We start from the raw sequence: 113,470 nt of genomic DNA on the forward strand, positions 1-113,470 counted from the left end.
AGCTTGCGGGCCTCCTCGTCCTGATCACGGACATCAAGGCGCTCGGCCTCCAGGCGGCGCAGGGCCTCCAGTTCACGGAAGCCTATTACTGGGACCAGAACGACGAGACCCGCGCCTTCGCCAAGCGTTTCGCGGAGCGTCACGGCGGTAAGCCGCCGACCATGTTCCAGGCCGGGATCTACGGAGCCGCGATGCATTACCTGAAGGCCGTACGCGAGGCGAAGACGGACGAGGCCGGTCCGGTCATGGAGGTCATGCGCAAGACCCCGGTCGACGACTTCATGACCAAGGGAGCGAAGATCCGCGAAGATGGGCGCCTGATGCGCGACATGTACCTGATGGAGGCCAAGAAGCCCTCCGAATCGAAGGCGCCCTGGGACCTGATGAAGGTCGTGGCCACGATCCCGGGCGAGCAGGCCTATCGGTCGCTGGCCGAAACGGAATGCCCGCTCGTCAAGAAGTAGAGGAGGCCCGAGGCGAAGCGGGCGATCAGGCGTCCGCCTCGCCGAGGATCTTGTAGAGGTAGGAGCGGGAGATGCCGAGCTCCTGCGCAACCCGCTTCTTGTTGCCCCTGAGCTGCTGCATGGCGTCTCGCACGAGCTCGGCCTCGACCTCCAGCACGACATCCCGGAGCGGCTTGAGCCCGCCCCGGCGCGAGGCGCCCGCCGGGCGAAGCTGCGGCACCTCCGCCCTGAAGGTCGCCTCGCCGTGGCGGACCAGGGTGTCGGCGTCGATGCGGTCGCGCTCGGCGAAAACAAAGGCCCGTTCGATCTCGTGGCGGAGCTGGCGCACGTTTCCCGGCCATGGCTGCTCGCAGAGGTAGGAAATGGCGTCGGCCGTGATCTCGGGCGCGGGCTTCCCGTGCCGGCGGGACACGTCCTGCAGAAAGTGGGTAGTCAGCCCCTCGATATCCTCGACACGGGAGCGCAGGGGCGGGACCTCGATCGTGATCGGGGCAATCCGGTAATAGAGGTCGAGGCGGAAGAGGCCCTCCGACACCCGGGAATGCAGGTCGCGGTTCGTCGCCGTCACGAGCCTGAAATCCACCTCGCGGGGCCGCTCGCTGCCGACCCGTTCGACGAGCTTGTCCTGCAGGACGCGCAGGAGCTTCACCTGCACCTCGGACGGCATGTCGCCGATCTCGTCGAGGAAGATCGTGCCCCCCGCCGCCTGTTCGAACTTGCCCTTGCGGCCCTTCTTGTCGGCCCCCGTGAAGGAGCCCGCCTCGTAGCCGAAGAGTTCGGATTCGACGAGAGTCGCGGGAAGCGCGGCCGCGTTGACCATGATGATCGGCGAGTTCCGGCGCAGGCTCAGGCGGTGGAGGGCCTGCGCGACCAGTTCCTTGCCGGTGCCGCTCTCGCCATGGATGAGGACCGGGATCTCGAGCGGAGCCAGCTTCCGGATTTCGGTCCGGAGCCTCTGCATCCCGGCGCTCGTGCCGATCAGGTCGTCGAGATTGGCATCCTGCTCCTGCAGGCTCGCCGCCTCGCGTCGGTAAAACTCCACCTCGCGCTCCAGCGCATTGATGCGGCGGCTTAGCGCCTCGACCTGTTCCGGGCCCTTGAACATGATCCGGCCGACGGCGCCGACCACCTTGCCGTCCTGGCTGATCGGCACGCGCGAGACGACGCGCTCGAACCCCTTCATGCGCTGGATCTGGCCGATCTCCGCCTTGCCGCTGGCGACGACCTTGTCGAGCCGGGTGTTCTCGATGATCTTCGAGACCGGGTGGCCGTTCCCCTCGCCACTGGCGAGGCCGAAGAAGCTCTCGTGCACCGGCGAGAGATAGACGACGCGGGCCTCGGCATCGACGACCGTCATCGCCTCGAACGGGTCTGTGAGCAGGTGCTCGAAAATCTCGTGCGCGAAGTCGACGCAGCCGAGGAAGGTCATCAGCGCGTCGCCGGCTGGTTCGCTGACCAGGAACAAGGTCCCCTCCGCAAAGGGCGTGGCGACGACGATCCAGCGCTGGCGGTCGATCTGGATCGGCCGCAGCCGCTTCCGGACCGCCTCCTCGAGCCAGTCCGGATCGGTCGTCAGGCTGCGAATGCGGGAATCCTGGCCCAGTCCGCAGGCGAAACTGATCCGGCCGTCACGACCGACGACGACGACGCCCTGTATCAAAGAACCTGTCCTCCCGGACGTCCAACGGTGTTCTGTGTCTTTCTTGCGGACATCTTAGCCGTCTGCAGCCGCCTGGCAACCTGCGGCACGGTGCGGCACGAGACTTGTAGACCCGGGCATCGAGGGCGCCGAGGCGAACGCCGCAACAGGGGAGGCCGGATGACCATGGACCCGCAGACCGCCACAGGCTCGGCCGCCCCCCGTCCGGCTTTGGGTCCGACCCTGACCCTCACGATCCAGGACGCCTCCTCATGGCGCCCGCTGTCGAACGGTGGTCCTGCCGAGATCTGGACGGGCGGACGCGTGGTCGGCGGTACGCTCGACCGGCTCTTGCGGGGCAAGCCCGAGGGGTCCACCCTTCGATGCTGGCTCGCCCGGACCGAGCCGGGTTCCCCGCCGTCCGGCGACCAGCCCGACGATTGCGTGGCGGCCTGGGACCTCGAGGCGCTGGCGCCGGAGCCGATCGCCTGGCCGGAGGATGCCGGGGCCCTGTTCGTCGTCACCATGGACATCGCGCCGGAGGCCGAGGGCGAGTTCAACGACTGGTATGACACCGAGCACATTCCGGCCCTGGTCCAGGTTCCCGGCGTTCTCTCCGGGCGCCGCTTCAGGGCCTTGCGCGGGGCTCCCCGCTACGTCGCGATCTACCACCTCGTCGGCCCGGACAGCTATGGCTCGGACGTCTGGTGCGCGGCCGACCGAACACCATGGATCCAGAGGCTCCGGCGCTACCAGAGCAACCGAGCGTACTTCATGTTCCGGCCGGGAGAGCCAGGGCGGGCGGCACGCTGGGATCAGCAGCGATGACCGGCATCCTCGCCGTCTGGAACGACCGCGCCGACGAGATCGCGGCCGATTACGAGCGCTGGTACCAGACCGACCACGTTCCGGAGCGGCTGGCCGTCCCGGGCTTCCGGTCGGCCCGCCGCTATGAGGCGACCGACGGGGATCGCGCCTTCTTCACCTTCTACGAAATGGACGGCGCGGCCGTGCTGAAGAGCCCCGCCTACACGGCTTGCCTGTCCTCTCCGAGCGAGATGACCCGAACGATCATGCCGCGCTTCCTCGGCATGATCCGCTCCGTTTTCGAGGAGGACGCTCAGCCGGGCGGAGCCGGCACGGAGATCGTCGGGGGCGCAGCGGTCGTGCTCCGCTTCCACGGCACCACGCCCGGGCGGCTGCCCGCCATCGACGGGGCGGGGCTGAATCCGGCCGAGATACTCCGCATCCGGCTCTGGCGCGCTGCGCCCAGCCAGGATGCGCCGCCGGACACGACGGAATCCCGTATCAGGCCAGGCCGCGACGAGGCGGCTCGGGGCGCGATCGTGGTGGAGACGATGCGGGTCGAGACGGCGGAGCGGCTGCGCCGGGTCCTCGGGGCCTTGCCCGAAGCCGCGGGCGCCTCCATCGGCTGTTTCCGGCTGCTCTGCGCCTTCCGCAATCCCGACCGGGAGACCGGGACGCCGATGCCGCGCTAGGTCGGCCGCCGGACGAGGGTTCATCCGCGCCGACGGTGACCTGTCCTGACCGACTGTTGGCTCTCCTGCCGGCCCCTGGACTGTTCGCGGCGGCGGCTCCGGCTGTCCACCGGATGGACACTTGCGGGAACGTGGCAGGCCGGCGACGAGTGATGTGGCCTCGCCATTGCGGAGGCGAACCGACTGACCCGACACAGGAGCGGCGCTTGGACGTGAAGACAGACGAGAGCCGTATCGCGGGGGCCTGGAGGGCACGCTACGGCGACTCGGCGCCGCCATCCCGGATGCCCTGGAACGAGACCGTCGCGCTGCTGCTCAGCCACCATTCGGTGCGGGCCTATCGCCCCGATCCGCTTCCGGAGGGAACCCTGGCCATGCTGGTCGCCGCCGCACAATCGGCCGCGACCTCGTCCAACATGCAGACTTGGTCGATGGTGGCGGTCACCGATCCGAACCGGAAGGCTGCACTCGCGAAAGTGGCTGCCGACCAGAAGCATATCGAGCAATGCCCGCTCTTCCTGGTCTTCCTGGCGGACCTGTCGCGGGCCGACCGGATCGCCGGGCGCCAGGGCGAACCGCTCGATGGGCTTCCCTATCTCGAGACGTTCCTGGTCGCCTCGATCGACGCGGCGCTCGCCGCCCAGAACGCGGTCGTGGCGGCCGAGTCGCTCGGACTCGCGACGGTCTATATCGGGGCGTTGCGGAACGGGCCCGAGACCGTCGCGGCCGAACTCGGCCTGCCGCAAGGCGCTGTCGGCATCTTCGGCCTTTGCGTCGGCTATGCCGAAGAGGCCGTGCCGGCCGGCATCAGGCCGCGACTGCCTCAGGCCGCGATCCTGCACCACGAGCGCTACGATCTCGCGAGCGAGGCCGCCGTCATCTCGGATTACGATCGCACGTTCGAGGCCTCCCGCCACGGTGGCGGCGGAGCCTGGACCGCGCGGGTCCGCAACCGACTGGGTCGCCTCGCGTCCCTCGCGGGACGGGAGACCCTGCGGGAGAGCCTGAACCGGCTCGGCTTCCCGCTTCGGTAAGGCGCGGCCACCGGCCCGGGCTCGCGCGGCCCCGGGATCCTGGGTTCCGGCGATCCTGGCGTCCCGGGATCAGCGGAGCCAGGGATCACGTTCCTTCTGGGTCACGATCGGCGCCGAGCCTGCGCGACCTTGTTCTCGGCCTCGGATTGCGCGAGGGGAGGCCCGTGCCGGCTCAGCCGGCGTGACCACCTTGCGGCCAGACCGATGATTCATGTGAGCTTCCCCGACGGCGCCCGGCGCGAGTTCCCGGACGGGACCACCGCGGCCGACGTCGCGGGCGCGATCTCGAAGTCCCTCGCGAAGCGCGCCATGGCCGCGAAGGTCGACGGCCGCCTCTCCGACCTCTCCGCCCCGGTGCCGGACGGCGCGACGGTCGAGATCGTGACGCGCGAGGCCGCGGACGCGCTCGAAATCATCCGCCACGACACCGCGCATGTGATGGCTGAGGCCGTGCAGGATCTCTATCCGGGCACCCAGGTCACGATCGGCCCGGTGATCGAGAGCGGCTTCTATTACGACTTCGCCCGCGACGAGCCCTTCCACCCTGAGGACCTCGCCCGGATCGAGGCCCGGATGCGGGAGATCATCGCCCGCAACAATCCGATCACCTGCGAGACCTGGTCGCGCGAAGAGGCCAGGGCCTGGTTCGCTGACAAGGGCGAGCGCTACAAGCTCGAACTCATCGATGCGATCCCGGAGGACCAGGCGCTCCGGATCTATCGGCAGGGCGAGTGGCTCGACCTCTGCCGCGGCCCGCACGGCGCCTCGACGGGCGGCATCGGCAACGGCTTCAAGCTCCTCAAGCTCGCCGGCGCCTATTGGCGCGGCGACTCGAACAACCCGATGCTCCAGCGCATCTACGGCACGGCCTGGGCGAGCGAGGCCGATCTCAAACAGTATCTCACGATGCTGGAGGAGGCCGAGAAGCGCGACCACCGCCGGCTCGGCCGAGAGATGAACCTCTTCCACTTCCAGGAGGAGGGGCCGGGCGTCGTCTTCTGGCACCCGAAGGGCTGGACCATGTTCCAGGCCCTGATCGCCTATATGCGCCGCCGCCTGGGCAAGCTCGACTACCAGGAGGTGAACGCCCCGCAGCTCCTCGACGCCTCCCTCTGGCAGACCTCGGGCCACTGGGAATGGTACCGGGAGAGCATGTTCATGGCCCAGTCGGCCGGGGACGAGACGGAGGACAAGCGCGTCTTCGCCCTGAAGCCGATGAACTGCCCCGGCCACATCCAGATCTTCAAGCAGGGTGTGAAGTCCTACCGCGATCTGCCTACGCGGTATGCCGAATTCGGCAACGTGCACCGCTACGAGCCGTCCGGTGCGCTGCATGGCCTGATGCGGGTCCGGGGCTTCACCCAGGATGACGCCCACGTCTTCTGCACGGACGCGCAGATGGCCGAGGAATGCCTGAAGATCAACGATCTGATCCTCTCGACCTATGCCGATTTCGGCTTCGAGGAGGTGGTCGTGAAGCTCTCGACGCGACCGGACAAGCGGGTGGGGTCGGACGACCTCTGGGACCGCGCCGAGGCCGTGATGCGGGAGGTCCTGGCCACGATCGAGGAACAGTCGGGCGGCCGGGTGAAGACCGCCATCAACCCGGGCGAGGGCGCCTTCTACGGCCCCAAATTCGAATACGTCCTCCGCGACGCCATCGGCCGCGACTGGCAATGCGGCACGACCCAGGTCGACTTCAACCTGCCGGAGCGGTTCGGCGCCACCTTCATCGACTCGGACGGGGCGAAGAAGCTGCCGGTCATGATCCACCGGGCGATCTGCGGCTCGATGGAGCGCTTCCTCGGCATCCTGATCGAGCATTATTCCGGGCATTTCCCGCTCTGGCTCGCGCCGGTCCAGGTCGTGGTCGCGACGATCACGTCGGATGCCGATCCCTATGCCGAGGAGGTCGTGGCCGCTGCCAAGAAGGCCGGCCTCCGGGTCGAGGCGGATCTCCGCAACGAGAAGATCAACTACAAGGTCCGCGAGCATTCGCTGGCCAAGGTTCCCGTGCTGCTGGTTCTCGGGCGCCGTGAGGCGGAGGAGCGGCGGGTCTCGATCCGCCGGCTCGGATCGAAGGACCAGACCGGGATGAGCCTCGATGAGGCGCTCGCGGCGCTGCGGGATGAGGCCGTGCCGCCGGACCTCAGGACCGCGTAGCGGCGCGGTCGCGCCGGCCTGTGCTCCTCTTCCTGAGATGCCCGGCGAAGCGGGCCTCGAGGGGGAGGCGGCGGGGCGCGAACCAGGGGTGACAGCTACCGTTCGGCCGGCCCGGGGAATTGGGGGAGGCCGTCGCCCAAAACGGCCCAGCCGGGTTTCGATGCCGTCCAGCTGTGATCCTTCGGCGGCACGGCGCCGGGATCGTCCAGGCTCGCGATCGTCACGTCCACCTCATCGGGCGTATCGTCGAGCTCGAAGGTCAGCGAGGTGCCACAGGTGCCGCAGAAGCGTCGGGTGACGCCGGGGCTCGAACGATAGGAGGCGGGCTCTCCGGCAACGAAGCGAAAGGCGGCCCGCTTCACGCTGAACCACGCGACCTCGGCGGCACCGACGCTGCGCCGGCAATCGGCGCAGTGGCAGATCGTCTCGTGGAACGGGTGCGCCTCCGCCTGGTAGCGCACCCGTCCGCATTGGCAATGGCCGCCGAGCAAAGGCTAGCCGCCCCGGGCCCGGGCCCGGATCATGTAGTTGTCGTAGGTGTATTCGGCGACCTGGAACCAGAGATATTCCTCGTTCCGGAATGCCCGCATGTTCTCCCAGACCTTCTTGAAGTCCGCGTTCTTGGCCATGGTCTCGTCGTAGAACTCGCTGGACGCCTTGTAGCAGGCGTCCAGGATCTCCGGGCTGAAGGGCCGGAGCTGGGCACCGCCGCCGACGAGCCGGCGTAGGGCGGCCGGGTTCTTCGCGTCGTATTTGGCCGTCATGTCGATATTGGCGTAGGCGGCCGCCGCCTCGACGATGGCCCGGTAGCTCTTCGGGACGGCCGCGAGCTTCTCCTTGTTGAACCAGAACTTGATCATGGCCCCGCCTTCCCACCAGCCAGGGTAGTAGTAGAAGGGCGCGACCTTGTTGAAGCCCAGCTTCTCGTCGTCATAGGGGCCGACCCATTCGGCCGCGTCGATCGTGCCGCGCTCGAGCGCCGGGTAGATGTCGCCGCCCGGGATCTGCTGCGGCACGACGCCGAGCTTCTGCAGGACGTTGCCGGCGAGGCCGGCGATCCGCATCTTGAGCCCGTTCAGGTCGGCGACCGTCTTGATCTCCTTGCGGAACCAGCCGCCCATCTGCGTGCCGGTATTGCCGCCCGGCAGGGCGTAGAGCCCGGACTTGCCATAGAACTCGTTGGCGAGTTCCAGGCCGCCGTTATGGTAATACCAGGAATTCTGCTGGCGGGTATTTAACCCGAAGGGCGCCGCCGTCAGGATGCCGAAGGTCGGGTCCTTGCCGACGTAATAATAGGACGCCGTATGGGCCATCTCGACGGTGTTGTTCGCCACCGCGTCGATCGCCTGTGCCGTCCCGACGATCTCGCCGGCCGCGAAGGGCTGGATCTGGAACCGCCCGTCGGTCGCTTCGGAGACGTATTTCGTGAAGAGATCCGCGGCGCCGTAGATGGTGTCCAGCGATTTCGGGAAGCCCGAGGTCAGGCGCCAGCGGATCTCCGGCATCGACGTCGCCACGGCCGGGGAGGCCACCGGATTGGTGACCGCGGGTGCCGTCGTCTGAGCCTGGGCAGTCTGGGTCGTCGCACCGGCCACGACCGCCGCGGCGCCCGCGCTCATGAATTGTCGACGCTTCATGTTTCCTCCGACGTTATGGTGATGGTCGCCCTGGGGCGGCGCGAGAAAGCGGCATGGATCAGCCGCCTGCTGACGATGGACGGCTCTTACCACGATCGGACAGGAGGGCCAGCCCTGCCGCGCCTCAGGCGGTAAGCCGCATGGCGAGGCTCAGGAGGGCCCGGTCGTTCAGGATCACCATCCGTTCGCGCGGCTTCAGCCATTCCACCGCCTCGGCGATGGTGGCGGCGTCGATGATCTTCGCCTCCGCCAACACGCGTTCGATCTCGAATTCACCCCGCTGCCGATGCGGTCGATGCGGCAGCATCGCCTCGTGCCGGTCGCGCAGATCCGGGTCGCCGTGCAGGACGACAAGCGCGTCCTGGTCGTCGAAGCCGCGCTTCGCATTCTCGGCCTGAAGGGCGTTCGCCTGGGCCACGATCTCGGGCGGCCGGCTCTCGTCAGGGGTGAGGAGGAGCCCCAGGCGCTTCAGCACGAGCCCCGTCGCGAGCGAACCCGAGAGCCAGGAGATCGGGATCGCGAGGACGAGGCCGATGATCGTCGGGGACATCCACAGGAACAGCGACGTCGCGATCAGGAAGGCCGAAAGGCCGGCCACGATCCCGAGCATGGTGTGCCAGCGGTGGCGCCGCACGATGTCCCGCAGCGGGATCGAGCCGTCGTCTCGACGCTGCGGGTTCCAGCCGGTGTCGCCGCCGACCAGGATCTGGAACACTGATCCCGACTGCACGAGCATCAGGATCGGGGCGATCAGGGCGGAGAGGATGAGCTCGATCAGGAAGGACAGGGTGAGCCGGATCGTGCCGCCGCAGGCCCGGCGCTTCGCGCCGTCGGCCAGCATCAGGATGAGGCCGAAGACCTTCGGGGCGAGCAGGATGCCCATCGTGAGGGCGAACAGCCAAAGGGCGCGCTCGGGATCGAATCGGGGCCAGGACGGGAACAGGCGGAAATCGCGGCTGAAATATTCCGGCCGGATGTAGGTCGTCTGCAGGACGAGCGCGATACCGACGACGAGCTGCAGCAGCCAGAAGGGCGAGGCGAGATAGGCCATGATGCCGGTCGCGAAATGCTGTCGGGTCGCGAGTTTCAGGCCGCGCGCGCCGATGATGCGCGAATGCTGGAGGTTGCCCTGGCACCAGCGCCGGTCTCGGACGGAGAGGTCGATCAGCGAGGGCGGGCTTTCCTCGTAGCTCCCGGCGAGGTCGGGCAGCATGTAGACCGACCATCCCGCGCGCCGGATCAGGGCCGCCTCGACGAAATCGTGGCTGAGGATGTGCCCGCCGAAAGGCGGCTTCCCCTTGAGGTCCGGCAGCCCGCAATGGTCCGCGAAGGCCCGCGTCCGGATGATCGCGTTGTGGCCCCAGTAATTGCCGTCGCGCCCGGACCAGGAATCGAGGCCCGTCGCGATCACCGGACCGGCGACGCGGGCTGCGAATTGCTGCAGCCGGGCGAGGAGCGTGTTCCGGTTCACGAGGAGGGGAAGCGTCTGGATGATGCCTGCCCGTGGATCGGCCTCCATCGCCTCCGTCAGCGCGAGGATGCAGGCGCCCGTCATCAGGCTGTCGGCGTCGAGCACGATCATGTGCTCGTAGTCGCCGCCCCAACGGGTGACGAAGTCGGCGATGTTGCCGGCCTTGCGGTGATGGTTCTTCTCGCGGTGCCGGTAGAAGAGGCGTGCGCCGGGACCGATCTTGTCCCGGAGCGCCATGAAGGCGCGCTCCTCCGCGACCCAGGCATCCGGGTTCGTCGAATCCGACAGGATGAAATAGTCGAAGGCCGATCCCTGGCCGGTCGCCTCGACCGAGAGCCGGATCGCTTCTACGGCCGCGAAGGTACGGGAGGTCTGCTCGTTATAGACCGGCATCACGATCGCGGTCCGGGTCGTCAACGGAAGCCGCGCCGGGTCGGGCCGTGAGCGACGAAGCGCGAGTTTCACGAAACCGAGCACCGCGCTCGTGAAGGCGAGCGCGATCCAGGAAAAGTTGACGACGAAGAGCGCGAGCAGCCCGTACTGGAGGACCGTCGTCCGACTGACCGAGACGACATAATACATCTCGCGCGCGCCGTAGGCGGTCAGGAGCGCGGCTCCTCCGTAGACGAACGCGCGGGCGAGCCAGGGTGCGGCTGAGACCGGGCGGCGTGCTGCCGACGCGGCGCTGTCCTCGGCACTCCATCGCGACAAGGACTGGGTCGGCATGGAGAGCCCGCTCTCGGGCGGAAGATGGGGCTCCGGATGCGGGTTCACGACTTGCGGCAGCCGGACCTCGGCTACGGCGTCCAACGATAAAGCCATGTCTCGCTCAGCGGTTTCGCTCCCGATTGCAGCACCAGCCTCATCTCGCAAGCATTATCACCGCCGGGATCGAGGTCGAACCCGACCCGGACGGATTTCCGCTCGGCGTAGAGCCAGGTGCGCTGGTTCTGGATCAATCCCGGCGCGGTGGTCAGGGCGACCTTCAGGTCCGGGATCGCGGCGCCGAGCGCCTCGCCTCCGAATTCGACGATGAACCTCCGGCGGCGCCCGCCCGGCCCCCGTCCGGACCGGGTCGAGGTCACGGTCGCGAGTTGGGGTCGGTCGGGCGGCGCCCAAGACCAGAATTGCCGGTAGGCGAGGGTGACCTCCGAGCCGGCCTGCATCGCGGCCTTGGGCCGCCAATAGGCCAGGATGTTCTTGTTGATCTCCGAATCGGACGGGATCTCGATCAGCTGCACGGCACCCTGCGACCAATCCCCGATCGGCTCGATCCAGAGGCTCGGCCGCGCCTCGAAATGCTGGACGTCGTCCTGGAACGCCCCGAAATCGCGCTCGCGCTGCAGGAGGCCGAAACCCTTCGGGTTGTCGTCCAGAAAGGCCGAGATCTGCAGGGTGTCGGGGTTGTTCAGCGGACGCCAGAGCCATTCGCCCTGGCCGTTCAGGATGCTCAGCCCTGAGGCGTCGTAGACGGCGGGCCGGAGGTCGTCGATGCCGCGCCGGACATTCGGTCCGTAGAGAAAGGTCGCGCCCATGCCGCCGAACCCGACATGTTCGAGATTCACGCGCGGGAAGAGCGTCGTCTCGACGTCCACGATCGTCGCCTCGCCCGGCCGGAAGGTCATCCGGACCGAGCCCGCGACGGATTCCGAATCGACGAGCCCGTGGATGACGAGCGCATTCGTGCCCGCGACCGGCCGCTCGAGCCAGAAGGCCCGGAAAATGGGGAATTCCTCGCCCCTCGTTTCGGCCGGCTTCAGGGCGAGAGCGCGGGCGACGATGCCGAGATTCTGGCCCCGGGCCGCCGCCCGGAAGAACGTCGCGCCCTGGATGAGCGCGAATTCGAAGGGCGGCCCTCCCGCGCCGACGGCGTCGAGCCGGAACCCGGAAAACCCCGGATCGGGGGCATTCGCCGGCACGGCGAGCCCGCCGAAATCGAAGCGGCCCTTGTCGAACATGATCCGGCGGACCTGCCCGTCCTCGACGGTGAACAGCGTCACGGCGGTCGTGAACACGAAGCCGCGCGCCAGCGGCTCGACCACGAAGCCCCGGTTCTCGCCATCCCAGATCCGTCCGGACGGGAGGGACTTGATCGCGACGTAGCGCTCGTAATTCAGCCCGGCAAAGGGTTCCGGGAGATCGTTCGGAGGCGGGACGAAGGCGCGTTTCGACAGAGCTCGGGCGAGTTCCGTGACGGAGCCCGGCTCGAAACGCTGGCCTTCGCCGAGGGCGTTCTGGATCAGCGCCTGAGGCGTGTTCGCCTGCGCGAGCGCCGACCCCGCCGGAAGCGCGGCCGCGACCCATCCGGCACCGAGCGAGGCCACCACCTCTCGTCGCCCGGGCTGGGCGACGGCTTTCGGCTTCTCCATCAACGTCCGCCCCGCGCGGCTGCGCTGGTTTGCGGATCGCGAGAGTGTTGCGATAGGTGCCGGCGGAACATCAGAACGTTCCGTCGAGACAAGACCATGAGTGACGCACCTTCAAACGAGCCCGCTTCGCGAGGCCGGTCGTGCTTAGCAATCATCCTGGCGGCTGGCGAGGGCACCCGGATGCGTTCGGCGCTGCCGAAGGTGCTTCACAGGATCGCCGGCCGGACCATGCTGGCGCATGTGCTCTCCGCCGTGACCGAGGCGGGATCGAATGAGGTCGCGATCGTGGTCGGGCCCGGTCGGGACGATGTCGCGGCGGCCTCGCGGGCCGTCTTGCCGGCCGCCGTGATCGTCACGCAGGCCGAGCGCCTCGGCACCGCGCATGCCGTTCTGGCGGCACGCGGATCGATGCTCGCCGGCGTGGACGACGTCGTGGTGGCCTTTGCCGATACGCCCCTCGTCACCGCGTCGACCATCGCCCGGCTGCGCAGGCCGCTCGCCGAGGGTGCGGCGATGGCGGTGCTCGGTTTCGAGGCCGCGAACCCGACCGGCTACGGCCGGCTCCTCCTCGAAGGCCAGCGGCTCGTCGCGATCCGGGAGGAGCGCGACGCCTCCGACGAGGAGCGCCGCGTCACCCTTTGCAACGCCGGCCTGATGGCGCTCCGGGGCGATGTCGCCCTGTCGCTGCTGGAGGCGATCGGCAACACCAATGCCAAGGGCGAGTATTACCTGACCGACGCGGTCGAGATCGCGGCCGCGCGGGGAGAGCGGGCCGTGGTCGTGACCGCGCCCGAGGCCGAGGTCGCCGGCGTGAACGACCGGGCGCAGCTCGCGTCGGCCGAAGCCGCGTTGCAGTCGCGCCTGCGGGCCGCCGTCATGGCGGCGGGCGTCACGCTCGTCGCGCCCGAGACGGTGTTTCTCTCCTCCGACACCCGCATCGGCCGCGACGTGACGGTCGAGCCGAATGTCTGGTTCGGACCCGGCGTGACGGTCGGCGAAGGCGCGGTCATTCGGGCCTTCTCCCACATCGAGGGTGCCGAGATCGGGGAGGGCGCGATCGTCGGCCCCTTCGCCCGCCTGCGTCCCGGCGCCGTGCTGCGCGAGGGAGTGCATATCGGCAACTTCGTCGAGGTGAAGAACGCGGTGCTCGGCGCCGGCGTGAAGGCCAACCACCTCGCCTATCTCGGCGACGCCGCCATTGGTGCCGGCACGAATGTCGGTGCCGGTACGATCACCTGCAATTACGACGGACGGGCCAAGCACCGGACCACCATCGGGGAGGGCGCCTTCATCGGCACGAACAGCTCCCTCGTCGCGCCGGTGAGCATCGGCGACCGGGCCTATGTCGGCTCGGGCTCCGTCATCACGGATGACGTCCCGGCGGACGCGCTCGCGATCGGGCGCGGACGCCAGGTCGTGAAAGCGGGCTGGGTGACGTCGCAGAAGACGTGACCCGAAGGGTTTGCGACGTTGCGGTAACAGCTCGTCATGTATCTTGATTGGTCTTTGTTCAGCAGGGCCGGCTAAGACGGACCAGATTTGGCGAGCCGGCCGATCGCGGAGCCCTTCATGTGCGGGATCGTCGGAATACTCGGGAAGAACCCGGTCGCGACGCAGGTCGTCGACGCGCTGAAGCGCCTCGAATATCGGGGCTACGATTCGGCCGGCGTCGCAACGCTGGAGAACGGTCACCTGACCCGGTGCCGGGCCGAGGGCAAGCTCCGCAACCTGGAACTCAAGCTATCAGAGGCGCCGCTCACCGGCGCGATCGGTATCGGCCATACCCGCTGGGCAACGCATGGGAAGCCGAACGAGCGCAACGCCCATCCGCACGCGACCGACAAGCTCGCGGTCGTCCATAACGGCATCATCGAGAATTACCGCGAGCTGAAGCTCGAGCTCGAGGCCAAGGGGGTCGTCTTCGAGACGGAGACCGACACCGAGGTCGTGGCCCAGCTCGTCACGGCGAAGCTCCGGGAGGGGAAGACCCCGATGGAGGCCGTCGCGACCACGCTGCCGCGGCTCCGCGGCGCCTTCGCGCTCGCCTTCCTGTTCGAGGGCGAGGCGAACACCCTGATCGGGGCCCGGCACGGCGCCCCGCTGGCGGTCGGCCACGGCGAGGGCGAGATGTATCTCGGCTCGGACGCCCTCGCGCTCGCGCCCTTCACCGACCAGGTCTCCTACCTCGAGGATGGGGATTGGGCGGTGCTGACCCGCGAAGGGGTGGTTGTCCGGGATTCCGGCGGTCATCCGGTCGATCGTCCGCGCCAGACCATCCCGGTCGGCGCCTTCGTGGCCTCGAAGGGCAACCACCGCCATTTCATGGCGAAGGAGATCTACGAGCAGCCGGAGGTCGTCGGCCGCACCGTCGCCCATTACGTGGACTTCACGACCGGCCGCACCTGCCGCCCGGTCCTGCCGTTTTCGTTCAAGGACCTGAAAAGGCTGTCTATCTCGGCCTGCGGCACCGCCTATTATGCCGGCCTCATCGCGAAATACTGGTTCGAGCGCCTCGCCCGGCTGCCGGTCGAGATCGATGTCGCGTCCGAATTCCGCTATCGCGAGGCGCCGCTCGACCCGGGCGAGCTCTCGATCTTCGTGTCGCAATCCGGGGAGACCGCCGACACGCTGGCCTCGCTGCGTTACGCGAAGGCGCAGGGACAGCACGTTCTCTCGGTCGTGAACGTGCCGACCTCGACCATCGCGCGCGAAAGCGCCGCGGTCGCGCCGACGCTCGCCGGTCCGGAGATCGGGGTCGCGTCCACCAAGGCCTTCACCTGCCAGCTCGCCGTGCTGCTCTCGCTCGCGATCGCGGCCGGGCGCGAGAGAGGCTTCCTCTCGGAAACCGAGGAGCAGCGCCTCGTCGACGCGCTCATTGGCGTGCCGGCCCTGATGAACGAGGCGCTGCACGCGGAGGCCGAGATCGAGCTTCTGGCGCGCGAGATCGCGAAGGCGAAGGACGTGCTCTATCTTGGGCGCGGCACCTCCTTTCCGCTGGCGCTCGAAGGGGCGCTGAAGCTGAAGGAGATTTCCTACATCCACGCCGAGGGCTATGCGGCCGGCGAACTCAAGCACGGCCCGATCGCGCTGATCGACGAGACCATGCCGGTGATCGTCATCGCGCCGCACGACGCCGTCTTCGAGAAGACGGTTTCGAACATGCAGGAGGTCGCCGCGCGCGGCGGCCGCATCCTTCTCGTCACCGACCGCGCGGGGGCAGCGGCGGCCGGGATGGACACGATGGGCACGATCGTAATGCCGGATTGCGATCCGGTCGTCGCGCCCCTCGTCTACGCCGTCGCGATCCAGCTCCTCGCCTACCACACGGCCGTCTTCATGGGGAAAGACGTCGACCAGCCGCGGAACCTAGCGAAGTCGGTGACGGTGGAGTGACCCGGCGTCCCCGCCTCTCCCCTTGCGGGAGAGGCGAGTCGAGCGCGGCAGCGTTCGACCGGGTGAGGGGTTCTCCTCTTCACAGGGCTTGCTGCGACCACCCCTCATCCGGTTGCGCTGACGCGCACCTCGACTTCTCCCGCAAGGGGAGAAGGGGTGCTTCTCACCCCGCCCGAAGCAGCTTTACCCCTTCGTCGCGTTCGAACAGATACAGCAGCACGCGCAACGCCCGTCCCCGCTCGCCGACGAGCTCCGGATCGCGGTCGACGATCAGCCGCGCATCGTCCCGGGCCGCCGCGAGGAGGTCGGCATCCGTCTCGAGCCGGGCGACCTTGAACCCGGCCAGGCCGGACTGGCGCGTGCCCAGGATCTCACCCTCGCCGCGGAGCTTGAGATCCTGCTCGGCGATCTCGAACCCGTCCTCCGTCCGGCGCAGCGTCTCGAGCCGCGCCTTGGCCGTTTCGCCGAGCGGGCCCTTGTAGAGGAGCAGGCAGGTCGAGGGCCGCTCGCCGCGCCCGATCCGACCGCGCAGCTGGTGGAGCTGCGCGAGCCCGAACCGCTCCGCATGTTCGATCACCATGACGGTCGCGCGCGAGACGTCGACGCCGACCTCGATCACGGTTGTGGAGACCAGAACCTTGATCTCGCCCGACGCAAACCGCTCCATGACGGCGTCCTTGTCGCGCGAAGTCATGCGGCCGTGCATCAGGCCGACGACCTCCTCGCCGAGGACGACCCGCAGCTCGGCGTAGCGCTCCTCCGCCGCCGCGAGATCGACCGTCTCGGATTCTGCGACGAGCGGGCAGACCCAATAGACGAGGTCGCCGGTCCGGATGGCGCGCGCGACAGCGCCGGCGACCTCGTCCGTGCGCTCGGCCGAGACGAGCCGGGTCGCGATGGGCTGCCGCCCTGGCGGCTTCTCGTCGAGGACGGAGATGTCCATGTCGCCGAAAGCGGCGAGCGCCAGCGTGCGGGGGATCGGCGTCGCCGTCATGACCAGGATGTCGACCGCCTCGCCCTTGGCGCCGAGCGCGAGCCGCTGGTGGACCCCGAAGCGATGCTGCTCGTCGATCACGGCGAGGCCGAGATCCTGGAAGGCGACGTCCTCCTGCATGAGCGCGTGGGTGCCGACGACGATCTGGATCGTGCCGTCCCGGAGTGCAGCCAGGGTGGCGCGGCGCTCGGCCTGACGGTCGCGGCCAGTCAGGATGCCGACCGTGATCCCGGCCGGGGCTGCGATGGCGGCCAGCCGCTCGGCATGCTGCCGAGCCAGGATCTCGGTCGGCGCGACGAGAGCGGCCTGTCGCCCCGTCTCAACCACGCTCGCCATGGCGAGGAGCGCGACCAGCGTCTTGCCAGCCCCGACATCGCCCTGCAGCAGCCGCAGCATGCGGTTGTCGGCCAGGAGGTCCGCCCGGATCTCGGCCATCGCGCGCTCCTGGGCGCCGGTCAGCGGAAAGGGCAGGCCATCGACGATCTGCCGCACGAGCCGGCCGTCGCCGGCATTCGCGCGCCCGGCGCGGCGCTTCATCCGGGCCCGGACGAGCGCGAGGGCGAGCTGCGAGGCGAGGAGTTCGTCATAGGCGAGGCGGCGGCGGGCGGCGTCCGAGAACTCGGGTGATCCCTCCCCTTCAGGGGAGGGCGAGTCGCGCGAAGCGTGAACCGGGGTGGGGTCGACCAGGCCGGGCTGTCCCCCTCCGTCAGGCCCTTCGAGCCTGCCACCTCCCCCTGCTGGGGGAGGTCCGCCGGCCGCCTTCGGTTCGTGCACCTTCCGCAAAGCCTCCCCGAATGGCGCGAAGCCGCATTTCGCGAGCCACGCCTGATCCTGCCATTCGGGCAAGGCCGGGACGCGCTTCAGCGCGGTGCCGACATATTTCGCGATCAGCCGCGACGTGACGCCCTCGGTGAGGCCGTAGACCGCCTCGCTCGTGGCGGCCTCCGCCCCGGCGCGTTCGTCCACGACGCGGGCCGGATGCACCATCTGGCGATGGCCGTCGTAGAGCTCGATCGTGCCCGAGACGAGCCGGCGCGCGCCGAGCGGCAGCATTTGCTGCACGCGCGGGGCGGGCAGTCCGAAGAAGACGAGGGTGACGTCGCCGGTCTCGTCCTCGACCAGCACCCGGAAGGGCGCGCGCCCCCGCGCGAACGTGGCCGGGCGATGCTCGGTCACCCGCACGGCGAGGGTGACGGGCTCGCCGACCGGGGCCTCGGCGATCGAGCCTTTCAGCTCGCGGCTGAGATGCGCGCTCGGCAGGTGCAGGACGAGGTCGATCACGCGCGCCGGCCGGCCGGGCTCTCCGAGCAGGCGGTCGAGCAGCGGCGCGATCTTCGGCCCCACCCCGGGCAGGGAGGCGGCCGGCGCGAAGACGGGGTCGAGAAGGGTGGGACGGAGCGACATGGGTTGCGGGTTCGGCCCTGGCACCGGCCGGGGAGGGCGCTATATAGCGCCCATGCTCCCGTCAAACGATCCCGCGTCCGGCCCTGGTCCAGCGGCCGAACCTTCCGCCACGCCCGGACGTGGCGATCTCGATCCGCGCCGGAAGCGTGCCCTGTTCCGCGCCTGGCATCGCGGCATGCGCGAGATGGACCTCGTCATGGGCCGATTCGCCGACCGCGAGATGGCGACGCTGTCGGAGCCGGACTTGGTTGCGCTGGAACAGCTCATGGATGAGCCGGACCAGGAGGTCTATGCGTGGCTGACGGGACGCGAGACGCCGCCGGACAGGATCGACGCCTCGCTCCTCGCCAGGTTGAGAGAGTACAGAAGCTAGCTTCCCACGCCTGAGGCCGGCCACAGCCGGCACCCGGGACAGGGTCTCGACCCCGGCCTTCGCCGGGGCGAGCGGACGATCAGTTGCGATAGACATGGCACGACCCAGGACCACGACCCTTACGGGCCCGCTCGCGACGGCGCTGTCGGCGCTCTCGCGCGGCGACGGCGTGACGCTCTCCGGCGTGCCCGACGGGTTCGACGCGATCCTCGTCTCAGACCTCGCGCGCGCGCTCTCCCGCACGGCCGAGGGCCCGGCCGTCCTCGTCCATGTCTCGCGCGACGGCCAGCGCCGGCAGATCTTCGAGACGGCGCTGCGCTACCTTGCGCCCGAAATCGAGGTGCTGCCCTTCCCGGCATGGGATTGCCAGCCCTATGATCGAGTCTCGCCGACAAGCGCGATCACGGCCCAGCGCATGACGGCGCTCGCGCGCCTCGCCCGTTCCAACACCTCCGAGGAGCGGCCCCGCATCCTGTCGACGACCGTGAACGCGGCCGTGCAGCGCGTGCCGCCGCGGTCCCGGATCGCGGCCGAGACGTTTTCGGCCGCGCCCGGCAATGTCGTGAAGTCGGACCTCCTCGTCGCCTGGCTCGAGACCAATGGCTTCGCCCGGACCGGCACCGTGCGCGAGCCCGGCGACTATGCCGTGCGGGGCGGCATCATCGACCTCTACCCGGCGGGCCTGCCGCTGCCGGTGCGGCTCGACTTCTTCGGCGACACCCTCGAATCGATCCGGCCCTTCGATCCGGAGAGCCAGCGCTCGACCGGACAGCTCCGTTCGCTCGACCTCGTCCCGATGAGCGAGGTCCAGATCACGACCGAGTCGATCCGCCGCTTCCGCCAGACCTATGTCGCAGCCTTCGGCGCGCCGCGGCGCGACGACCGGCTCTACGAGACCGTGAGCGAAGGCCGGCGCTATCCGGGCCTCGAACACTGGCTGCCGCTCTTCCACGACCGGCTCGACACGATCTTCGACTACGTCCCGGACGTGCCGGTGGTGCTCGACGCGCTGGCCGAGGACGCGGCCGGCGAGCGGCTCGCCCAGGTCAAGGATTATTACGACGCCCGCGCCGAGGCGATCGGCCGGGCCGAGGCCGGCGTCTCGCCCTACCGGCCGCTGAAGCCGGACGCGCTCTATCTCGGTCCCGAGGAATGGGCGAAGCGCATCGCCGACCTGCCGCTCGCCCGACTCACGCCCTTCGCCCGCGCCGAGGGTGGCAGCGGCGGCGCCGTGATCGACCTCGAGGCGCGGCGCGGCCGCGACTTCATCGCCGAGCGGGCCGACCCGAATGCCAATGTTTTCCAGGCCGCGGTCGAGCATATCCGCGCGCTGAAGGGGCAGGGGAGAAGGGTCCTCATTGGCGCCTGGTCGGAGGGGTCGCGCGAGCGGCTCTGCCACGTGCTCGAGGATCACGGCCTCAAGAACCTGAAGCCTGCCGCCCGCCACGCCGAGGCGCTCGCGATGCCGCCGGGCGACATTCCGGTCGCGGTCTGGGGATTCGAGGCCGGGTTCGAGGCCGGCGACCTCGCCGTCATCGGCGAGCAGGACATCCTGGGCGACCGCCTCGTCCGCCAGAAACGCGCCTCGAAACGGCCGCAGGACTTCCTGGCCGAGGTGGCCGCGCTGACGCCGGGCGACCTCGTCGTCCATGTCGACCACGGCATCGGGCGGTTCGACGGGCTGAAGTCGATCGAGGCGGCCGGCGCGCCGCATGACTGCCTCGAGATCACCTATGCGGGCGAGACCCGTCTCTACCTGCCGGTCGAGAATATCGAGCTTCTGAGCCGCTACGGCTCGGAGGAGACGGACGTCCAGCTCGACCGTCTCGGCGGCGGCGCCTGGCAGGCCCGCAAGTCGCGGATGAAGCAGCGCATCCGCGAGATGGCGGGCGCGCTGATCAAGGTCGCGGCGCAGCGCATGCTGAAACAGGCGCCGCGACTCGTGCCGCCTGAGGGCGCCTACGACGAGTTCGCGGCCCTCTTCCCCTACGACGAGACGGACGACCAGCTGAACGCGATCGAGGCCGTCATGGCCGATCTCGCGACCGGCCGTCCGATGGACCGCCTCGTTTGCGGCGATGTCGGATTCGGCAAGACCGAGGTGGCGCTCCGGGCCGCCTTCGCGACCGCGATGGCAGGGAAGCAGGTCGCCGTGGTGGTGCCGACGACGCTTCTCGCGCGCCAGCATTTCAAGACCTTCTCGGATCGCTTCCGCGGGCTCCCGATCAACGTGGCCCACGCGTCACGCTTCGTGCCGGCGGCGGAACTCAAGACCGTGAAGGCGGGGCTTGCCGAAGGCGGGATCGACATCGTGGTGGGCACGCATGCCCTCCTCGGAAAGGCCATGGCCTTCAAGGATATCGGCCTCATCATCGTCGACGAGGAGCAGCATTTCGGCGTCTCCCACAAGGAGCGGCTGAAGGAGATGCGGGCCGAGGTCCACGTCCTCACCCTCACGGCGACGCCGATCCCGCGCACGCTCCAGCTCGCGCTGACGGGCGTCCGGGAGCTCTCGATCATAGCGACGCCGCCCGTCGATCGCCTCGCGGTCCGGACCTTCGTCACGCCCTTCGACCCGCTCGCGATCCGCGAGGCTCTCCTGCGCGAGCGCTACCGCGGCGGCCAGGCCTTCTATGTCGTGCCCCGCGTCCAGGACATCGCCGAGATCCGCGAGTTCCTCGGGCGGGAGGTGCCGGAGACCAAGGTCGGCGTGGCGCATGGGCAGATGTCGGCCGGGCAGCTCGAGGACGTGATGAGCGCCTTCTACGAGGGCAAGTTCGACGTGCTCCTCTCGACCACGATCGTCGAATCCGGCCTCGACATCCCCACCGCGAACACGCTGATCGTGCACCGGGCCGACATGTTCGGCCTGGCCCAGCTCTACCAGCTCCGCGGCCGCGTCGGCCGGTCGAAGACGCGCGCCTACGCGCTCTTCACGATCCCGGAGAACCGGACCATGACGGTCCAGGCAGAGCGGCGCCTCAAGGTGCTGCAATCGCTGGACACGCTCGGCGCCGGCTTCCAGCTCGCCTCGCACGACCTCGACATCCGCGGCGCCGGCAACCTCCTTGGCGACGAGCAGTCCGGCCATATCAAGGAGGTCGGCTACGAGCTCTACCAGCAGATGCTGGAGGACGCCGTGAACCAGCTCAAGGCCGGGATCGAGGAGCCGCCGGAGGAGCAATGGTCGCCGACGATCGCGGTTGGGGCGCCGGTCATGATCCCGGAGGACTTCGTCCCCGACCTGCAGCTCCGGCTCGCGCTCTACCGCCGGCTCGCCACCTTCGAGACGGAGGACGAGATCGCGGGCTTCCGGTCCGAACTCGTGGACCGGTTCGGCAAGCTCCCGCCGGAGGTGGACCAGCTGCTCGCCGTCATCGGCATAAAGGTCCTGTGCCGGCAGGCGAATATCGCGCGCGTCGAGGGTGGCCCGAAGGGCATCATCGTGGCCTTCCGGGAGAACAGCTTCGCCAATCCGGCCGGCCTCGTTGCCTATGTCGCGGAGCAGGGCTCTTTCGCCAAGGTCCGGCCTGACATGAAGGTCGTCTTCCTGCGCGAGGTCGACGAAGTGGCCGAGAGGCTGAAAACGACGCGGCTGATCGTCAAAGACCTGGTGGCGGTCTCGGAGGGGAAGGTCGTCTCGGCACTCACCCCGACGCCGAAGGCTCCACCGCCTCCGCCGGCGCGTGACATCAGAATTCGGGGCCGGCTACGGCCTGCGGGCCGACTTCGCTTTTGAGGATGGCGGAGATGCCGCCAGTTGCGATGGCGACATCCTGGTCCCATTCGATGACCGGAATGCCGCAGGTCCGCTCGCCCGTCCGCAGGGAAGCCGCGAGGCGGCGAAAACTGTCTCGCTCGGATGCGTTCCGGGGCAAGGGCATCTTGAGGAAGATGGCGGACGGACGCTCGATAAGCCCGAGCACGTCGTCGGCGGCCTCGTAGGAGGTCGTGACGCTCGAGAGCCCGAGTTCCGCCAGCTCGATCGACAGGAGATCGTCGTCGCCGCGGAGCCCGCTATCGACGACCAGAACCTTCCGCAACGCGTTCATGTCGTACGCAACCTCACGTCACCGCAGTGTAACAACCAACGTCTACGTAGATGGTTTCATAGCCTAGCTTCCAAACCCATGTTCTGCTCGAGCCAGCACGGGACGTCGGAAACGACCTTTCACAGGCTGCGGCCGCAACGTGGTCTGCCAGCGCATCAGTGTTAGCGCCTGAACTGGTAGCGGCGGAAACCTGACCCGAAAATCCCGCGCACGGCTACCCTTGCGCCCCGCTCGCTTGACAGGACCGGCCGGCGCTTTCTCCATGGCCGCAAGGCGTGAATGCGCCGCTGGGAGGGAGCATGAACAGCTGGCAGATCACGCGATTCGGCGCGCCGCTCGAGCTTCGCTGCACCGCGGAGCCGGAGCCGACAGGAACGGAGGTGCTGGTCCGAATTCGGCGCTCGGGCGTCTGCCATTCCGACCTGCACATCTGGTCCGGCTTCTTCGACCTCGGCGGCGGCAAGCGCTTCGAGGTAAGCCAGCGCATGTCGCTGCCTTTCACGCTCGGCCACGAGATCGTGGGCGAGGTGGTCGGGCTCGGGCCGGAGGCCGAGGGCGTGGCGCTCGGGCAGCACGGCATCGTCCATCCCTGGATCGGCTGTAGCGCCTGCCACGCCTGCCAGCGGCGAGGAGCTGCGCTGCGTCACCCCGCGCACGATCGGGACGCGGCGGGACGGCGGCTATTCGGACCACGTGATCGTGCCACATGGGCGCTACATCGTGCCGTATGGCGATCTCGACCCAGCGCTCGCCGCGACCCTGGCCTGTTCCGGCCTTACCGCCTACAGCGCGATCCGCAAGCTGCCGCGGCTCGAGGAGGATGACGCGCTGCTCGTGATCGGGGCGGGCGGCGTCGGCCTCGCCTGCATCGGGCTCGCCCGCGCCATCCTGCCCGCCAAGATCATCGTGTCCGACGTGACGAGCGGGAAGCGCGAGGCCGCGCTCGCCGGCGGTGCACACGCCGCCGTCGACGGATCGACGCCCGAGGGGCGATCCCAAATTCGGGACCTCGCCGGGGGGCGGCCGCCGCTCGCCGCGATCGATTTCGTCGGCTCCCCCGAGACGTTGCGGCTCGCGCTCGACTCGGTCGATGTCGGCGGGACCGTCGTCGCGATCGGGCTGTTCGGCGGTGAGGTGTCCATCTCGACCGCACTCCTGCCGCTCCGCCAAGTCACGCTGCGGGGGTCCTATGTCGGCTCGCTTGCCGAACTCCGCGAACTCGTCGGCATCATGCAGGAGCGCGACGTCAGGACCGTCCCGGTCGTGACGCGGCCGATGTCGGAGGTGAACGCCATCCTGGCCGACCTCGAAGCCGGCCGCATCGTGGGCCGGTCCGTCATGGCTCCGTGACCGGGCGAGAGACTAGCTCCGCACCTCGAGAATGGTGCCACGACGGTCGATCGTGCAGATCATGACGGCTTCGCGAACCTCGAAGCCCATGAGGTTCGGGTAGGTGATTCGCATCCGGACCGGCGCGGTCGCGCGACCCTGGCGGTCGACGCCCTGCCGGCCGGCCGAGGCTGCCTCGATCGTCGTTGCGCCGAGCTTCGACGCCTCAGCCCAGGCGGCGTCGCGGCAGGCCTCGACGGTGCGGTTCGGCCCGGGCGCGGGCTCGAGCGGACGACCGATCTTCGCCATGACTTGCCGGGTTGCGAGCACCATTCCGATCCCGGACAGGAAGCTCGTGGCGAGTTCGCCGTCCGGCCCGCCGGCCACGGGGGCCGGAGCGGGCCACGTCGCCGGCGTGTTTGCGGATGGTGCCGCGACCGGCTCGGCCGGCTCGGTCTGGGCCGAGGCGGGACAGGCGCCGCCGACGCCTAGAGCCGCCGCAAGCGCCGCGGCGATAACCCGGCTCGTTATGTGGCCCGTTTGCATGGCGGCGCCCCTCAGAAACTGCCCGGCCGGAGGGTGTCCGGCAGGCTGACAGGCGCAGGGTTGGCCGAGGCTGCACTATTTGGCTGAGACGGCTTGGGCCGAATAACGGGTCTCGCCCTGCGGAGGGTTCCCGTTGTCTCGGGTTCGCGCGAGAGGGCGCGTCGGGCGACACGGGGCGCCGGGCGGACCGCCTTCTCCCGCGCCGCAGCGGGGGCGGGCGCTGTATTCGCCACCCTGGCCGGGGGAGCTACGGGATTCGGGGCTTGTGGCCCGGGCAGGGCGGCCTCGGCTGGGCCTTCGACCTGATTGCCCGGCGGCGACAGGGCAGAGCGCCCCTCTGGCGGGGAGGCGGCAGGGCCAGCCGGCTCGAGCCCTACCAGGGCCGCCGGTTCGCGAACCGGAATAGTCGAGGGGAAGACCTCCGGCCCTGACACGGTGCTGGGAGGCAGCGCGATGGCTGGGGCGGACGCGACCGGAACGGGCACGGGAATGCTCGCCGGCGGTGCGACCAAGGCGACATTGAGGGCCGGAGCCGTGGGCGACGACGGGAGCGCGGCATCTGCCTTGGCTGATAAGGCGCTGGAGAGCCGCATGAAGGCGGAAGCAGACACCGAAGCGCTCTCGACTGTTCCGGCCGCCCGGGGCGGCGATGATGCGATCCGCGGGGTTGCAGGACTAACGGGCGATGGCGAGGCAGACACCGCCACGGACGGCGCCGCGGACGGGCCTGAATCGAGCACGTGCACGACGGCGAAGGCGAGCGCGGCCGCGACCGCACTCAGCGAGACGAACGCCGCTACGTTCCGGGCCAGCCCGCTTCGAACCGGCTCACCAAACGGATTCTCGTCCTGGACGGGCAAAATGCTGTTTCTTCTGCGAAGACGCATGACACGGACCGATCGCTACGGAGGGAAACACCACTCCGTGGAAACGGTTCATTCCCGACCGCCGTGGCGAGACCATGACGCGGAACGATGGTTCACGTCTCGGAGATCGGAAGCGGCTCCCGTGGTTCGCGATCTCCGTGCGGCGGGACGTCGCGCCGGGCGAATGTGCTCACGGCCTCTTGCTTCCGCCGTGTCTGGACCGCTCTTAAGCGGCGGCGGCCGTCGGCGCCGGGGCGACTGGGCGAAGGCGCCCCCCGATCGTCGTGCCGGGCTCATGGGTGACCTCGACTCGCCGCACGAGCTCCGTCACTTCGACCGAGATGGCGCCGTTCTCGATGACGACGCGGCCGCGGGCGACGGCGAGGCCGTTCGCCAGGATTTCGACGAGGTCGTCCGGGGTCGGGTCGAGCGCGACGATGGCGCCCCGCCCCATCTGCAGAAGCCGGTACAGCGGCAGGCGCGCCCGCCCGAGCACGACCTGCAACTCCACCTCGAGCGACTCGAGTGCCATATGATCCGACGGTCCCGCGCGGCGCATGCTCCGCCAGCGCCATCTCGGGCCAGCATGGTGAACCGTTGGTAAAGATCAGGGACGAACTCTCCGACCGGCTCTGGGCTGCGCCCGGCTCGGCGCCCGTCGAGTGGCGAACGAGCGAAGGCCTGACGCCCTATGCGGACGCGGTCGCCGCCATGGAGGAGCGGGCCGGCCTCATCGCAGAGGGGAGGGCGGCCGAATGCGTCTGGCTCGTGGAGCACCCCCCGCTCTACACGGCCGGCACCTCGGCCCGCGACGAGGACCTCGTCCAGCCGGACAGGCTGCCGGTCTTCCGCACGGGCCGGGGCGGGCAATTCACCTATCACGGCCCGGGCCAGCGGGTGGCCTACGTGATGCTGGACCTGAACCGCCGAAGGCCGGACCTCCGCCGCTTCGTGGCCGCCCTCGAGGCCTGGCTCATCCTGACACTCGACCGGTTCAATGTCCGGGGTGAACGGCGCGAGGACAGGGTCGGAGTGTGGGTGCCCCGGCCCGAGAAGGGGGAGGGCGTCGAGGACAAGATCGCCGCGATCGGCATCCGGGTCCGGCGCTGGGTGACGTTCCACGGCATCAGCCTCAACGTCGAGCCGGACCTCGGCCATTTCGGTGGCATCGTGCCGTGCGGGGTTGCCGAGCATGGCGTCACGAGCCTCGTTGATCTCGGCCTGCCGGTCACGATGCACGATGCCGACGTGGCGTTGCGGGCCGCCTTCGAGGAGGTGTTCGGGCCGACTTAAACCGCTGAACTTCTGACGGAGTTTAGTATATCTGGACGTCGATAACTTTATCTGCCCGGCCTATTCTCCTTTAACGTCTCAGATATCCATTCTATTACAGGCAAAAGCCATTTAAGATCTTCGTTCATCGAACAATATAGCTTTGCCATCGGCAGAATTCGCCTGATAAATTTTATGTAGCCGTCGCTTAGCCGGAGTGCGCCCGCTCCAGCCAGTCGTATCTGATCGACAATGTACCGAATGTTTTGTTTGATAAAATTGTCAGTTGAGCGGCTAACTCCCATTTCTGTGGTCGGCTTAGCTTGTAGAGCCGAGTTCGCTTCCGACAGCTTTGTGAAAGCGTCCAACGTAGGTTCGTCAGCTACACCGGTGACGGGAAGATTCGACGTAACCGCTCTGAGCACGTCAGACTTGGCCTGCTTTTGTTCTATGCCTTCGCGGTATTGGCTCGAAGAATCAGAAAATTCCTTCCAGATATCGAACTGGGAAAAGACCTGCTCCTGAGCCAACAGCACGGCTGTCAAATCTGCAACCACGATAGAAGGCAACTCGTCGGTAAGTGTAGTTAGATATGATCTAATTATACTTGAGTGTATATCAGCTCTGATTGGATTAAAGTCATCAGTCAGGATCGACTTGTATCTCCTAATCTCGTCTATTATACGACGATCAACGTTAGTTCGACCAATTGAATCAATTAATCTATCAACAAGTTCAATTAAGCTAGATAAACCCTGGCGCTGCCGTTCTTTTGCTACTTTGACGTTGTCGGCTCTTGTCGTGACATAGGAGTCTTCAACGTCAAAGAGATAAGGCGCCTTCGATTGTTCCAGCCGCTTCCCAGAGACACGTTCGTGAACCTCTAGTATAGCGTCCGAGTTTCCTTGCAAGGCTCGTTGTATGAGCTCAGAATCTTTTTCGAGATCATCAGCTTCTCTCTGTAAACGGTCCAGAGTATAGTCAATAACTGTGTAGCGCTTCAGATTTGCTCTACGAAACGTTCGAGTTTCGCTTACAAACTGACCAAGCTCATTAACGTAATGTCTAACTTTCTCTAACGAACTTGACCCATTCCGTACATCTGATAAAAAATCTATTTAGCTCACCTATCAGTCCATAGCTGACATGACCGGCAATAACGTAAGAGCGAGCATATAAACGTTTTGTGAAAGCTTCTCTGATGCGGACATTCGCGTTGGACGAGTTTCTAACTCGGAATGCTATACCTCCGATTTGTGCTACGAATTCAGTCGTCGCTGTGGACCATTCGGCCACGAACTCAGACACAAAAGCATCGAGGCTCATATAGTCGGACCAACCTCAGTATGTGTCGGCTTGCTAGCCGTGTTAGAATGCTACCCGGAAACTGCGCTCGGGGCCAACTGCGGAACGGTTTCTTCCCTCGCTGCTGAGACACTCGGAATTGCCGGATCCAGAGCTGGAGGGTAAGGCCGCACCCGGCCAGTGCAGGGAGTTTTTGGTGCCGGTGATCCAATCCGCAGCCGACCTCGTGTCGGATGCAGCCCGGGCGAACCGCGAGGCCTGGGCCGGCCTCTCGGCCGAACTCGGCCGCGCCCGCGCGCTCGCTGCCGAAGGCGGGCCGGCGCGGGCCCGCGACCGGCATGTCTCGCGCGGAAAACTCCTGCCGCGCGATCGGGTCCAGCAGCTGCTCGATCCCGGATCGCCCTTCCTCGAGATCGCGCCGCTCGCCGCGAACGGGATGTATGGCGGCGACATCGCCTCGGCCGGCATCATCACCGGGATCGGGCGGGTGATGGGGCGCGAGGTCGTGATCGTGTGCAACGATTCGACCGTGAAGGGCGGCACCTATTTCCCGATGACGGTGAAGAAGCACCTGCGGGCGCAGGAAATCGCGCGAGAGAATCGGCTGCCCTGCCTCTATCTCGTCGATTCCGGCGGCGCCAACCTGCCGCAGCAGACGGAGGTCTTCCCGGACCGCGAGCATTTCGGCCGCATCTTCTTCAATCAGGCCACCCTCTCGGGGCTTGGGGTCCCGCAGATCGCCTGCGTCATGGGCTCCTGCACGGCCGGCGGCGCCTACGTTCCGGCCATGTCCGACGAGACGATCATCGTCCGCAAGCAGGGCACGATCTTCCTCGGCGGCCCACCGCTCGTGAAGGCCGCCACCGGCGAGATCGTGACCGCCGAGGATCTCGGCGGGGCCGACGTCCATGCGCGGCTGTCCGGCGTGGCCGACCATTACGCAACCGACGACACCCATGCGCTCGCCATCCTGCGCCGCATCGTGGGAACGCTGAACACCCGCAAGGACGTGGCGGCCGTGGACCTCGCCGCGCCCGAGGAGCCGCGCTTCGACCCGGCCGAGATCGAGGCGATCGTCTCGCCGGACTTCAAGAAGCAATACGACATCCGGGAGGTCATCGCGCGCCTGGTGGACGGGTCCGAATTCGACGAGTTCAAGCGCCTCTACGGCACGACGCTCGTCACCGGCTTCGCCCGGATCTGGGGCATGCCGGTCGGCATCCTGGGCAATAACGGCATCCTCTATTCCGAGAGCGCCCTGAAGGGCGCCCATTTCATCGAGCTTTGCTGCCAGCGTCGGATCCCGCTCCTCTTCCTGCAGAACATCTCCGGCTTCATGGTCGGGCGCGATTACGAAGCCCAGGGCATCGCCCGGAACGGGGCGAAGCTCGTCACCGCCGTCGCCTGCGCGCAGGTGCCGAAGATCACGCTGATGGTTGGCGGCTCCTTCGGAGCCGGCAATTACGGCATGTGCGGCCGGGCCTACTCGCCCCGTTTCCTGTTCACCTGGCCGAATTCGAAGATCTCGGTCATGGGCGCCGAGCAGGCCGCCTCGGTCCTCGCGACCGTGCGGCGCGACAATATCGAGGCGGACGGCAAGACCTGGTCGGACGAGGAGGAGATCGCGTTCAAGACGCCGATCCGCGACCAGATCGAGGCCGAGGGCTCGCCCTATTTCGCGACCGCCCGGCTGTGGGACGACGGCATCATCCTGCCCTCAGAGACCCGACGGGTTCTGGGCCTCGCCTACTCGGCCACGCTGAACGCGCCGATCCCGGAGACGAAGTTCGGCGTGTTCAGGATGTGAGTGCCTGCTCCAGGGAGCGAGCGGCTCGATCGCCCTCAAGCTCCGCCTCGGGGGAAGCCAATTCATCTCTCCACAATCGTCAACTTGCCTTCCCATTGCCGCCCGACGCATCCTCTCCTGACCGGGGTCTAACCCGGCCACTATCCTGGGGAGGATGCCATGAGGGTCACCGCCATCGCGCTTGGCGCGTCGTTGCTTGCCGTTGGGGCGGCTCAGGCACAGACAGCCGCACCGACCTGGTCGCCACCGCCGGAAAACGTGCGCTGTCCGTCCAAATGGGGCGCGGGGGACGAGCGCGGCTCGGCCAACCACATGAAGCCCGCCGCGGTCGTCGAGGCCCTGAAGCTCGTCAAGACGGGCGAAGTCATCGAGCTCGGCCACGTGCTCGGCCAGACGATGCCGTTCTTCGGCACCCGCCGATTCGACGTGCATGCCAAGCGCACCTTCATGAACACGGGCACCAACCGGCGCGGCTCCAACGAGGAGATCGTGGTCGCCGAGATCGGCCAGGTCGGAACGCAGTTCGACGGGTTCGCCCACCAGACGGTCGAGAACAGCTGGTACAATTGCGTCAAGGTCGACGAGAACGTGACCCGTGGCGGCTTCAGCAAATACGGTATCCACGGCGTCGGCTCGCTGGTCGCGCGCGGCGTCCTGATCGACGTCGCCGGCCTGAAGGGCGTCGAGACGCTGCCGGACGCCTACGAGATCACGGTCCAAGACCTCGAGGACGCGCTGCGCAAGCAGAATCTGACGATCAAGCCGGGCGACGCCATCATCGTGAACACGGGCTGGGGACGGCTCTGGGGCAAGGAGAATGCCCGTTTCGTGAAGTCCTGCCCGGGACTTGGGGTCAAGGCAGCCGAGTGGCTGATCGCCAAGGATCCGCTGCTTCTCGGCTCGGACAATTGGCCGGTCGAGGTGAGCCCGAACCCCGATTCCAATCTGTCGCTGCCGGTCCATCAGCTCGCGCTCGTCGTCCACGGCGTGCATCTCCTGGAGAACATGAAGCTGGACGAGCTCGTCCAGAAGGGCGTCAGCGAGTTCGCCTTCATGATGCAGCCGCTGAAGATCCAGGGCGGCTCCGGCTCGACGGTCGCACCCGTGGCCATGCGCTGAGCGGGGCGAGCGGACGCGCCGCACTGACGATCCCGGGCGTCGGGCTCGATGGTCGGGGACGCGCAGCTCGCTTCCATCCGGGCCCGCTACGCATCGGAGGTCATGGGTTGGGCCCGCAGATCCGGATTCGATGATCCGCGCGTCGAGAGGGCCTTTGCGGCCGTATCCCGAGAGCGGTTTCTGACCCCGCCGCCGTGGCGCATCTTCTCGCCCGGCGGCGTGATCCGGGAGGAGACCTCCGACCCCGCCGCGCTCTACGACGACGTGCTCGTCGTTCTCGACCACGCGGCCGGGATCAACAACGGCCAGCCCTCGCTTCACGCGAGCTGGATGGCCGCGGTGGAGCCGAAGCCGGGTGAGACCGTGGTCCAGGTCGGGGTCGGTGCCGGCTATTACACGGCGATCCTGGCCTGGCTCGTCGGGGAGGGAGGCCGCGTCCACGGCTACGAGATCGATCGGCAGCTCGCCGGGATCGCGGCCGCCCATCTCGCCGACTTTCCCTGGGTCGACGTCCTCCCGGTCTCGGGCCTGGCCGAACTCCCGCCTGCCGACATCCTGTATGTCTCCGCCGGAGCGGCCGCGCCTCCGACGGAATGGCTTCGGGCGCTCAAGCCGGGCGGGCGTTTGATCTTCCCCTGGCAGCCAGGTCCCGATCATGGGACGACGCTCCTCGTGCGACGGCGGGAAAGCGGCTTCGCGGCGAGAGCCATCATGCCGGTCAGCTTCATCGGCTGCATCGGCGCCGATGCCCGGACCATGCGGGCCCGAGGCATGCCGACACGATCCTTCGGCGAGACCCGGTCGGTGTGGTTCCGGGCCGATCGCGATCCGGACGAGACCGCGACCGCCATCCACGAGCATGTGTGGCTCTCGGCCCGCGAGATCTGACCGGCGTACCGCGAGGTAGGCCAACTCGCATGTGGCCGGTCGGCCACAGCCGAAAAACATCCCGAGACTGCCGCTTCGCCACCGAAGCTTCGCCGCGATGCCGCCATAAACCGGGATCAATTCCGGCACTGGAATTAATCTTGGTCTCGCAAGCGTTTAGGACGCCTTTGGCAGGTGTTCTCAGGTGGCGTGTGCGCCCCGACAGCGCTGCCGAGTCTCGTTGCACGGCGGTCGAGGCACATGCCACGTCCAGGATCCGGCCGCCGGATCCTGGAGCGGCTTGGGAACAATGGGTTTTCGGGGATGGATGCGCGTCTGATCGACAAGTCGAGGCTGCCGAGCCGGCATGTGACGGAGGGTCCATCACGCGCGCCGCATCGCTCGTATCTCTACGCGATGGGCCTGACCAAGGAGCAGATCCACCAGCCGCTGGTCGGCGTCGCGACCTGCTGGAACGAGGCTGCGCCCTGCAACATCTCGTTGATGCGCCAGGCGCAGGCGGTGAAAAAGGGCGTCGCGGCCGCGAACGGCACGCCGCGCGAATTCTGCACCATCACCGTCACCGACGGCATCGCCATGGGCCATGGCGGCATGCGGGCCTCGCTGCCGTCCCGCGAGGTCATCGCCGATTCCGTCGAGCTGACCATCCGGGGCCACGCCTATGACGCGCTGGTCGGCATGGCGGGCTGCGACAAGTCCCTGCCCGGCATGATGATGGCCATGGTGCGGCTCAACGTGCCGGCCATCTTCATCTACGGCGGGTCGATCCTGCCGGGCTCCTTCCGCGGCCGCCCTGTCACCGTGCAGGACATGTTCGAGGCGGTCGGCCAGCATTCGGTCGGCGCCATGTCGGACGAGGATCTCGACGAACTGGAGCAGGTCGCCTGCCCGTCCGCCGGCGCCTGCGGCGCCCAGTTCACCGCCAACACCATGGCGACCGTCTCCGAGGCGATCGGCCTCGCTCTGCCCTATTCGGCTGGCGCCCCCGCACCTTACGAGATCCGGGACCGGTTCTGCTCGGCCGCCGGCGAGATGGTCGTCGAGCTCATTCGTCGCAACATCCGGCCGCGCGACATCGTCACCTTGAAGGCGCTCGAGAATGCAGCGACCGTCGTCGCCGCCTCCGGCGGCTCGACCAACGCCGCTTTGCACCTTCCCGCGATCGCCCATGAATGCGGCATCAAGTTCGACCTCTTCGACGTCGCCGAGATCTTCAAGAAGACGCCCTATATCGCCGACCTGAAACCGGGCGGGCGCTACGTCGCGAAGGACATGTTCGAGGCAGGCGGCATTCCGCTCCTGATGAAGACGCTGCTCGACCACGGCTACCTGCATGGCGACTGCCTGACCGTGACCGGCCGGACGATCGCCGAGAATATGGAGAAGGTCGCCTGGAACCCTGACCAGGACGTGGTGCGCCCGGCAAACACCCCGATCACGCCGACCGGCGGCGTCGTCGGCTTGCGCGGCAACCTCGCCCCCGAGGGCGCGATCGTGAAGGTCGCCGGCATGGCGGTCGACAAGCAGCGTTTCAGCGGCCCGGCCCGGTGCTTCGACAACGAGGAGGCCTGTTTCGAGGCGGTGAAGAACCGGACCTACCGTGAAGGCGAGGTCCTGGTGATCCGCTACGAGGGACCGCGCGGTGGACCCGGCATGCGCGAGATGCTGTCGACCACGGCCGCCCTCTACGGACAGGGCATGGGCGACAAGGTCGCCCTCATTACAGACGGGCGCTTCTCGGGCGCGACGCGCGGCTTCTGCGTCGGGCATGTCGGGCCCGAGGCGGCGGTCGGCGGGCCGATCGCGCTCATCCAGGACGGGGACGTCATCACCCTCGACGCGGTCGCCGGAACGCTCGAGGTCGATGTCAGCCCCGAGGCATTCGAGCGGCGCCGCGCCGGCTGGCAGCCTCGGTCGACCCCGGCGACGTCTGGCTATCTCTGGAAATATGCCCAGGGCGTGGGTCCCGCGGTCAACGGCGCCGTGACTCATCCAGGCGGGGCATTCGAAACCGAGAGCTATGCGGATCAGTAGCGGCATAGGCCTCGCGGCCGCCTTCTTCGTCGTCGCATCCGCGACGGCGGCTCCCGCCGGTGCGGCCGACATCCTCGGCCCGCTGGCGCCGGGGCTCCTCGTCGCCGAGTCGTTCAGCTCGGTGAAGGAGGCGCTCAGGACGGGCGTCCGCGACTATAATGCCGGCGACAAGATCGGCGCCGCGAAGGCCCTCGAATTCGCCGCCAACCAGGGGCACACGCTCGCGCTCTGGAAGCTCGGCCGCATGAATGCCGACGGCGACGGCATTCCGCGCAACGACGTGAAGGCCTTCGAATATTTCTCCCGGATCGCCGACGAGAATGCCGACGAGGCCCCGGAATCGCCGCGGGCCGGCGTGGTCGCGAATGCCTTCGTGTCGCTCGGCGGCTATCATCTCAAGGGCATCCGGGGCAGTCCGGTCGAGTCCAATCCCGAACGGGCGGCCGAGATGTTCTCGTATGCCGCCTCGTATTTCGGCGACCCGATCGCGCAGTATAATCTCGGTCGCCTCTACCTCGAGGGACAAGGCGTCGAGCTCGACCAGCGCCAGGCCGCGCGATGGCTGAATCTGGCGGCCGAGAAGGGACATGGTCCGGCCCAGGCCCTGCTCGGCCAGGTGCTCATCAACGGACAGGGCGTGCCGCGGCAGCGGGCCCGCGGCTTGATGTGGCTGACCATCGCCAAGCAGAATGCGGATCCGAAGCGGGAGGCCTGGATCCTGGCGCTTCATGCCGAAGCCTTCGAATCGGCGAGCGACACCGAGCGCCGCACCGCGACGAGCTTTCTCGAGCAGTTCCAGGCCAAGCGCCGCTGACCCTCTCGTGGATCGCCAGGACCGTCAGAACATCGCGGTCGCGCTCGTCGTCCTGGTGCTCATCGCCGGCACGTACTGGCTGCTGAGCGAGATGAAGCGTGGCAGTCAGCTCGAGGATTGCCTGATGCAGCGCCGGCGCAATTGCGACGCACTCATCCAGCGCTGAGTTCCACCGCCCCCGCATTCCTGCCCTCGAGGATTCCGTAGAGCGACCGGCAACGAGAACCGAGCGCGTTCTCGGCACAGGCCCGGAGAGCGGCCCGGGCATCCGGGCGCCCGGCGAGCGCGATCTCGACGGCCCGGTCATGTGCGTCCCGGAAGGCGGTGAAGTCCGCGGTCACGGCCGTCTCGTCGCCGTGAAGGGCATAGAGACGCGTGGCATGGCTCTTCCCCTTCAGGGTGACGATGTCGACGAGAAGGAAGGCGAAGTCCGGCACGGCCGCGACCACGTCCGATGAGACGATGATCGGGATGCCATAGGTCTTGCACATCGGCTCGAGCCGGGCGGCGGTGTTCACCGTGTCGCCGATAGCCGAATAGTCGAACCGCCGCACCGACCCGATATTGCCGACGCAGGCGGGCCCGGTATGGAGGCCGATGCCGAGACCCAGCGGCTCGGGCGCGGCGGTCGCGCCTGGGGCATCCGAGGCGAGCCGCCGGTTGATCTCGTCCACCGTGCTCTGCATGCGGAGCGCCGTCCGGAGCGCGGCCCGGGCGTGATCCGGATGGTCGAGGGGCGCGTTCCAGAAGGCCATCATGCCGTCGCCGATGAACTTGTCGAGCGTGCCGCCGGATTCCAGCACGAGCTCGGTCATCGGCGCGTGAACCTGGTTCAGGAAGCCGAGAACCTCCTCGGCCGGCAGCGTCTCGGAGCGGGACGTGAAGCCCCGGATATCGGAGAAGAGCACCGTCAGGATGCGGTTTTCTCCGCCGAGCACGAGTCCGGAGGGATCGTCCGCGAGCCTTTCCACGATGGAGGGCGAGACATAGCGGGAAAAGGCCTCCCGGACCTGCCGCCGCTCCGCCTCGCTCTGACGGAGCACGGCGAGAGTCGAGAGGCCGAGGGCGGAGATCGTGCCGAGTGTCGGCCAGACCGGGTTCAGAAGCAGCTGCAGCCGCAGGAAGGCGACGGCGCTCGTGCCGATGAAGAGGAGCACGAGCGCGACCGTGACGGCGGCAGCACCGGCCGGGGACAGGCGGCTCGCGGCCGCGACCGCGAACAGCGAGCCGACCAGGACCATCAGCGCCTCGAAGGCCGGCATGTAATCCGGCCGCACGAGATGGCGGCCGGCGAGCAGGCTCTCGACCATCTCGGCCCGGATCTCGACGCCGGGAACGACCGGGCTGAGCGGTGTCGCCCGGATGTCGAAACCGGCCGCCGTGATGCCGATGATGACGATGGCATTCTCGACCGACGCCCGCTCGAACCCTCCGGCCAGCACCTGCCAGGCCGGGATCGTGCGTCCCGGCTGCGAGCCGGCGAAGTGGATCCTGACCGCGCCGTCCCGTCCCGTGGCGGTCCGAACGGCGCCGATCGCCACATGGGTGATCCCGCTCTTCGCGCCGAAGGAGACGTCCCCGACCGTCGTCGAGCCATTCGAGCTCCGGACGACGATCGTGGAGGCGTCCTGCGCGACCAGCAGGGCTGCGACGTCGAGGCTCGGGACGAGGATGCCTCCCGCCGCGAACACCGTCGGGATTTCCCGGACGACGAGGTCGCGATCGGGTTCGACATTCATCGCGCCGACGCCCTTCGCGGCCTCGCGTATCCGGTCCAGCGGCTGCAACGCGCCAAGGAAGCGCGGCGCGAACAGGCGGGCGTCGTCGCCCATGCTCGCGACCCCGATCTTGCTCTCCGGCGGGCTCCCGCCCTCCTTCACCAGGACCGAGCCCAAGACGACCCGGCCTCGGGCAAGGGCGGCGCGGAGTTCGTCATCCCCCGCCGCCAAGCCATTCGCGTCGCCGCTCCGCTCGGGTTCCGAGAACAGGATATCGACCGCGATGGTGGCCGGAGACGCGGCCGTGAGCTTGTCCAAGAGTTCCGCGATCTTGGCCCGGGGCCAGGGCCATTGCCCGATCCGGGCGAGCGACTCGTTGTCGATCGCGATCACCCGGACCGGGATGGCGGGGTCGTAGACCCGCGGAACGAGGCGCTGGTAGGAATCGAAGACGACGTCGCGGACCGCTCGCGCGGCGAAAGGTTCGTAGAGCGCGATGGCCGCGCAGACGAGCGCCGGTGCCAGGCCGAGGAGCGCGACCCAGCGCGCCTTCTCGCGCCGTCGAGACGGACCCTCGCTCCCGGGGGACGGCCCGTCCAAGCCGGCCCGGCTCAGATGTCGAGCGTGACGGAGACCGGCACGTGGTCGGAGGGCTTGTCCCAGCTCCGCGTGTGCCGGTGGATCTCGGTCCCGGTCAGGCGATCCGCCGCCTGCGGCGAGAGCAGGAGGTGGTCGATCCGGATGCCCTTGTTCTTCTGCCAGGCGCCGGCCTGGTAGTCCCAGAAGGTGTACAGGCCGGGTTTGTCGTCGCAGGCGCGCACCGCCTCGGTCAGCCCAAGTCCCAGGAGGCGCCGGAACGCGGACCGCGTCTCGGGGCGGAACAGCGCATCCTCGACCCAGGCTTCGGGGTTCGACACGTCCCGGGCATCCGGAATGACGTTGTAGTCGCCGGCGAGCACCAGCGGCTCCTCGAGGCGCAGAAGACCGGCCGCGTGCCCGGCGAGCCGCTCCATCCAGCGGAGCTTGTAGCTGTACTTGTCGGTCCCGGTCGGGTTCCCGTTCGGGAGATAGATCGACGCGACCCGTGCGACCCTTCCGGATGGTGCCGAGACCAAGGCCTCGATGTAGCGGGACTGAATGTCCTCGGGGTCACCCGGGAGGCCGCGACGAATGTCGGACAAGGGGAAGCGGGACAGGATGGCGACGCCGTTGAAGGCCTTCTGGCCGTGGACCGCGAGATTATAGCCCTTGGCCTCGATCTCGAGCGCCGGCACGGCCTCGTCTGTCGCCTTCAACTCCTGAAGGCAGAGGACATCGGGACGCGCCTCGTCGAGGAAGCGCAGCACGTGCTCGAGCCGCTGCTTGACCGAGTTGACGTTCCAGGTGGCGATCAGCATGCCGCCGTCATCCCGCGTTCCGGCGTCGGAGACAAGCGCGCCAAGCGCTTGCGTGGGAAACCGGCCCCGTCTCGGGCGGGGCTGGGTTGCAGCCCGTGCGACCGGGCTTGACCACTTGCCCCGTCGCGCTTTGATGACGGCCGAAGGGGGCCGATGACCCCCGCCCGGACCGAGGACAAGACATGGCGGACCCCTACGACATCCTGGTGATCGGGGCCGGGCCGGGCGGCTACGTCGCCGCGATCCGGGCGGCGCAGCTCGGTTTTCGCACCGCGGTCGTAGACCGGGAACATCTGGGCGGCATTTGTTTGAACTGGGGCTGCATCCCGACCAAGGCGCTGCTGCGCTCCGCCGAGATCTACCACTACCTCCAGCATCCCGGGGAATACGGGCTCACGGTCGACGGCAAGGTCGGCTTCGACGCCGGCGCCGTGGTGAAGCGCTCGCGCGGTGTTTCGAAGCGGCTCGCCGACGGCGTCGGCTTCCTGCTGAAGAAGAACAAGGTCGATGTGATCTGGGGCGAGGCCAAGATCGAGTCCGCGGCCAACGGTGACGAGCCCGGCAAGGTCACGGTCTCGGCCACGACCCGGGCCGAGCCGCCCAAGGGCGCGCTCGGGGCGGGCAGCTACGCGGCCAAGCACATCATCGTCGCGACCGGCGCCCGTCCGCGCGCCTTGCCCGGCATCGAGCCCGACAAGAAACTGATCTGGACCTATTACGAGGCCATGGTGCCGGAGAAGATGCCCAAGACCCTGCTCGTCATGGGGTCGGGCGCGATCGGGATCGAATTCGCCTCCTTCTACCGGACCATGGGCACCGAGGTGACCGTGGTCGAGGTGCTGCCGCAGATCCTGCCGGTCGAGGATGCCGAGATCGCCGCGCTCGCCCGCAAGCGCTTCGAGAAGCAGGGGATCAAGATCCTGACCGGCGCCAAGGTCACCAAGGTCGTGAAGGCCGCGGATTCGATCACGGCGACGGTGGATGTCGGCGGCAAGACGCAGGAGATCACGGCCGAGCGCCTGATCTCCGCCGTCGGGGTCGTCGGCAATGTCGAGAATCTCGGCCTCGAGACGCTCGGCGTCACCATGGAGCGGGGCTTGGTCCAGACCAACGGGCTCGGGCGGACCAGCGTGCCCGGGATCTACGCCATCGGCGACGTCGCCGGAGCGCCCATGCTCGCCCACAAGGCCGAGCATGAGGGCGTCATCTGCGTCGAGACCATCAAGGGCCTGCCCACCTATCCGATGGACAAGGGCATGATCCCCGGCTGCACCTATTGCCAGCCGCAGGTCGCCTCGGTCGGGATCACGGAGGCGAAGGCCAAGGAGCAGGGCCTCGACATCCGGGTCGGCCGTTTCCCCTTCGTCGGCAACGGCAAGGCGATCGCGCTGGGCGAGGACCAGGGTCTCGTGAAGACGATCTTCGACCGGAAGACCGGCCAGCTCCTCGGCGCGCACATGGTCGGTGCCGAGGTCACCGAACTGATCCAGGGCTACGTCATCGCGATGAATCTCGAGACGACGGAGGAAGAGCTGATGCACACGGTCTTCCCGCACCCGACCCTGTCCGAGACGATGCACGAGAGCGTGCTCGACGCCTATGGTCGCGTCATCCACACGTGAGCGGGCGGGCGTCCCTCGGAGCGCCGCTGGCGCTGGCAGCCTTCGCGATCGTTGCCGCCGGTTACGCCGCGTCGGCCCGCTCGATCCTTCACCAGACCTCGGGCGAGGATGGCGACCAGATCCTGACGGTGTCGGAGGCCGAGACGCCGCGAAGCGCGACCGTGACCTTCATCTGCAACGCGAAGAGGAGCCAGTATGGCCTCGTGATCCTCGCTCCCGACGCGACCTGGCCGGCCGGCGGCGCGGACGTGACTCTCACGGCGGGGGGCGCCGTGGTCGGGCGAACGCGCTTCGATGCTTTCGAGAATTCGCTCATCCTGGCGGAAGACGGCGAGCCGACGCGTGGGCTCCTCTCGGCAGCGCTCCGAGGCGACGTGCTGGAGCTGGCGGCCGGGAAGCCTCCGATCAGGCTCACGCTTCGCGATGGCCAGGCCCAGGTCGAGCGTTTCCGGGACCTCTGCGGGTTCAAGTAAGCCCGAAAAGGGCGTCATCGGCCCAGCCTGGGGGACGAGTGAACCTCGAGAGCACCTCCGCGATGTGCTCGCGGAAGTCGATCCCGAACGGGATCTCGTCGATATCCATGAGGACGCTGCCGGTGCCGTAATGCTGCGTCAGGCGGTCGAATAGCCGTCCGGAGATGGCCGCCGAATCGGCGCGGCGACGTGAGATCGCGATCCTGGGCATGGCTCGGCCGTCAGCCCGCATAGGCACGTTTGCGCTGCCGCAGGCAAGCACCTACATCCGAAACGGGCCGCCGAGGCGGTGGCCGGGCGACATCATGGCCGTTCTCCTCGATCTCCTGAGCCACGACACGCGACCGCGCCATCCCGAGAAGGCGCATCGGCCGGACCAGCCGGTCGCCCGCAAACCGGACTGGATCCGGGTCAAGGCGCCGGGCTCGCCCAAATGGGCCGAGACGAACCGGATCGTGCGCGAGAACAAGCTCGTCACGGTCTGCGAAGAGGCAGGCTGCCCGAATATCGGCGAGTGCTGGGAGAAGAAGCACGCCACCTTCATGATCATGGGCGACACCTGCACGCGGGCCTGCGCCTTCTGCAACGTGAAGACCGGCATGCCGGGCGCGCTCGACGCATCCGAGCCGGCGAAGGTCGCCGACGCCGTCGCCAAGCTCGGGCTGGCCCATGTCGTCGTGACGTCCGTCGACCGGGACGACCTCGCGGACGGCGGAGCGCAACACTTCGCCGAGGTCATCGGCCACATCCGGCTTCGCTCTCCGGGAACCACGATCGAGATCCTGACACCCGATTTCCTCCGCAAGGAGGGCGCGCTCGAAGTGGTGGTCCAGGCGAAGCCCGACGTCTTCAACCACAATCTCGAGACTGTCCCGTCCAAATACCTGACCGTCAGGCCCGGAGCGCGCTACTTCCACTCGGTCCGGCTGCTGCAGCGCGTGAAGGAACTCGACCCGGCGATCTTCACCAAGTCCGGCATCATGGTCGGGCTCGGCGAGGAGCGGCACGAGGTCGTGCAGGTGATGGACGACCTGCGCTCGGCCGAGGTGGATTTCCTGACGATCGGCCAGTACCTGCAGCCGACCCGGAAACACCATCCGGTGATCCGCTTCGTCACACCAGAGTGTTTCAAGGGCTACGAGACGACGGCCTATGGCAAGGGCTTCGGCCTCGTCTCGGCGACGCCGCTCACGCGCTCCTCGCATCACGCAGGCGAGGATTTCGCCAGGCTGCGGGCGCGGCGCGAGACCGACATCGCGTCTCGCCTCGGGAGCCCCGTCGCACCGATGTGATTGTCGCGGGGTCGCCGCCCTCGCTGGACTTCGGAGCGGCGGCGCATCAGATACCCGCCATGCCTTCGTTCAAGACCATTCGGCGTGTCCCGCACGCGGCCCAGGAGATGTTCGACCTGGTGGCGGATGTCGAACGTTACCCGGAATTTCTGCCGCTCTGCACCGGGTTGCGGGTTCTGCGCCGGGTGGACGAGGCGGATGGGCGCCAGGCGCTCGTGGCCGAGATGAGCATCGGCTACAAGGCGATCTCCGAGCGTTTCACGACCAAGGTGATGCTCGACCGCGCGAAGCTCGACATCCATGTCAGCTACGTCAACGGCCCCTTCCGGTATCTCGAAAACCGCTGGGAGTTTCGGCCGGATGGAGCCGGCTCCGCCGTCAATTTCGCGATCGACTACGAATTCCGGTCGATGGCGCTCGGCCTTCTGATGGGCGCGATGTTCGATCGTGCCTTCCGGCGCTTCACGGACGCCTTCGAGACACGAGCCGATTCCGTGTACGGCCGCAGGCCTGCCGAACGGGTCTGAGCGTCAGGGCCCCCGGCTTGCGAGGGCTCCCCGGAGGAGCGCAAGCGCGTCTTCCACGGCGCGCTCCCGAATGACGCTTCGGCCGAGATCGCCGTAGCGTCGCTCCAGATGCCGCACCTGTCCGGACGAGGTCGCGCAGGCGAGATGGACGAGCCCGACGGGCTTCGCTTCGGAGCCGCCACCCGGACCCGCGACGCCGGTGATCGCGACCGCCACTTCGACGCGTGCGGCGGCGACCGCGCCTGAGGCCATGGCGCGGGCGACGGGCTCGCTGACCGCGCCGTAGCGCTCGATCAGATCGGCATCCACGCCGATCAGCTCGGTCTTCGCGTCGTTCGAATAGGTCACGAAGCCTCGCTCGAAGACCGCCGACGAACCCGGCACCTCGGTGAGCGCGGCGGCCACGAGGCCGCCCGTGCAGGATTCGGCCGTCGCCACGCGCCAGCCGCGGGCGCCATAGGCGGCGACGAGGTCGGCCGCGGCGGCGACCAGGGCAGGGGACATGACCTAGCGCTCCGCCGGGAGGCGAACGGTCGCGGCAGCCTGTGCCGCGATGCCTTCGCCCCGGCCCGTGAAGCCGAGCTGCTCCGTGGTGGTCGCCTTGACCGAGACGGAGGTCGGGCGAAGGCCGGTGATCTCGGCGATGCGGGCCCGCATCGCATTCCGGTGCGGGCCGACCTTGGGCCGTTCGCACAGGATCGTCGCGTCGAGATGGTCGATGACGCCTCCTGCCTGCCGCACGAGGTCGGCCGCGAAGGCCAGGAACTGGTCGGATGCAGCGCCGCGCCATTGCGGGTCGCTCGGCGGGAAATGCGTGCCGATATCGCCTTCGCCAAGCGTCCCGAGCAGCGCGTCGGTGAGGGCGTGCAGGACGACATCGCCGTCGGAATGGGCGACCACGCCGCGCTCATGCGCGACCTTGATGCCGCCCAGCCAGATGTGATCGCCCGGGCCGAAGACATGTACGTCGAACCCAGTCGCGACCCGGGTCACGAGGGTGGCGACGCTGGGCGCGAGCCGGCGCTCGGCCTCGTCGAAATCGGCGGGCGTGGTGACCTTCATGTTGGCAGGATCGCCTTCGAAGACATGGACGGGGAGGGCGGCCCATTCGGCCAACCGGGCATCGTCGGTGAAGCCGTCATGCCCCTCCGCCGCTGCCCGGCGATGCGCTTCGAGGAGAGGTCCGAAGGCGAAGGCCTGAGGGGTCTGAACGGTCCGCAACTCGGCCCGGTCGAGGGTCTCGACGATCGCTCCGTTCGCACCGACGCGCTTGACGGTGTCCGTGACGACCAGCGCCGGCACGGCCGCGCCATGTTGCCGTCCGGACTCGATCGCACGGTCGATCAGCGCCCGGTCGACGAACATCCGGGCCGCATCGTGGACGAGGCAGATCGTGTCAAGACCGTCCGCCACAGGCGCGAATGCCTCGAGCGCCCGCAACACGGACACCTGCCGGGTAGGCCCGCCCGCAACGGGATCGAGAAGCGCCTGCCGGCCGGCGAATTCGGCGACGGCTTCGTCGTAGAGCGGCCGGTCGTCCGGATGTATCGCGCACAGAACGGCTTCGATCTCGGGGTGATCGAGGAACGGCTCGAGCGCCCGCGTGAGCACCGGCCGGGACGCGACGGATCGGTATTGCTTCGGCAGGCCCTCGCCGGCGCGCTGCCCGCGACCCGCAGCGACGATGACGGCGACGATCTTCATCCGTGAGCCTGATCCTGCGGCACCGGCCGCGGGCGCCTTGATAGGGGCGCAGCCCTCTCCTGCAAAGATGCCCCATTGGACGGAGCCGCCAGATTGGTTATTGATCAGGCAGCATGATGGATGGCGCGTTTTTGGGCAGAATTGGTTTCCAGGTAAGAGGGCGCCCGGTCAGGGGCGTGGCGGTCCTGGCGCCCCTCTCCGGCATCAGCGATGTCGGGTTCCGCCGTCTGGCCGCCCGCTTCGGTGCCGGCCTCGTCGTGACCGAGATGGTGGCGGCGGAAGGCTATTTGAGGGGCGAGGAGCAGGCGCGCCTTCGCTCCGCCGGCGTCGGGCTCGACCCGCATGTCGTGCAGCTCGTCGGGCGCAACCCTGTCCGGATGGGCGAAGCCGCCCGGCTTGCCGAAGGGGCCGGCGCCGACATCATCGACATCAACATGGGCTGCCCCGCAAAGCGGGTGACGGGCGGCCTCTCAGGCTCCGCCCTGATGCGTGAGCCCGACCTTGCCGTCGACATCATGGCGAAAGTGGTCGCGGCAGTCTCGGTTCCGGTCACGGTCAAGATGCGCCTCGGCTGGGACGACACGACCCGCAATGCGGCCGCGCTCGCCCGTCAGGGCGCCGATCTCGGGGTCGCGGCCGTGACAGTGCATGGCCGCACGCGGCAGCAATTCTACACGGGTTCGGCCTCCTGGACCGCGATCCGGGAGGTCGCCGATACGGCCGGCATTCCGGTGGTCGCGAATGGCGATGTCGCCTCCGTCGCGGACGCGAGATCCTGCCTGGCCCAGTCGGGAGCGGCTGCCGTCATGGTCGGCAGGGCGGCGCTCGGGCAGCCCTGGCTCGTGGGCGAGATCGGCGCGGCGCTCGCCGGCATTCCCGTCTGCTCACCCGGTTTCGCCGAACGGGCCGAGGCGGCGGTCGAGCATTACGAGACGCTGCTCGCCCTCTACGGCGCGCGGATCGGGACCCGTCACGCCCGCAAGCACCTCGCCGCATATGCCGACCGGGCGGCGGAAACGGGGTTCGGCCTCTCTCCCGCGGACCGGGCCGAACTCGTGACGTCGGAGGTGCCCGCCCGGGTCGTCGCGCTCCTGTCCTGCATCTACGATGAACCGCTGAGGAGGGCGGCCGCATGAATGCCGTGACCAGCGACCAGGTGGTCAACGCCCTGCCGCTTCCCGTCCTGACCATCGGTCCCGAGGGCAATGTCCTCGACGCCAATCAGGCGGCCGAGACCTTCTTCGACGCCAGCATCCGGGTGATGCGGCGCCAGCAGCTCTCCGACATCCTGCCCTACGATTCCCCGGCTTTCGCCCTTGTGGACGAGGTCCGCCGTCGCGGATCCGGCGTGAGCGAGCACAGGGTCGACCTGTCGAGCCCTCGCTACGGCGTCGAGCGGCGCGTCGATGTCTTCGCGACACCGCTCGGCGAGGAAGGGGCTGTCGTGCTCATGTTCCAGGAGCGCACCATCGCCGACAAGATGGACCGCCAGCTGACGCATCGCGGCGCGGCGCGCTCGCTGACGGCGCTCGGTGCGATGCTGGCGCACGAGATCAAGAATCCGCTTTCCGGCATCCGTGGCGCGGCGCAACTCCTCGAACAGACGCTCGACGAGAATGACCGCATGCTGACCCGCCTGATCTGCGACGAGACCGACCGGATCGTGAACCTCGTCGAGCGGATGGAGCTGTTCGGCGACGAACGCCCGATGGACCGGGGACCCGTGAATGTCCACGGCGTGCTCGACCACGTGAAGCGGCTCGCGCTGTCGGGTTTCGCCCGCCACATCCGGATCGTCGAATCCTACGATCCGTCGCTCCCGCCGGTTCACGGCAACCGGGACGAGCTCGTCCAGGTCTGCCTGAACCTCGTGAAGAACGCGGCCGAGGCAGTCGGCCCGGACACGCTCGACGGGGAGATCATCCTGTCCACGGCCTTCCGTGCCGGCATCCGCCTCGAAATGCCCGGATCGCGGGGAGGGCGGGTGGCGCTCCCGATCGAACTCGCGATCAGGGACAATGGACCCGGGGTGCCGGAGGACCTCCTGCCGCACCTCTTCGACCCCTTCGTGACCACCAAGGCGCAGGGAAGTGGCCTGGGCCTTGCCTTGGTGGCGAAGATCGTCGGCGCTCACGGAGGCGTCGTCGAATGCGATCCATCGCCCCGGCGAACGACCTTCCGGGTGCTGTTGCCGATCTACTCCGCCCGCGACGGGCGCGAAACGGAGCTTTGAGACCCACCGGATGCCGAGCGGACAAATCTTGCTGGCCGACGACGACGCTGCGATCAGGACCGTCCTGAATCAGGCGCTCTCGCGTGCCGGATACGACGTGCGTTCGACCGGTCACGCGGCCACCTTGTGGCGCTGGGCGGCGCAGGGCGAGGGCGACCTGATCATCACCGACGTGATCATGCCGGACGAGAATGCCTTCGACCTTCTGCCCCGGATCAAGAAGGTCCGGCCGGACCTCCCGATCATCGTGATGAGCGCCCAGAATACGTTCATGACGGCCATCCGGGCCTCGGAACGGGGCGCCTACGAGTATCTGCCGAAACCCTTCGACCTGAAGGAGCTCGTGGCGATCGTGGGACGGGCGTTGTCGCGGCCCCGCGGCCAGGCCCCGAGCGGCGCCGCGCAGGAGCCGGACGACATTCCGCTGGTCGGCCGCTCGCCCGCCATGCAGGAGATCTACCGGGCGCTGGCGCGGCTGATGCCGACCGACCTCACCGTCATGATCTCGGGCGAATCCGGGACCGGCAAGGAATTGGTGGCCCGCGCGCTGCACGATTACGGCAAGCGACGGAAAGGGCCCTTCGTCGCCGTCAACATGGCCGCGATCCCGCGCGACCTGATCGAATCCGAGCTCTTCGGCCACGAGAAGGGCGCCTTCACGGGCGCGATGTCGCGCAGCGCCGGCCGGTTCGAGCAGGCGGAAGGCGGAACCCTCTTCCTCGACGAGATCGGCGACATGCCGATGGAGGCCCAGACCCGGCTGCTGCGGGTGCTGCAGCAGGGGGAATACACGACCGTCGGTGGCCGCCTTCCGATCAAGACGAATGTCCGGATCATCGCCGCCACGAACAAGGACCTGCGGATCTCCATCCAGAACGGCATCTTCCGGGAGGACTTGTTCTTCCGTTTGAACGTCGTCCCGCTCCGCCTGCCGCCCCTGCGCGAGCGGAGCGAGGACCTGCCGGATCTGGTTCGCCATTTCGTGACGCTGGTCGAGAAGGAGGGTCTGCCCCGCAAGCAGGTCGATTCCGAGGCCATGGAGCGCCTCAAGCGCTATCGCTGGCCCGGCAACGTACGCGAACTCGAGAACCTGGTTCGCCGCCTGGCGGCCCTCTATCCGCAGGAGACGATCACCGGACCGATCGTCGAATCCGAGCTCGACACGCTTCCCCGCATGTCGACGAGCGTCGAGGCGAGCGCAGTGGTCGAGGGCGAGACGCTGTCCATGTCCGTCGAGCGGCACCTCACGGACTATTTCCGAAAATACCCGAACAGCCTGCCGCCGCCCGGCCTCTATCACCGTATCCTGCGCGACATCGAGGGTCCGCTGATCGGGGCGGCACTCGCCGCGACACGCGGCAATCAGATCCGGGCCGCCGAGCTTCTCGGTGTCAATCGCAATACCCTCCGTAAGAAGGTGCGGGACCTGGACCTCCAGGTGGTGCGAACCGGCCGCTGAGCGGCCGCGTCGGCCAGAGGGGAGGGTGCGCTTACCCGCCAGGGCAGCGCCCGTGTGCCTCCTGGACTTCCACCAGGATCGAGCCTATTCCGTCGGGTGTTGCCCAGGCGCATCACCGTCGCGCGGGATCCACGGGGCGAGGTCCTCTTGAGCGAAGCCGAGCGGGCAAGCGCAAATCAGGTCAAGGTGCCGGGTCCACGCGGGCCCGGCTTGCTCGGCGCTTTCGCCGTCGGCGCGGCCCTCTGCTCGGCTCTCGTCACCTTCCTCGTCCTCGCCGGCCTGACACCGATCCTCCCGACGAACGAAGTCGTCCGCTGGGTCCTGCTTCTCAATGTCCTCCTCGTTCTCGTCCTGATCGGGATCGTGGCCTGGGAGGCCTGGGACCTGGTCCGGGCTCGCCTCGCCGGCGTCGCGGGCGCGGGCCTGCATGTGCGGGTGGTCGGGCTGTTCAGCCTCGTCGCCGCCCTGCCTGCGATCCTCGTCGCCATCGTGGCCAGCGCGACCCTGAACCGGGGCCTGGACCCGTGGTTTGCGGGCTCGCTGCGGGCGCTGATGTCGAACACGGTCGAGATCGCCGAGGCCTATCGCGACTCGCAATGCCGGACACTCGCCCGCGAGACGCAGCTGATGGCGTCCGACCTGAACCGCGCGAAGCTGCTCTTCGACGCGGATCGGAAGCTCTTCGCCGATTTCCTGTCGTCTCGTGCAGGATCTCTCGGCTTCCCGCTCGCCATGATCGTCGACCCGGACGGGACCGTGGTCGAACAGGCCGAGCTCAAGGCCATGGAAGGGCTGACGCCGCCGACGGCCGACGATCTCAAGGACGTGAGCGACACGGAGGCGACCTGTCTCGTGCCGCGATCGGGCTACATCTTCCGGGCGGTTCTCAAGCTTCCGGCTCATGACGGCCGAATCCTGTTCGTGGCGCGGGCGGTCGATCCGCGCGCGGTCGAGTTCCCGCCCGTGGCTCAGGCCGGGATCAATTACTACCTCGCACTCGAGCAGAAGCGGGTCGGGATCCAGATCGCCTTCGCGTCGATGTTCGCGTTGATCGCGCTCATCGTCCTCCTGTCCGCGATCTGGTTCGGGCTGAATTTCGCCAACCGGCTCGTCACGCCCATTCGGCGGCTGATCCATGCGACCGACCAGGTCGCGACCGGGAATTTCTACGTTCAGGTTCCCGTCCGTAAGCAGGAGGGCGACCTAGCCCATCTCGGGGAGACCTTCAACAAGATGACGGCGGAGCTTCGGCGCCAGCATGACGGCCTGACCGCGGCGAGCGACCTCATCGACCGGCGCCGTCGCTTCATGGAGGCCGTGCTTTCGGGCGTCTCGGCGGCCGTGATCGGCATCGATTCCCACGGCCTGATCACGATCGTGAACCCGTCGGCCGAGGCATTGCTGGACACGCGTCGGGAACAACTGCTCCGCCAGCCGATTACCGCAATCCTCCCCGAAATCGCCCAATTGCTTGAAGAAGCGAGGGGAGGCCGCCTGCGGCTCGCTCAGCAGCAGATCCCGATTTCCAGGCGCAACCGCGACCGGACGTTGAACATTCGCGTGACCAGCGAGCAGGCGCGAGGCGAGGACAAAGGGTTCATCGTGACACTCGACGACATCACCGATCTCGTCACCGCCCAGCGGTCCTCCGCCTGGGCCGACGTGGCGCGCCGGATCGCGCACGAGATCAAGAACCCGCTCACCCCGATCCAGCTGTCCGCGGAGCGGATCCGGCGCAAATACGGCAAGCAGATCACCCAGGATCGCGAAATCTTCGACCAATGCACCAACACGATCGTGAGGCAGGTCGACGAGATCAAGCGGATGGTGGACGAGTTCTCGTCCTTCGCCCGGATGCCGAAACCCTCGATCGGCGAGGAGGACGTAGTCGATACCGTTCGCCAGATCGTCTTCATGATGCGGATCGCGCATCCGGACATCACCTTCACGGACCAGCTTCCCGCAGAGGCGCTCGTCGCGAGTTTCGATCGGCGGCTTCTCTCTCAGGCCGTCCAGAACATCGTCAAGAACGCGGCCGAGGCCATCGCCGAAGTCCCCGAAGACGCGCGGGGGCTGGCCGAGATCGATGTCTCCGTCAGGCGGGAGAATGACGAGATCGTGGTCGACGTGGCCGATACCGGCAAGGGTTTTCCGAGCGAAGGCCGGCAGCGCCTGCTCGAGCCCTACATGACGACCCGTGAGGGAGGCACAGGCCTCGGCCTCGCGATCGTCGGCAAGATCCTGGAGGACCATGGCGGGCGGATCGAGCTTCTCGACAACCCGGCCGGCCGGGGCGGCCTCGTCCGGCTCATCTTCCCGAGGCAGCGCGAGGGCGATATCCCCGATGCCGCCCCGGATTCCCGCCCTCAGCGCCAGCGCGTGACCGCATGAGCACCGACATCCTCATCGTCGACGACGAGACCGACATCCGGGACCTCGTCTCCGGCATCCTCGAGGACGAGGGTCACGGCACCCGCACGGCCGGCTCCTCGGACGAGGCGTTGGCCGCCGTCGAGGCGCGTCGGCCGCATCTCGTCTTCCTCGACATCTGGCTCCAGGGCAGCCGCCTCGACGGGCTCCAGGTGCTGGAACTGATGAAGAAGGACCATCCCGACCTGCCGGTCGTGATGATCTCCGGTCACGGCAACGTCGAAACGGCGGTGTCGGCCATCAAGGCTGGCGCCTACGACTTCATCGAGAAGCCGTTCAAGGCGGACCGCCTGGTCCTCGTTGCCGACCGGGCGCTCGAGGCCTGGCGGCTGAAGCGCGAGGTGCGGGACCTCCGGTCCCGCTCGGTCCAGGCGAGCCGCATCGCCGGCCGCTCGCCGGTCATCAACCAGCTGCGGCAGGCGATCGAGCGGGCGGCCCCGACGAATGCCCGCATCCTGGTCGCGGGCTCGCCCGGAACCGGCAAGGAACTCGCCTCCCGGACAATCCACAGCCTGTCGAGCCGGGCCTCCGGCCCCTTCGTGGTCATCAACGCGGCCACGATCACGCCCGAGAACATGGAAGCCGAGCTCTTCGGCGTGGAGGGGAACGGCGAGCGGAGCCGTCGCATCGGCGCGCTCGAAGAGGCCCATGGCGGCACGCTTTACATCGACGAGATCGCCGACATGTCCCGCGAGGTCCAGGGCAGGATCCTGCGGGTGCTCGTCGACCAGAATTTCCAGCGCGTCGGCGGCTCGGCGCGCGTCCATGTCGATGTCCGGATCGTGTCGTCATCGAGCCGCGACCTGCCGACCGAGATCGCCGAGGGCCGGGTCCGCGAGGACCTGTTCCACCGGCTCAGCGTCGTGCCGATCCGGATCCCGTCCCTGTCCGAACGCCGGGAAGACGTGCCGGAGCTCATCGAGTTCTTCCAGGACCAGATCTCGGCCTCGACCGGGCTCCCGAAACGCCGCATCGGCCAGGAGGCGATGGCCGTGCTGCAATCGCATGACTGGCCGGGCAACGTGCGCCAGCTCCGCAACAACGTCGAGCGGCTCATGATTCTGACCTCGGCCGATGTCGATGCCGAGATCACGGCCGACATGCTGCCGTCCGAGATCGGCACGCTGGTTCCGTCGACGCCGAACGGGGCAGGGGGCGAGCGCCTCATGAGCCTGCCGCTTCGGGAGGCCCGGGAAATCTTCGAGCGTGAATACCTCGTCGCCCAGATTGCGCGCTTCTCCGGCAACATCTCGCGGACGGCCGAGTTCATCGGCATGGAGCGGTCGGCGCTGCACAGGAAGCTGAAGCTTCTCGGCATCGGAGGCTGACCGCCGCCGATCCGAGAGGGTCTGGCCGCGTACAGATCTTGCGTCGGCCCGGCCGACGTCATCTATTAGGGTGGCCGGTCTGGGGCTTCGCTCCTTCGATCAATGACAACATCGGCCTGCCCACGATGACCGGCGGTGCGGGCCTACAGGACAAACTCCATGCCGACCGAACGCGGCCAAAACCTACAAGACACCTTCCTGAACCATGTCCGGAAGAACAAGGTCCCGCTCACGATCTTCCTCGTGAACGGGGTCAAGCTGCAAGGCATCGTCACCTGGTTCGACAGTTTCTGCGTGCTGCTTCGCCGCGACGGCCATTCACAGCTCGTCTACAAGCACGCGATCTCGACCGTCATGCCCGGACACCCGGTGCAGCTCTTCGAGCCGGAGGAGATCGACAAGGCGTGACGGCCCTCGACAACCGAACGGGAAGGCGTTGACCGGCCCGAACCAGAACGACGCGGACCGTCTCGGACGGGAGAAGCCCGCGCACGACATCGCAGCCCGAACCCGCACGGTCGTGTTCGGGCCCTACCTGACGCGTGGCCGGACGAGGGGAGGGCCCCGGTCCGGGCACCCGGCGGAGAAGCCCACGGCGCGCCCGATCGCGGCGCGCCTCGACGAGGCGGTCGGGCTCGCGATGGCGATCGACCTCGAGGTCGTCGTACGGGATACGATCCCGGTCTCGAACCCTCGTCCGGCGACCTATATCGGCAGCGGCAAGGTTCTGGAGATCGCCGGCATCGTCGCCGCCGAGGATGCCGGGCTCGTCGTCATGGATTGCGCGCTCTCGCCGGTGCAGCAGCGCAACCTGGAAAAGGCCTGGGGCGCCAAGGTCATCGACCGGACCGGCCTTATTCTCGAGATCTTCGGCCGCAGGGCCCGTACCAAGGAGGGCTCCCTTCAGGTCGAACTCGCCCACCTCGCCTACCAGAAGAGCCGGCTCGTCCGCTCCTGGACCCATCTCGAGCGCCAGCGCGGCGGCTTCGGCTTCCTCGGCGGCCCGGGCGAGACCCAGATCGAAGCGGACCGCCGCCTGATCCAGGACCGCATGCGGCGGATCGAGCGGGATCTCGAAGGCGTCAAGCAGACCCGCTCGCTGCACCGGGCGAGCCGCCGCCGCGTGCCGTATCCGATCATCGCCCTGGTCGGCTACACGAATGCCGGCAAGTCGACGCTCTTCAACCGCCTGACCTCGGCCGACGTCTTCGCCGAAAACCTTCTCTTCGCGACCCTCGATCCGACCTCCCGAGCGATCCAGCTACCGCAGGGCGAGACCGCCATCCTGTCGGATACGGTCGGCTTTATCTCGGACCTTCCGACGATGCTGGTCGCAGCATTCCGGGCAACGCTCGAAGACGTGGTCGAGGCGGACGTGCTTCTCCACGTCCGTGACATCTCGCATGGCGAAACCGAGGCCGAGGCGGCCGATGTCGAGGAGGTGCTGAACCAGCTCGGCATCGACATGAACGACCGGGGCCGCATCGTCGAGGTCTGGAACAAGTCGGACCTCCTGCCGCCTGACGAGCGCGAGCGGCTCGCCGCGACCGCAGCGCGGCTCCCGGCCGAGCAGCGCCCGAGCCTGATCTCGGCCGCGACCGGGGAGGGGATCACGGAGCTGCTCGCCGGGCTCGAGCAGCGGGTGGTGGCCGGGCGGCCAAGCTACCGTCTGGCGCTCCCGGCCGAGGACGGCAGCGGGCTGCATTGGCTCTACGAGCAGACCGAGATCATCCACCGCGAAGACGGGGAGGGCGGCGAGGTCAAGGTGGTGGCCCGCGTAGCGCCGGAGAAGGTGCCCCGCCTACTCACGCGCTTTCCGGAGGCCGAGAAGATCGGCTGAGCGCCTCGCGCTCGTCGCGCTTCACGGAAGCCCAAGCCTCATCCATCTCGGTCAGACCAAATTGGTCGAGAGACCTGCCGCCTTCAACCAATTTGGTTTCCATGCCTCGGAAACGCCGCTCGAACTTGCGATTGGCGGCCGCAAGCGTCGCCTCGGGGTCGGCCCGGAGATATTGGCCGAGATTGGCGACCGTGAAGAGGAGGTCGCCGAATTCGTCCTCGATCTCGGCCCTGCCCCCGGCCTCGACCGCCTGCCGCAATTCCGCGAGTTCCTCCTCCACCTTCGCCAAGACCGGGCGGAGATCGGGCCAAGCGAACCCGACCGCCGCGGCCTTCCGGGCGAGTTTGTCGCTCCGGGACAACGCCGGGAGAGCCGGCGGCACGCCGTCGAGCGCGCTCCGGGCCGCAGGTACCTGGCCCCTGGCTGCCTTCTCGGCGCGCTCCGCGCGCTTGATCTGGTCCCAAAGGGCTTTCACGGCCTCCGGCGAGAGCGACCGGGCCTCGCCGAAGACATGCGGGTGCCGTCGGATCAGCTTCGCGGTGATCGCCTCGACGACGTCTCCGAAGGCGAAGGCGTCCTGCTCTTCCGCCAGCCGCGCCTGGAAGACGACCTGGAGCAGCAGGTCGCCCAGCTCGTCGCGCAAGTCATCGAGATCGCCGCGCGCGACCGCATCGGCCACCTCATAGGCTTCCTCGATCGTGTAGGGCGCGATCGTCGCGAAGCTCTGTTCGAGATCCCAGGAACAGCCGCGTTCCGGATCGCGCAGCCGCGCCATGATCCGGATCAGGTCGGCGATGTCACGCGAAGGCCGGACATCGTCGTCGGCTGGTTCCGCCGTCATCGCGAGCCCATCGCGAGGCGCGGTTCCGACACTGGGCAGCAACCGCGGACGCGGCGCTCGACACGTCCAAACCGCTCCGGCCCCAACAGGGGAGACCCCCATGCACCATTCGCATAAGATATATTATGGAACCAATAGTGAGGCGGGCTGACGTGTGGGGGGCTTTCGGCGATTGGATCGATCCTCATTCAGCCTCCAGCCGCATCCCGTCGAAAGCCGGAACGATCCCGGCCGGGAGTTCTCTGCGGAGCGTTTCGTAATCGACGTCCGTATGCAGGTTCGTCAGCACGGCACGCCTCGGCCGCAGGCGTTCGATGAGCGCCAGCGCTTCCGAGACGGAGAAATGCGTCGGATGCGGCGTGTAGCGGAGCGCATCGAGGATCAGGAGGTCGAGCCCGGCCAGGGCCGCGATGCTCTCGTCCGGCATGCGGCTCACGTCGCTCGCATAGGCGATGTCGCCGAAGCGCAGGCCGAGCGCTCGAATCGAGCCGTGCTCCATGTCGAAGGGCAAGGCCGACACGATACCGCCCGGTCCGTCGACCTCGACGAACTGGCCGACTGCGATCCGGTGCTCGTCGACAAGCGGCGGGTATTGGCTTCCGGGCGGCGAGCGGAAGCAATAGCCGAATCGCGCGTTCAGCACCTCGCTCGTGGTCGCGTCGGCATAAAGCCGAAGGCGGCGCCGCATGTGGATCACGAGCGGGCGCAGGTCGTCGATGCCATGGATATGATCGGCGTGGTCATGCGTGATGATCACGCCGTCGAGCCGGCGTACGTCTGCGTCGAGCAGCTGCTCGCGAAGGTCGGGCGAGGTGTCGACGAGGACGGAGGTCGTGCCCCCCGGTGTCGCTCTCTCGACCAGGATGGAGCAGCGCCGGCGTCGGTTCTTAGGGTTCGTCGGATCGCAGGCGCCCCAGCCGGACCCGACGCGGGGAACGCCGGCGGAGGACCCGCAGCCCAGGATCGTGACCGAGAGGCTCATGCCGCTTCGCTCCGAACCTCGTCGCCGAGGAAGGGACGCGCCTTGGCGAAGAGCCGGGCAAAGTTCGCGCTCGTCAATCGCGCGATCTCATCGACAGACACGCCGACCGTCTCGGCCAGCACGCGGGCGGTCTCGACCACATAGGCCGGCTCGTTGGTGCGGCCGCGATGCGGCATCGGCGCGAGGTAGGGCGCGTCCGTCTCCACCAGCAGCCGGTCGCGGGGCACGATCTCGGCCACGATGCGCCGGAGCTCGCTCGAGGCCCGGAAGGTGAGAATGCCGGACAGCGACAGTGAGAAGCCGAGCTCGATCCCGGTCCTCGCGAGCGCTTCGCCGGAGGAGAAGCAGTGGAGGACGGCGTCGAACCGCCCTCGCCCGTGCTCCTCCCGCAGGATGCGGCTCATGACCTCGTCCGCGTCGCGGGCATGGATGACGAGCGGCAGACCGGTCTCGCGGGCTGCCGCGATATGGTTCCGGAACACGCGCTCCTGCACGTCGCGGGGCGCGCAGTCGTAGTGGAAATCGAGCCCCGCCTCGCCGATCGCGATGCAGCGGGGATGCGTGGAGAGCCGGACGATCTCGGCCACCGGGACGTCCGGTTCTTCGGCGGCGTTGTGCGGATGGGTGCCGATCGTGAAAAAGACGTCGGGATGGGCTTCCGAGATGTCCCGGTAGCGAGCTTCGTGGGCGACCCGGGTCGAGATCGTGACCATCCGGCTCACCCCCGCCGCGCGGGCGCGGGCGAGTACCTCCGGCAAGTCGCTGGCGAGTGCCGGGAAATCGAGATGGCAGTGGCTGTCGATCAGCATGGGTTCGTGGTTGTCGGGCAAGGAACGGGCCGCGTCATCAAAGCTTGCCGAGGCGGCCGCCGTCCACCTGCAAGGCGGCGCCTGTCACGAAGAGCGCGTCATCCGAGGCGAGATAGGCGATCGCGGCTGCGATGTCCTCCGGCCGCCCGACGTCGTTCTTGTCGATGGTCTCGATCCCGGATTTCACGTTCGGATTCTCCCACAGCATGGGCGTATCGACGGCTCCCGGCAGGACGGCATTGCAGCGAATGCCCTTCGCCCTCCCCTCGATCGCGGTGGAACGGGTGAGCGAGAGGACCGCAGCTTTTGCCGCTGCATAAGGCGCGACCAGCGGCGTGGTGCGTTCGGCATGAACGCTCGACACGTTGACGATCGCGCCGCCGGACATGTGCAGGAAAGCCTGCCGGGTGAAATGGACGGCACCGAGCAGATCGACCCCGAGCACCTTCGTCCAGTCCGCTCCCGTGAAATCCTCGAGCGGCTTGAAAAGCATCATGCCGGCGTTGTTGACGACCACATCGAGGCGTCCGAACCGGGCGATCGTGGCGGCCACGCAGGCCTCGACGGCGGCTTCGGAGGCGACGTCGCAGGCGAGTCCGAACGTAGCCGAGGCCCCCTGCCCTTCCAGCCGGCCGGCGGCGGCGATGGCCGCGTCTCCGTTCAGGTCGGCGATGACGACGCTCGCTCCTTCAGAGCCAAAACGCATGGCGGTGGCAAGCCCGATGCCGCTCGCCGCCCCCGTCACGATGGCGACCTTGCCGGCGAAGCGGGCGCTCATGTCTGGGCTTCCAGCTCACGAAGCAGGCGCTCACGCTTCGGTCGGTCGGCTCTCGCCGCATCGCGCCGCTTTCTCGCAAGCGGCTCCTCGAACTCGCTCGGGAACACGACCGGGACGGTCAGGCAGACGCTCTGAGACGGCAACACGTCGCGCCAATCGGCGATGAGCTGACGGTAGGCCGTCCCCACGGGGCGGATGTTGCGGTCGAGATCGTAGAGGCCGAGCGGATTGACGGTGCCGTTCGTCTCCCGGAGCGTCGTGTCCCAATCCACCTGGTCGGTGAGCGAGTACCAGGTGAAGCCGACCATCGGCACGCCGGAATTGCGGACCCGGAGCACGTTGGCCCATTCCTTCCAGAGCCAGTTGACGGCCGCCTCCCCCTGGCCCTGGTGAAAGTTCGTCTCGGTGTGCATCACCGGCAACCGGTAACGATTGTAGTATTGTCGCGTGATCTCGGAATAGCCAAAAATCTCGCCCGAAGGACGCCAGCTGCCGTCGGCGGCGACGCGGTGTTCGTTCGTCTCGTAATAGTCATTGCCCATGATGCAATGATGCTTGAGGTTGTTCTCCAGGAAGAAATGATACTCCTTCCGGGTCATGCCGTTGTCCATCAGGAGCTCGTACATCTCCGATTCGATTCGACGCCCGTAATTGAGATCCAGCGGGAGGAAGCGCCGGGCATTCTGGATCTCTGCCGGCTTGATCGCCTTCGGGTTCTCGGCGTGGAAATATTCCGAGGACTCGCTCTGGATAAAGAGCGCGTCCGGCCGAACCTCGAGGATCGCCGACATCGCCAGCACGTTCGCCTTGACGATGTGCTTCAGGGCCGTGACGAAAGCCTTGTCGGAGGAGAGCTGCTCGTTCCACAGGCCGTAGGCGGCCGAGAAGGTCGCGCAGACATACATCTCGTTGACGGGCGTATAGAGCTGCACCCAGGGATAGCGGTCCGCGAAGTCCCTCGCGTAGCGGGCGAAGAGGGCCGGAAAGTCCGGGTTCTGGAAGTTGCCGATCCAGTCCGGCACGCCGAAATGGCAGAGATCGACGATCGGCGCGATGTCGAGTTCCTTGAGCCGCCCGAAGGTCAGGTCCGAGAACTCCCAATCATAGCGGCCGGGTCTCAGGAACGTCGTGTGGATCGGGGGGCCGTAGCGGAGAAAATGGATGCCGAGATCCCGGACGAGGTCGAAATCCGTTCGCCAGTGTTTGTAGAAGCCGCAGGATTCGAGTTCGTCCACCCTGTGCGATCCGCCCCGGATGGTCGGGTTCGAGTTCTCGATCCCGGTGGCGAACATGAAGGCGGGAGCGGGCATCGTGTCTCCTCAGGCGACGGCTTCGGGAGACGGCTCCGCCTCAGCCCTCGGCTTCGACGTAGCGGGGAAATATCGCCTGCGGGGCAGGCAGTCCGGTCCCGGCGACAAGCCGGCCGGGCTCCCCGACATCCGCCAGCGAACGCTGGTCGTCGGCAACGGCCAGGAGGTCGAGGAGTTTCGCCGCCGCCCGCGGAATGAAGGGCTGGGCGAGGATCCCGATCGCCCGGAGCGTCTCGGCCGTCACGTAGAGCACCGTCGCCATCCGGGCAGGATCCTGTTTTCGGAGGATCCAAGGTTCCTGTGACGCGAAATAGCGGTTCGTCTCGGCAACGACGGCCCAGATCTCGGACAGGATCGTGTGGAGGGCAAAGTCCTGCATGGCCGCCCTCGCCTTCCCGGGCAGGCTCCCGGCCAGCGCGAGCAGCGCCTCGTCGACCGGCAGGAGGACGCCCGCTTCGGGCACCCTTCCCTCGCAATTCCGGGCGATCATGGTGAGGGAGCGCTGCGCCAGGTTGCCGAGATCGTTCGCGAGGTCGGCATTGATGCGCGTGACGATCGCCTCGTGCGAGTAGTTCCCGTCCTGCCCGAACGGCACCTCGCGCAGGAAGAAGTAGCGCAACTGATCGACGCCGTAGACCCCGGCGAGCGCGATCGGATCGATCACGTTCCCGACCGACTTCGACATCTTCTCGCCCCTGTTGAACAGGAAGCCGTGGCCGAAGACGCGCTTCGGCAGCGCGAGTCCCGCCGACATCAGGAAGGCCGGCCAATACACCGTGTGGAAGCGCACGATGTCCTTGCCGATAACGTGCAGGTCGGCCGGCCAGAAACGCCAGAGCGGCGAGGTCTCGTCCGGGAAGCCCGTGCCCGTGAGGTAGTTCGTCAGCGCGTCGACCCACACATACATGACATGGGCCGGGTCATCCGGCACGGGCACGCCCCAGGCAAAGGTCGTGCGGCTGATCGAGAGATCCTCGAGGCCCCGATTGATGAAGGCCACGATCTCGTTCCGGCGCGTCTCCGGGCCGATGAAGTCCGGATGCTCGCCGTAATGCGCGAGCAGGCGATCACCATAGGCCGAGAGGCGGAAGAAGTAGCTCTCCTCCTCCACCCACTCGACCGGACTGCCGGTCGGGGCGAGACGGCTCCCGTCAGGCGCCGTCGCCAATTCGGATTCGTCGAAATAGGCCTCGTCCCGGACCGAGTACCAGCCGGCATATTTCGACGGGTAGATGTCGCCGGCCGCCAGCATCCGGCGCCAGACCTCTTCGCTCGCCCGTCGATGATCCGGGTCCGTGGTCCGGATGAAACGGTCGAAGGAACAGTCGAGGAGCGTTGCGACGTCGCGGAATTTCGGCGCCATCTCGTCGACGAAGGCCTGCGGCGTGGTGCCGGCCCGGTCCGCGGTCTGCTGGATCTTGAGCCCGTGCTCGTCGGTCCCCGTCATGAAGAAGACGTCGAAGCCGTCGATCCGCTTGAAGCGGGCGATCGCGTCCGCCGCGATCACCTCGTAGGCGTGCCCGATATGCGGCAGGCCGTTCGGGTAGGAGATGGCGGTGGTGATGTAATAGGCCGGGCGGGCCATCCGGAACCTGCACTGAACCGGAGCGGCTTCAGGCCGCCGCTCGGACCGCCTCGGCCAGATCCCCGAAGATCGACACGATGAAAGCACGCCGCTCGAGGTTGTAGACCTCAACCGATCGGGCAGCCTCGGTCACGTTTTCACATACCTCCGCGAGGGGGGCAAGGCGCGCCGCCCCGAGATGCTGCCCGGCCTCGACGCGTCGTTCAAGCCATCGTAGGAGCGATTGGATGGCAAAGCCGAAATCCTGCTCGGCCCGGCGGTCACCGAGCTTCTCGGCGAGGGTGAGGATGCGCGGGAGCGGGGTGCCGGGGAGGTCGTCCAGCAAGCGGTTCAGCTCATCGAGGAGCGCGAGGCGTTTGCCGTCGAGGAGCGTCAGGGCGCGGGCGACCGATCCGTCCGAGGATTCGGCCGCGCGCGTCAATCGTTCGTCCGGGATACCCTGAATTCCGGGTCCGAGCGTCCTCAGCACCTGGCCGACATCAACGCTCGAAAGCGGCTGCAAGGCGAGCTTGCGGCAGCGTGAGCGGATCGTCGGCAAGGCGCGCCGCGGCGCATGGCTGACGATGAGGACAAGCCCGCGGGTGGGCGGCTCCTCGACCGTCTTCAGAAGCGCGTTCGCGGCCGGTGGGGTGAGATCGTCGAGCGCATCGATGATGCAGATGCGCCGCCCTCCGTCCGCGGCGGTCGAGGCGAAGAAGGAGAGCGCCTTTCGGACGGCATCGACCGAGATCGTCTTCGGGGCCGCCTTCTCGCCATCCGGGGAGGCACGTTCGAGGATGAGCAGGTTCGGGTGCGACCCGGCCGTGATCTGCCGAGCCGTCCGGCCTGCGGGATCGACGGATAGCCCGTCCTCTCCCGCGACCCTCTCGGCCGCCGGTGCGAGAAGCCAACGTGCGAAGCGGTAGGCGAGCGTTGCCTTGCCGATCCCCTCCGGCCCGCCGATCAGCCAGGCATGGTGAAGCCGCCCTGCCCCCTCCGCCTCGAGCAAGGTCGCTGCCGCGTGACCCTGGCCGATGAGGACGTGCCGGTCGCGCGGATGCGGAACCTCCTCGCTGAGTGGCTCAGCCGACACGGCTCGCCCTCTTCCAACCACCGAGCCGAGCCTCGACGGCGGACCAGATCCGGGCCTCGACCTCATCCGGAGAACCGCCCGCGTCGACCACGACGCAGCGCTCCGGTTCGCGTTGCGCGATGGCGAGGAACGCCCGGCGGATTTCGGCATGATAGCTCGCGTCTTCCGCCTCGAACCGGTCCACGGTCTCCCCCCTCGCGGTGCGCCGCGCTCCAGCCCGGACAAGCCCGATCTCGACCGGGAGGTCGAGGATCAGCGTCAGGTCCGGCCGGGTGTCGCCGATGGTGGCTCGCTCTAGGGCGCCGAGAACCGTGTCCGGCAGCCCCGCGAGCGCGCCCTGGTAGACGCGGGTCGAGTCGATGAACCGGTCGCAAAGCACGAACGCCCCTCGCCCGAGAGCAGGCTCGATCGTGTGGTCGACATGATCAGCCCGCGCCGCCGCAAAGAGCAGAGTCTCGGCGAGTGCCCCATGCCCTTTCGCGCGTCCTGACAGCAGGATAGCGCGGATCTCTTCCGCCCGAGGTGAGCCGCCGGGTTCGCGCGTCACGATGGTGTCGAAGCCATGCGCGGCAAGTCGGTGTCGAAGTCGTTGAATCTGGGTCGACTTCCCGGCGCCCTCGCCGCCTTCAAAGGAAATGAAGCGGCCGAGGGGGGGCGCGTCGATCCGGCAGGCGGAGGTCTCGGCCATGGCCGTGGTTAGCGGGTCCGCCCACCGATGAGAAGGCGGGACCGGAATCCTGTCAGTAGATCCCGGCGACCTCGGGGCGGGCCGGCGGCCGGATATCCATCGGGCGGCGCTCCGGCTCGGGCCGGGCGGGCGCCTCCCCCGCCGCGACCCGTGTGGGGCGAGCGGCGGCCGAGCCGGGAAGAACGGGCTCGGCGAATTCCGGAAGCGGTTTGCGATCGCTCCGGGCCGGCTCCGATCGCCTGATGTCGGCGGGACGAGCCTGTTCCGACAATCCGGCCAGCATGACCCCGCGGGGGCCGGGCGAGATCGAAGCCGGCGTCCCGTCCGAGGTGAGGCTCGCCATCAGCCTCTCGTCGTCGCTGCCCCCGAGCGCAGCCTTGCCGACATACTGGACTCGAACCCGGCCGGTTCCCTTGCGCCGGAAGCCGAGTGCGTCGGCCGCTCGCTCCGACAGGTCGATGATGCGGCTTTGTTCATAGGGACCGCGGTCGTTGACCCGCACGATCATCGAACGCCCATTCACGACATTCGTGACCCGCACGTAGCTTGGGAGTGGCAGCGTCGGATGCGCGGCCGCGATCGAGGATCGGTCGAAGATCTCGCCATTGGCTGTGAGGCGGCCGTGGAAGGCGGTGCCGTACCAGGAGGCCCAGCCCTCCCGGTCATAGCCACGGCCCGGATGGGGCATGTAGGTTCGGCCGGCGACGACATACGGCTTGCCGACCATCTCCCGCCCTCCCCCTTTGGGGATCGGCTCACCCTCCGGGATCACGCGCGGGCTCGATTTCACCCCGTATTTCAACTCGCTGGCGTGACGTCCGGAGACCGTTGGCGAACCGGCGCAATTCGCGACGACGAGCGCGGTCCCGGCAGGCAACCAGGCAGGCGCGGGCCGCCGAGCTCCGACGGGCCTTGGACCCGTCGCTCCATGACGTTCGACCTGCCTTCCGCAGTATCGACCGAACTCGCTTTCGCAACTCACATCTCCGGCGATCAGCGCGGTCTCGACCGCGCGTGCCGGCCATCCCGGCGCCTCGAAGCCGGCACTTTGTGACCGTGACCTTAAGAAATTCCTCGCGATCCGAGCGACCGGCACCCCTGAGCATCTCGCCCTGCGTTCAAGCCTGGGCCTCGACCGTCGTGTGAGCTACTCACTGTCGCGGGCCTGAAGCCGAAATCCCCGTCGAGTAACGTTCCGACCGAAAAAGCCCGCGATCGCAAAGCGATCACGGGCTGACTTCATCCACGACAGGATCTAACGGGGCGGATTGAGCTGGTCGATCGACAGCGCCCCCCTCGCCTTGAATAAGAGGTCGAGGGCTTCCAGCATAAGCTGATGAATTTTCGCCCTTTCCGAATAGGCCATATCCCGCAGCTGATCGTAGACCGGCGGCTCGAGATAGACCGAGAGCTGTTTTGCCCGTTCCTTCAGGGTGCCGCGGGGATTCGAGCCTGCCGCCGGACCGCCCGATGAGAGCTGGACGATTTCGGCGCTCTGCCGGCTCGGAGGCGCCGCGGCGGCGACGATCGAAGCAAGACTGAGCTTAGGCGGCTTTGACATTCTGCAATCCTTGCGTTCGCTTGGCGATCCATGACCAGAGGCTTCGGATCTCGGCGGCCGCCATTCCGGCCGGGTTATACTCGGTGACGCCCTGGCCCATGCCCAGCGCGTCCTGGTGGTCGTTCCGCATGACGATGTTGACGTCCGGGAGGACGCCGAGGACTGCGAGCCCGTCCGCCGCGTCGCGGACGCGGTAGCTCCGCGGCGGCGTCTGGTTCAGCACGAAGGCGAACTTCTTCTCGAGCCGGTAGATGGCGGCCAGCGTCGGCTTGAACGCGCGCAGGTCGGCCGGGGTCGGCCGGCATGGGACGACGCAGAGATCGGCTGCGCGGATGGCCGCGAGGCTGCCCGGGCTGTCGACGCCCGGCGTGTCGATGAAAACATAGTCGAAATCGGATGCGCGCAGCCGCTGCATGATGTCGTCGAGCTGCGTCGCATCGATCTGGGCGACCTCGGGCGTCTCCGCCCTCCGGTGCTCGGCCCAGTCCGTGACCGTCGCCTGACGGTCCATTTCGAGGATGCAGACCGATCGGCCCGCCTCCTGGGCGGCGACAGCCAGCGAGATGCACAAGGTGCTCTTGCCGCTGCCACCCTTCTGGGTCACGAATGTGATCGCCTTCATCGGCGTTCCTTTCTCACCGGGTCACGAAAACCGGCCGGCCGCTTCGGCTCCGCTCGGTTATTCTGGGGGCCTCGGATCATGCGATCCTTGGACCCAAGGACATCATCAGGTGTCGGGCATCATGGTTAACGTCCGGTTAAGCGCGTCGGCGTACCGGCCCGACGATGACCGGAGCCGATGATCCTGTGCGGCGGTGATCCCTGCATCCGGGGATCCGGGTATGGCCGGCTCCTGGCATCAAGGACTGCTGTGATGACGGGATCGGAGGACGCAGAAAGAGCCTGGCTCTGGCCTCCTGCTTCGCCGAGGAAGGCTCCAAGTTTCGACTTCGGCGGAGGCTGTCGGCTAACCGGGGATGGCGAGACCCAGGGCTGACCGCCGCAGCAAAGATCTCGGCGGCCTCACGGCGCGACCTCCCAGGCGGCGGCGAAGTCGATCGTCATGCCGTCGCCTCCGGGATAGGTGCCGTCATACTTGGTGAGCGTGACGAATGCCCCGCCTCCGGCGATGAAGCCGGTGAGGGCTAGCCCGCCGCTCATGTGGCCATGAACCGTGGCCCTGATCGCGGGATAGGCAGCCGGCGGAACGGATATGGTGAGGGGGCCGGCCGTCGTGGGCCCGTTGGTCGTGATCGTGACCATGCCCTGGACGTGCATGACGGTCCCGACGCGCTTCGTGCGAATGGATGCCGAGGCGATACCGGTCAGGGCGCCGCCGGTATTCGCGACGGCCGGCGTGAACGCACTCCACGGCGTGTTGTCGAGGACCGTCGTCGAACCGACCTTGTAATCTGCCAAGGACGCGAAGCTCGCGCCGGTCGAGTTGCCAAAACTGTCCACCTTCCAAAGCGGAAGGCCGTCAGTTCCCAGCACCGCGAAGTCGGCGACGCTCGTGGCCGCCGGGTTGACCTGATGGTCGACCGCAAAACCCCATTTCGGGATCGGGGCGAAGCCGTTCGGGCGGAGGAGGAAGGCTGCCTCGCGGGCACCCGCCGATTTGAAGCCGAAAGCGACGTTGCCCCTCTGGAGATAGCAGGAATTGCCATCCTGATCGATGCCGGCGCAGTCGACGGCCGTGCCACCCTCTTCGACGGAATAGGTCGCCGTGTAGGCGGCGGTCCCGCTCGAACTCGCCTTGGAGTTGATCCGGACCGCGCCCGTCGCTACGTCGATCGACGTGATGGCCGCGAGCCCTCCGGGGATGCCGGGGGCGAAAAGGTACATGTATGGGCGAAGATCGGCCGCGTTCGTGACCCCCGTGATCGTGTAGCTGTCGGCCGTGGTGGTGAGCGTTCCCTTCGTGATGGTGGGCAGGAACGGCACCTTGTTGAAGATGTCGAGTTCGGCGACGACGCCATGGTTCATCTGCGTCCCGGCCGTCATCGCGACGGCAACGCCGGTCGCGCTGCCGGTCGCATTCTTCGACGCCGTGATCGTGTTCGCGACCGGATCGATGTCCTTCACGTAGGTCCCGGCCGGGAACAGCGAGGTGGCGTAGGCCGCGCCCGTGAAGAGCAGTTGCCCATTCGGCATGATGCCGTTCGTCGAGGCGACGCCCGTGATCGTGGCGCTGCCCGACGTGACGTTGCCGGTCGTCGAGAAGGAGTTCAGGAACAGCGCCGGCAGGTTCACCCACTGCTTGTCCTGCGGATTGATGTAGATCCGCCCGGACGCAGGCGTGACGCCACCCACCTGACGATATCCGCCCGCGTTGATCTGATACCAGCCGGCGACGGTGATCTGCGTGACGCCGCCCGAGCCATTCACCGTGACCGCGGTCACCTGCCCGTTGATCGGCGGATCGTCGGCCGTCCGGAGCCACATCCCTTTCTTGATGAACAGCGATGACGTCTGCACGATCGGGGCGCTCGGCGTGAAGGTCGTCGCCGTGAAGGTGCCGACAGCCATGCCCATCAGGGGCTGGCTGTCGGCGGAACTGCAGATCGCCGCCGCACCGTTCTCGTAATAGCCGGCGACCTGGGACGGATCCGTGTAGCCGGAGACGCAGCCGGACCGGGACGAGCCGACCGCGAACATGCCGGTGCTGCCCGTCGTCATGTTGCCGTAGGGATGGGGCAGACCAACCGTCATCGTGCCGTTCGGCATGAACATGCCGTTCTGTCCGAGGTAGCCGGCGTCGTAGAAGCCCGTTCCCCCGATCCCGCTCAGATGCGCCGGATAGGGACCTGCGAAGGGGTTGGCCCCGCTCGGGCCGACGAACATCTGCCCGGGGGCGACTTTGAGCGGGTCGGTCGCGAAGGGCAGCCCGCCGCCAAGGGTCGCCCGCACGAAGGCCGTGGTGGCGGCGCGGTCCGAATTGTCGTTCGCGGCCGGAGTCTGGTAGCGCGGCGGTGCAAGCGGCTGGGCCTTGACGACCGACCCGGTGAGTGCAACCGCGGCTGCGGCAGCGAAGGCCAGAAGATGGGAGTTCATGACATCACCCCTCAGGAGCGGGAGAGAAGGCGCGCGTTCCGCCGGACCTGCCCGCGGAAAGGGGGCCGCGGTCGGCAGGAGGGACAGTCCGTTCGTGTCGGTCAAGGAGGTTGGTTCGTCGTCGCATCCCGGCGCCGCCGCGACGGTTGACGCCGCTCTTCGCGGGGCCATAGACAAGATCGTCGGCTGACGGGTCGAAACCGGTGGCGAGCGAAAGTCCCGATCGGGCCGGTGGGCCCCGAACCTCGTGGTTCCGGCATTTGGAAGGGTGGCCGAGCGGTTTAAGGCAGCGGTCTTGAAAACCGCCGTGGGGGCGACTCCACCGTGGGTTCGAATCCCACCCCTTCCGCCATTTCTCGATACGGGCTGTTCCAAGCCATTCTGCCCGCCCCGATACAGCGGGAGAGAGTGGCGTGATCGTATCGATGGCAGCTAGGCTCGACTTGGTTCGCCGATCTCTCCCACTTGCGTGAACATTCGTGCGACACGTCACGTTCCTCGCTCCAGCGAGCCCGAATGCCGGCTTCTTCTCGCAGATCGCCGCCTTTCGCCTCGCCCTCACCCGCCTTCGCTGGACGAATTGGCGCCCGGACCTCCGCGTCTTTTTTGGCGGACCAGTGGATATGGACGCCTTTCGCCGATGGCATGCCGCATTGAGCGACGTGGAATTGCTGTTTCTCAAGCAACGCGACTTCGAACAGCACGGCTATTTCGCCCAGGGCGACACCAGGCTGTGGTCAGCGCCGGTCGATACGGACGTCGTCGTGCTGGTGGACGCCGACACCATGCCGATCGGCCCTTTGGAGGAGATCCTGGATCGGGTGTTCGAAGAGCGGGCTGTGGCGGGGACCGTCGCTCACTTCTCCTTCCCGACAGGGACAGGGCCGGCTTCGATGGGCGATTGGATGTCTCTCGCGGCCGGCCTGATCGAGCGGCCCCTCAAGTTCGACCACACATACACTCTCGCCTCTCCCGACGAGCCGGAGCGTGCGAAAGGTCCCTTCTACGTCAATTTCGGCGTCGTCTTCATTGCAGGGTCGATCCTGCCGCTGTTTCGAGCCCGCTACAGGGCCCTCAGGCAATCAGCAGCGGAGCGCATGCATGATCCCTATTTCTCGGCGCAAGTTGCTCTCACCCTGGCGGTCACGGACCTCGACCTCAACGCGATCCCCTTGCCCTTGACCTACAACTTTCCAAACGATCCCAGCGCTGATGCGCGATACCCCGACGCTCTCGCTGATATCCGCATCCTGCACTATCTTCGACCGGACGTCGTCGACCGGAACAGGATCTTCACAGGTGCGGACGCGTATTCGGAATTTCTCGGCCAGGACCTCAGCGGCAGCAACCTGATGCTACAGCGTTTTGTCCGCGACAACTTCGGTTCCGAGTTCCCGTTTCAGCTCGCCTGAGTGGCGGCAACAGGCTGGCCCAGGAACGCCCTGAGAGCACCTGCGATTGCGTCCTGATCGGCATCGTCGATGTGCGGGCCGATGGGAAGGCTCAACATCTCGCGAGCGAGCCGCGTCGCAACCGGCGGCGGCGACGCTTGGCCGAGGCCCGCGATGGCCGGCTCGTAATAGACCCGCGTCTCGTAGCCGACCGACGCCAGGGCCGCTTTTGCGGCGCCGGCATCCGACCCCGGGAGCCGAACCGGAAGAACCTGCCAGGGAGGCGAGCCGGGATCGTAGGGCAGCACGGTTCCCGGCATGTCGAGGAGTTCCGAGAAACGCCGCACTTGCCTCCCGCGCCGGGCAAGGCGCTCAGCGTGCCCGGCGAGCGCTGCGCGACCGACGGCAGCGTGGAACTCGCTCATCTTGCCGTTCACGCCCCACCGCAGATCGCCCTTTCCTCGACCGAGCGCGAAATTGGTGACGTTGCGGATTTCGGCGGCGAGTCCAGACTCCGCGATGACGGCCCCGCCCTCGCCTACGCCGAGCGGCTTCGTCGCGTGGAAGGAGAACACCTCGGCCACGCCGGCGTCCCCGGCGGGTTGGTCGCGGCCTGTTCGCCCGCCAAACCCGGCCGCCGCGTCGACGATCAGCGGCAAGCCCCGGACTCTGGCGATGGTCCCGATGCCGTCGAGGTCGCGAGAAAGCCCGAATGGACGCACATGGATGATGGCCGCGACGGAGTGCTGGTCCAGCACCCGGTTGAGCTCCGCCGGATCCATCTCCCAGCTTCGCTCGCACACATCGACCACGATGGGGTCACATCCGGCCTGATAGACAGCGCTCGCCGTCGCGGGAAAGGTGAAAGCAGGGATGGCGACCAAGCCTCGGACGTTCATCGCCAGCAGGGTCGCGGCCAAGCCCACCGTGGCATTCGCGACCGTCACGACGTCCCGACGGGTGCCGAGAAACGCCTTCAACTCCGCTTCGAAGATGCAGGAATTGGGGCCGAAATTGCTGTAATAGCCCGCATCGTAGCTCAGGCGGAGAAAGGGAAGCCAAGCTTCCGGGCTGGGCACCTCCGGATACACTAAGCGCTTCATCAGCCTGTTCCCCGTCCCGCAGGCAGCGGCTCGGCGCTGGCTCATGTTCCGTTCGAGCGGTAGCCTACCACGGCGACCGCCCAAGGACCGAGACGGTTGGCTCAGGAGCACCCGGTCGTGATCACTTACGGTGGTTCGTATCTCAACGAGGACGCATTGCGGGCGCTTGGGATTGCGAGCGTGGGCCGCAACGTAGCCGTCCACAGCACCTGCGTGATGGTCGGCCTCGATCGACTGTCGGTCGGCAGCAACGTGCGCATCGATCCGTTCACCTGCCTCATCGCAGGCTCGGGATCGATCAGGATCGGCGATCATGTGCATATCGCCGGATACGTTTTCCTCTCGGGCGCCGCAGGTCTGGTGATCGAGGACTTTGTCGGCCTGAGCCGCGGCGTTACCGTCTACACGAGGAACGACGATTACAGCGGAGCCGCCCTTACCGGCCCAACCGTGCCGGAGAAATACCTCGCGATAACATCGGGTCCCGTGACGATCGGGCGGCACGTCGTTCTGGGAGCATCGACGATCGTATTGCCCGGACTCGTGATCGGAGAAGGCGCGACCGTCGGCTCGCTCTCGCTGGTCAAGCAGGACCTCGCGCCCTGGGGCATCTATGCCGGGGTTCCCGCTCGCAGGCTGCGAGATCGAAGCCGCGCCATGCTGGAGCGCGAGGCCGACCTCCTGCGCGAGGAACGACTTGTCGGCGCCGCCGCGCGCCCAGGTGATGAGATTCTAGATGGGTAGCGCAGTCACCCAAGGCCTTCGACGCCGCCGATAGTCGAGCTGGCCGCGTCAGGCTTGGCTCGTGCGGTCCCCCGTTCGCCAGACGGGCATTGCCGGCTGACCTGCTCGTTCGGCCGACACCTGCGCCAGATCCGGGTCGGGTCGGACCTCACGTCTTCGTGCGCCCGCCTGATGATCCAGTACCGACCCGGAACATGCGGCCGGTCCGATCTTTGACCGCAGAAGCCGCGATCGCTCTCGGAATAGCGTCGAGTGCAGGCGGACACGATCACACAAATGGAGGCCTTGATGCCGGTTCCCGGCGACCTTGACGTAAACCGGCGTGCCGTAATGGCGGGTACGGCTGCCTCCGTGGCGGTTGCCGCCGCCGGCGCCTCGTCCAGCGCAACGGCTCAGCAGGCCAACTCGGTGCTTCCGACGATGGCCCGCGTGTCTGTCAACGTGAATGGAAGGGCGCAGGCGCTCGACCTCGACACGCGAACGACGCTGCTCGACATGCTGCGCGAGCACCTTCACCTCACCGGCTCCAAGAAGGGCTGCGACCACGGCCAGTGCGGCGCCTGCACGGTGATCGTGGACGGCGTGCGGATCTATTCCTGCCTGACGCTCGCCGTGATGCACCAGGGCGGCGAGGTCACGACGATCGAGGGACTTGGCACGCCCGACAATCTCCATCCGATGCAGGCGGCCTTCATCAAGCATGACGGGTACCAGTGTGGCTACTGCACCCCCGGGCAGATCGTGTCGGGCGTGGCAGTGCTCGGCGAGATCAAGGCCGGCATCCCGAGCCACGTAACGGCCGATCTGACCTCGCCCGTGCGTTTCAGCGAGGCGGAGATCCGCGAGCGGATGAGCGGCAACATCTGCCGGTGCGGCGCCTATTCCAACATTGTCGAGGCGATGACCGAGGTTGCCGGACCGCAGTCGACCAGGAGGCAAGGATGAAGCCCTTTACTTATGAGCGCGCGACCACGCCGGCCGAGGCGGCGGCAGCGGTTGCGCGCACGCCCGGCGCCAAGTTCATCGCCGGGGGAACGAACCTGCTCGATCTGATGAAGCTTCAGATCGAGACGCCGACGCATCTTGTCGACGTGAACGGGCTCAAGCTCGACATGATCGAGACGACGGCGGACGGCGGTCTTCGGGTCGGCGCCCTCGTCAGCAACACCGATCTGGCGGCGAACGAGCGGGTGCGGCGCGACTACGGCGTTCTTTCCCGTGCGACGCTGGCCGGCGCGTCCGGCCAGCTCCGCAACAAGGCGACCACCGCCGGCAATCTCCTGCAGCGCACGCGTTGCCCGTATTTCTACGACACCGCCCAGCCCTGCAACAAGCGCGAGCCGGGCTCGGGCTGTTCGGCGCTCGGCGGCGTCAGCCGAGGGCTCGCCGTAATCGGGTCGAGCGAGGCGTGCATCGCCACCAACCCGTCCGACATGGCGGTGGCCATGCGGGCGCTCGACGCGACGGTGGAGACCGTGAAGGCGGACGGCGTGACGCGATCGATCCCGATGGCCGAATTCCATCGTCTGCCGGGCGACACGCCGCATATCGAGAACGCGCTCGACAAGGGCGAGCTGATCACGGCGGTGACCCTGCCGAAACCTGTTGGCGGAAAACACATCTACCGCAAAGTGCGCGACAGGGCCTCATACGCATTCGCCCTCGTCTCGGTCGCAGCCATCGTCCAGAAGGACGGATCCGGGCGCGTCGCGGTCGGCGGCGTCGCCCACAAGCCCTGGCGCGTCGAGGCGGCCGAGTCCCAGCTTTCGCGTGGCGCAAAGGTGGCCGCTGCCGCGATGCTCGACGGCGCGAAGCCCACTCACGAGAACGCTTTCAAGATATCGCTCGTTGCGCGGACGCTGAGCGCCGTGCTGTCCGAAGCGAGGGCCTGAGCCATGAAGTTCGACACTCCCGCCACGACCAACCCGATCGACCAGCTCAAGGTGATCGGCAAGCCGACCGATCGCATCGAGGGAAAGTACAAGACCACCGGCACCGCGCCATACGCCTATGAACGCCACGATGTGGCGCCCAATCAGGCCTACGGTTTCGTCGTCGGGTCGGGGATCGCCAAGGGCCGGATCAGGGCCATGCATCTGGACGAGGCCAAGCGAGCGCCAGGCGTTGTGGCGATCGTGACGACGCTCGAGACGCCCCGCCTCGAGCGGGGCATACAGAACGCGGCCTATTTGTTCGGCGGCGCGGAGATCCAGCACTATCATCAGGCGATCGCGGTGGTCGTGGCCGAGAGCTTCGAACAAGCTCGCGCCGCCTCCTTCCTCATCCGCGTCGACTATGCTCCGGAAGCGGGGAAGTACGATCTGGCGGCCGAGGCGCCGCGGGCGGAGCCCGTCGCGGCCGATAGCGGCGAGGGCAGCGGCGGCGGGCCGGAGGAACGGGTCGGCGACTTCGAGGCCGCGTTCGCGGCGGCGCCGGTGAAACTCGACGAGACCTACACCACACCGGACGAAAGCCACGCCGCCATGGAGCCCCATGCGACCGTCGCGGCCTGGGACGGCGACAAGCTCACGCTCTGGACGTCGAACCAGATGATCGCCTGGGGCAAGGGGAGCATCGCCAAGATCCTCGGCATCCCGGCCGAGAACGTGCGGCTCGACTCCCCCTATATCGGGGGCGGGTTCGGCGGAAAGCTGTTCATCAGGGCCGACGCCGTGCTTGCGGCGCTGGCTGCCAAGGCAGCGAGGCGGCCCGTCAAGGTCGGGCTCACCCGCCCGTTGATCGCCAACAATACGACGCATCGGCCGGCGACGATCCAGCGCATTCGGATCGGCACCACGCCGGACGGCAAGATTACGGCGATCGCCCACGAGAGCACCTCCGGCAACCTGGCTGACGGCAAGCCGGAGACGGCAACCCAACAGACCAAGCTTCTTTACGCGGGCGCAAACCGGCTCGCCGTTTTGAAGCTTGCCCATCTCGATCTGCCGGAAGGCAACGCGATGCGGGCGCCGGGCGAAGCGCCGGGCCTGATGGCGCTCGAGATCGCCATGGACGAAATGGCCGAACGGCTGCGTCTGGACCCAGTCGAGTTCCGCATCCGCAACGACACGCAGGTCGACCCGGAGAAGCCGGAGCGGACCTTCTCCCAGCGAGACCTGGTGGGCTGCCTTAAGCTGGGGGCGGAACGGTTCGGCTGGTCGAGGCGCAACGCCCAGCCCGGGCAGACCCGGGACGGAAACTGGCTCGTCGGCATGGGTGTGGCTGCGGGCTTCCGCAACAATCTGCTGCAGAAGTCCGGCGCCCGCGTCCGGCTCGATGGACGCGGCATCGTCACTGTCGAGACCGACATGACCGATATCGGCACCGGGAGCTACACCATCATCGCCCAGACCGCGGCGGAGATGATGGGCGTGCCGCTTGACAAGGTGGTGGTCCGGCTCGGCGATTCCGATTTCCCAGCCTCCGCCGGGTCAGGCGGGCAATGGGGCGCCAACAGCTCCACGGCGGGCGTCTATGCGGCCTGCGTCAAGCTGCGCGACGCCGTTGCCCAGAAGCTCGGCTTCAACTCGGCCGACATCGTCTTTTCGGACGGCGAGGTTCGCGCCGGCAACCGCCGCGCTTCCCTGGCCCAGGCGGCGGCGGGCGGCGAGCTCACGGCCCAGGACCACATGGAGTATGGTGACCTCGCCAAGAAGCAGCAGCAATCTACCTTCGCAGGGCATTTCGTCGAGGTCGGGGTCGACGCCTATACGGGAGAGACGCGCGTCCGGCGCATGCTCGCGGTTTGCGCTGCCGGTCGGATTCTCAATCCCAAATCGGCCAGGAACCAGGTGATCGGCGCCATGACCATGGGGGTCGGAGGTGCGCTGATGGAGGCACTCGAAGTTGACACGCGGCGTGGGTTCTTCGTCAACCACGACCTTGCCGGCTACGAGGTGCCGGTCCATGCCGACATCCCGCACCAGGAGGTCATCTTCATGGACGAGACGGATCCGATGTCGTCGCCCATGAAGGCGAAAGGCGTCGGGGAACTCGGGATCTGCGGCGTTGGTGCCGCGGTCGCAAACGCGATCTACAACGCGACCGGGATCCGTGTGCGTGATTACCCGATTACGCTCGACAAGCTTCTTGACCGGATGCCTGACGCGGCGTAAGGCGAGAGAGGCAGGGCTGACGCGTGGGCGTGTTTCGTGTCGCCAACGGCGTTACCCTGACGGAGGCACTTCGTGTCCGGAGACGCTGAGGACAGCGCCCGTACGGCGGTCAGTCAGCCCTTGGCGGCACCATTGAGCTCGTTTTCCGACTGCCTCACTTGAGGAATTCGGGCGCGAATAGTCGCGGCAGAAACAGGGCAATCTCCGGGAACACGATCAACGCTGCGAGCACGACGAGCATCGGTGCCAGCATGATCATCGTGTCCTTGATGGCGTAGCGCAGCCGCACTTTCGCGACAGCGCAGGCGACCATGAGGCAGAGACCATAGGGCGGCGTCACGAGGCCGAAGGCGAGGGAGACGATTGCCACGATGGCGAAGTGGATCGGGTGCATGTCGACGGAGCGCGACAGCGGCTCCAGCGTCGTACCGACGATGATGATGGCCGGGATCGCGTCCAGGAAGCAGCCGACGACCAGGAACACGAAGGCGATGAAGAAGCCGACGCCGATCGGTCCCATGCCCCAGGCCGTGACGTTCGACAGGAGCTCGCGCGGAATCTGGTAATAGGCCAGCATCCAGCCGAAGGCCGAGGCCGTGCCGACGCAGAACAGGGCGACGGCCGACAGGCGGCCGGTTTCCAGCAGCGCGCTGTAGAGCTGGCTGAGCGACATCTCCCGGTAGAAGAAGATCGACAGCAGCGCCGCATAGATCACCGCCACGCAGGCCGATTCCGTTGCGGTGAACCACCCGAGCAGGATGCCGCCAACCACGATGAACGGGGTCAGTAGGGCAGGGATCGAGACGAAGATCGCGGTGAAGAACTCGCGAAGCGTCGCCCGCGGATAAACCGGATAATTGTATTTCTTGGCGTAGACGTGAACGGTCGCCATCTGGGCTCCGGCGATCAGGAGCCCCGGGATGATCCCGGCGAGATAGAGCGCTCCGATCGAGACCGAGATCACGCCTCCCCAAACGATCATCAGGATCGAGGGGGGAATGATGACGGCGAGCACGGCGGAGACGGCCGTGATGGCGATCGAAAAGGAGAGGTCGTAGCCCTCCCGTGTCTGCGCATCGATGAAGATCTTGGATTGGCTCGCCGCGTCGGCGGTCGACGAGCCAGAGATGCCGGCGAAGAACACCGACAGAATGACGTTGATCTGGGCGAGCGCGCCGGGAAAGTTTCCGACCAGCGCCCGTGACAGCCTCACCAGACGGTCCGTGATGCCGCCGATGCTCATGAGATTCGCCGTGAGCAGGAACAGCGGCACAGCCAGCAGGATGAACGAATTGTAGGCCTTGAATGTCTCGTTGAAGAGGACGAGCGGCGACAGGCGCTCCTCGACGAGGAGAAGAGGTAGGCAGGACAGGCCGAGCGCGAAGGCGACCGGCACCCGCACGATCAGGAGCGCGAAGAACACGCCGAACAGGATCAGCGCCGCCATGCCGGGCGAAACAGCGGCTTGCGTCATCGGGAACTCCAGCCCGTCGAGGCCTGTAGAAGGATCAGGAAAAGCATCATTCGGCGGTTCGTCCGGGCACCAATCCCGTCTCGGGCTGGGGCGTCTCGGGCGTGAGCGGAGCCTGGCCGGTGAGCGTGCGCCAATCCTCCACGAAAGCCTCGCCGAGGAACAGGATCCAGGTCGCGCCAGCCAGCGGCCACGCCAGGAAGATGAAACCCATCGGCAGGTCGGCAAGTTCGGAAGTCTGGTACCAGCCGAACATCAGGAACCGGCTTCCCCAATAGAGGAAGACGAGCGCGAAGATCAGAACGAACAGATGCGAGCCGATGCGCAATACGGCTCCGGCGCGCGGACCGAGATCGGGCCAGACATCCACCTCGAAATGCGTGCGCTCTCGGAGGCCGACCATCGCGCCGATCATCACCATCCAGATGAAGAGGAAGCGCGACAGTTCCTCCGTCCAGATATAGGCCGGAAACAACTGCGTGTAGCGGGACAGGACCTGAAGCGAGATCGGCACGATCAGGATCGCGACCGAAGCGACGAGTAGCCACGTCAGCAGCTTGTAATAGGCGTCGATGATCGAGCGCATGGATGTTGCCTCCGCGGCGGAGCCGGCGCCGCGGCCGTCGGTCCGAGAACGATCAGGTGACGGCGTTCAGCTGCTCGAAGATCTTGTCGGCGCCGATTTCCTTGGCATAGGCCGCGATGACCGGATCCACGAGCTTCTTCATCGCGTCACGCTCGGTGAAGGCGATGCGCTTCAGCTTGCCCGCCTTTTCCAGCGCATCGATTTTCTGGCCGTCCTCCGAGGATTCGACCTGCCGCCCGTAGGCACCCGCCTCCTTGCCGGCTTTCACCACCGCGGCCTGCAGCTCGGCAGGCAAGCGCTTGTAGGTCTTTCCCGAGAAGCAGATCGGCCGAATCGTGATGGCGTGCTCAGTCAGGAGGAGATTGGGGCCCACCTCGAAGAACTTCATCGATTCGACGCCCGCGGCCTCGTTCTCGCCGGCGTTGATCACGCCGTTCTGGATGGCATTGTAGATCTCGTTATAGGCGATCACGGTCGGAGACATGCCGATCGCCGTGAAGGCGCGGCTCCAGATCGGGGCACCCTGCACGCGGACCTTGAGGCCCTTCAGCTCGGCCAGGTTCTTGGCCGGCTTGTTGGAGAAGATGTTGCGGACCCCGCCGCCACCGTAGCCGATCAACATGACGTCGGCCTTCTGCGCGATCTCGTCCGCCACGGGCTTCAGGATGTCGGCGTCGAGGACCTTGTTCCAATGCGCGAGGTCGCGGAACAGAAAAGGGGCATCGATGAACGGGGCGGCTCTCGAGAAGGTCGACATGTGAGCCGGCGAGACGATCCCGTAATCGACCGAGATGCCCTGGTTCATGTAGGCGAAATAGTCTTTCTCGAGGCCAAGCTCGCTGTTCTTGTGCAGGACGAAGTTGATGGGCTTCCCGAAATAGGTCTGAGTCAGCTCGGCGAACTTGGCGAGCCCCTTCGTGAAGGCGTGGTCGTCGTTGAACTGCGACGCTCCGTGAAGCGTGACCTGGGCCTGCGCCTTGACGAACGGGGCTGCCAGACCGACGGCGGAGAGCGCCAATCCGCCCGCGAGAACATCACGCCTTCTCATCGTCGTTTTCTCCCGGTGACCCTTCTGACGAGGATCGTTCCCGATCTATCGCAGAAAGGTCAGCCCGCGCCAACCGGCCGCAAGCGGTTTGGAGCCCGCGCGAGGGACAACAATCACCGAAGACTAAGGAATGCCGCCCACGACGTCCTCGCCAGCCACCGCCGCTGATCGACTGTTCGATGTCCAGGGCCAGCGTCGAAGCCGCGCCTCCATGAAGAGAGAGGGCCACGAGGACGGCAGAACCCCGCGGCTCACGGCGAAACTCTCAACCCGCAGCCTATTTCTTCTTGGACGCCAACTTCTCGGCAGCTTCGTTGAGCTTCGCTCGGTTTCCGCCGATCTTGTCGATGAGGCCTTGTGCCTGCTCGACGGCAATCCCGTGCTTCCTGGCGAAATAGCGGACCTCGTAGGGTTCCTCGGCCGCCACCGTGGCCCGGTCACGCGCGCCCCGCTTCGTCTTGTCGTCAGCCATCTGCGGTGTCCTCCTACCGGGAAGACTTGCGGCACGACGAGATCGAGCCAATCGAAACTGTCATCTCTCATTCACGTGACTTTGCGCCGTTCGGCAGCGCCGCTGCGCCGGCATCCGAGCCCTGTGTCCGGGACAGGCCGGCCATCCCGACGGCTGCTGGCGCCTTCCGCCATGCTCGATTATGCCTCGCCGAAAGAGGCAATGCTCCCGGGAGGAGACGACGATGGCGAACCTGGACCGACGGGCGATCCTTGCCCTCTCGCTCGCGGGCGCGACCGGCCTGATTGGGTCGGCGCAAGCAGCCCCGGCAGGCTATCCCGACGGCTACCGCGATCTGGTCGCCCAGGCCGAGCGGGAGGGCAGCCTGCTGATCTACTCGATCATGTCGCCCGAAAACTGGCGGCCGGTGATCGAGGGCTTCAACAAGGTCTATCCCGGGATCAAGGTCGAGACGCTCGATCTTCCGGCCTCCCGCGAGAGTTTCGAGCGCTACCTCGCCGAGAAGAGCACGAATAGCCGGACGGCCGACCTGATCGCGACGGCCGATCCCGGCGGATGGATCGACTTCCAACGCCGGGGCGAGATCCTCGATTATGCGTCCCCGGAAGCCAAGGTGTGGCCGGATTGGTCGAAGCCTTTCCCCGGACTCTACACCGTCTCCTCCGACCCGATGGCGCTGATCTGGAACAACGCCCTCGTGCCCGAAGCCAAGCGGCCGAAGAGCTTCGCGGATTTTCTCGCCCTTTCGCTCGCGAACGAGCGGCCGTGGAAGAACAAGATCACGAGCTACGGCGCCCATCAGACGACGTTCGGCTACGGCATCTACTACGCCTTCGTGAAAAAGCACGGTGACAAGGCGTGGGAGTGGCTCGCGGAACTCGCGAAGGTCCAGCCCCGCTTCGAACGCTCCGGCGGCCCGATGACCGAGAAGGTCACGTCCGGCGAATACGCGGCCGGCTGGTTCGTGTCCGCGATCACCTTCTGGCCGCGGCTTTCCGATCCGGCGCGGGCCAAGATCCTCGGCTGGAGCTTCATCGCCGACGGCCAGCCCGTGATCCTGCGCGGCATCGCGGTGCCGAAGGGGTCGAAGAACGTCGCGGCCGCGAAGCTGATGCTGGACTATGTCATCTCCGAGGACGGGCAGCGCGCCTTCGGCCGGGGCGGGCTCACCCCGGCCCGTCCGGGGATCCAGCCCGGCGAGGGCATTCGGCACACCTATTCGTCGATCGCGAGCCTCGTCGGCGAGCAGAACATGATCTACATCGGCTACGACGAGGACGCGCTCCGCGACTACGACGCCTTCCTGGTCCGCTGGAAGCAGACCTTCAACATCCGCTGATCCCGTGGCGGTCACCTTCTCCCTGGGGACGGCTGCGCCCGACAAGGCGCCGCGCCCGCTCCCCTTGCGGGACATATCGATCCAGTACGGGACGGCGCTGCTGACGGTCGCGCTCGTGGCGGCCCCGCTTCTTCCCGTCCTCTACCAGTCCTTCCTTGACGGTGCCCTCTACGATTCGGGACAGCAGCTGACGCTCGGAAATTTCCGCCGGCTCTTCGGACTCGACGGGTTCGGGCTGGTCGTCTGGAACACGCTCGTCTTCGCGGGGCTGACCACCGTGATTTCGCAGGTGCTCGGCACCCTGGCAGCGCTCCTCTTCGGCCGGACCGACATGCCCGGGGCGCGGCTCTTCGGCGAGCTGTTCCTCTGGCCGATCTACCTGTCCGCGCTCGTTCTCTCCTTCGGCTGGTACACGGTCTACGGGCCGGCGGGCTACCTGACGTTGCTCGCCCAGGAATGGCTCGGCGGCGCTCCCTGGGACCTCTACACGCTCTCCGGCATGGCGCTGATCGCGGGCGCCTCGCAGGCGCCGGTCGCGTATATCTATTGCATGGCGTCCGCATCGATCACCGATCCGTCTCTCGAAGAGGCGGCCCGGATCGCCGGAGCCGGCACGCTCCGGACCGTGTCGCGCATCACATTGCCGCTCCTCATGCCGGCCATCGCCTACAGCGCCGTGCTGAACTTCACGGTAGGGCTCGAACTCCTGGCGATCCCGCTCGTCTTCGGCGACCCGGCCGGGATCACGGTGCTGACCACCTTCCTGTACAATAACGGCGTCGCCTCGGCCCGCCCCGACCACGGGCTCGTCGCGACGGCGGCCCTCCTGATGCTGGCGGTCGTGTGCGTCCTCGTCTGGCTCCAGGGGCGTTTTCTAGGCAACACGCGCCGCTTCGTGACGCTCGGCGGCAAGGCGACCCGTCCGCGCCCGTTCCGGCTCGGGCGCCTGCGCTGGCCGCTCTTCGCGGCGTCTCTCGCCTATATCGGGCTGACGGTCGCGGCCCCGATCGGGGCGCTCATCCTGCGGGCCTTCACGAGCCTGCTCTCGCCGATGGTGGCGATCGGAGAGGTGCTGACGCTCGGGAATTTCACCAGCATGCTGGAATACCCGGTCTATATGCGCTCGATCTGGAATTCGCTCCTGATCAGCGCGATCGGCGGCGTCTTGGCGACCGGGCTCGTCGCCCTCATCGCCACGATCGTGCTCCGATCCGAGTTCCGCTGGCGCGGCGGGCTGAACTACATGGCCCTGTTCCCGCGCGCGGTCCCCGGCGTCGTCGCCGGGATCGGCTTCTTCTACGCCTTTGCGCTCATGCCCGGTTTCGGCGGCATCCGGAACACGATCTGGGTGCTGATCCTCGCCTTCACGATGCATTACATCCCGGTCGGCCTCGGCGCGGTCGCGCCCATGCTGATGCAGATGAGCCCCGACCTCGACCGCGCGGCCCGAGTGCAGGGGGCGGATTGGTGGACGGCCACGCGCCGGGTCGTTTTTCCGCTCATGCGCCCTGCCCTGGTCGCCTGCCTGACGATCCTGTTCATCACCTTCTTCAAGGAATACACGACAGCGATCTTCCTCTTCGCCCCGGGCAGCGAGGTAATCGGCACGACCCTTCTCCAGGCCTGGACCCAAGGCGAGGTGGGTCTCGTATCGGCGCTGGCCGCGGTCCAGATCCTCGTGATCGCGACCTGCGTCGCCCTCGCCCGCGCCGTCTTCGGAGTGCGGCTGCATGGCTGAGCTGAGGATCGAAAATCTCGCCAAGACGTTCGGCGCCGTGCGGGCGGTCGAGGATTTCGACCTGACGGTCGCGGACGGCGAGTTCGTGACGCTGCTCGGCCCGTCCGGCTGCGGGAAGTCGACGACGCTCGGAGCTATCGCCGGGCTCGAGGCGCCGACCTCGGGCCGCATCACAGTCGGCCGCACCGTCTATTTCGACGCCTCCTGCGGCATCTTCCTGCCGCCGGAGGCGAGAAATTGCGGGCTCGTCTTCCAGAGTTACGCTCTGTGGCCGCATATGCGCGTGCGAGACAACGTCGCGTTCCCCCTCTCGCTCCGCAGGGTCGGGAAGGCGGAGCGGACGCGCCGCATCGAAGAGGCGCTCGCCCTCGTCGAGATGGAACGCTATGCCGACCGCTACCCGCACGAGTTGTCGGGCGGCCAGCAGCAGCGGGTCGCGCTTGCCCGCACGCTGGTCTACCGGCCCGAAATCCTGCTCCTCGACGAGCCGCTCTCCAATCTAGATGCGAAGCTTCGCGACCGCGCCAGGACCTGGCTTGCCGAACTCCGGACCCGGCTCGGCCTGACTACGATCTACGTCACGCACGACCAGGTGGAGGCGCTCGCGCTCTCTGACCGCATCGTGGTGATGAATGGCGGCCGCATCGCCCAGATCGGCGCGCCGCAGGAGATCTACGAGCATCCGGCCGACGGCTTCGTGGCGGACTTCATCGGCACGACCAACTTCCTGACCGGAGTGGTCGCGGGCGCGCCGGTCACGGCCGGCGAGATAGCCGTGACGCTGCCGGGTGGCCAGCACGTCCGGCTTCTCACCGACAAGCGGCCCGATTCCGGCGCGACCGTGACGCTCGCTTTCCGGCCCGAGCAGATGCGGATCGTGGCCGAGGGTCAGGGCGGGCCGGACGGCTCCGTCGTCAGGGCGCGGGTTACGAGCCGGTCCTATGTGGGCGGCCGCTGGCAGCTTGCGCTCGACCTCGGCGGAAGCGCGCTTCGCATCGACACCGAAGAGCCGACGAACGCCCCCGAACTCGACCTCTGGCTGCCCATTTCGGGCGGCATCCTGTTTCCTGGACCGTCACATGTCTCATCCCCCTGAGCCGAGCCGGGAAACCACCAGCGAAAGCCTGCCGCGGGCCGATTACGAGCCCGACGCGGCCCCCGGACCGCTGAAGGGCGTGCGGGTCGTCGACCTGTCCCGCCTTGTCGCCGGCAACCTCCTCACGCAGCATCTCGCGGATTTCGGTGCCGACGTGATCAAGGTCGAGCCGCGCGATGGCGACACGCTGCGAGGCTGGCGCGTGAACGGCGTCGAGACGACCTGGAAGGTGCATTCGCGCAACAAGCGCAGCCTCTGCCTCGACTTCCGGCACGCCGACGCGGTGCCTCTCATCCGCAAGCTCGTGCCCGGCGCGGCCATGCTGATCGAGAGCTTCCGGCCCGGCACTTTGGAAAGCATGGGCCTCTCGCCGGCCGAGCTGCATGCGCTCGAGCCCCGGCTCGTCATTCTGCGGATCTCGGGCTGGGGCCAGACCGGACCCTACCGGCGCCGGCCGGGCTTCGGCACGCTGGTCGAGGGATTTTCGGGCTTTGCCGACATGAACGGATTTCCGGATCGGGAGCCGGTCCTGCCGCCGATGTATCTCGCCGACGCCATCTCGGGTCTCACCGGCGCCTTCGCGGCCATGGCGGCACTTCGCGAGGTCGAAGTGAGTGGCGGCAAGGGCCAGGTGATCGACTTGCCGCTCCTCGACCCGATCTTCAACTCGCTAGGGCCCCAGGCCGCGAATTACCGGCTCACCGGCCAGACGAAGGCGCGCAGCGGCAGCCGCTCCACCGGATCCGTGCCCCGCAACGTGTACCAGGCCAAGGACGGCGGCTGGGTCTGCCTCTCCGCTTCGACCCAGGGCATGGCCATGCGGGTCCTGCGCTCGATCGGCAGACCCGAACTCTGCGATGACCCACGCTTCAGGACGAACGAGCAGCGGCTCGTTCATGTGGAAGAGCTCGACCGCATCATCGGAGACTTCGTGGCGGCCCGCACCATGGACGAGAATGTCGCCTTCTTCGAGGAAGCCGAGGTGACGATCGGTCCCGTCAACGACATCGCCCACTTCATCCGCGACCCTCACGTCCGAGATCGCGCCCTGCTCGCCGATTACCCGGATGCCGACATGGGATCCTTCCCGATGCATGCCGTTCCGGCGCGGCTCTCGGAGACGCCCGGGACCATCCGCACGCCGGCGCCTCGCCTTGGCGAGCAGACGCGCGAGATCCTGGGCGAGGCCGGGCTCGCGCCGGACGAGATCACACGCGCCCTCGCCTCGGGGCTCGCCAAGGAGACCACGCCCTCATGAGCATGACGAGCCGATTCCCGGTCTGGCGCTCCGCGCTGTTCGTGCCGGCCAATGTCGAGCGTTTCGTTGCGAAAGCGACCGAACGAGGCGCGGATGCGCTCATCATCGACCTCGAGGATTCCATTCCGCTTGGCCAGAAGGAGGCGGCGCGCGCTCTCGTGCCGGACATCGTCGCACGCTTTCGGGCGACGGGCCGGTCCGACGTGATGGTCCGGATCAACCAGCCGCTGGAACTCGCGGTCCGCGACCTCGAAGCGGCCGTGATCGCGGGCGTCGACGCGATCAAGATCACGAAGGTGGAGGGCCCCGAACATGTCCGGCTCCTGGACGAGATGGTTACCCGGCTCGAAATCGCCCGCGGACTACCGCCCGGCCGGATCTGGTTCATCGGCCTGATCGAGGCTCCGGGCCCCCTCGCCCGCGCCTACGAGATCGCTCGCTCGACGCCACGGCTCGCCGGCATCTCGCTCGGCTCGGAGGATTACGCGACCGCGATCGGCGCCAAGCCCTCGGAGGACACCATGCTGATGCCGAAGCAGCAGATCGTTCAGGCCGCGACCGCAGCCGGCATCCTGCCGCTCGGCACGATCGGCTCGGTCGCAGACTTCTCGGACCTGGAAGGCTATGCCCGCATCGTCCGGCGCTCGGCCGATTTCGGCCTGGTCGGCTCGGCCTGCATCCACCCGTCCCTCGTGCCGATCCTCAATGCGGGTTTCAGCCCGTCGGACGAGGAGGTTCGCGACGCCGAGCGCATCGTCGAACTCGACCGCGAAGCAGCCGCATCCGGGCGAGGCTCCTTCGCCGTCGACGGCAAGATGATCGACATCCCGATCGTGCAACGGGCCGAGGCGCTCCTCGCCCGCTCGAGGGCCATCGCGGCGCGGACGACTTAGCGGACAGAGCCGCCGAGCGCGTCTACCCCTGACGGTCTGGTCCCGACCGTTCCGAACGGGCTTTCGTGGTGGGTCGGCAGCGAAGCAGGCCGACGATGTTCCCGTCGACCGTTTCCCATGCATGCAGGCCGTCGCGGTCAAATTCCGACCGCCGCAGCCAGCCATGGCTGGCAGGGTCGTCCAATTCCACGATCTCCAGGCGGTCCGCTGCGCATACAATGCGGCGTAATTCGGCCCTGAACTCGTCCGGCACTCGGATTCTCCCTCCCAGAATTGGGAGGTACGGCCCATGCGTCGAGAGGTTTCAAGGTGCCGAGGTCCGTGCGGCCCCGTCCGCAACCGGTGTGGCATTGCGCCGTCCGGGACGGCAAGGCAGCCTGATACTGCCGCGGACCACCGGCACTCGCACACGACGCCGCCACGGCCCGAAGCACGATAGCTGACCAGCCCTAGCCTGGCGGAGCAGCGGGATCGCGCCGACCTTACTTCAAAGTCGGAACGGGACGCTCCGATCCTGGTCGCCTGATCGGCGCCCACTGGCCAATGCGTGAGACGATCGTGACGCGGGCATCACCCGCGGCGAGGTTGCGCGAAGACGAACCCCGCGGCCAAGCCTGCGGTGGTCGACCGGATCGAGCGGGTGGCGGTTAGCGCGCGCCCTGGGCGTCGGTGAATTGACGCTCGACGGCTTTCTCACCGTCTTTCAGAGCATCCGCCTCGCTACGATACTGCTTGTCGGACCGCTGGGCGAGCTTGCCCTGCTTGCGGATCGTCCATTCGAACAGGCCGGGCTTCTGCGAGGGCTGGACTTCGAGGGTGTAGGGGTGGTGTTTGTTCGCGTTCATGCCTCTGCTATGGCACGAAGACGAGGCGCTTGCACCCCCTCTTTGCCGCGCCACCTTGGCGCGCGTCGCTCTCCAGAGACGAGATCCCGCCATCCCCGCGGCATGCCGGCCCTTCCTTTAGGCCCCTGGGTAGCCTATCTCGGCGGCTTCAGCTCCGACGCTTCGTGCTTGCGCCTCGTACCTCTGTGTCCGGTCGGCTGTGGCCACTGCCCAAGAGCACCCGGATCACTGCATGAACGCCGTCGCCCCCAAAATCTCCTTCGTGTCGCTCGGCTGCCCGAAGGCCCTGGTGGATTCGGAGCGGATCATCACGCGTCTGCGAGCCGAGGGCTACGAACTGACGAAGCGTCATGACGGCGCCGACGTCGTGGTCGTCAACACCTGCGGTTTTCTCGATTCCGCCAAGGCCGAGTCGCTCGGCGCGATCGGCCAGGCCATAGCCGAGAATGGCCGGGTGATCGTGACCGGCTGCATGGGCGCGGAGCCGGAGGCCATCCGCGACCGCTATCCGGGCGTCCTCGCGATCAGCGGGCCGCAGCAATATGACAGCGTGATGGCCGCGGTGCACGAAGCCTCGCCGCCGAAGCACGACCCCTTCCTCGACCTCGTTCCGCCGCAGGGCGTGAAGCTCACGCCCAGGCATTATGCCTATCTTAAGATTTCCGAAGGCTGCAACCATCGCTGCTCCTTCTGCATCATCCCGAAACTTCGGGGCGACCTCGTGAGCCGCCCCGCGGGTGACGTGCTTCGTGAAGCCGAGCGCCTCGCCAAGGCCGGGGTCAAGGAATTGCTGGTTGTCTCACAGGATACGAGCGCCTACGGCATCGACGTCAGGTACCAGGAGAGCTTGTGGCGCAATGGGCCTGTGAAGGCTCGGTTTTTCGATCTGACCAAGGCTCTCGGAGAGCTCGGGATCTGGGTACGACTGCACTACGTTTACCCGTACCCACATGTCGACGAGGTAATCCCTCTGATGGCGGAGGGTCGCATCCTCCCCTACCTTGACATCCCCTTCCAGCATGCCTCGCCGACCGTCCTGAAGGCCATGCGCCGGCCGGCGCATGGCGAGCGCACGCTCGAGCGGATCCGGAAATGGCGCGAGATCTGTCCCGACCTCGCCATCCGGTCGACCTTCATCGTCGGCTTCCCGGGCGAAACGGAGGAGGATATGAGCTTCCTGCTCGACTGGCTGAACGAGGCCAAGCTCGATCGGGTCGGCTGCTTCAAATACGAGGCGGTTCGAGGCGCACCTGCAAACGATCTCGGCTCGCCGGTTGCTCCGGAGGTGGCGACGGTGCGCTGGAACCGGTTCATGTCCGCCCAGCGCGACATCAGCCGCAAGCTCCTCGCCCGCAAGGTCGGTCGGCGGCTCCCGGTGATCATCGACGAACCTTCCGGGCCCGTGGCACGGGGCCGGTCGCGCTACGAGGCGCCGGAAATCGACGGCGTCGTCCACGTCACGTCGCGGCGCCCGCTCCGCCAGGGCGATATCGTGACCGTGAAGGTTGAGCGCACCGACGAGTACGACCTCTACGGCGCCGTGGTCTGAGCGTCATTCCGGGGCTTGCGAAGCAAGAACCCGGAACCCACGGCTCGCGACGGCCGGGGGATGTCTTCCGCATCGCGCGCCCTTCCGCGGGTTCCGGGTTCCGCTTGGCGGCCCCGGAATGACGAGAGCCGACCCTACGGCGTCATGATGATCGCACCCGTCGTCTCCCGGCCCTCGAGTGAGCGGTGGACGGCCTGGGCCTCGGCGAGCTTGGCGCGCTTGTTGATCGCGATCTTCACCGCACCCGAGGCGACGACGCCGAACAGGTTCTTCGCCATGTCGTCCAGCCAGTCGCGGCGTGACGTGAAGGTGTTGAGCGTCGGCCGGGTCACGTAGAGCGAACCCTTCGGCGCGAGGACGCCGAGATCGAACGGCTCGACCTTGCCGGAGGCGGAGCCGAAGCTCGCCATCACGCCGAGCGGCGCAAGGCAGTCGAGCGAGCCCTGGAAGGTGGTCTTGCCGACCCCGTCATAGACGACCGCGCATTTCTTGCCCCCGGTGATCTCGGCCACGCGCTCGGCGAAATTCTCCTTGCGGTACAGGATCACATGATCACAGCCATTCTGGCGCGCGACCTCGGCCTTATCCTCGGTCCCGACCGTGCCGATTACAGTTGCCCCAATGTGCTTCGCCCATTGGCAGAGGATCAGGCCGACGCCGCCCGCGGCGGCATGCATCAGGATCGTGTCGCCCGCCCGCACCGGATAGGTGCGATGGAGAAGGTATTCGACCGTCAGGCCCTTCAGCATCATGGCCGCAGCAGTCTCATCCGAGACCCCGTCCGGCAGCTTGACGACATTCGCGACGGGCACGTTCCGCTCCGCCGCGTAGCAGCCGAGCGCGGCCACATAGGCCACCCGATCGCCCGTCGCGAAGCCGGTCACGCCGTCGCCGAGCGCGGTGATGACGCCCGCGGCCTCGTTGCCGGCGATGAAGGGCATAGTGGGCGCCTGATACGCGCCGCTCCGGAAATAGGTGTCGATGTAGTTGACCCCGATCGCGGTCTGCCGGACGCGCACCTCTCCCGCAGCCGGCGCGGGTAGGTCGATCTCCTCGTAGGTCAGCACCTCGGGACCGCCATATTGATGCACCCGGACTGCCGCGACCATTCTTCCGCTCCCTTTGAACTCGCCGGATGATTAGGAGGAGCGTGGCGCCGCGGCAATGGCCGTCGCGCGGGGACAGCATGCGATGACAGGCGACAGGTTCGAGGTGGCCGTGGTCGGAGCAGGTCCGGTCGGTCTCGCGGCCGCCCTCGCCTTCGCGCAGGCCGGGCTCGCCACCTGCCTGGTCGGCCCCGAACCGGAGCGCCGCGACGGCCGCACCGCCGCCCTTCTCGGACCATCGGTGGATCTGCTGCGCGATATCGAAATCTGGCCGGCCCTCGCCGAAGCGTCGGGCCCGCTCCGGGTGCTGCGGATCGTGGACGACACCGGCAGCCTGTTCCGGCCGCCGCCGGTCTCGTTCCGGGCGGACGAGATCGGGCTCGAGGCCTTCGGCTGGAATGTCGAGAATGCGAGGCTCGCCGGGATCCTGGCCGATGCCGCACGCGCGCAATCCGGGCTGACCTGGTCGACGGCGCTCGTCGGCGGCTTCGAGACGGACGACCTCGCTCATCTCTCCTGCCTCGACGGCTCGCGCATCGCGGCGTCGCTCGTCGTGGCCGCGGACGGGCGGCACTCGCGTGTCCGCGAGGCCGCCGGCATCACGACGTCCGAGCGCAGCTACCGCCAATCGGCCTTCACGACCATCCTCCGCCACGAGCGCCCGCATGGCGACGCGTCGACCGAGTTCCACACCGGCAGCGGGCCCTTCACGCTCGTGCCGCTCCCGGGTCGGCGCTCGAGCCTCGTCTGGGTCACCCTCCCTCGCCACGCCGAGCGGCTGATGGGTGCGAGCGATGCCGATCTCGCATTCGCCGTGGAGGCAGCGGCGGCCTCGCTCCTCGGCACGATGACGGTCGCCGGCCCACGCGGCACGGTCCCGCTCTCCACCATGTCGGTGTCGGGCTATGTCGGGCCGAGGCTCGCCCTAGCCGGCGAGGCCGCGCATGTGCTGCCGCCAATCGGCGCCCAGGGCCTCAATCTCGGGCTGGCCGACGTGGCCGCGCTCGTCCGGATGCTCACCGCTTCCCGGGCCGAGGGCATCGACGTCGGTGCCGAGGCCGGGCTCGCCCGCTACGCGCGCGAGCGCCAGAACGACGTCCGGCTCCGCTCGGTCGCGGTCGATGGCCTGAACCGCTCCCTGCTGGCCGGCTTCGCACCGATCGACGCCGCCCGCGGGATCGGCCTCGGGCTTCTCGGCGGGATCGGCCCTCTGCGGCGCGCCGTGATGCGGGCCGGCCTCGCAGGCGGGGTTTCGCACCCTGGCGTCAGCCGCGGAAGAGCATCTGCGGGATCGTCCCGGTCCTGAACAGCCAGAGGAGCAGCGTCAGGGTCACCATCGAGGCGATCGTCCCGACCAGCACGCAGGCCGAGGCCCGCTCCGTGCCGGCACGGTATTGGGAGGCGAGCACGAAGATGTTGAGCGCCGGCGGCAGCGCTGCCATTACCACGGCCGCCTGAACCCAGATCGGGTCGAACCCGCCAACGGCCGAGAGGCCGATCCAGACCGCGAGGGGGTGGAGGATCAGCTTCACGACCACGAGTGCGCTCACCGCGCCCGCGATCCGGCCGACCGGCTGCAGCGCGACGCTGACGCCGAGCAGGAACAGGGCGCAGGGCGCCGAGGCGCCGGAGAGCCAGGTGATCATCTGGTCCAGCGCCTGGGGCAGCTGCCATCGCGCGAGGCTCGCGAGCAGGCCCGCTGCCGTCGCGAGGAGGAAGGGGTGAAGCGTCACCTTTCGGACGACGTCGAGGGCGGCCTCGATCGGGCGCCGCCGTTCGATGCCGCCGAGCGACATCAGCGCGGGCACGGCCGTGAACAGGAAGATCGTGTCGAACACGAAGATCAGCGCAACCGGCGCGCTGGCCGAGGGGCCGAGGAACGACATGACGAGCGGCGGGCCCATATAGCCGATGTTGGAATAGGAGCCCGCGACCCCGCTGATGACGTTCTCAGGCAGGCGACGCGAGCCGGCGCGCCCGACCGCGAAGGCGAGCGCGAAGGCCGTCGCCGTCGAGAGCGTCGTGATTCCGACGAAAGCCCAATTCGCGATCTCCGCGATCGGCTTATCCGAGAGCAGCCGGAAGAAGAGGGACGGCAGCGCCAGATAGAGCAGGAAGAATTGCATCCAGCTGAGCCCGATCGCCGGAAGCCCGGCAAGGCGGGCCGAGGCGATGCCGAGGCCGATCAGCCCGAAGAAGGGCGCGAGCAGGCTGAAGAGACCGACGAGATCGGACAACGGCTCGTCCAGGTGGGAAGCCCGGCTTCTCGCAATCGGCGGTCCCGCGCGCAACCCTGCCGGTAGCCGGAGAAGGGCCGAAATCCCGCGGATCTCGCCGACCTCATCGAGGCAAAGACGACCGCTCGGAAGCGGTGTGATCGGCACGGTCTTCCGGCGCGGCTCCGCGTTGGCTATATCACCGGCATGTCAGAGAACAGGACGCTACGAGAGGCGAAATTCGCGCTCGGCCAGGTGGTGCGCCACCGGCTCTACCCCTTCCGGGGCGTGATCTTCGATGTCGACCCGGTCTTCGCCAATACCGAGGATTGGTGGCTCGCGATCCCGGCCGACATGCGACCAGCGAAGGATCAGCCATTCTACCACCTGCTCGCCGAGAACCAGGAGAGCGAATACATCGCCTATGTCTCGGAACAGAACCTGCTGCCGGACACGACCGGCACCCCGCTCCGCCACCCGCAGATCGGTGAGATTTTCGACCGCTCGAAGGACGGCTCCTACCAGCGCCGCTCCGGCACGTCACACTGAATCGCTTCAGCCGGGACCACGTCCCGACCGAAGCGTGTGGCTCCCTTACGGTCGCGCGGGTGTCGGGACCGGCGGAGCGCCCGCCGTGCCCGGAGCCGGCGTTCCCGCACCGGCCTGACCCTGCGCTTCGAGACGCTTGCGCAGCTCTTCGCTGCGCTTCTCGAGCTCTTCCTGAAGCCGCTTCTGCTGGTCTTCCAGCACCTTCGGATCGATCGGCGCGCCGTCGAAGGCCTTGCCGAACCCGGCGAGCGGGACCTGGAACGTCACCTCGCGCCCGACCTGGTTCTGCACGCTGACATTGATGTTGGTGCCGCGCTTCATCGCGGTCACGGTCTCGTCCTTCAGGCTCGTCGTCTCGGCGAAGCACCCGTTCGGGAAGCACACCGTGTAGTTGCCGGCGGCGGCCGTACCCTGGTCGACGGCGAAGCGGATGCCGGGCCTCAGGAGGAGGCCGAGCGGCATCAGGAAGCGGACGACCTTAGAGCCGTTCTGGCCCTTCACGTCGTAGACGGCGGCCGCCAGGACCGGCTGGCCCTGGTCGGACACGAAGTCGCGCGTCGTGTAGCAGATCTCGGTGCCGCTATTCGGGTCCTTGCCGCAGACCTTGGTCCATTCGGCCTGCGAGGGCTCGGCCTTCACCTGCACGAGCATAGGCCCGGTATTCTGGGCCTGCTGTCCCGGCTGCGCGGGCGCGGGAGCGGCCGGGGCTGCGGGCGCCGGCTCCGCGGGCTTGCGCTCGCGCTCGCGCCGGGTTTGCGCGTCGGCTCCTCCGCAAGCCGCGATTCCGATCGCGATGGCGAGCGGCGCTGCCACCCAAGCGAGGCGAGTCGCTGAAGACATTCATTGATCCTTATGGTCGATTGCCGGTGCAGCTGAAGCCGCGACGTCACCAGGCGCGCCGGTTGCTTTGGGCGGGCGAATGAGGCGAACGCAAGGCCAGCCCGGACCCTACGCGCATAATCCCGTCGTGGCCAGCCCGGACGCCCTTCCGCCTTAAACGCTAGGAGCTCGGAACGGCCGCTTAAGCCCCGGCGAGCGAGGATGCCCGGCCCTGCGAATCGGCAGGTTTCGGGCCCAGGATGCTCCGCTCCGCCCTCCGTCCCATGCCGTGCCGCGACGCCCTCCCCTCCCGCGATCGCGGCGGATCGCTGGCCGGCGTGCTCGACACGATGGCCGCGCTCGACCCGCAGGCAGCCTTCCTGCGGGACGGAGCGGGTCGCGAGCGCTGGAGCGGGCGAGCCCCCGCCACCCTCACCCGGGCCGAAGCGGCCGCCTCGGTCGGGCGCGTGGCCGGACGCCTGGCCGGCCTCGGCCTCGCGCCACGCAGCGCGGTCGGCATCTGCCTTCCGGGCGGGACGGAGGCCTGCGTCTCGATCCTGGCCGCCGAAGCGGCCGGCCTCGTCCCGGTGCTGCTGCCGATCTCGGCCCGGGAAGGCCAGATCAATCGGCTCCTGGAAATCGCCGACGTCCGGGCGGTGATCACGCAGACGAGGGTCGGGCCGCTCAGGCCGGCCGAGATGTTGTGCGGCATCGCGGCCCGTCGCTTCCGCCTCCGCTTTCTCCTCGCCTACGGGCCGGACGTTCCCGACGGATGGGTCGATCTCGATCTCCCCTGCGCCACGGCGCCAGCCGGGCCCGCCATCGCAGCGGCATCCGGCATCGTCACCTTCGACGGCGAGGGGCGAGGCGGCGCGCCCGGTCGCCCTCGCGCGCACGTCCTGGCTCGTCGCCGCCGCCCTCATCCTGGCCGAGACCCGCTGGCGGCCCGGCGACACCATCCTCAGCCTCCTCGCCCCGGACGACCTCAAGGGCCTCGCGACCGGCCCCCTCGCCGCCCTCGCCTCGGGCGCCGCCTGCGAGCTGCACGGCCTCTTCGAACCCTCGCACCTCGCCGCCGCGCTTGCCGGGCGGGACCGCATGCATCTCGTCCTGCCGGGCTGGACCGAACGCGCCGTGGCCGCGACCGGCCTCGCCCAAAACGCCGCCTCCATCCTCTACGTCCACGCCTCCCCGGACGCTGTCCCGGCGAGCGGGCCGCCGCCGCGGCCGGGCCCCCGCATCCTCGACGCGGTCGCGCTCGGCGAAACGGCCCTCGTCGCCGCCAAACGCGACCCGGACGGCCGCCCCTCGCTCGACCTGTCGGCTGCTGCTGATCCGGGCGGCGGAGTTCCGGCGGCGCGCCGCAACGGGTGATCGGATCGCCGTTCACGGTGTCGAGCCGGGACGTCGGGCACGCGCCGTCGGTCCGGGTCACGCCCGGTCGCCGGCTCGGCGTCGCTCAAAGGCTCAAAGAACTGGTCGAGGGGGCGCGGGACGCCGGGACGCTCGATCTTTGTTGTTGGAGAGCCTCTCGGCGCCCCGCGCGCGGCGGTTTCGGACCGGGCCTTCCAGACTTCGGCACGGCGCCACGAGCAGCTCGGGCGCCTACGACCCGACCCCGGGCCTCGCGAAGATCACCGCGCCCTTGCTGGCCATCGACGCCGCCGGCGACGAGCGCAACCCGCCCATCACCGGCCTCACCGAACAGGCGATCGGGCGGATCAAGGGAGCGCGGCTGCTGCTCCTGCCGGCTGGGCCGGAGAGCCGGGGGCATGGCAGCGGGGGGTTGGCGAAGCTGTATGCGAAGGAGCTGGGGGCGTGGCTGGACGGCGTGCCGAGAAGGGCGGTGGCGCAGTGAGGAGGAGGCGCGACCCGCTCGGGCCAGCGCCGCGCGGGCATGCGAAATCTCCCGCTCGCCGGATCGGCGGAGGGTGGCGCGGGAGGTCGGGCTGCCCGCTCCGACGGCGGGTCGGAAGCCGGCTGAACGGATGTCGGAACCGTCGGGCGAACACGCCCGGACCTCCCGCGCGCGGTGTTGGAGGCTCTATGTCGGCGAACCCCCGGAGGAGACACATCCCTTTCGGGACTGATCTTCCTATCCTCCGCTGGTGGCCTGTCCGGGGCCGAGGCCCCGGATCCTGGGATCGCCAGGGCCGGGATTGCCGATTTGCGCCGCCCTGCGGCTCCGGGGCGTGACGCCGGACCCGAAAGGCCACCGCTCCCCACCCGCGCGAGCCACGCTGCGCACACGCCCCTCCCCGGGTGGAGACGGGGCGATATAGGCTTATGGTCCTATCTTTGTCAAGACGTGTTCTCGCCGGCCACCAACGGCGGCGACATCGCGGACCAGCTCGCCGTCCCGACCCGCGAAGCCGCCGACAAGCTCGTCGACGACCGCCTCGCCGCCCCCTTCACGGCCGACGCCAACGACTTCATCTACGCCTGGGAAAGCTCGGGCGCCTACGACCCGACGCCGGGGCTGGCCAAGATCACCGCGCCCCTGCTGGCCATCAACGCCGCCGACGACAAGCGCAACCCGCCCATCACCGGGCTCACGGAGCAGGCGATCGGGCGGATCAAGGGGGCGCGGCTGCTGCTGATCCCGGCCGGGCCGGAGAGCCGCGGGCATGGGAGTGGGGGATTGGCGAAGCTGTATGCGCGGGAGTTGGGGGCGTGGTTGGCGGGCGTGCCAGGAGGGCTGGGGAATAGGCGGTTAACGTCGCGAACCCTGCTCAAGCCAACTAAGGACGTCCTTGTGTTTGGCGTTCAGCTTGCGGACCTTCCAGCTGAGAGCATCAACAATGACCACAGAAGCGTAACTCCCAGGAGGATCTGAGACGGCAGATCCCACAACTCGTAGGGCCAACCCGGCGACGCTCGGGACGCGAGAAAGATCCAAATCAGAAAGGTGAAGTCGCTCAGCGCAATCGCCAAGGTTGATAGCGAGAAACGCCCCGGATTCCAAACACAGCGCCGTTTGTCGGCAGTCTCAGCACCAAAAATAGATCGACGCCGAGGAAACCCTCCTGATGCCGCCTCAACTTCTTCTCCCAAGCCTCCTGCCAGTATTTATTACCACGGTTCCCGAGAGTCCAAGCCAGACTGCAAACAATACCAAAGCATGAAACAGCAAAACGCAATAGTCTCTGATCGTGATCCTTGAGGGTCGCGTATGCTACAAATGACGCAGCGATAAACGTCCAAAAGAAAGTCGAGCGCTTCCAGAACAGCTCGATCTCGAACTTACGAACATCACCAGCTATATCAAGCAACTTTTCCTGCCTAAATCGCTCGATCTTGTCAGGATGATCGTCCTCAGCTGGCATATAAAAACCTCCGCTGTATTTGCGTCGTCGCTGCCAGGTGTTACTAAAATCCTACCTGCTTGCTCCAATCAGAAACATACATCTCTATCCGCTCAAACTCGTTGTCGAGCAAATTACGATTATGAGCGACGAAATTCCTTGCTTTCTCTAATTCTTCGAATCTTTGCTTCAGCCAGTGCTGAGATGGCACCAAATCCTCAAAAACCGTCCAATTTTGAGCAATGATATCTGCTAAGTGCCCAAAGTCGACGTAGTGTATTAAGGGTGCGGGAGCACCCTCGAGCCAGGAATTTTTCTCGAACGAAATTTTTCGAGCCTCGGCATATTTCTTTACAGAAGCAGGAACGCAGCTGTTCCACCAGTCAACACCGCGGTTCTCCAACAATCTCGCTATTATCAACTCTCGAACACTATTCTCGAATCCATACAATGTGGCATAAAGTCTTGCCATTCGTAGCGCCGGCCCTCTCAAAGCAATGCTGAATGGGGCAAGCACCTCTCGCATGAGGTCGTGCTCCGATGCCTCGACTGGTACTCCAATGTTGATGCCCGCAGCGCGAAACCGTTCGCACTCAGCATCGAACAACAACCCCTTAAACACGAACTCGCGGACCTGACGAGCGGGAGCATCAGGCATTAAATAGCTCCTCACGCATGGCGCGGAATATAGCCCGAAAGACCTCGACATCCTTTGTTGCCGGCAGCTGAACCTCGAAGCGGTAGGTGAGCGGGAGCACTCCGCTTAGAAGGCCGGTGTTCGCCGTCGCCGGTTTCGCCGCGCTCGCTTCGGAAGAAATGCTCGCATCTGCGATGTCTTTCACGGCGAACTCGGAAGGAGTCTCGGGCACTTTTAAGTCGGCGAGCGCGAGAAGACCCAGAAACGTCCTCGCCTGCGCCTCCGCTACCACATCGGATGAATCGTGCAGAGACTTGAACCGTCCAATGATAGCATCGCGATCACTTCGCGAGATGTTCTCATTGATAACAATGAGGTCGGGATAGGCCTCCCTAAGAGCTTGTGCCATGACGGCTCGAGATCGAGCCCCGTCACGGTAGTCTTGATAGCGCTGTGTTGGTGAGCCGTCGGGCGTTAGGAAACCAAGGTCTTTGAGGAGCGGGATGATGCCACGATCATTACTGGAGGCGAAACCGATTGCTTTTAGGTGATCGTTGTTAAACTTTTCTGGCGGTACGCCGTGCTGAATCTTCTGCATGACCCCGGGCAGATTTTTTGTTGAAGCGAGATATCGGTTTGTTGTTGGCACGGGGCACCTCTGGTTGCATGTTGACCGATTCTCATTCCTCCCGCTACTCCGCCGCCTCTCGTCTCGCCACCGACTTCGCCGCCCTCCCCTTCTTCACGGCCGGCTTCGCCTCCGCCTCGCGGACCAGAGGCCGCCGCTTCAACACCTCCCGCAGAAACCGCCCCGTGTGGCTCGCGCCGCTCGCGGCGATGTCCTCCGGGGTGCCCTGGGCGACGATGGCCCCTCCCCCGTCGCCGCCTTCGGGGCCCATGTCGATGACCCAGTCGGCCGTCTTGATGACCTCGAGATTGTGCTCGATCACCACGACCGTGTTCCCCTGTGCGACGAGCTCGTGCAGCAGCTCCATCAGCTTGGCGACGTCGTGGAAGTGGAGGCCGGTCGTCGGCTCGTCCAGGATGTAGAGGGTGCGGCCGGTCGAGCGCTTGGAGAGCTCCTTGGCGAGCTTCACCCGCTGGGCCTCGCCGCCGGAGAGCGTCGTCGCCTGCTGGCCGACATGGACGTAGTCGAGCCCGACCCGGCACAGCGTCGCGAGCTTTTCACGGATCGTCGGGACGGCGCGGAACAGGTCGGTCGCTTCCTCGACCGTCATGTCGAGCACGTCGGCGATCGAGCGCTCGCGGAACTTCACCTCCAGCGTCTCGCGGTCGTAGCGGCGGCCCTTGCAGACGTCGCAGGTGACGTAGACGTCGGGCAGGAAGTGCATCTCGATCTTGATCAGGCCGTCGCCGGCGCAGGCCTCGCAGCGGCCGCCCTTGACGTTGAAGGAGAAGCGGCCCGGGCCGTAGCCGCGCGCCTTGGCCTCGGGCAAGGCCGCGAACCAGTCGCGGATCGGCGTGAAGGCGCCGATATAGGTGGCCGGGTTCGAGCGCGGCGTGCGGCCGATCGGCGACTGGTCGATGTCGATCACCTTGTCGAGATGCTCGAGCCCCTCGATCCGGTCGTAGGGGGCCGGGTGCTCGGCCGCGTTGTTCAGGCGGCGGGCGACGGCACGGTAGAGCGTGTCGATGACGAGCGTCGACTTGCCGCCGCCGGAGACCCCGGTCACGCAGGTGAAGAGGCCGAGCGGCAGCTCGACGGCCACGTCCTTCAGGTTGTTGCCCTTGGCGCCGACGAGCTTGATCTGCCGCGCCCGGTCGCGCTTGCGGCGTTTTGCGGGGATCGGCACGGTCTTGCGGCCGGTGAGGTAGTCGCCGGTGAGCGAGTTCGTGTCGGCCATCACCTCGTCCGGCGTGCCCTGGGCGACGATCCGGCCGCCGTGGATGCCGGCGCCGGGCCCGACATCGACGACGTAATCGGCGGAGCGGACCGCGTCCTCGTCATGCTCGACGACGATCACGGTGTTGCCGAGGTCGCGCAGCCGCCGCAGCGTCACGAGCAGGCGCTCGTTGTCGCGCTGGTGCAGGCCGATCGAGGGCTCGTCCAGCACGTAGAGAACGCCGGTGAGGCCGGAGCCGATCTGCGAGGCGAGCCGGATGCGCTGCGATTCACCGCCGGACAGCGTGCCGGAGGCGCGCGCGAGGGTCAGGTAGTCGAGGCCCACGTCGGACAGGAAGGTCAGCCGCTCGCGGATCTCCTTCAGGATGCGGGCCGCGATCTCGTTCTGCTGGCCGGTGAGCTTTTCGGGCAAAGCGACCGCCCAGCCGACCGCCTCCTTGATCGAGAGCGCGGTGACCTCGGAGACGTCGCGCCGGTCGACCTTCACGGCCAGCGCCTCCGGCTTCAGCCGCTTGCCGCCGCAGGTCGCGCAGGGCGTCTCGGACATGAAGCGCGAGATCTCGTCGCGCGCCCAGTCCGACTCGGTTTCCTTGTAACGGCGCTCGAGATTGGTGATCACGCCCTCGAAGGGCTTGTTCACCTCGTAGGCCCGGAGCCCGTCGTTATAGGCCATGCGGACGGGCGTGCCGTCCGACCCGTAGAGGATCACCTTCTGCACGCTCGCAGGCAGCGCCGACCACTTGGCGGCGGTCGAGAAGCCGTAATGCTTGGCGAGCGCATCCAGCGTCTGGCCGTAATAGGGCGAGGTCGACTTGGCCCAGGGCGCGATCGCGCCGCGCTTCAGCGACAGCTCGTGGTTCGGCACGATCCGGGCCGGATCGATCCGCATCTCGTGCCCGATCCCGGCGCAGGTCGGACACGCGCCGGTCGGCGAGTTGAACGAGAACAGGCGCGGCTCGATTTCCGGGATGGTGAAGCCGGAGACCGGGCAGGCGAATTTCTGGCTGAAGGTGATGCGGCGGGGCGCGTCTCCCTCCCCCTTGGGGAGGGCGGACTCGCGCGCCGCGCGAGCCGGGAGGGGCTTGCCCCCTCCGTCGGGCGCTCCGCGCCCGCCACCTCCCCCGGAGGGGGAGGAGACAGCGTCGTCCGCGAACTCGATCACGGCGATCCCGTCGGCCATCTCGAGCGCCGTCTCGAGCGAATCCGACAACCGCGCCGCGATGTCGGGCCGGACGACGAGCCGGTCCACGACGACGTCGATGTCGTGCTTGAACTTCTTGTCCAGCACCGGGACGTCGTCGATCGGGTAGAAGGTGCCGTCGATCTTGAGGCGCTGGAAGCCCTTCTTCTGGAAGTCGGCGATCTCCTTGCGGTACTCGCCCTTCCGGTCGCGCACGACGGGCGCGAGGAGGTAGAGCCGCGTCTTGTCCGGCAGCGCGAGCACCCGGTCGACCATCTGCTGGACGGTCTGGCTCTCGATCGGGAGCCCGGTCGCGGGGGAGTACGGCACGCCGACCCGCGCCCAGAGGAGGCGCATGTAGTCGTAGATCTCGGTGACCGTGCCGACGGTCGAGCGCGGGTTCTTCGAGGTCGTCTTCTGCTCGATCGAGATGGCGGGAGAGAGGCCGTCGATCTGGTCGACATCCGGCTTCTGCATCATCTCGAGGAACTGGCGCGCATAGGCCGAGAGCGATTCGACGTAGCGGCGCTGGCCTTCGGCATAGATCGTATCGAAGGCGAGCGAGGATTTCCCGCTCCCCGACAGGCCCGTGAACACGACGAGCTTGTCGCGCGGGATCGTCAGGTCGACATTCTTGAGATTGTGCTCGCGCGCACCCCTGACGGAGATGACGCGCTGGTCGCCGAAGTCGCGCGGACGGGAACGGTCGAAGAGGTCGTCGAGCTTGGGCATGGGCGTCCGGCGGCCGCGGGCGCGGCGAGGGTCCAGGATCGGCAGAGATAGGCACGCGCCCGCCCGAGCACAAAGCGGACTGTCTTCTCAGATTAGAACAGAACGCGTACGAGTCGCAACGCCGGCAGGGTCCAGCGAGGGCTCCGGGCCGGGCCGACAGGGAGTCCGGGATGTCCGTCACGCCAAAGCACTTCACCTGGTACGAGCTGATGACCACGGAGCCGGAGGCGGCCGCGTCCTTCTACCGCGACGTGGTCGGCTGGAAGGCCGAGCCGGCGGAGAGCGCGCCGATCCCGTATTGGCTGCTGCACGGCACGAAGGGCATCGCGGCCGGGCTGATGGGGCTCTCGGCCGAGGATTGCACGGCCGGGAAACGGCCGGGCTGGATCGGCTCGATCGAGACGGACGACGTCGACGCCACCGTGCAGCGGGTCGCGGAGCTCGGCGGCGCCGTCCATGTCCCGCCCATGGACATTCCGAACGTCGCCCGCTTCGCGATCGTGGCCGACCCGCAGGGCGCGGTCTTCGGGCTGATGCGGTGGGTGGACGCCCCCGCGCAGGCCGCGCTGATGACGACGGGCCATGCCGGCTGGCACGAGCTGATGGCCGCGGAATGGGAGGCCGTGTTTCCCTTCTACGAAAACCTGTTCGGATGGCGGAAGCTCGCCCCCATCGATATGGGGCCGATAGGGACCTACCAGCTCTTCGGCATCGAGGATGGCGAAGGTTTCGGCGGCATGTTCACGAAGCCGCCCGAAGTCCCGGCCCCATTCTGGCTCTACTATATCAGCGTGCCGTCGATCGACGCCGCCAAGGCGAGGGTGGAGGCCCTGGGCGGGCAGGTGCTGAACGGCCCGATGGAGGTGCCTGGCGGCATGTGGATCATCCAATTCCTGGACCCGCAGGGCGCCATGACGGCTCTGGTCGGGCCGCGCTAGAAGAGACGCGACGGCGCGCAATACATCGCAGTGCAGGTGCAGCATTCTTCTTTGCTTTGCAGCATAGATCGGCGACTTGTCCTTCCGGCGCAAGTTTCGCTTGCGTCTCCCGGGCATTCGGCGACATTCTGCCGGCGAACCGTTCCGGCATTCTGCCCGCGGACAAGTCCGGTCAAGCCGGACGGCGCGGGATCACCTTTGCGCTGCCGTGCGTCCAGGCTGCCAGAGACGCGGTCGAGAGGGAGACGGCTCATGGTGGATGCTCGATTCACGCGTCGGCGCGTGCTCAAGACAGGAGCGGCGTCAGCCGCTCTCGTGGCGGCCCCCTTCGTGCGCGGCGCGCACGCGGCCGGAACCGTCTCGGTCGGCTTCTGGGACCATTGGGTGCCGGGCGCCAACAAGGCGACGGAGGAGATCTGCCGAGCCTGGGGCGAGAAGGAGAAGGTGGAGGTCCGGATGGACTTCATCACCTCCCAGGGGAACAAGAACCTCCTGACCATCGCGGCCGAGGCGCAGGCAAAATCCGGGCACGACGTCTTCGCCTTCCCGACCTGGTACATCCACGACCATGCCGACAAGCTCGAGCCGGTCGACGACCTGATGAAGCCGCTGATCGCCCAGAACGGCGCGGTCAACGGCACCGTCGATTATCTCGGCCGTGTGAAGGGTACCTGGATGGGGGTGCCGGCGACGCCCGGCAGCCAGATCAAGGGTCCCTGCTCCCGCATGGACCTGATGAAGCAGCATGCCGGGATCGACGTGCAGGCCATGTATCCGGCTGGCGAGGCCCCGAAGGCCGACAACTGGACCATGGAGACGTTCCTCAAGGCGGCGGAAGCATGCCACAAGGCGGGTTTCCCGTTCGGGATCGGCCTCGGCCAGACCACCGACTCGGTGGATTCCGCGGGCGCCATCTTCCAGTCCTTCGGGGCCGCGCTGGTCGACAAGGATGGCAAGGTCACCGTCAAGTCGGACGCGGTCCGGCAGGCGATGGAATACTATGCCAAGCTCGCCCGCTTCCTGCCGCCGGACGCTCCCGCCTGGGACGACGCCTCGAACAACAAATGGCTCGTTTCAGGGCGCGGCGCCCTCGTCTGCAACCCGCCGAGCGCCTGGGCGGTGGCGAAGCGCGATGCGCCCGACATCGCCCGGCAATGCTGGACGCACGGCATGCCGGCCGGCCCGAAGGGTCGCTTCGCGCCTTATCTGCCGTATTTCTGGGGCACCTGGTCCTTCTCGAGGAACAAGCCGGCCGCGAAGAGCCTGCTCATGGCGCTGTCGCAGCCCGACGCCATCGCCAAGATGGTGGAGGTGTCGGGCGGCTACGACCTGCCGGCCTACGAGAAGCTCACCACGCTTAAGACCTGGGCCGAGGCCGAGCCGCCGAGGGGCACGCTCTACCATTACCCGAACCCGCACAACCACATGACCCTCTCGATCGCGGCCGCCCCCGCCCCGCCGCTGATCGCGAACCAGATCTACAACCAGGCCATCATGACCAAGATGGTCGCCCGCCATCTCGGCGGCGAGACCATGGAAAAGACGCTCGCCTGGGCCGAGAGCGAGGTCGAAGGCTTCATGCGCGGCTGAGGCTCTCCTCTTGTCCCGGGGAGCCACCCGCTCATCCCGGCGAAGGCCGGGACCCAGGACGTCGCCGCGTGACTGGACCCCGGCTTTCGCCGGGGTGAGCGGTAGAGCCAGGGGCGAGCTGAACACGAGCGCGTCGGCTCGCGCCTCCCCTCCCCTCGTGGGGAGGGGCCGGGGGTGGGGGGCGGGCAGGCGGCACCGCTGATGGTGCCCCCTGCGCGCCCCCTACCCGGCCCTCGACTTCGCTCGGACCACCCTCCCCACCAGGGGAAGGGCACGCCTTGGCCTCTGCCCGAAGCGAACCGTCCGTCCACGAGGGCGGAGCACGTCATCCTCTGAGGTCCACGATGTCCGACATCGCTCTCCAGGACCATCCTTCCAGGTCGGCCGCCGCGCCCGCCCGATCGCGCGGACCAGCCTTCCTGCGTCAGCGCTCGACGATCGCATTCCTGTTCACGCTGCCCCTCATCATCCTGATCGCGACGCTCGTCATCTACCCGGCCTTCTACGCGCTCCACCTGGCCACCCTGAACAAGCGGATGGACAGGTTCATCGGCCTGCAGAACTTCACCTTCCTGTTCACCCGCGAAACCTTCTGGATGGTGGTCAGGCAATCCTGCATCTTCGCCGTCACGGCCGTGATCTTCAAAGCGCTGATCGGGTTCACGGTCGCCCATCTCGTCCACGCGATCCCGGCCAAGGGCCAGCGGAAATGGCGCGGCATGCTGCTCGTGCCCTGGGTGATACCCCCTGCCCTCTCGACCCTGACCTGGCTCTGGCTGTTCGACCCGTCCTACAGCGCCTTCAATTATCTGCTGGCCGGAATGGGTGTCGGACCGGTGCCCTGGACGGGTGACGCGTTCTGGGCCCGCATCTCGGTAATCCTGGTCAATGTCTGGTACGGCGCGCCTTTCTTCATGATCATGTATCTGGCGGCCCTGAAATCGGTGCCGGCCGAACTCTACGAAGTTGCCGCGATCGACGGCGCCACCTTCTGGCAGCGGCTGTGGTTCATCACGCTGCCGATGATGCGCAACATCATCGCGATCACGACCCTGTTCTCTCTGATCGTCACCTTCGCGAATTTCGACATCGTCTGAATCCTCACCGCCGGCGGGCCGATCGACCGAACGCATGTCTTCGCCACCTGGGCCTTCCGGCTCGGCATCCAGGGCGGCGACATCCCGCTCGGCGCCTCGGTTTCGCTCGTCATGATCCCGCTTCTCGCGGTCGCCGCGATCTTCATCCTGCGGGACGTGAACAAGCGCGCGGAGCGGTTCTGATGGCGACCCGTGCGCTCGGCTCACCCGTCACCGATACGCTCAGCGATTCCGGCACCGTCGTCGGGGACCGGCGCTGGGCCGTGATCTGGGCCTATGTTTTCCTCTGCATCTTCGTCGCCTTCGCGCTCCTGCCGCCGCTCTACATGCTGGTCACGGGGCTGAAGACCTCGAACGAGATCTCGGCCGCGACGAATCCCTGGTGGGTGTTCAACCCGACGCTCGCGAACTTCACCGAACTCCTCGCCTCGCCGCTCTTCCAGACCTTCTTCATCAACTCGGTCCTGGTGGCGCTCCTCACCGTCGTCATTACCATGCTGATCAGCGTGCCGGCCGCCTTCGCGCTCGCCCGGATGAAATTCTGGGGCTCGTCGGCACTCGCGACCGGCATCTTCCTGACCTATCTCGTGCCGGAGACGCTGCTTTTCATCCCGCTTTTCAAGATGTTCGTGACCTTCCGGGACTGGACCGGGATCGAGCTCATCAATCACTGGTACGTGCTGGTGCTCGTCTACCCCACCCTGACCGTACCCTTCTGCACCTGGATCATGATCGGCTATTTCGCCTCGATCCCGAAGGAGCTCGACGAGGCGGCGCTGATCGACGGCGCGAGCTGGACCCAGACGCTGACCAAGATCTTCATACCCGTGGCCCTCCCGGGGTTGATCGCAGCGACAATCTTCGCCTTCACGGTCGCCTGGGCGCAGTTCCTCTACCCGCTCGCCTTCACGACATCGCAGGACCAGCTAGTACTTTCCGTCGGTATCGCCACGACGCTGATCAAGGCGGACGTGTTCAACTGGGGGCAGATCATGGCCGGCGCCCTCCTGGGCGCCCTCCCCCCGCTCGTGATCTACGCCTTCCTGATGGATTATTACGTCGCCGGCCTGACCGCCGGGGCGACGAAGGGGTGAGTTGACGACCCATCATCCGACGCTCGCCGACCAGCGGAGACCGGCGGGCAGACTGAGCGGGAAGTTTTGAACGGCCCATGGGAGGTTCCGGGCGGCAGGTGGACCATCGCCCCTGTCGATCAGCAGCGCGAGATGACCGCCCTGGTCGGTGATACGCAACGCTCCCCCTGCCGCGCTGCGGGAGCGCCCTTCGGTCAGACCTTTCCGGAGGCGGCAAACGCCGTCTTGATGCCCTTGATCAGGTCGGTGAAATTCGTGCCCATCGCGTTCAGGCCGGCCTTCATGGCCCAGAAGCCGGACAACAGGATGACCGGCACCAGCACCCAGCCTAAAACCTCTTCCGTGAAGCGGCGTCGTCGGCGGCGCTCCCAGCGCTTCTCGCGCCACGACTTCTTGGCACGAGGGGTGGCCGTATGCGCGGCCTGCGGAAGCGGCCCGACATGGTGCTCGTCCGAGGGATCGGCCTGAGGCAGGGGACCGGCGCGCAGCTCGGCCGGGGCCACGGCGGCGGCCGCCTTCGCGGCGCGACGGCCATCGCGGTGCTGCCGCCACCAGGTCGCGATGCCGCGTGTCGCGTTGCCGAACCGCGTCGCGCGCGGCAGCGGCCCGACATGATGTTCGCCGTCGGGGGCCGCCTGCGGCAGCGGGCCGGCATGGATCTCGCTCATCAGGCGCGGACCAGAGGCACCTTGGGCACCGTCCTGACGCCACCGCCACCGCCGCTGCTACCACCGTCCGGCTTCGGCTTGGGCTGACGTTTGAACGGCCGAGCCACCTTGCGCTTGGCGCGTTTGGCCGCGCTGGTCGCCACGACCTTTTCGGGCCGCGGCGTCACCGGGCCTTCGGGGAAGGAGAAGCCGAGGCTCTGCTTCCCGTCCTCGTCGTTCACGACGACGCGGACCGCGCCGCCATGTTTCAGCTTGCCGAACAATACTTCGTCGGCGAGCGGGGTCTTGATCGTGGACTGGATGAGCCGCGCCATCGGCCGGGCGCCCATGGCCTCGTCGTAGCCATGCTCGCAGAGCCAGTCGCGCGCTTCGTCGGAGAGCTCGATGACGACGTTGCGATCGGCGAGCTGCGCCTCGAGCTGGAGGACGAACTTGTCGACCACCTTGGCCACGACCTCCTTCGGCAGCCGTCCGAACGAGATGATCGAATCGAGGCGGTTGCGGAATTCCGGCGCGAACAGCTTGCTGATCGCCTCCAGGTCGTCGCCCTCGCGCTTCGCATTGGTGAAGCCGTAGGTGTTGCGGGCGAGATCGGCGGCGCCGGCATTCGTCGTCATGATGATGATGACGTTGCGGAAATCGACCTGCTTGCCGTTGTGGTCGGTCAGCTTGCCGTGGTCCATCACCTGCAGGAGGATGTTGAACAGGTCCGGGTGAGCCTTCTCGATCTCGTCGAGGAGGAGGACGCAATGCGGGTGCTGGTCGATCCCATCCGTGAGCAGGCCACCCTGGTCGAAGCCGACATAGCCGGGCGGCGCGCCGATCAGGCGCGAGATCGTGTGCCGCTCCATGTATTCCGACATGTCGAAGCGCAGCATCTCGACCCCAAGCGAGGAGGCGAGCTGCTTCGCAGCCTCGGTCTTCCCGACGCCGGTCGGTCCGGCGAACAGGTAGGAGCCGATCGGCTTCTCGGGATCGCGAAGGCCGGCCCGGGCGAGCTTGATCGCCGAGGTCAGGGCCTTGATCGCCTCGTCCTGGCCGTAGACGACGCGGGCGAGATTCTGCGCGAGATGCGACAGCACCTCGGCATCGTCCTTCGACACGGTCTTCGGCGGAATGCGGGCCATCGTGGCGACGGTCGCCTCGATCTCCTTGATCCCGATCGTCTTCTTGCGCCGGTGCTCGGGCACCAGCATCTGCGACGCGCCGGTCTCGTCGATCACGTCGATCGCCTTGTCCGGCAGCTTGCGGTCGTTGATGTAGCGGGCCGACAGCTCGACCGCGGCCTTGATGGCCTCGGTCGTGAATTTCAGCTTGTGGAACTCCTCGTAATAGGGCTTCAGCCCCTTCACGATCTCGATCGTGTCCGGAATCGACGGCTCGTTCACGTCGATCTTCTGGAAGCGCCGAACGAGGGCCCGGTCCTTCTCGAAATACTGACGGTATTCCTTGTAGGTGGTCGAGCCGATGCAGCGCAGCGTCCCCTGCGCGAGCGCCGGCTTCAGCAGGTTCGAGGCATCCATCGCTCCGCCCGAGGTCGCGCCCGCACCGATGACGGTGTGGATCTCGTCGATGAACATGATGGCGTTCGGGTGCGCCTCGATCTCCTTGACGACCTGCTTCAGCCGCTCCTCGAAATCGCCCCGGTAGCGGGTGCCGGCGAGCAGCGTGCCCATGTCGAGCGAGAAGACGATCGCGTCTTCCAGCACCTCGGGCACCTCGCCCCGCACGATCTTGCGGGCGAGACCCTCTGCGATGGCGGTCTTGCCGACGCCGGGATCGCCGACGAGGAGGGGATTGTTCTTCTGACGGCGGCAGAGCACCTGGATCGTGCGCTGAACCTCGGACTCGCGCCCGATCAGGGGATCGATCTTCCCCTCCTTGGCCTTCTTGTTGAGGTTGACGCAGTAGGTGTCCAGGGCCTCACCCTTCTTCTTTTGCCGCGTGTCGTCCTCGCCCGACGGGCGTTCCCCGGATTCCTCTTCCGCGCCCCGCGCCGGCCGGCTCTCGCTCAGGCCAGGCCGTTTCGCGATCCCGTGACTGATGTAGTTCACGGCATCGTAGCGCGTCATCTCCTGCTCCTGCAGGAAATAAGCCGCGTGGCTCTCGCGCTCGGCGAAGATGGCGACCAGCACATTGGCGCCGGTCACCTCCTCTCGGCCGGAGGATTGCACATGGATCACGGCTCGCTGGATGACGCGCTGGAATCCGGCGGTGGGCTTCGAATCCTGCCGGCCGTCGATGATCAGGTTCGCGAGTTCGGTGTCGACATACTCGACGAGGTTTCGCCGCAGCGCATGCATGTCGACGTTGCAGGCCCGCATGACGGCGGCCGCATCCTGGTCGTCGACCAGCGCGAGCAGGAGATGCTCGAGCGTCGCGTATTCGTGGCGCCGCTCACCCGCGAGGGCGAGGGCACGATGCAAGGCCTGTTCAAGGCTGCGTGAGAAGCTCGGCACGGTTGCCCCTCTTGTCTGTTACTTCTTTTCCATGACGCATTGCAGCGGGTGCTGGTGCTTGCGGGCAAAATCCATCACCTGCGTAACCTTCGTCTCGGCGACTTCATAGGTGAAGACGCCGCATTCGCCGACGCCGTTCTGATGGACGTGGAGCATGATCAGCGTCGCCTCCTCGCGGTTCTTGTTGAAGAAGCGCTCGAGGACGAGCACCACGAATTCCATCGGCGTGTAATCGTCGTTCAGGAGGAGGACCCGGTAGAGGTTCGGCCTCTTCGTCCGCGCCTTCGGCTTCGTGATGATGGCCGTGCCGGTGCGATTGTCGTCGCCGCCGCCGGGCGAGCGCGAGCCGGCGCCAAAGACCCGCCATGTCAGAGAGGTCCGCTCGACATCCATCCCGTCCAGGTCACGACCTCCCCGCTGCGAGTGCCGCCGACTTACTCCCGTGACCACCGCGCTTCGATTCATCCCGAGACCAATCTAAGCGTCCGAAGGCCCAACCGCCAGATGGTGTGCCAAGGGGAGCAAGATTGGGGCGAGACGCCGCCTCAAGGCGATGGCGCGAAGCGTCGCGGCCTCTTCGCCCGTTCCCGACACAAGCCGGCCAGCGCCGCAAACGAAAACGCCCGGCCGAAGCCGGGCGAAACGCAGTCCGTGGCGAAGCGGATCAGGCGCTGCGGGTCGACCGCGCCGCGAAGCTCTCGACAGGGGCCAAAGCCTCCTTCGCGGTGTTCGAGGCGAGTTCCCCCATCCGGGTCGCTTGGGAGACCAGACCCTCGTAGCTCGCCCGGAGAAACTCGGCCTGGACCTGAAGGGCGGCATCCAGGGTGCGGCTACCCATCAGGCGCTCGGCCATGTGGCTGCCCTGCTCGAGGGAGCGCTTGGCGTAGTCGGCCGTCTGGGCCGCAGCCGCCTGGGTGCCCGTCGAGACCGCGCCGAGCGAACGCATGGCGACATCCATGCCGTCGCGGGTCAGTTTCTGCATCTGGTCGAACTGCATCATGGTCGTGCCGGCACCCCTGCGTGCCGTCCCTGTGGCGTGTGTCGGAAGAGCGCCGCGCGCGCCTGCGCCGCCGCCCTCCAAACTATGTGCAGCGCACAATAATGTGTCAAGCGTTGTGCATCGCAACATACAATTCGATTCGATTTAACCCCGCCGTAACTGCGTCGCCGTAGCTTCGAGGACTGTGTCACGCCGGCATCGCACCCGTCAGGGCGCAAGCGCCGGATCCCACGGTCCGACGAGTTTGGGGACGGACGGCATGTTGTTCAGTTGCGTCGGCGTAGGCTGGATGCGCGTTGCGGTTCTCGCAAGCTTGACGGCCTTCCTGGCCGGCCTGTTCGCGCCCACCGAGGCGGAGGCCCGTCGCAAGGGCGGGAAACAGGCGAAGCGTTCGTCGGCCGCCGTGACGCGGAACGCCTACGCGCCTCCCTTCGCCGCCATGGTCGTCGATGCTCGGACCGGCCGCACGATGTACGGCATCGCCGAGGACGAACTCCGTCACCCGGCCTCGGTCACCAAGGTGATGACGCTCTATCTCCTGTTCGAGCAGATCGAGCGGGGCACGATGCAGCTGAATACGGAGCTCAAGGTATCCCGGGAGGCGGCTTCCATGGCGCCGTCCAAATTAGGGCTCCGGCCGGGCGAGACGATCGAGGTCGAGGACGCCATCAAGGCGATCGTGACCAAGTCCGCGAACGACGTCGCGGCCGTGATCGCCGAGAACATCGCCGGCACGGAAGAGGCCTTCGCCGAGCGCATGACCCGCAAGGCGCGCCAGCTCGGCATGAGCCGCACCGTGTATCGTAACGCCTCGGGCCTGCCGGACCGGGCCCAGGTCACGACGGCTCGCGACCTGACCATTCTCGGACGAGCGATCCAGGAGCGTTTTCCTCGCCTCTACAAGTACTTCCAGACCCGCTCCTTCGAGTATGCCGACCGCGTGATCGGCAATCACAACCGCCTGCTCGGCCGTGTCGAGGGCGTGGACGGGATCAAGACGGGCTTCACCAACGCGTCCGGCTTCAACCTCCTGACCTCGGCACGTCTCGAGGGCCGTCACGTGGTCGGGGTCGTGCTCGGCGGCCGGTCCGGCGCGAGCCGGGACGCCACGATGGCGAACCTGATCCGGACGAATCTGGCCCGGGCCTCCACGAGCGGAAGCGCTTCGATCTTCGCCGATTCCACCGACAAGGCGGAGGGGGTCGAGACCGACCGGACGCAAGTGGCCTCGGCGGACGAGGAGGTCCAGACGACGGCCTCGACCAGCGTCGAGGAGAAGCCGCGCCGGGCGGCGAATCTCAACGCCATGCGGCCGCTCTCGGTCGTGCCGGCGCCGATTCCCCCGTCGGCACCCGCGACGAGAGCCGTCGCCTCGGCCGTCACCTCAGATCCGGCGCCACGGGCGAGCGTCCCGCCGCTCCCGGCGAATTCCGCGAAGATCGATTCGCGACTGCCCGCCATGTCGGCCGTGCCGATCGCGCGGGAGCCGCAGGGCCGGGTCGAGACGACCGGCTCGATCGCCGCCCGGCCGACCCAGCCCGCGATCCGAGCGGTAACGCCCGAGCCCGTTCGGGAAGCCGCCTCAGCTGCCGCCACGAAGCCGATCCAGACTTCGCCCTGGGTGATCCAGCTCGCGGCAGAGGACAACGAGGCCAAGGCGCGCGAGTTGCTCGACGAGGCGAAGTCCCGCACCGGCCGTGCCCTCTCGAAGGCCGCCCCCTTCACGGAGAAGGTCACCCGCGGCGGCGCCACCCTCTACCGGGCCCGCTTCTCGGGCTTCGCCGAGGCGGATGCCGCCCAGGAGGCCTGCAAGACCCTGAAAAGCCGCGGCTACGCCTGTTTCGCCACCCGCAGCTGACCGGCCGGAAAGCGATCTCCGGCCCGAATTCCCGAGTTCCGACACCGGTCCGTTCGACCGGATGCGTGTGGAGTATCAGCGATGTCGGTCCAGCAGAACGTCCTTCGCCTGGTTCACACGGCTCGCCAGATAGGTCGACCCGCCCTGGTCGGGATGAAGCTTCTTCATGAGCGACCGGTGGGCCTGCCGGACGGTGTCCGCGCCCGCCCCCGCCTGAAGCCCCAGGACCTCGTAGGCTTCCTGCTTCGACATCGCGCCGAGCTTCGAATCGGCCTTCCGCCCCGGGTCCGGATCCGGCTCAGCGTGTTCACGCCAGCCGGGCATCCTGCGGTCGAGGTAAGCTTCCAGGAGCCGGGCCCCGTCGGCATCGTCGGCGAGACAGGCTGACAGGAGCCGCGTCAGCTCCGCGTCGGACAGGTCGTCGAGAAGGCGGCCCGCGAAAAGCCCGGCCAGAACTGTCCCCGATATGCTGCCCGAATCGTGATCGAGTTCCATCTCGATCGTGGCGGACCTCACGCGCGAGATGGAACCCGAAGTCCGCCTCGCGGCACGCGCGCCGCCGCCCAGGCCGAACGGGAGCGGTATCGCATTCCAGCCAAGGAGCCAGGCCCCGCCGCTGCCGAGCAGGAAGGCCATGTCGAAGCGGCCCCGGAAGGCGAGGAGGCCTGCCGCCGCGAGCGCGATCCCTCCGCCGATGTTGCGGAGGATCTTCGCGACGTCAGCCGGCTTCGCGCGAGCGAACAGCTTGACCAGCCACCAGAGAAGGACAGCGGCCGCGAGGCCGGCGAGCATGGTCATCGGGCGTCAGCCCATCTTCGGCATGGCGGCGATGAGCCGACGAGCGCCGCCATCCTGGGCGGCGAGTCGATGCAGCGCGGCCCCTCCCCCCGCCGCATAGGCCGCGACCGCGCGGAGCAGCGCCGCGAGCGAGGCTGGCGCGGAGGCGTCGAAGGCCATGGCCGCGCCGCCCGTCAGCCGGGCGATCTCGCTGAAGGCCGCTCGCGTCGCCGGGTTGCCGCCCTCGTGGAACATGAAGGCCTTGAGGCCGAGAAGGCCGAGTTCGCCCGCGGTCGAGCAGAGCCCGTCCATGCCCTCCTCGACCGCGTCGCCGACGTAGATGAGCGCCCGGACCGGCTGCCGGCCGGCCTCCTCGCTGACATGCCGGAGCACGCGCCCGATCTGCGTGTTGCCGCTCTGGCAGCGGATCTTCAACATCAGGTCGCGGAGCGCGCGCGGGTCGCCGACCCAGCCGGACGAGCGGCATTCGCCGAGCCCGCGGAAATAGCAGAGCTGGACCGAGAGGCCGCCGATATCGGCGGCGGCGTCGAACATCGAGGCCTGGACCGACGTCGCGACATCCCAGGTCGGCTGCCGGCTCATCGTGGCATCGAGCGCGAAGACGAGGCGGGCCGCGTTCCGACCCGGCACGACGGCCGCGACCTGGCGAGCCTCCCCCAGGAAGGAATCGATGTCGCGGGTCGAGGAGCGGGCAACTTCCCGGCCGTGCAGGGCGGGCATCTTCGGGTCGGTCATGGCCGGCAGAATGTGGTCGTTCGAAGCCCGGGCGCAATGCGCCCGATGGTCGGGGCGGCTTCCCAGCGCCCGGGAGACCACGCTGCCCTTGCTGCCTCGGGTTCCGCCCGGCATGGTCCCGCCAGGAGTGACCCTCGCCGATGTGGCTGATCCGCCTCTATGTCCGTGTTCTCGGCCAGCTCGGAACCGATCTCCGGATCGGGGCCGTGCTGGCGCTGGCCAATATCGGCCTCGCCATCGCGGCTTTCGCGGAGCCGGTCCTGTTCGGACGGATCATCGACCGGTTGACCGGCAGTGGGGCCGCGGCGGCGGCGGCAGGCCGCGTGACCTTCACGTCGCTCCTGCCCCTCCTCGGCGCCTGGGTCGGGTTCGGCCTCTTTACGATCGGGGCCGGTGTGCTGGTGGCGCTGCATGCGGACCGGCTGTCGCACCGGCGCCGTCTCGCCACCATGGCGACCTATTTCGAGCATGTGCTCGAACTGCCCCTCGCCTTCCACACCTCGACGCATTCCGGCCGCGTGCTGAAGGTCATGCTGGAGGGGTCGAACGGCATGGCCTGGCTCTGGCTCGGCTTCTTCCGCGACCATTTCGCCGCGATCGTCTCGCTCGGCGTCCTCTTGCCGCTGACGCTGTTCCTGAACTGGCGGCTCGGCCTGCTGCTGGTCATCCTGGTCCTGGTCTTCACGGTCCTGACCGCGCTCGTCCTGCGCAAGACCGAGACGCTGCAGGGCCGGGTCGAAAGCTACAATTCCCGCCTCGCCGAACAGGCCTCGGACGCGCTCGGCAACGTGCCGGTCATCCAGTCCTTCACCCGGGCGAAGCAGGAGACCGGCGAGCTCCGAACCACCATCGGCCAATTGCTCGCGGCTCAGACGCCGGTCCTGTCCTGGTGGGCGCTCGCCTCGATCGCGACCCGCGCATCCGCGACTTTGACCGTCACGTCGATCTTTCTCTTGGGCACCTGGCTGAACCTGACCGGCAGGGCGACGATCGGCGAGGTGGTCATGTTCATGTCCATCGCCACCATGCTGATCGGGCGGCTGGAACAGGTCGTCGCCTTCGTGAACCAGCTCTTCATGCAGGCGCCGAAGATACGGGAATTTTACGAGATCCTGGACACCTCGCCGACCGTCCACGACCGCCCGACAGCGCAGAATATCGAGCGTTTCCAGGGAGCCGTCGAATTCTCGAACGTCTCGTTCTCCTATGACGGCAAGCGCACGGCCATCGCCGACATCTCCTTCGAGGTCGAGCCCGGCCAGACCGTCGCGCTTGTCGGGGCCACGGGGTCCGGCAAGTCGACCACGCTTGGGCTCCTTCACCGGGCCTTCGACCCGCAATCCGGCGCGATCCGGATCGACGGGATGGATATCCGCGACGTCAGCCTCGCCTCGCTCAGGCGGAATATCGGGGTCGTCTTCCAGGAACCGATGCTCTTCGCCCGCTCGATCCGGGAAAATCTCCAGGTTGGCCGCCCCGACGCGAGCGAGGCCGAGATGCGGGACGCGCTGGAGCGCGCGCAGGCGTCCGAGTTCATCCTGCGACAGGCGGACGGGCTCGACTCGGTGATCGGCGAGCGCGGCCGCTCCCTCTCCGGCGGCGAGCGCCAGCGGCTCTCGATCGCCCGCGCGCTCCTGAAGAACCCGCCGATCCTGATCCTCGACGAGGCGACCAGCGCACTCGACGCCACGACCGAGCGCAAGCTCCAGGTCGCGCTCGAGGAGGTGATGAAGGGCCGCACCACCTTCGTCATTGCCCACCGACTTGCCACCATCCGGAACGCCGACCGCATCCTCGTCTTCGAGGCGAGCCGCGTCGTGGAAAGCGGCAGCTTCGAGGAACTCGTCGCCGCGAACGGCCGCTTCGCCGAACTCGCCAGGGCGCAGTTCATGGTGGGATCGGGGGAGCCCGGGCCCGCGCCGGCCCGTCCCGTTCTGGCGGCCGCCGGCGGTACCTGAAGCCGTGTGCCTCTCCGGGCAGAGTTGCCCGGGGCTGGCGTGAGCGACCGAGCAGCGGGACCACGCCCATCAGAATGGAGGGGGCGAGGACGCCGCTATCCGGTCGACCTCAGGCCTCGGCCGAACGCGGCGCGGCTCCGCCCTCCTGGCCCTCGGCTGCCCGCTCCGCCTTCGCCACCCGGAGCGCCGTCACCCGGTTCCTGACCCGCCGCATCACCTCGAAGCGGAAGCCGTGGAAGTTGAAGACCTGGCCCGGGTCCGGGATCAGCATCGCCTCGTGGATGACGAGGCCGGCGACGGTGGTCGCCTCCTCGTCCGGTAGTGACCAGTCCATCATGCGGTTCAGGTCGCGAATCGGGAGCGATCCGTCGACCAGGACCGATCCGTCCGGCTGCGGCCGCACACCGCGGCTCGCGACGTCATGCTCGTCGGAAATCTCGCCGACGATCTCTTCCAGGATGTCTTCGAGGGTCAGGAGCCCCATCAGGTCGCCGTATTCGTCGACCACGAGCGCCACGTGCTGCTTGCGGGCCAGGAAGGCCGTGAGCTGGTCGCGCAGGCTCGTCGTGTCCGGCACGAACCAAGGCGTGGTCGCGATGGCCTCAACGTCGATACCGCCCCGCTCGCCCTGGGCCTCGATCGCCCGGAGCAGGTCCTTGGCGTGGACGACGCCCACGATATTCTCCGGCGTTCCGCGCCAGAGCGGCAGGCGCGTATAGGGCGAGCGCAGGACCTCGCTCACGATCTCGGCCGGCGGGAGATCGGCATCGACGGTCCGCATCTTGGTGCGGTGGACCATGACCTCGGAGACCGAAAGTTCCTTGAGGTCGAGGAGCCCGCCCAGCATGTCGCGCTCCTCCTTCACCACGCCGCCGCTCTGGTGAAGGAGGTCGAGCTGGCCGCGGATCTCGTCCGTCGCCGAGAGCTTCTCTGCGTAGCGGTCGATCCGCAGGCCGAGGGGCCGCAGGGCGAGGTCGATCAAGCCTTGGCTCGCGGCGAGCCGGGCCAGCGCCTCGACCGCGACGATCGCGACCGAGATCCCGGCGATGGCGTAGGCCAGTCCCGACGCCCCGTAGGCTTCGAGGGCGAGCCGGGTTCCGATCGCCGTGCCGGCGGCATCGAGGACGATGTTGCCGACGAGGAGCGCGCCGAGGACGCGGGCGCGAAGCGGAGGCGCCCGGCGGGAGGCCGGGCCATCTCCGTTGTCGCCCGTGCCCGACGCCGGCCGTGAACCGCGCGCAAGCCTCAGCCGGATGGCGGAGAGGAGCCCCGCCACGATGATGAGGAGGATCGCGAGCGCGGCCTCTCCCCAGGGGTCGATCGGTATCGTGGGAATGGTCAGGCGCGCTCCGCGTCGCGAAGGAAGCTCAGCACCTCCTCGGCCGGAACACCCTCGGCCACGAAGCTCCGGCCGATGCCGCGCGCCAGGATGAAGGTCAGCCGGCCGGCCTTCACCTTCTTGTCCTGCGCCATCGCGTCGAGGATGGCCTCGGGCGACCCGAAGCCGCCCGGCACGTCCGCAAGCCTGGTCGGCAGGCCGAGCGAGGCGAGATGCCGGGCGACGCGCTCGGCCTCGTCCCGATCGCAGAGTCCCATCGCGGCCGAGAAGCCGAAGGCGAGCGCGAGGCCGATCGCGACCGCCTCGCCGTGGACCAGCCTGGTCCCGTCATAGCCGACGATGCGCTCGAGCGCGTGCCCGAAGGTGTGGCCGAGATTGAGGAGGGCTCGGCGGCCTTCCTCGCGCTCGTCCTCGACCACGACGGCCGCCTTGGCCCGGCAGCTGACCGCGACGGCATGGTCGCGCACGTCACCACCGGCCAGGACCGCGGCGCCATTCTCTTCACACCAGCTGAAGAAGGCGGGATCGTCGATCAGCCCGTATTTCACCACCTCGGCATAGCCGGCCCGGAGTTCGCGCGCCGGCAGGGTGTCGAGGAGGGCCGTGTCGGCGAGGACGAGCGAGGGCTGGTGGAAGGCGCCGATCAGGTTCTTGCCCGCGGGGGCATTGATCCCCGTCTTCCCCCCCACGGAGGAATCAACCTGG

99 protein-coding genes, 1 tRNA gene and 2 pseudogenes (2 of these 102 cut by a window edge) are annotated in these 113,470 nt (G+C 67.5%); 53 read left to right on the forward strand and 49 right to left on the reverse strand.

What is annotated here, in order from left to right:
• On the forward strand, positions 1-464 hold the final stretch of the coding sequence (locus ACFE87_RS01720) for an ABC transporter substrate-binding protein (RefSeq protein WP_375457881.1). It extends 754 nt beyond the left edge of the window; only the last 464 of its 1,218 coding nucleotides appear in the window; the start codon falls outside the window, past its left edge; its stop codon occupies positions 462-464.
• 25 nt (positions 465-489) lie between these two features.
• Here the strand turns inward: ACFE87_RS01720 and ACFE87_RS01725 are convergent, their stop codons facing one another.
• Positions 490-2,124, reverse strand: coding sequence for a sigma-54 interaction domain-containing protein (locus ACFE87_RS01725; RefSeq protein ID WP_375457882.1), 1,635 nt, complete (start codon positions 2,122-2,124; stop codon positions 490-492).
• A 159-nt stretch (positions 2,125-2,283) separates the two neighbouring features.
• On the opposite strand from ACFE87_RS01725, the gene ACFE87_RS01730 reads away from it, so the two are divergent.
• From ACFE87_RS01730 to thrS, 4 genes are all read left to right on the forward strand, one after another.
• Positions 2,284-2,931 (forward strand): hypothetical protein, encoded by a 648-nt coding sequence (locus tag ACFE87_RS01730; protein WP_375457883.1) that lies wholly within the window; start codon positions 2,284-2,286, stop codon positions 2,929-2,931.
• Positions 2,928-3,602: a hypothetical protein gene (locus ACFE87_RS01735; protein ID WP_375457884.1), complete on the forward strand. Its 675-nt coding sequence runs from the start codon at positions 2,928-2,930 to the stop codon at positions 3,600-3,602. The genes ACFE87_RS01730 and ACFE87_RS01735 overlap by 4 nt, the downstream gene beginning before the upstream one ends.
• Before the next feature lie 212 nt (positions 3,603-3,814).
• Positions 3,815-4,636 carry an NADPH-dependent oxidoreductase gene (locus tag ACFE87_RS01740; RefSeq protein ID WP_375457998.1) on the forward strand — a complete coding sequence of 274 codons (822 nt, stop codon included), beginning with the start codon at positions 3,815-3,817 and terminating at the stop codon, positions 4,634-4,636.
• Between the two features lie 204 nt (positions 4,637-4,840).
• Positions 4,841-6,799, forward strand: a complete 1,959-nt coding sequence (thrS, locus tag ACFE87_RS01745; protein ID WP_375457885.1) for a threonine--tRNA ligase — start codon at positions 4,841-4,843, stop codon at positions 6,797-6,799.
• A 95-nt stretch (positions 6,800-6,894) separates the two neighbouring features.
• On the opposite strand, the gene ACFE87_RS01750 is transcribed toward thrS, so the two are convergent.
• The 4 genes from ACFE87_RS01750 to ACFE87_RS01765 all read right to left on the reverse strand — a co-directional run bounded on the left by ACFE87_RS01750 (position 6,895) and on the right by ACFE87_RS01765 (position 12,276).
• Positions 6,895-7,260 carry a GFA family protein gene (locus ACFE87_RS01750; RefSeq protein ID WP_375457886.1) on the reverse strand — a complete coding sequence of 122 codons (366 nt, stop codon included), beginning with the start codon at positions 7,258-7,260 and terminating at the stop codon, positions 6,895-6,897.
• A gap of 33 nt (positions 7,261-7,293) precedes the next feature.
• The gene (locus ACFE87_RS01755) at positions 7,294-8,436 is read right to left on the reverse strand and encodes a TRAP transporter substrate-binding protein (RefSeq protein WP_375457887.1); all 1,143 of its coding nucleotides are present in this window, start codon (positions 8,434-8,436) and stop codon (positions 7,294-7,296) included.
• A 124-nt stretch (positions 8,437-8,560) separates the two neighbouring features.
• Positions 8,561-10,729, reverse strand: a complete 2,169-nt coding sequence (gene mdoH / locus ACFE87_RS01760) for a glucans biosynthesis glucosyltransferase MdoH (protein WP_375457888.1) — start codon at positions 10,727-10,729, stop codon at positions 8,561-8,563.
• The gene (locus tag ACFE87_RS01765; protein WP_375457889.1) at positions 10,705-12,276 is read right to left on the reverse strand and encodes a glucan biosynthesis protein; all 1,572 of its coding nucleotides are present in this window, start codon (positions 12,274-12,276) and stop codon (positions 10,705-10,707) included. The genes mdoH and ACFE87_RS01765 overlap by 25 nt, the downstream gene beginning before the upstream one ends.
• 96 nt (positions 12,277-12,372) lie before the next feature.
• Here ACFE87_RS01765 and glmU point away from each other — a divergent pair, with 96 nt between their 5' ends.
• Positions 12,373-13,728 (forward strand): bifunctional UDP-N-acetylglucosamine diphosphorylase/glucosamine-1-phosphate N-acetyltransferase GlmU, encoded by a 1,356-nt coding sequence (gene glmU / locus ACFE87_RS01770; RefSeq protein WP_375457890.1) that lies wholly within the window; start codon positions 12,373-12,375, stop codon positions 13,726-13,728.
• A 117-nt stretch (positions 13,729-13,845) separates the two neighbouring features.
• The gene (gene glmS, locus ACFE87_RS01775) at positions 13,846-15,669 is read left to right on the forward strand and encodes a glutamine--fructose-6-phosphate transaminase (isomerizing) (RefSeq protein WP_375457891.1); all 1,824 of its coding nucleotides are present in this window, start codon (positions 13,846-13,848) and stop codon (positions 15,667-15,669) included.
• 163 nt (positions 15,670-15,832) lie between these two features.
• Here glmS and recG read toward each other — a convergent pair whose 3' ends face one another.
• A complete protein-coding gene (gene recG / locus ACFE87_RS01780; protein ID WP_375457892.1) occupies positions 15,833-18,067 on the reverse strand; it encodes an ATP-dependent DNA helicase RecG in 2,235 nt (744 codons plus the stop codon).
• Between the two features lie 52 nt (positions 18,068-18,119).
• Between recG and ACFE87_RS01785 the strand changes: the two genes are divergently transcribed.
• Together ACFE87_RS01785 and mfd are read left to right on the forward strand one after the other, a co-directional pair.
• Positions 18,120-18,440, forward strand: a complete 321-nt coding sequence (locus tag ACFE87_RS01785; protein WP_375457893.1) for a succinate dehydrogenase assembly factor 2 — start codon at positions 18,120-18,122, stop codon at positions 18,438-18,440.
• Between the two features lie 94 nt (positions 18,441-18,534).
• On the forward strand, positions 18,535-22,179 hold the full coding sequence (gene mfd, locus ACFE87_RS01790; RefSeq protein WP_375457894.1) for a transcription-repair coupling factor: 3,645 nt from the start codon (positions 18,535-18,537) through the stop codon (positions 22,177-22,179).
• Here the strand turns inward: mfd and ACFE87_RS01795 are convergent.
• A complete protein-coding gene (locus tag ACFE87_RS01795) occupies positions 22,133-22,492 on the reverse strand; it encodes a hypothetical protein (protein WP_375457895.1) in 360 nt (119 codons plus the stop codon). The two genes, mfd and ACFE87_RS01795, sit on opposite strands and share 47 nt — an antisense overlap.
• A gap of 299 nt (positions 22,493-22,791) precedes the next feature.
• Between ACFE87_RS01795 and ACFE87_RS01800 the strand changes: the two genes are divergently transcribed.
• Both ACFE87_RS01800 and ACFE87_RS01805 read left to right on the forward strand, forming a co-directional pair.
• A complete protein-coding gene (locus ACFE87_RS01800) occupies positions 22,792-23,316 on the forward strand; it encodes an alcohol dehydrogenase catalytic domain-containing protein (protein ID WP_375457896.1) in 525 nt (174 codons plus the stop codon).
• 10 nt (positions 23,317-23,326) lie between these two features.
• On the forward strand, positions 23,327-23,842 hold the full coding sequence (locus ACFE87_RS01805) for a zinc-binding dehydrogenase (protein ID WP_375457999.1): 516 nt from the start codon (positions 23,327-23,329) through the stop codon (positions 23,840-23,842).
• 12 nt (positions 23,843-23,854) lie between these two features.
• Here the strand turns inward: ACFE87_RS01805 and ACFE87_RS01810 are convergent, their stop codons facing one another.
• Both ACFE87_RS01810 and ACFE87_RS01815 read right to left on the reverse strand, forming a co-directional pair.
• A complete protein-coding gene (locus tag ACFE87_RS01810; RefSeq protein ID WP_375457897.1) occupies positions 23,855-24,367 on the reverse strand; it encodes a hypothetical protein in 513 nt (170 codons plus the stop codon).
• A gap of 1,092 nt (positions 24,368-25,459) precedes the next feature.
• Positions 25,460-25,765 (reverse strand): FliM/FliN family flagellar motor switch protein, encoded by a 306-nt coding sequence (locus ACFE87_RS01815; protein ID WP_375457898.1) that lies wholly within the window; start codon positions 25,763-25,765, stop codon positions 25,460-25,462.
• A 65-nt stretch (positions 25,766-25,830) separates the two neighbouring features.
• Between ACFE87_RS01815 and lipB the strand changes: the two genes are divergently transcribed.
• Complete coding sequence (gene lipB, locus ACFE87_RS01820) at positions 25,831-26,526, forward strand: lipoyl(octanoyl) transferase LipB (RefSeq protein WP_375457899.1); 696 nt, start codon at positions 25,831-25,833, stop codon at positions 26,524-26,526.
• Between the two features lie 47 nt (positions 26,527-26,573).
• Here the strand turns inward: lipB and ACFE87_RS01825 are convergent, their stop codons facing one another.
• The gene (locus ACFE87_RS01825; protein ID WP_375457900.1) at positions 26,574-27,062 is read right to left on the reverse strand and encodes a hypothetical protein; all 489 of its coding nucleotides are present in this window, start codon (positions 27,060-27,062) and stop codon (positions 26,574-26,576) included.
• Between the two features lie 944 nt (positions 27,063-28,006).
• Here ACFE87_RS01825 and ACFE87_RS01830 point away from each other — a divergent pair.
• The 6 genes from ACFE87_RS01830 to ACFE87_RS01855 all read left to right on the forward strand — a co-directional run bounded on the left by ACFE87_RS01830 (position 28,007) and on the right by ACFE87_RS01855 (position 34,638).
• A complete protein-coding gene (locus ACFE87_RS01830) occupies positions 28,007-29,617 on the forward strand; it encodes a carboxyl transferase domain-containing protein (RefSeq protein ID WP_375457901.1) in 1,611 nt (536 codons plus the stop codon).
• Positions 29,618-29,776: 159 nt separating this feature from the next.
• Positions 29,777-30,736 (forward strand): cyclase family protein, encoded by a 960-nt coding sequence (locus ACFE87_RS01835; RefSeq protein ID WP_375457902.1) that lies wholly within the window; start codon positions 29,777-29,779, stop codon positions 30,734-30,736.
• 48 nt (positions 30,737-30,784) lie between these two features.
• Positions 30,785-31,624: a protein-L-isoaspartate O-methyltransferase gene (locus ACFE87_RS01840; RefSeq protein ID WP_375457903.1), complete on the forward strand. Its 840-nt coding sequence runs from the start codon at positions 30,785-30,787 to the stop codon at positions 31,622-31,624.
• A gap of 303 nt (positions 31,625-31,927) precedes the next feature.
• Positions 31,928-33,658: a dihydroxy-acid dehydratase gene (ilvD, locus tag ACFE87_RS01845; RefSeq protein WP_375457904.1), complete on the forward strand. Its 1,731-nt coding sequence runs from the start codon at positions 31,928-31,930 to the stop codon at positions 33,656-33,658.
• Entirely contained in the window at positions 33,645-34,472 is an 828-nt protein-coding gene (locus ACFE87_RS01850; RefSeq protein ID WP_375457905.1) for a tetratricopeptide repeat protein, read from the forward strand. Before ilvD ends, ACFE87_RS01850 begins: the two co-directional genes overlap by 14 nt.
• A 7-nt stretch (positions 34,473-34,479) precedes the next feature.
• On the forward strand, positions 34,480-34,638 hold the full coding sequence (locus ACFE87_RS01855) for a hypothetical protein (protein ID WP_375457906.1): 159 nt from the start codon (positions 34,480-34,482) through the stop codon (positions 34,636-34,638).
• Here ACFE87_RS01855 and ACFE87_RS01860 read toward each other — a convergent pair.
• Both ACFE87_RS01860 and xth read right to left on the reverse strand, forming a co-directional pair.
• Complete coding sequence (locus ACFE87_RS01860) at positions 34,625-36,790, reverse strand: CHASE2 domain-containing protein (RefSeq protein ID WP_375457907.1); 2,166 nt, start codon at positions 36,788-36,790, stop codon at positions 34,625-34,627. The genes ACFE87_RS01855 and ACFE87_RS01860 overlap by 14 nt on opposite strands.
• An 11-nt stretch (positions 36,791-36,801) precedes the next feature.
• On the reverse strand, positions 36,802-37,587 hold the full coding sequence (xth, locus tag ACFE87_RS01865) for an exodeoxyribonuclease III (RefSeq protein WP_375457908.1): 786 nt from the start codon (positions 37,585-37,587) through the stop codon (positions 36,802-36,804).
• Positions 37,588-37,769: 182 nt separating this feature from the next.
• Here xth and lpdA point away from each other — a divergent pair, with 182 nt between their 5' ends.
• Both lpdA and ACFE87_RS01875 read left to right on the forward strand, forming a co-directional pair.
• The gene (gene lpdA / locus ACFE87_RS01870) at positions 37,770-39,209 is read left to right on the forward strand and encodes a dihydrolipoyl dehydrogenase (protein ID WP_375457909.1); all 1,440 of its coding nucleotides are present in this window, start codon (positions 37,770-37,772) and stop codon (positions 39,207-39,209) included.
• Entirely contained in the window at positions 39,206-39,682 is a 477-nt protein-coding gene (locus ACFE87_RS01875) for a hypothetical protein (protein ID WP_375457910.1), read from the forward strand. The genes lpdA and ACFE87_RS01875 overlap by 4 nt, the downstream gene beginning before the upstream one ends.
• Here ACFE87_RS01875 and ACFE87_RS01880 read toward each other — a convergent pair.
• Positions 39,675-39,893, reverse strand: a complete 219-nt coding sequence (locus ACFE87_RS01880; protein WP_375457911.1) for a hypothetical protein — start codon at positions 39,891-39,893, stop codon at positions 39,675-39,677. The genes ACFE87_RS01875 and ACFE87_RS01880 overlap by 8 nt on opposite strands.
• A 94-nt stretch (positions 39,894-39,987) precedes the next feature.
• On the opposite strand from ACFE87_RS01880, the gene lipA reads away from it, so the two are divergent.
• Together lipA and ACFE87_RS01890 are read left to right on the forward strand one after the other, a co-directional pair.
• Positions 39,988-40,974 carry a lipoyl synthase gene (lipA, locus tag ACFE87_RS01885; RefSeq protein WP_375457912.1) on the forward strand — a complete coding sequence of 329 codons (987 nt, stop codon included), beginning with the start codon at positions 39,988-39,990 and terminating at the stop codon, positions 40,972-40,974.
• Between the two features lie 59 nt (positions 40,975-41,033).
• A complete protein-coding gene (locus tag ACFE87_RS01890) occupies positions 41,034-41,501 on the forward strand; it encodes a type II toxin-antitoxin system RatA family toxin (RefSeq protein ID WP_375457913.1) in 468 nt (155 codons plus the stop codon).
• 3 nt (positions 41,502-41,504) lie between these two features.
• Here ACFE87_RS01890 and ACFE87_RS01895 read toward each other — a convergent pair whose 3' ends face one another.
• Both ACFE87_RS01895 and ACFE87_RS01900 read right to left on the reverse strand, forming a co-directional pair.
• On the reverse strand, positions 41,505-42,005 hold the full coding sequence (locus tag ACFE87_RS01895) for a CinA family protein (protein ID WP_375457914.1): 501 nt from the start codon (positions 42,003-42,005) through the stop codon (positions 41,505-41,507).
• Between the two features lie 3 nt (positions 42,006-42,008).
• Positions 42,009-43,205: a bifunctional 2-C-methyl-D-erythritol 4-phosphate cytidylyltransferase/2-C-methyl-D-erythritol 2,4-cyclodiphosphate synthase gene (locus tag ACFE87_RS01900; RefSeq protein WP_375457915.1), complete on the reverse strand. Its 1,197-nt coding sequence runs from the start codon at positions 43,203-43,205 to the stop codon at positions 42,009-42,011.
• Between the two features lie 113 nt (positions 43,206-43,318).
• Between ACFE87_RS01900 and dusB the strand changes: the two genes are divergently transcribed.
• From dusB to hflX, 7 genes are all read left to right on the forward strand, one after another.
• Positions 43,319-44,341: a tRNA dihydrouridine synthase DusB gene (gene dusB / locus ACFE87_RS01905; protein ID WP_375457916.1), complete on the forward strand. Its 1,023-nt coding sequence runs from the start codon at positions 43,319-43,321 to the stop codon at positions 44,339-44,341.
• Entirely contained in the window at positions 44,338-45,438 is a 1,101-nt protein-coding gene (locus ACFE87_RS01910) for a nitrogen regulation protein NR(II) (RefSeq protein ID WP_375457917.1), read from the forward strand. The genes dusB and ACFE87_RS01910 overlap by 4 nt, the downstream gene beginning before the upstream one ends.
• A 10-nt stretch (positions 45,439-45,448) precedes the next feature.
• Positions 45,449-46,897 carry a nitrogen regulation protein NR(I) gene (gene ntrC, locus ACFE87_RS01915; protein ID WP_375457918.1) on the forward strand — a complete coding sequence of 483 codons (1,449 nt, stop codon included), beginning with the start codon at positions 45,449-45,451 and terminating at the stop codon, positions 46,895-46,897.
• Positions 46,898-47,044: 147 nt separating this feature from the next.
• On the forward strand, positions 47,045-49,288 hold the full coding sequence (locus ACFE87_RS01920) for an ATP-binding protein (protein ID WP_375457919.1): 2,244 nt from the start codon (positions 47,045-47,047) through the stop codon (positions 49,286-49,288).
• Positions 49,285-50,655: a sigma-54-dependent transcriptional regulator gene (locus ACFE87_RS01925; protein ID WP_375457920.1), complete on the forward strand. Its 1,371-nt coding sequence runs from the start codon at positions 49,285-49,287 to the stop codon at positions 50,653-50,655. The genes ACFE87_RS01920 and ACFE87_RS01925 overlap by 4 nt, the downstream gene beginning before the upstream one ends.
• A gap of 159 nt (positions 50,656-50,814) precedes the next feature.
• Positions 50,815-51,063 carry an RNA chaperone Hfq gene (hfq, locus tag ACFE87_RS01930; RefSeq protein WP_375457921.1) on the forward strand — a complete coding sequence of 83 codons (249 nt, stop codon included), beginning with the start codon at positions 50,815-50,817 and terminating at the stop codon, positions 51,061-51,063.
• A 28-nt stretch (positions 51,064-51,091) separates the two neighbouring features.
• Positions 51,092-52,495: a GTPase HflX gene (gene hflX, locus ACFE87_RS01935; protein ID WP_375457922.1), complete on the forward strand. Its 1,404-nt coding sequence runs from the start codon at positions 51,092-51,094 to the stop codon at positions 52,493-52,495.
• Here the strand turns inward: hflX and mazG are convergent.
• The 12 genes from mazG to ACFE87_RS01995 all read right to left on the reverse strand — a co-directional run bounded on the left by mazG (position 52,461) and on the right by ACFE87_RS01995 (position 65,175).
• Positions 52,461-53,336, reverse strand: a complete 876-nt coding sequence (mazG, locus tag ACFE87_RS01940; RefSeq protein ID WP_375457923.1) for a nucleoside triphosphate pyrophosphohydrolase — start codon at positions 53,334-53,336, stop codon at positions 52,461-52,463. The genes hflX and mazG overlap by 35 nt on opposite strands.
• A 184-nt stretch (positions 53,337-53,520) precedes the next feature.
• Entirely contained in the window at positions 53,521-54,318 is a 798-nt protein-coding gene (locus tag ACFE87_RS01945) for an MBL fold metallo-hydrolase (protein ID WP_375457924.1), read from the reverse strand.
• On the reverse strand, positions 54,315-55,127 hold the full coding sequence (locus ACFE87_RS01950; protein ID WP_375458000.1) for a TatD family hydrolase: 813 nt from the start codon (positions 55,125-55,127) through the stop codon (positions 54,315-54,317). The genes ACFE87_RS01945 and ACFE87_RS01950 overlap by 4 nt, the downstream gene beginning before the upstream one ends.
• Positions 55,128-55,164: 37 nt before the next feature.
• Entirely contained in the window at positions 55,165-55,905 is a 741-nt protein-coding gene (locus ACFE87_RS01955) for an SDR family NAD(P)-dependent oxidoreductase (RefSeq protein WP_375457925.1), read from the reverse strand.
• The gene (locus tag ACFE87_RS01960; RefSeq protein ID WP_375457926.1) at positions 55,902-57,215 is read right to left on the reverse strand and encodes a family 1 glycosylhydrolase; all 1,314 of its coding nucleotides are present in this window, start codon (positions 57,213-57,215) and stop codon (positions 55,902-55,904) included. The genes ACFE87_RS01955 and ACFE87_RS01960 overlap by 4 nt, the downstream gene beginning before the upstream one ends.
• Positions 57,216-57,255: 40 nt before the next feature.
• A complete protein-coding gene (gene metG / locus ACFE87_RS01965) occupies positions 57,256-58,800 on the reverse strand; it encodes a methionine--tRNA ligase (RefSeq protein ID WP_375457927.1) in 1,545 nt (514 codons plus the stop codon).
• A gap of 28 nt (positions 58,801-58,828) precedes the next feature.
• Positions 58,829-59,872 (reverse strand): DNA polymerase III subunit delta', encoded by a 1,044-nt coding sequence (locus ACFE87_RS01970; RefSeq protein WP_375457928.1) that lies wholly within the window; start codon positions 59,870-59,872, stop codon positions 58,829-58,831.
• The gene (tmk, locus tag ACFE87_RS01975) at positions 59,862-60,560 is read right to left on the reverse strand and encodes a dTMP kinase (RefSeq protein WP_375457929.1); all 699 of its coding nucleotides are present in this window, start codon (positions 60,558-60,560) and stop codon (positions 59,862-59,864) included. Before tmk ends, ACFE87_RS01970 begins: the two co-directional genes overlap by 11 nt.
• 52 nt (positions 60,561-60,612) lie before the next feature.
• The gene (locus tag ACFE87_RS01980) at positions 60,613-61,437 is read right to left on the reverse strand and encodes a septal ring lytic transglycosylase RlpA family protein (RefSeq protein WP_375457930.1); all 825 of its coding nucleotides are present in this window, start codon (positions 61,435-61,437) and stop codon (positions 60,613-60,615) included.
• Positions 61,438-61,815: 378 nt separating this feature from the next.
• Positions 61,816-62,121, reverse strand: a complete 306-nt coding sequence (locus ACFE87_RS01985) for a ribbon-helix-helix domain-containing protein (RefSeq protein ID WP_375457931.1) — start codon at positions 62,119-62,121, stop codon at positions 61,816-61,818.
• Positions 62,105-62,743 (reverse strand): division plane positioning ATPase MipZ, encoded by a 639-nt coding sequence (locus tag ACFE87_RS01990; RefSeq protein WP_375457932.1) that lies wholly within the window; start codon positions 62,741-62,743, stop codon positions 62,105-62,107. The genes ACFE87_RS01985 and ACFE87_RS01990 overlap by 17 nt, the downstream gene beginning before the upstream one ends.
• Before the next feature lie 401 nt (positions 62,744-63,144).
• Complete coding sequence (locus ACFE87_RS01995; protein ID WP_375457933.1) at positions 63,145-65,175, reverse strand: hypothetical protein; 2,031 nt, start codon at positions 65,173-65,175, stop codon at positions 63,145-63,147.
• A 262-nt stretch (positions 65,176-65,437) separates the two neighbouring features.
• Between ACFE87_RS01995 and ACFE87_RS02000 the strand changes: the two genes are divergently transcribed.
• Both ACFE87_RS02000 and ACFE87_RS02005 read left to right on the forward strand, forming a co-directional pair.
• Positions 65,438-65,527: transfer RNA gene (locus ACFE87_RS02000), tRNA-Ser, on the forward strand.
• 127 nt (positions 65,528-65,654) lie between these two features.
• A complete protein-coding gene (locus ACFE87_RS02005) occupies positions 65,655-66,587 on the forward strand; it encodes a hypothetical protein (protein ID WP_375457934.1) in 933 nt (310 codons plus the stop codon).
• On the opposite strand, the gene ACFE87_RS02010 is transcribed toward ACFE87_RS02005, so the two are convergent.
• The gene (locus ACFE87_RS02010; protein ID WP_375457935.1) at positions 66,575-67,669 is read right to left on the reverse strand and encodes a DegT/DnrJ/EryC1/StrS family aminotransferase; all 1,095 of its coding nucleotides are present in this window, start codon (positions 67,667-67,669) and stop codon (positions 66,575-66,577) included. The two genes, ACFE87_RS02005 and ACFE87_RS02010, sit on opposite strands and share 13 nt — an antisense overlap.
• A 96-nt stretch (positions 67,670-67,765) precedes the next feature.
• On the opposite strand from ACFE87_RS02010, the gene ACFE87_RS02015 reads away from it, so the two are divergent.
• The 4 genes from ACFE87_RS02015 to paoC all read left to right on the forward strand — a co-directional run bounded on the left by ACFE87_RS02015 (position 67,766) and on the right by paoC (position 72,528).
• Positions 67,766-68,413, forward strand: coding sequence for an acyltransferase (locus tag ACFE87_RS02015; RefSeq protein ID WP_375457936.1), 648 nt, complete (start codon positions 67,766-67,768; stop codon positions 68,411-68,413).
• Positions 68,414-68,701: 288 nt separating this feature from the next.
• Entirely contained in the window at positions 68,702-69,358 is a 657-nt protein-coding gene (gene paoA / locus ACFE87_RS02020) for an aldehyde dehydrogenase iron-sulfur subunit PaoA (RefSeq protein WP_375458001.1), read from the forward strand.
• Positions 69,355-70,305 (forward strand): FAD binding domain-containing protein, encoded by a 951-nt coding sequence (locus tag ACFE87_RS02025; protein WP_375457937.1) that lies wholly within the window; start codon positions 69,355-69,357, stop codon positions 70,303-70,305. Before paoA ends, ACFE87_RS02025 begins: the two co-directional genes overlap by 4 nt.
• A gap of 3 nt (positions 70,306-70,308) precedes the next feature.
• Positions 70,309-72,528 carry an aldehyde oxidoreductase molybdenum-binding subunit PaoC gene (paoC, locus tag ACFE87_RS02030; protein WP_375457938.1) on the forward strand — a complete coding sequence of 740 codons (2,220 nt, stop codon included), beginning with the start codon at positions 70,309-70,311 and terminating at the stop codon, positions 72,526-72,528.
• A 154-nt stretch (positions 72,529-72,682) separates the two neighbouring features.
• Here the strand turns inward: paoC and ACFE87_RS02035 are convergent, their stop codons facing one another.
• The 4 genes from ACFE87_RS02035 to ACFE87_RS02050 form a co-directional block, all read right to left on the reverse strand.
• The gene (locus ACFE87_RS02035; protein WP_375457939.1) at positions 72,683-74,002 is read right to left on the reverse strand and encodes a TRAP transporter large permease; all 1,320 of its coding nucleotides are present in this window, start codon (positions 74,000-74,002) and stop codon (positions 72,683-72,685) included.
• A 46-nt stretch (positions 74,003-74,048) separates the two neighbouring features.
• On the reverse strand, positions 74,049-74,585 hold the full coding sequence (locus ACFE87_RS02040; protein WP_375457940.1) for a TRAP transporter small permease: 537 nt from the start codon (positions 74,583-74,585) through the stop codon (positions 74,049-74,051).
• A 52-nt stretch (positions 74,586-74,637) separates the two neighbouring features.
• A complete protein-coding gene (locus ACFE87_RS02045) occupies positions 74,638-75,633 on the reverse strand; it encodes a TRAP transporter substrate-binding protein (protein WP_375457941.1) in 996 nt (331 codons plus the stop codon).
• A 277-nt stretch (positions 75,634-75,910) separates the two neighbouring features.
• Positions 75,911-76,105, reverse strand: a complete 195-nt coding sequence (locus tag ACFE87_RS02050) for a DUF3606 domain-containing protein (RefSeq protein ID WP_375457942.1) — start codon at positions 76,103-76,105, stop codon at positions 75,911-75,913.
• A gap of 223 nt (positions 76,106-76,328) precedes the next feature.
• Here ACFE87_RS02050 and ACFE87_RS02055 point away from each other — a divergent pair, with 223 nt between their 5' ends.
• From ACFE87_RS02055 to ACFE87_RS02075, 5 genes are read left to right on the forward strand one after another with little or no spacing between them, the layout of a single operon-like run.
• Positions 76,329-77,444, forward strand: coding sequence for an ABC transporter substrate-binding protein (locus tag ACFE87_RS02055; RefSeq protein WP_375457943.1), 1,116 nt, complete (start codon positions 76,329-76,331; stop codon positions 77,442-77,444).
• 4 nt (positions 77,445-77,448) lie between these two features.
• Positions 77,449-79,182 (forward strand): ABC transporter permease, encoded by a 1,734-nt coding sequence (locus ACFE87_RS02060; protein ID WP_375457944.1) that lies wholly within the window; start codon positions 77,449-77,451, stop codon positions 79,180-79,182.
• Positions 79,175-80,278, forward strand: a complete 1,104-nt coding sequence (locus tag ACFE87_RS02065; protein ID WP_375457945.1) for an ABC transporter ATP-binding protein — start codon at positions 79,175-79,177, stop codon at positions 80,276-80,278. The genes ACFE87_RS02060 and ACFE87_RS02065 overlap by 8 nt, the downstream gene beginning before the upstream one ends.
• Complete coding sequence (locus ACFE87_RS02070; protein WP_375457946.1) at positions 80,262-81,536, forward strand: CaiB/BaiF CoA transferase family protein; 1,275 nt, start codon at positions 80,262-80,264, stop codon at positions 81,534-81,536. Before ACFE87_RS02065 ends, ACFE87_RS02070 begins: the two co-directional genes overlap by 17 nt.
• Entirely contained in the window at positions 81,533-82,429 is an 897-nt protein-coding gene (locus tag ACFE87_RS02075; protein WP_375457947.1) for an HpcH/HpaI aldolase/citrate lyase family protein, read from the forward strand. Before ACFE87_RS02070 ends, ACFE87_RS02075 begins: the two co-directional genes overlap by 4 nt.
• Positions 82,430-83,076: 647 nt before the next feature.
• Here ACFE87_RS02075 and ACFE87_RS02080 read toward each other — a convergent pair.
• Positions 83,077-83,274: a hypothetical protein gene (locus ACFE87_RS02080; protein ID WP_375457948.1), complete on the reverse strand. Its 198-nt coding sequence runs from the start codon at positions 83,272-83,274 to the stop codon at positions 83,077-83,079.
• 232 nt (positions 83,275-83,506) lie between these two features.
• Here ACFE87_RS02080 and rimO point away from each other — a divergent pair, with 232 nt between their 5' ends.
• Complete coding sequence (rimO, locus tag ACFE87_RS02085) at positions 83,507-84,823, forward strand: 30S ribosomal protein S12 methylthiotransferase RimO (protein ID WP_375457949.1); 1,317 nt, start codon at positions 83,507-83,509, stop codon at positions 84,821-84,823.
• Positions 84,824-84,957: 134 nt separating this feature from the next.
• Here the strand turns inward: rimO and ACFE87_RS02090 are convergent, their stop codons facing one another.
• Complete coding sequence (locus ACFE87_RS02090) at positions 84,958-85,932, reverse strand: quinone oxidoreductase (RefSeq protein WP_375457950.1); 975 nt, start codon at positions 85,930-85,932, stop codon at positions 84,958-84,960.
• A gap of 82 nt (positions 85,933-86,014) precedes the next feature.
• Between ACFE87_RS02090 and ACFE87_RS02095 the strand changes: the two genes are divergently transcribed.
• Positions 86,015-87,235 carry an FAD-dependent monooxygenase gene (locus tag ACFE87_RS02095; protein WP_375457951.1) on the forward strand — a complete coding sequence of 407 codons (1,221 nt, stop codon included), beginning with the start codon at positions 86,015-86,017 and terminating at the stop codon, positions 87,233-87,235.
• Here ACFE87_RS02095 and ACFE87_RS02100 read toward each other — a convergent pair.
• Positions 87,195-88,166 carry an AEC family transporter gene (locus tag ACFE87_RS02100; protein WP_375457952.1) on the reverse strand — a complete coding sequence of 324 codons (972 nt, stop codon included), beginning with the start codon at positions 88,164-88,166 and terminating at the stop codon, positions 87,195-87,197. The two genes, ACFE87_RS02095 and ACFE87_RS02100, sit on opposite strands and share 41 nt — an antisense overlap.
• A gap of 186 nt (positions 88,167-88,352) precedes the next feature.
• Here ACFE87_RS02100 and hspQ point away from each other — a divergent pair, with 186 nt between their 5' ends.
• On the forward strand, positions 88,353-88,694 hold the full coding sequence (gene hspQ / locus ACFE87_RS02105) for a heat shock protein HspQ (RefSeq protein WP_375457953.1): 342 nt from the start codon (positions 88,353-88,355) through the stop codon (positions 88,692-88,694).
• Between the two features lie 45 nt (positions 88,695-88,739).
• Here the strand turns inward: hspQ and ACFE87_RS02110 are convergent, their stop codons facing one another.
• Entirely contained in the window at positions 88,740-89,534 is a 795-nt protein-coding gene (locus tag ACFE87_RS02110) for an invasion associated locus B family protein (RefSeq protein ID WP_375457954.1), read from the reverse strand.
• A gap of 329 nt (positions 89,535-89,863) precedes the next feature.
• Here ACFE87_RS02110 and ACFE87_RS02115 point away from each other — a divergent pair.
• Positions 89,864-90,214, forward strand: a pseudogene (locus ACFE87_RS02115) (AMP-binding protein); the annotation flags it as partial.
• 142 nt (positions 90,215-90,356) lie between these two features.
• On the opposite strand, the gene ACFE87_RS02120 reads toward ACFE87_RS02115, so the two are convergent.
• Positions 90,357-90,617, reverse strand: a complete 261-nt coding sequence (locus ACFE87_RS02120) for a hypothetical protein (protein ID WP_375458004.1) — start codon at positions 90,615-90,617, stop codon at positions 90,357-90,359.
• Here ACFE87_RS02120 and ACFE87_RS02125 point away from each other — a divergent pair.
• From ACFE87_RS02125 to ACFE87_RS02135, 3 genes are all read left to right on the forward strand, one after another.
• Positions 90,612-90,887 (forward strand): hypothetical protein, encoded by a 276-nt coding sequence (locus tag ACFE87_RS02125; RefSeq protein ID WP_375458005.1) that lies wholly within the window; start codon positions 90,612-90,614, stop codon positions 90,885-90,887. The two genes, ACFE87_RS02120 and ACFE87_RS02125, sit on opposite strands and share 6 nt — an antisense overlap.
• Positions 90,888-91,158: 271 nt before the next feature.
• The gene (locus tag ACFE87_RS02130; RefSeq protein WP_375457955.1) at positions 91,159-91,371 is read left to right on the forward strand and encodes a hypothetical protein; all 213 of its coding nucleotides are present in this window, start codon (positions 91,159-91,161) and stop codon (positions 91,369-91,371) included.
• A gap of 450 nt (positions 91,372-91,821) precedes the next feature.
• The gene (locus tag ACFE87_RS02135; RefSeq protein ID WP_375457956.1) at positions 91,822-92,349 is read left to right on the forward strand and encodes a hypothetical protein; all 528 of its coding nucleotides are present in this window, start codon (positions 91,822-91,824) and stop codon (positions 92,347-92,349) included.
• A gap of 82 nt (positions 92,350-92,431) precedes the next feature.
• On the opposite strand, the gene ACFE87_RS02140 is transcribed toward ACFE87_RS02135, so the two are convergent.
• The 4 genes from ACFE87_RS02140 to uvrA are packed head-to-tail and all read right to left on the reverse strand — an operon-like array spanning position 92,432 to position 97,231.
• Complete coding sequence (locus ACFE87_RS02140) at positions 92,432-92,839, reverse strand: hypothetical protein (protein WP_375457957.1); 408 nt, start codon at positions 92,837-92,839, stop codon at positions 92,432-92,434.
• Positions 92,840-92,882: 43 nt separating this feature from the next.
• Positions 92,883-93,476 carry a Swt1 family HEPN domain-containing protein gene (locus tag ACFE87_RS02145; protein WP_375457958.1) on the reverse strand — a complete coding sequence of 198 codons (594 nt, stop codon included), beginning with the start codon at positions 93,474-93,476 and terminating at the stop codon, positions 92,883-92,885.
• Positions 93,469-94,104 carry a DUF5343 domain-containing protein gene (locus tag ACFE87_RS02150; protein WP_375457959.1) on the reverse strand — a complete coding sequence of 212 codons (636 nt, stop codon included), beginning with the start codon at positions 94,102-94,104 and terminating at the stop codon, positions 93,469-93,471. The genes ACFE87_RS02145 and ACFE87_RS02150 overlap by 8 nt, the downstream gene beginning before the upstream one ends.
• A gap of 43 nt (positions 94,105-94,147) precedes the next feature.
• Positions 94,148-97,231, reverse strand: a complete 3,084-nt coding sequence (gene uvrA, locus ACFE87_RS02155) for an excinuclease ABC subunit UvrA (protein ID WP_375457960.1) — start codon at positions 97,229-97,231, stop codon at positions 94,148-94,150.
• A 170-nt stretch (positions 97,232-97,401) separates the two neighbouring features.
• Here uvrA and ACFE87_RS02160 point away from each other — a divergent pair, with 170 nt between their 5' ends.
• The 4 genes and pseudogenes from ACFE87_RS02160 (at position 97,402) to ACFE87_RS02175 (ending at position 101,950) form a co-directional block, all read left to right on the forward strand.
• The gene (locus ACFE87_RS02160) at positions 97,402-98,169 is read left to right on the forward strand and encodes a VOC family protein (protein WP_375457961.1); all 768 of its coding nucleotides are present in this window, start codon (positions 97,402-97,404) and stop codon (positions 98,167-98,169) included.
• A 252-nt stretch (positions 98,170-98,421) separates the two neighbouring features.
• Positions 98,422-99,759, forward strand: coding sequence for an ABC transporter substrate-binding protein (locus ACFE87_RS02165; RefSeq protein ID WP_375457962.1), 1,338 nt, complete (start codon positions 98,422-98,424; stop codon positions 99,757-99,759).
• Between the two features lie 344 nt (positions 99,760-100,103).
• Positions 100,104-101,039 (forward strand): annotated as a pseudogene (locus tag ACFE87_RS02170) (carbohydrate ABC transporter permease).
• A complete protein-coding gene (locus tag ACFE87_RS02175) occupies positions 101,039-101,950 on the forward strand; it encodes a carbohydrate ABC transporter permease (RefSeq protein ID WP_375457963.1) in 912 nt (303 codons plus the stop codon). The pseudogene ACFE87_RS02170 and the gene ACFE87_RS02175 overlap by 1 nt, the downstream one beginning before the upstream one ends.
• 194 nt (positions 101,951-102,144) lie before the next feature.
• Here the strand turns inward: ACFE87_RS02175 and ACFE87_RS02180 are convergent, their stop codons facing one another.
• From ACFE87_RS02180 to ACFE87_RS02195, 4 genes are all read right to left on the reverse strand, one after another.
• Entirely contained in the window at positions 102,145-102,618 is a 474-nt protein-coding gene (locus ACFE87_RS02180) for a hypothetical protein (protein WP_375457964.1), read from the reverse strand.
• A complete protein-coding gene (gene clpA / locus ACFE87_RS02185) occupies positions 102,618-105,077 on the reverse strand; it encodes an ATP-dependent Clp protease ATP-binding subunit ClpA (RefSeq protein ID WP_375457965.1) in 2,460 nt (819 codons plus the stop codon). The genes ACFE87_RS02180 and clpA overlap by 1 nt, the downstream gene beginning before the upstream one ends.
• Before the next feature lie 18 nt (positions 105,078-105,095).
• Positions 105,096-105,470: an ATP-dependent Clp protease adapter ClpS gene (gene clpS, locus ACFE87_RS02190; protein ID WP_375457966.1), complete on the reverse strand. Its 375-nt coding sequence runs from the start codon at positions 105,468-105,470 to the stop codon at positions 105,096-105,098.
• A 271-nt stretch (positions 105,471-105,741) separates the two neighbouring features.
• Positions 105,742-106,077, reverse strand: a complete 336-nt coding sequence (locus ACFE87_RS02195) for a phasin family protein (protein WP_375457967.1) — start codon at positions 106,075-106,077, stop codon at positions 105,742-105,744.
• Positions 106,078-106,336: 259 nt separating this feature from the next.
• On the opposite strand from ACFE87_RS02195, the gene ACFE87_RS02200 reads away from it, so the two are divergent.
• On the forward strand, positions 106,337-107,935 hold the full coding sequence (locus ACFE87_RS02200) for an SPOR domain-containing protein (RefSeq protein WP_375457968.1): 1,599 nt from the start codon (positions 106,337-106,339) through the stop codon (positions 107,933-107,935).
• A gap of 75 nt (positions 107,936-108,010) precedes the next feature.
• Here ACFE87_RS02200 and ACFE87_RS02205 read toward each other — a convergent pair whose 3' ends face one another.
• Both ACFE87_RS02205 and ACFE87_RS02210 read right to left on the reverse strand, forming a co-directional pair.
• The gene (locus ACFE87_RS02205; protein ID WP_375457969.1) at positions 108,011-108,733 is read right to left on the reverse strand and encodes a DnaJ domain-containing protein; all 723 of its coding nucleotides are present in this window, start codon (positions 108,731-108,733) and stop codon (positions 108,011-108,013) included.
• A gap of 6 nt (positions 108,734-108,739) precedes the next feature.
• Positions 108,740-109,582 (reverse strand): VWA domain-containing protein, encoded by an 843-nt coding sequence (locus ACFE87_RS02210; protein ID WP_375457970.1) that lies wholly within the window; start codon positions 109,580-109,582, stop codon positions 108,740-108,742.
• 26 nt (positions 109,583-109,608) lie between these two features.
• Here ACFE87_RS02210 and ACFE87_RS02215 point away from each other — a divergent pair, with 26 nt between their 5' ends.
• A complete protein-coding gene (locus tag ACFE87_RS02215; RefSeq protein ID WP_375457971.1) occupies positions 109,609-111,426 on the forward strand; it encodes a glucan ABC transporter ATP-binding protein/ permease in 1,818 nt (605 codons plus the stop codon).
• A 109-nt stretch (positions 111,427-111,535) separates the two neighbouring features.
• Here ACFE87_RS02215 and ACFE87_RS02220 read toward each other — a convergent pair whose 3' ends face one another.
• Complete coding sequence (locus tag ACFE87_RS02220) at positions 111,536-112,702, reverse strand: HlyC/CorC family transporter (RefSeq protein ID WP_375457972.1); 1,167 nt, start codon at positions 112,700-112,702, stop codon at positions 111,536-111,538.
• A 62-nt stretch (positions 112,703-112,764) separates the two neighbouring features.
• A protein-coding gene (gene aroB, locus ACFE87_RS02225; RefSeq protein WP_375457973.1) for a 3-dehydroquinate synthase crosses the window boundary here: on the reverse strand, positions 112,765-113,470 show its 3' portion. It continues 419 nt past the right edge of the window; 706 of the gene's 1,125 nt are visible here — the last part of the coding sequence; its start codon lies beyond the right edge, outside the window; it ends in the stop codon at positions 112,765-112,767.

Origin of the sequence: uncultured Enterovirga sp. (assembly GCF_964242715.1) — a bacterium.
Classification (GTDB): Bacteria; Pseudomonadota; Alphaproteobacteria; order Rhizobiales; family Beijerinckiaceae; genus Enterovirga.

What these genes read in the sequence shown, in the direction of transcription:
- ACFE87_RS01730 (WP_375457883.1), top strand. Translation starts at nt 2,284, where the DNA reads ATGACCATGGACCCGCAGACCGCCACAGGCTCGGCCGCCCCCCGTCCG.
- ACFE87_RS01735 (WP_375457884.1), top strand. Translation starts at nt 2,928, where the DNA reads ATGACCGGCATCCTCGCCGTCTGGAACGACCGCGCCGACGAGATCGCG.
- thrS (WP_375457885.1), top strand. Translation starts at nt 4,841, where the DNA reads ATGATTCATGTGAGCTTCCCCGACGGCGCCCGGCGCGAGTTCCCGGAC.
- ACFE87_RS01755 (WP_375457887.1), bottom strand. Translation starts at nt 8,436, where the DNA reads ATGAAGCGTCGACAATTCATGAGCGCGGGCGCCGCGGCGGTCGTGGCC.
- mdoH (WP_375457888.1), bottom strand. Translation starts at nt 10,729, where the DNA reads ATGGCTTTATCGTTGGACGCCGTAGCCGAGGTCCGGCTGCCGCAAGTC.
- ACFE87_RS01765 (WP_375457889.1), bottom strand. Translation starts at nt 12,276, where the DNA reads ATGGAGAAGCCGAAAGCCGTCGCCCAGCCCGGGCGACGAGAGGTGGTG.
- glmU (WP_375457890.1), top strand. Translation starts at nt 12,373, where the DNA reads ATGAGTGACGCACCTTCAAACGAGCCCGCTTCGCGAGGCCGGTCGTGC.
- glmS (WP_375457891.1), top strand. Translation starts at nt 13,846, where the DNA reads ATGTGCGGGATCGTCGGAATACTCGGGAAGAACCCGGTCGCGACGCAG.
- recG (WP_375457892.1), bottom strand. Translation starts at nt 18,067, where the DNA reads ATGTCGCTCCGTCCCACCCTTCTCGACCCCGTCTTCGCGCCGGCCGCC.
- ACFE87_RS01785 (WP_375457893.1), top strand. Translation starts at nt 18,120, where the DNA reads ATGCTCCCGTCAAACGATCCCGCGTCCGGCCCTGGTCCAGCGGCCGAA.
- mfd (WP_375457894.1), top strand. Translation starts at nt 18,535, where the DNA reads ATGGCACGACCCAGGACCACGACCCTTACGGGCCCGCTCGCGACGGCG.
- ACFE87_RS01795 (WP_375457895.1), bottom strand. Translation starts at nt 22,492, where the DNA reads ATGAACGCGTTGCGGAAGGTTCTGGTCGTCGATAGCGGGCTCCGCGGC.
- ACFE87_RS01800 (WP_375457896.1), top strand. Translation starts at nt 22,792, where the DNA reads ATGAACAGCTGGCAGATCACGCGATTCGGCGCGCCGCTCGAGCTTCGC.
- ACFE87_RS01810 (WP_375457897.1), bottom strand. Translation starts at nt 24,367, where the DNA reads ATGCAAACGGGCCACATAACGAGCCGGGTTATCGCCGCGGCGCTTGCG.
- ACFE87_RS01815 (WP_375457898.1), bottom strand. Translation starts at nt 25,765, where the DNA reads ATGGCACTCGAGTCGCTCGAGGTGGAGTTGCAGGTCGTGCTCGGGCGG.
- ACFE87_RS01835 (WP_375457902.1), top strand. Translation starts at nt 29,777, where the DNA reads ATGAGGGTCACCGCCATCGCGCTTGGCGCGTCGTTGCTTGCCGTTGGG.
- ACFE87_RS01840 (WP_375457903.1), top strand. Translation starts at nt 30,785, where the DNA reads ATGGTCGGGGACGCGCAGCTCGCTTCCATCCGGGCCCGCTACGCATCG.
- ilvD (WP_375457904.1), top strand. Translation starts at nt 31,928, where the DNA reads ATGGATGCGCGTCTGATCGACAAGTCGAGGCTGCCGAGCCGGCATGTG.
- ACFE87_RS01850 (WP_375457905.1), top strand. Translation starts at nt 33,645, where the DNA reads ATGCGGATCAGTAGCGGCATAGGCCTCGCGGCCGCCTTCTTCGTCGTC.
- xth (WP_375457908.1), bottom strand. Translation starts at nt 37,587, where the DNA reads ATGCTGATCGCCACCTGGAACGTCAACTCGGTCAAGCAGCGGCTCGAG.
- lpdA (WP_375457909.1), top strand. Translation starts at nt 37,770, where the DNA reads ATGGCGGACCCCTACGACATCCTGGTGATCGGGGCCGGGCCGGGCGGC.
- ACFE87_RS01880 (WP_375457911.1), bottom strand. Translation starts at nt 39,893, where the DNA reads ATGCCCAGGATCGCGATCTCACGTCGCCGCGCCGATTCGGCGGCCATC.
- lipA (WP_375457912.1), top strand. Translation starts at nt 39,988, where the DNA reads ATGGCCGTTCTCCTCGATCTCCTGAGCCACGACACGCGACCGCGCCAT.
- ACFE87_RS01890 (WP_375457913.1), top strand. Translation starts at nt 41,034, where the DNA reads ATGCCTTCGTTCAAGACCATTCGGCGTGTCCCGCACGCGGCCCAGGAG.
- ACFE87_RS01895 (WP_375457914.1), bottom strand. Translation starts at nt 42,005, where the DNA reads ATGTCCCCTGCCCTGGTCGCCGCCGCGGCCGACCTCGTCGCCGCCTAT.
- ACFE87_RS01900 (WP_375457915.1), bottom strand. Translation starts at nt 43,205, where the DNA reads ATGAAGATCGTCGCCGTCATCGTCGCTGCGGGTCGCGGGCAGCGCGCC.
- dusB (WP_375457916.1), top strand. Translation starts at nt 43,319, where the DNA reads ATGATGGATGGCGCGTTTTTGGGCAGAATTGGTTTCCAGGTAAGAGGG.
- ACFE87_RS01910 (WP_375457917.1), top strand. Translation starts at nt 44,338, where the DNA reads ATGAATGCCGTGACCAGCGACCAGGTGGTCAACGCCCTGCCGCTTCCC.
- ntrC (WP_375457918.1), top strand. Translation starts at nt 45,449, where the DNA reads ATGCCGAGCGGACAAATCTTGCTGGCCGACGACGACGCTGCGATCAGG.
- ACFE87_RS01925 (WP_375457920.1), top strand. Translation starts at nt 49,285, where the DNA reads ATGAGCACCGACATCCTCATCGTCGACGACGAGACCGACATCCGGGAC.
- hfq (WP_375457921.1), top strand. Translation starts at nt 50,815, where the DNA reads ATGCCGACCGAACGCGGCCAAAACCTACAAGACACCTTCCTGAACCAT.
- mazG (WP_375457923.1), bottom strand. Translation starts at nt 53,336, where the DNA reads ATGACGGCGGAACCAGCCGACGACGATGTCCGGCCTTCGCGTGACATC.
- ACFE87_RS01945 (WP_375457924.1), bottom strand. Translation starts at nt 54,318, where the DNA reads ATGAGCCTCTCGGTCACGATCCTGGGCTGCGGGTCCTCCGCCGGCGTT.
- ACFE87_RS01950 (WP_375458000.1), bottom strand. Translation starts at nt 55,127, where the DNA reads ATGCTGATCGACAGCCACTGCCATCTCGATTTCCCGGCACTCGCCAGC.
- ACFE87_RS01955 (WP_375457925.1), bottom strand. Translation starts at nt 55,905, where the DNA reads ATGAGCGCCCGCTTCGCCGGCAAGGTCGCCATCGTGACGGGGGCGGCG.
- ACFE87_RS01960 (WP_375457926.1), bottom strand. Translation starts at nt 57,215, where the DNA reads ATGCCCGCTCCCGCCTTCATGTTCGCCACCGGGATCGAGAACTCGAAC.
- metG (WP_375457927.1), bottom strand. Translation starts at nt 58,800, where the DNA reads ATGGCCCGCCCGGCCTATTACATCACCACCGCCATCTCCTACCCGAAC.
- tmk (WP_375457929.1), bottom strand. Translation starts at nt 60,560, where the DNA reads ATGGCCGAGACCTCCGCCTGCCGGATCGACGCGCCCCCCCTCGGCCGC.
- ACFE87_RS01985 (WP_375457931.1), bottom strand. Translation starts at nt 62,121, where the DNA reads ATGTCAAAGCCGCCTAAGCTCAGTCTTGCTTCGATCGTCGCCGCCGCG.
- ACFE87_RS01990 (WP_375457932.1), bottom strand. Translation starts at nt 62,743, where the DNA reads ATGAAGGCGATCACATTCGTGACCCAGAAGGGTGGCAGCGGCAAGAGC.
- ACFE87_RS01995 (WP_375457933.1), bottom strand. Translation starts at nt 65,175, where the DNA reads ATGAACTCCCATCTTCTGGCCTTCGCTGCCGCAGCCGCGGTTGCACTC.
- ACFE87_RS02010 (WP_375457935.1), bottom strand. Translation starts at nt 67,669, where the DNA reads ATGAAGCGCTTAGTGTATCCGGAGGTGCCCAGCCCGGAAGCTTGGCTT.
- paoA (WP_375458001.1), top strand. Translation starts at nt 68,702, where the DNA reads ATGCCGGTTCCCGGCGACCTTGACGTAAACCGGCGTGCCGTAATGGCG.
- ACFE87_RS02025 (WP_375457937.1), top strand. Translation starts at nt 69,355, where the DNA reads ATGAAGCCCTTTACTTATGAGCGCGCGACCACGCCGGCCGAGGCGGCG.
- paoC (WP_375457938.1), top strand. Translation starts at nt 70,309, where the DNA reads ATGAAGTTCGACACTCCCGCCACGACCAACCCGATCGACCAGCTCAAG.
- ACFE87_RS02035 (WP_375457939.1), bottom strand. Translation starts at nt 74,002, where the DNA reads ATGACGCAAGCCGCTGTTTCGCCCGGCATGGCGGCGCTGATCCTGTTC.
- ACFE87_RS02040 (WP_375457940.1), bottom strand. Translation starts at nt 74,585, where the DNA reads ATGCGCTCGATCATCGACGCCTATTACAAGCTGCTGACGTGGCTACTC.
- ACFE87_RS02045 (WP_375457941.1), bottom strand. Translation starts at nt 75,633, where the DNA reads ATGAGAAGGCGTGATGTTCTCGCGGGCGGATTGGCGCTCTCCGCCGTC.
- ACFE87_RS02050 (WP_375457942.1), bottom strand. Translation starts at nt 76,105, where the DNA reads ATGGCTGACGACAAGACGAAGCGGGGCGCGCGTGACCGGGCCACGGTG.
- ACFE87_RS02055 (WP_375457943.1), top strand. Translation starts at nt 76,329, where the DNA reads ATGGCGAACCTGGACCGACGGGCGATCCTTGCCCTCTCGCTCGCGGGC.
- ACFE87_RS02065 (WP_375457945.1), top strand. Translation starts at nt 79,175, where the DNA reads ATGGCTGAGCTGAGGATCGAAAATCTCGCCAAGACGTTCGGCGCCGTG.
- ACFE87_RS02070 (WP_375457946.1), top strand. Translation starts at nt 80,262, where the DNA reads ATGTCTCATCCCCCTGAGCCGAGCCGGGAAACCACCAGCGAAAGCCTG.
- ACFE87_RS02075 (WP_375457947.1), top strand. Translation starts at nt 81,533, where the DNA reads ATGAGCATGACGAGCCGATTCCCGGTCTGGCGCTCCGCGCTGTTCGTG.
- ACFE87_RS02080 (WP_375457948.1), bottom strand. Translation starts at nt 83,274, where the DNA reads ATGAACGCGAACAAACACCACCCCTACACCCTCGAAGTCCAGCCCTCG.
- rimO (WP_375457949.1), top strand. Translation starts at nt 83,507, where the DNA reads ATGAACGCCGTCGCCCCCAAAATCTCCTTCGTGTCGCTCGGCTGCCCG.
- ACFE87_RS02090 (WP_375457950.1), bottom strand. Translation starts at nt 85,932, where the DNA reads ATGGTCGCGGCAGTCCGGGTGCATCAATATGGCGGTCCCGAGGTGCTG.
- ACFE87_RS02095 (WP_375457951.1), top strand. Translation starts at nt 86,015, where the DNA reads ATGACAGGCGACAGGTTCGAGGTGGCCGTGGTCGGAGCAGGTCCGGTC.
- hspQ (WP_375457953.1), top strand. Translation starts at nt 88,353, where the DNA reads ATGTCAGAGAACAGGACGCTACGAGAGGCGAAATTCGCGCTCGGCCAG.
- ACFE87_RS02110 (WP_375457954.1), bottom strand. Translation starts at nt 89,534, where the DNA reads ATGTCTTCAGCGACTCGCCTCGCTTGGGTGGCAGCGCCGCTCGCCATC.
- ACFE87_RS02125 (WP_375458005.1), top strand. Translation starts at nt 90,612, where the DNA reads ATGCATCTCGTCCTGCCGGGCTGGACCGAACGCGCCGTGGCCGCGACC.
- ACFE87_RS02120 (WP_375458004.1), bottom strand. Translation starts at nt 90,617, where the DNA reads ATGCATGCGGTCCCGCCCGGCAAGCGCGGCGGCGAGGTGCGAGGGTTC.
- ACFE87_RS02140 (WP_375457957.1), bottom strand. Translation starts at nt 92,839, where the DNA reads ATGCCAGCTGAGGACGATCATCCTGACAAGATCGAGCGATTTAGGCAG.
- ACFE87_RS02145 (WP_375457958.1), bottom strand. Translation starts at nt 93,476, where the DNA reads ATGCCTGATGCTCCCGCTCGTCAGGTCCGCGAGTTCGTGTTTAAGGGG.
- uvrA (WP_375457960.1), bottom strand. Translation starts at nt 97,231, where the DNA reads ATGCCCAAGCTCGACGACCTCTTCGACCGTTCCCGTCCGCGCGACTTC.
- ACFE87_RS02160 (WP_375457961.1), top strand. Translation starts at nt 97,402, where the DNA reads ATGTCCGTCACGCCAAAGCACTTCACCTGGTACGAGCTGATGACCACG.
- ACFE87_RS02165 (WP_375457962.1), top strand. Translation starts at nt 98,422, where the DNA reads ATGGTGGATGCTCGATTCACGCGTCGGCGCGTGCTCAAGACAGGAGCG.
- ACFE87_RS02175 (WP_375457963.1), top strand. Translation starts at nt 101,039, where the DNA reads ATGGCGACCCGTGCGCTCGGCTCACCCGTCACCGATACGCTCAGCGAT.
- ACFE87_RS02180 (WP_375457964.1), bottom strand. Translation starts at nt 102,618, where the DNA reads ATGAGCGAGATCCATGCCGGCCCGCTGCCGCAGGCGGCCCCCGACGGC.
- clpS (WP_375457966.1), bottom strand. Translation starts at nt 105,470, where the DNA reads ATGGATGTCGAGCGGACCTCTCTGACATGGCGGGTCTTTGGCGCCGGC.
- ACFE87_RS02195 (WP_375457967.1), bottom strand. Translation starts at nt 106,077, where the DNA reads ATGATGCAGTTCGACCAGATGCAGAAACTGACCCGCGACGGCATGGAT.
- ACFE87_RS02200 (WP_375457968.1), top strand. Translation starts at nt 106,337, where the DNA reads ATGTTGTTCAGTTGCGTCGGCGTAGGCTGGATGCGCGTTGCGGTTCTC.
- ACFE87_RS02205 (WP_375457969.1), bottom strand. Translation starts at nt 108,733, where the DNA reads ATGACCATGCTCGCCGGCCTCGCGGCCGCTGTCCTTCTCTGGTGGCTG.
- ACFE87_RS02210 (WP_375457970.1), bottom strand. Translation starts at nt 109,582, where the DNA reads ATGCCGGGCGGAACCCGAGGCAGCAAGGGCAGCGTGGTCTCCCGGGCG.
- ACFE87_RS02215 (WP_375457971.1), top strand. Translation starts at nt 109,609, where the DNA reads ATGTGGCTGATCCGCCTCTATGTCCGTGTTCTCGGCCAGCTCGGAACC.